Raw genomic sequence first — 84,523 nt, forward strand, 5'->3', positions numbered from 1 at the left:
AAATTCCAGTTCTTTACGGAGAAACGGAAACTGCAGCAACTGCAACAAATACAGCAACAACACTGAACACAAACTCTGTAGTTGTTGAAGCAATGAAAAAAGATTTGAGCGCAGCAGCTGAAAAAGATTTGGTCGCTAGCCCAATGATCGGCGAAATGGTTCTATTGTCAGATGTTCCGGATGAAGCTTTTGCGACTGGCGCACTTGGTAAAGGAATCGCGATCCGTCCGACTGTCGGCGAAGTCTATGCTCCAGCAAACGCAACTGTAACACTTTTGTTCCCGACGCAACATGCGATCGGTTTGACGACTGAAAACGGAACAGAAATCCTGATACACGTCGGAATGGATACGGTCCAATTGGAAGGGAAAGGCTTCACGAGCCATGTGCACCAAGGCGATAAAGTAGTAGCTGGCCAATTATTATTGGAATTCGACATCGACTTTATCCAAAAAGCAGGCTATGAAATCATCACACCAATCATCGTAACAAACAGCAATGACTACCTGGATGTCATCACGACGAAAGAATCAAAATTGACTGAAGGCGACTATCTGCTGACGGTCATCGCATAAACGAAAAGTATTCGGGAAATCAATCTCAACCGCAAGCAATATTCCTGGATAAAAACCAGATATCCGGGGAAAAAACCTAGACCGCAAGCCATATCCCCGAATAAAAACCAGATATTCGGGGGATTTGGTTTGTGGTCTCAGGCGCCCGAACCGATTTGGATAAGGTTTCAAAATTCAGGGCTGTCCAGCAACCGGGCAGACTTGTGCATAAAATAGAACCAGAAAAAGAATAGGAGCGATCACATGCAAACAGTATTTCCAAAAGGATTTTTATGGGGTGGCGCAACAGCCGCTAACCAATACGAAGGTGCTTATAATGTTGACGGAAAGGGGCTTTCTGTTCAGGACGTAACCCCTCAAGGAGGATTCGGGCCGATCACTGATGGGCCTACACCCGACAACATGAAATTGGAAGGGATTGACTTCTACCACCGCTACAAGGAAGATATCGCCTTGTTTGCGGAAATGGGCTTCAAAACATACCGTACATCCATCGCTTGGACGCGCATTTTCCCGAACGGCGACGAAACGGAACCGAACGAAGCCGGCTTGCAGTTCTACGATGATCTGTTTGACGAATTGGCAAAATACGGCATCGAGCCGCTGATCACTTTGTCCCACTACGAAACACCGCTGCACCTTGCCCGCGAATACGATGGCTGGGTTAACCGCAAAATGATCGGTTTCTACGAAAACTATGTGCGCACGGTCTTCACGCGCTACAAAGACAAAGTCAAATACTGGTTGACGTTCAATGAAATCAACTCGATCATCCACGCGCCATTCATGAGCGGCGGAATCGCGACACCGAAAGATCAATTGTCTAAATCCGATTTGTACCAAGCTTGCCATCACGAATTGGTAGCAAGTGCCTTGGCAACAAAAATCGGCCATGAAATCAATCCGGACTTCAAAATCGGCTGCATGGTCATCGCTATGCCGACGTATCCGTTGACTTCCCATCCCGATGATATCATCGCGGTGATGGAAGCGGATCGCCAAAACTTCTTCTTCTCGGATGTGCATGTACGCGGCACGTATCCTGGTTACATGAAACGCTATTTCCGTGAGCACGGCATCGAGCTGAACATTACGCCGGAAGACGAAGAAATCCTGAAGAACACGGTCGATTTCGTTTCCTTCAGCTACTACATGAGTTCCACGGAAACGGCAGATCCTGCCAAGAGAGCAGCAGGCGAAGGCAATATTTTGGGCGGTATCCATAATCCATACTTGGAGGCTTCCGAGTGGGGCTGGCAGATCGATCCAAAAGGGCTTCGTGTTATCCTGAATACTTTCTGGGATCGTTATCAAAAACCATTGTTCATCGTTGAAAACGGCTTAGGTGCAGTCGATCAGCTGGTTGAAGGCGAAGACGGCCAAATGACTGTCAACGATGACTACCGCATCAACTACCTGAACGATCACTTGGTGCAGGTTGCGGAAGCAATCGCAGACGGCGTCGATCTGATGGGCTACACAACTTGGGGCTGTATCGATTTGGTCAGCGCTTCGACTGCAGAATTGAAGAAACGTTACGGCTTCATCTATGTCGACCGTCACGACGACGGATCCGGCACGTTGAACCGTTACAAGAAAAAATCATTCAACTGGTACAAAGAAGTCATCGCAACAGACGGCGCCTCTTTGGTACGGAAATAGGAGGAATAGCCATGTCTGCAGATAAAAGATTTCCAGAAGGTTTCTTCTGGGGCGGCGCTACAGCTGCCAATCAATTTGAAGGAGGTTGGGACGCTGATGGGAAAGGCCCGTCGGTAATCGACCAACTGACCTGCTCGCGCGATTTTGCCGAACGCTTTGCCGGAGTCGGCGATTACTATCCTTCGCACATCGGCATCGATTTCTATAACCGCTATAAGGAAGATATCGCTTTGTTCGCCGAGATGGGCTTCCGGATGTTCCGGATGTCGATCGCTTGGTCGCGGATTTTCCCGAATGGCGATGAACTGGAACCGAACGAAGCGGGCCTGGCATTTTACGATGATGTCTTCGATGAATTGGCGAAATACGGCATCGAACCATTGGTGACGATCTCCCATTTCGAAATGCCGCAATATCTGGTCGACCACTACGGCGGTTGGAAAAACCGCAAGCTGATCGGCTTCTTTGAAAGATATGCGACTACTTTGTTTGAACGCTATCAAGGAAAAGTCAACTATTGGCTGACCTTCAATGAAATCAACATGGCGACGTTCCTGCCGCAGATTTCGATCGGTTCGAAAGCTGAAGCGGGAGAAAGCCAGGAAGAAATCATGTACCAAGCCTTGCATCACCAATTCGTCGCCAGCGCTTTGGCGACGAAGGCTGCACGGGCAATCGATCCCGACAACCGCATCGGCTGCATGATCGCCTACGCACCAGTCTATCCGTTGTCGGCAAAACCGGAAGACGTTTGGTCTGCGCAACGGAAAGAAGAAGAGAAACTGTTCTTCTCAGATGTCCATGCCCGCGGTTACTACCCGCCGAGCAAACTGGCTTACTTCGCCTCTAAAGGCATCAACGTTGCGTTCGAACAAGGCGACGAGGAAATCTTGGCTGCACATACTGTCGATTTCATTTCCTTCAGCTACTATGCTTCCAGCGCTGCCAGCTTTGCGCAATCCGGCGTGCCGGGTGAAGGCAATGCCTTGATGGGTGAGAAGAACCCATACTTGGCGGAATCGGAATGGGGTTGGCAAGTCGATCCATTGGGTCTGCGCGTTTCTCTTAACACCTTCCATTCCCGTTACCAACTGCCGCTGATGGTAGTCGAAAACGGCTTGGGCGCTGTGGATGAAATCGTCGACGGCAAAATCCATGATGATTACCGCATCTCCTACCTCCGTGACCATGTCAAAGCGATGCGGGATGCGATCGTGCTGGATGGCGTCGATCTTGTTGCCTACACTTCTTGGGGCTGTATCGACCTGGTTTCAGCCGGTACGGGCGAGATGTCGAAACGCTACGGTTACATCTATGTTGACCGCAACAACGACGGTTCAGGCAGTTTGGATCGCCTGAAGAAGGATTCCTTCTACTGGTACCAAAAAGCCATCGCCAGCAATGGTGAAGATCTGGACTAAACAAATACAAAATCCCCTGCTTACGCATATAAGTGCGTGAGCAGGGGATTTTATTTATTGTGAAAATAAGCGATAAAATCTTAAGCTCCGGTGAACGACGGCTTCGCCGGAGGTCGGGCATTCCTATGTGGCGTTTACTCCGGAGAAGAGATGCTTACCGGAGTTGGATTGCTTCAGAATGCTCTCTCCTCCGGCCAGGGGATGGTGGCCGGAGGAGGGACAAGATTTGGGCAGAGAAACACACTATTTACCGGGCTGTATTAAGTTTGGTCTGTATCTCAGTCAATTTTTCCCAAAAAGTACTCGAATACCGACAGATCGTCCGTCAATTCCGGATGGAAAGCCGTGACCAGAATCTGGTCGTTTTCGGCCGCTACGATCTTGCCTTCGAAGCTGGCCAGCACCCGTACGCCTTTGTTGACGGAGCGGATGTAAGGGGCACGGATGAAGACGGCTTCCACCGGTTCTGCGATGCCTTCAAAAGGCAGCAGGGCTTCGAAACTGTCGACTTGGCGCCCGAAGCCGTTCCGTTCTACTTCGATGTCGATGAAGCCAAGCCGCAATTCCTCAGGTGCATGACTGCTGTCCGTGCTGCAAAGAATCAATCCAGCGCAAGTGCCGAAAATCGCTTTGCCAGCTGCGAAAAATGCTCGCAATGGTTCCTCCAAATGTTGTTCGCGGATCAAACGGCCGATGGCGGTCGATTCGCCTCCTGGGATGATCAGCCCATCCAGCTCCGCTAGATCGCCAGGCAGTTTCACGGCAGCCGCGGTGACGCCCAATTTAGCCAGTGCCTGCAGGTGCTCTGTGACGGCACCCTGCAAGGCCAATACGCCGATTTTTTTCGTCATGTTTACCAGCCTCTTTCTTGCATGCGTTCGGAGGCGTGGAGTGTGCTGATGTCGATTCCTTTCATCGGTTCGCCCAAGCCTTTGGAAAGTTCGGCTAACAAGGCATAGTCTTCGTAATTGGTTGTCGCACGGACGATGGCACGGGCGAATTTTTCGGGATTTTCGGCTTTGAAGATGCCGGATCCAACGAAGACGCCGTCCGCACCCAAGCTCATCATCAAGGCAGCATCAGCTGGAGTTGCGACGCCACCGGCAGCAAAGTTCACGACAGGCAATTTCCCGAGCAGTTTAATTTCCTTGACCAATTCGTAAGGGGCTCCGATTTCCTTTGCGAACGTCATCAGTTCATCGTCCGATTTCGTGATCAACTGGCGGATTTGCCCGTTGACTTTTCGCATATGGCGGACGGCCTCCACGATATTGCCGGTCCCCGGCTCGCCTTTTGTACGCAACATCGAAGCCCCTTCACCAATTCGGCGCAAGGCTTCACCCAAATCGCGGCAACCGCAGACGAAAGGAACGGTATAGTCCGATTTCAAAAGATGGAATTCCTCATCGGCAGGGGTCAGCACTTCGCTCTCATCGATATAGTCGACGCCCATCGCTTCCAGGATGCGCGCTTCCGTGATGTGGCCGATGCGGGCTTTCGCCATGACGGGAATGCTCACGGCGTTCATCACTGCCTCGACGATGGTGGGATCCGCCATCCGGGCAACACCTCCAGCGGCGCGGATATCCGAAGGCACGCGCTCCAAAGCCATGACCGCTACGGCTCCAGCCGCTTCGGCGATCCTTGCCTGCTCCGCATTCACGACATCCATGATGACGCCGCCTTTTTGCATTTGGGCCATCCCGCGTTTTACTTTTTCTGAACCGATAATTTTTGTTGTCATAAATATTCCTCCTGGTTTTAAATGATAAAATGATTAAATAATGGTTAAATCATAATCCAATTATCTTGGAACACCTACATCCAATTGGACTGTTTCCGAACCAACCAATTTGGTGTATAATGATTAAAAACCAAGGAGAGTGAAGGAATGGCGGAGTGGAGACTGGATCTGGATAGGGGCATGCCGCTCTATCAACAGCTTATGCAGCTGATCGAAGAGAAGATAAAAGCCGGTGATTTGGTCCCCGGTCGAGCCTTGCCGGCGGAACGCAAGCTGGCGGAGGAACTGCAGGTCAACCGATCGACCGTCATCCGGGCACTGGAAGAGCTGACGACTCAGGGGATCCTCATTCGTAAAAGGGGCAGCGGAACGTTCGTAAATCCGAATAAATGGGGAATGCAGACAAGGCCCACCATCAATTGGCGGACTTCCTTGACGCCGGATAATCTTTCGGTGGACACCCCTTATCAAAGGAACGTCAAACAGCTGTTGGCTCAGCACAGATCGCGCGAAATTCTGGATTTGGGAAACGGGGATTTGCCGAAGGACCTCCTGCCGGAACTGAAGATCCCGGATATTTCGCTGGGGGAAATGTTACATGGGGAAGCCACATTCATCCGGGAAAACCGAGGAATCCAAGCAACGAGGGAAAGTGTCCAAAATCACCTGCAGAACGCTTACGGGATGACTGTCCCGCTGGAGGAAATCTTCATCACTTCGGGAACCCAGCAATCATTGTTTTTGATTACGCAAGGGCTGTTGAAGCCGGGTGATGCGATTGGCATCGAAGCTCCCTCTTATTTCTATTCTTTGCGGTTATTTCAGGCTGCCGGTCTGCGGATTATTCCGATTCCGATGGATGGCGAGGGAATGACCGTCAAGGGGCTCCAGGAAGCTTCCTTGCAGTATCCTCTGAAGATGATTTTTCTGAATCCGATTTTCCAGAATCCGACAGGGACGGTCATGAGTCCGGAGCGCAAACAGGCCGTCCTTGATTATTGTTTGCTGAAGCGCATCCCGATTGTTGAGGATGATGCTTACGGCAGTTTTATTTTTGATGAAACGGTCGATAACCGTCCGTTGAAAAGCTTGGATAAACGACAACAAGTGCTTTATCTGGGTTCTTTATCCAAATTTGCCGGCCAGCATATCCGGATTGGTTGGATGGTTGGACCAGCCGCCATTATCCGGGAATTGGCCGACATTCGGGATCAGATCGACTCCGGATTGAGTTTCTTGCCGCAACTGTTGGCTGACCATTATTTGGCGAGCGAAATCACAGACCATCTCCCAATCATCATTACGGCTTTGAAAGAGCGCGCTGGCAAATTGCAGACGTGGCTCAGAAACAGATATGGACCGGAAATAAGTTTTGAACCGGCAAAAGGCGGCTACCATCTATATTGTCACTTCGCCAATAAAACCGATGCCGAGATGGATGAATTGCTTCAGGAATTGTTGAAGGAAAAAGTGGTGGTGAAGGAAGGCAACCAATTCGGCGACCAAAAAAATGCAGTCCGTTTCAGTTTCGGTCATTTTGTGGAGCGAAATGGAAATTCATGAGTCCGTTTTGGAACGGACGTCCTTACATTTCCGCTCCTGTTTGCTGGGCAATATTCTTTAAATGAAATGAAAATGAAAAATAAATCGAGATTCATGTCAGGAAACCTTCCGTAAAGATAACGGGAGGTTTTTTTGCTTGGAATCCTTTATGTATCGAAGATTTTTCTTGTTATTGCAACCATGTTCCCAAAACGATGTGAATGAAGCTGACATCGGATAACAGAAAATGTCCTATACAGTGTCAACAAATGTTTTTTGTTTGCCTGGTAAATCTATATAATCAAACCATCGAAGTTACAAAAGATATGACAAGTATGCATGAAAAGGGGAGCGAGCGTTATGACAGGAACAACATCACTTACAGAAACAGAATTGAGATATCAATTGCCGGAAATCATCACTGCGGCATTGCCGGGGGAAAAGGCAGCAGCCATACTGGCACGGAGATCTGAAGCGATCCCTCCTTCTTTGACATGCGTCTACCCGGTTGCGATCGCGAAGGCAGAGGGCGCCATCATCGAGGACGTTGACGGCAACCGCTTTTTGGATTGGGTCGGAGGCGTAGGCGTTCTGAATATCGGCCACCGCCACCCGAAAGTGGTCGAAGCGGTCAAGCAGCAGGAAAATGATTATTTTCATGCGATGATTAATATCCTTACGAGCGAAAAGTATATCGAATTGGCTGAAAAAATGAACGACATCGTACCGGTGAAGGGTTTCAAGAAGCGGACATTCTTTGCGAACAGCGGTGCGGAAGCAATCGAAAACGGCGTAAAGGTGGCGAGAGCCTACACGAAACGTCCGAATGTCATCGTATTCTCTGGTGCATTCCACGGGCGTACGCTGCTGACGACGCACATGACGGCGAAAAAAGCCAACTCGATTGGCTTAGGGCCATTCCCGGATGGGATATTCCGCGTGGATTATCCGAACCTTTACCGCAAACCGGCCTATTACACGGATGAAGAGGCAGTCGCCTATTACATCGAACGCATCAAACGCGCCTTTGACGAGTTGACGCCGGCAAGCCAAGTTGCAGCCATTGTATTCGAACCGGTGCAGGGGGAGGGTGGTTTCATCCCGGCTCCGATCGAGTGGGTCAAAGCTGTCCGCCAGATCTGTGATGATAATGGCATCATGATGGTGACGGACGAAGTGCAGACCGGATTCGGGCGCACAGGCAAACTGTTCGCATCTTCCTACTACGAAGAAGCCGGCTGTGCACCGGATATCCTTTGTACGGCAAAATCAATCGCAGGCGGGTTCCCGCTCAGCGCCATCGTTGCCCGTGACGAAATCGTCAAAGGGATTGGGGGCGGATTGATCGGAGGCACCTTCGGAGGCAATTCGGTATCCTGTGCTGCGGCACTTGCGACGATTCAAGTCATCGAAGACGAAAATCTCTGCGAACGTTCATTGGAACTGGGTGCAGCCTACACTGCCCGCGTTGAGGAATGGCAACAGCAATACAAAGAAATCGGCGATGTGCGCGGATTGGGCGGCATGATCGGCGTCGAATTCATCAAAGATCGACTGACGAAGGAACCCGCTCCGGAATTGGTGAACGCACTGATCCAACAATGTGTACAGACCGGCCTGATAATCGAAAATGCAGGTACCTACGGGAATGTGGTCCGTTTCCTGGCTCCGTTGGTCATGACAGATGAACAGTTGGAGGCCGGCCTTGCCATCTTTGAAAATGCGATCGACGCCTTGTGCACAAAGTTAGCATAACTATCTGAAACCAATGGGGGAATATTATGTCACCGTCAGCTGAAATCATGGATTTTGAATTTTATAACCCTGTCCGGATCGCATTCGGACGGGATCAGGTCAAAAAAATCGACAAGTTTGTGCCTAAAGATGCAAACGTATTGATCACCTACGGAGGCGGCAGCGCCAAACGCTCAGGCACTTTCGACCGTGTCGTGGAGGCTCTGGGCGACAGGGAATGGGGGGAGTTCGGCGGCATTCCGGCGAATCCGGTTTTTGAATACCTGATGGATGCTGTAGAGAAAATCAAAACGGAAGGATACACCTTCCTGATCGCGGTAGGCGGCGGCTCGGTCATCGACGGCACGAAATTCATCGCCGCAGCCAGCCTGTTTGAAGGCAATCCGATTGATATCTTCGCAAGCGGAGTCGGCAAAGGGCTGCCGGTTGAAAAGGCCATGCCTTTCGGGACGGTTTTGACGATTCCTGCCACCTCCTCGGAAATGAACCCGATCACCGTCGTCAGCTTCGAGGAATTGCAGGCAAAGGTGAGCATCAAAAATGAGAACCTCTTTCCGGCATTTTCGATTCTAGAGCCCGAGTTGACGTACACGTTGCCGAAAAGGCAATTGGCGAACGGACTCTCCGATTCCTTTGTCCATGTCATGGAGAACTATCTGACCTATCCGGTCGGCGCGAAACTGCAGGATCGTTGGTCTGAAGGCATTCTGCATACTTTCATCGAAATAGGCCAGGAAGTCCTGGCGGATGAAGAAATAGACTACAACACGCGCGCGAATTTCATGTGGACAGTGACGAATGGCTTCAACGGCTTCACAGCTTCAGGGGTGCCGGGAGACTGGTCCAGCCATGCGTTGGGCTACGAAATTACCGCTTTGAACGGAACCGATCATGCCCGTACGCTTTCGGTCATCCTGCCTGCCACCATGAAGGTACGCAAAAAGGAAAAATGGGATAAATTGCTCCAGTATGCAGAACGCGTATGGGGTGCTACGGAAGGTGACGATGAGGCGCGGATCGATTTCGGCATCCGCAAAACCGAGGAATTCTTCCGTTCGTTGGAAATGCCGACCCGATTCAGTGAAATCGGCATCGAAGAGACGGACATCGACTATATGGTGGAGCAACTGGAAGTCCACAAACGCGATCGCCTTTCGGAACGCGCTGACCAGACACTGGACATCAGCAGAAAAATCTACGAAATGGCACTGTGATTTTATAGGGGAATTGAATTTATGCTAAAATAACCCGCCAAAACCATTTTGACGGGGAAAATCAGTTCAAATCACAGTCAGAAAACCCGCCAAAAGTACTTTGGCGGGGAACAATGGCCTTGGACACCACGAGATTCCCCACCAAAACCGGTTTTGGCGGGGAATCTTTCCGTGAACTCGAACCCCAGAACAAAAAACGATACCGCCAAACCACAAAGAAGGGACCGTCTCATTTGTAGACGGTCCCTTTTCGCATTTTATCAGTGGCCTTCCCATTCGGAATGGAAGTCCTTCAGGAACTGTTCCATCCGAGTGTGGCGGGCGATCGCCTTTTGTTTGCCGGCTTCCGTATGCATGCCGTCCTTCAGCAGGAGCAGTTTTTCGTGGAAGTGGCCGATCGTATCGCTGTCCGGATCCCCACCGTGCTCGGGATCATAAAGTGGCCGGTCTTTGTGCCCACCGTATGCAAAAGCGCGCGCGATGCCGATTGCGCCGATGGCATCCAAGCGGTCGGCATCCTTCACGATCCGGCCTTCGATCGTTTCCAAAATATGCTTGTTTTTCCCTTGCTTGAAGGAAAGATTGTTCACGATGTAGATGACCTGCTCGATGATGGAATCGCTCAGCTCGAAAGGTCTGAGGATGTCGGTGATGATGGCTTCGCGGTCGGCATCAGTGTAGCCGAATTTGTGGTCGGCGACATCATGCAAAAGGGCCGCCAAGCCGATGATGAGGCGATCGCCGTTTCCTTCCGCTTCGGCAATGTCCATGGACGTGTTGTAGACCCGGAGCGTATGCCACCAATCATGCCCCGTAGCTTCGTTCCTCAGCTTTTCTGCGATGACATGTTTCACATCTTCGATAATGATTTCATTGCGCATCTGGATGCACCTCTTCCTTGGTTCGGTTAGGTTTCTTGCAACTTGGAAATAAGCAGTTTCCGGAAGGTATGCCGATCAGCATCCGTGAATGGCTTCGGGCCTTTTGTGCGTTTGCCGCTTTTGCGGACCATGGCGCTCATGTACCGGTCTTCAAGCAGCCGTTCCATATTGCTTTTGTCGTAGGCAAAACCTTTGTGATGGAGAACGGTCAGTCCTTTCGGCAAAGCCAGGGAGGCCAAACCATAGTCCTGTGTGACCAGCAGATCGCCTCTTTTTGCGAGCTGGATGATTTTGAAATCAGCTGCGTCCGCGCCCGAATCGACGTAGACCGTCTTTACTCCGGGCGGTTGGGGTGCATTGGAAAAGTGCGCAAAACTGGTGACGATTGTGACCGGTATTTCGCGTTTGATGGCTTCTTCTATGATGATGTCTTTTACGGGACAAGCATCCCCGTCGATCAATATATTCATGTAGCGCCTCGATTCTGTATCTATCTGACTCTATTTTACCAAAAAACGGGGCGGATTTCTCGATGATGTGTGTGCCTAGATGAAGAAACGAAAGGAATATTACCGGCAACTCCGGCCAAGCGCGGTTGGCCGGAGTTGCGAGTGAAATCCAGCCGCTACCTCCGGTGAGGAGAAATTGGCTGGAGGAGAGCATATCTATGCATCCTCAGCTCCGTCGACGACTGTATTCACCGGAGGATAGAACTAAACCTAGCCCAACACCACAAAAAAAGCCGGCGGTCCGGATACATTCCGGACCGCCGGCTAGGCGTTTAAACATTCTTGAATCAGTTCAAGCCCAGGATGGACTCGACGCTCTTCTGCATGTCATCGGAAGCGATAACGGTGTTGTGGCGAACTTCTGCATGCAATAATTCTTCGATTGCGGCTGGGAAAGCAACGCCGCTCAATTCTCTTAGGCGGTCCAACATTTCTTCAATCGAATCATCCGAAAACTCGGGATCAATGGCATTCAGGACAGCTTGCGGGAATTTATAAGGGCTGGCAGTCGACGCGATGATGATCGGAGTGTGATCATCGGTTTCAGCTACATACGTGTTGGCAACATGCGCCGCCACAGCTGTGTGTGGGTCGATGACATAGCCTTCAGCATGATAAAGCGCAGCAATCTGAGCACTGACTTCTTCTTCTGTCGCGTAATCGGCATAGAAATCCTTTGCTTTTTCCTTCATTTCTTCCGTCACTTCGTAGCGGCCGATTTCCTTCAATTGGTCCATGAAAGTTTGGACAGCTTCCGCGCTCTCATTGGCCAACAGGAACAATAGGCGTTCCAAGTTGCTGGAAACTAGGATGTCCATGGACGGGGAAGTCGTCAAAATGAAGTCGCGGTTACGATCATAAGCGCCTGTCTCAAAGAAATCGACCAAGACTTTGTTTTCGTTTGAAGCGATGATCAGTTTTTGGATCGGCAAGCCCATTTGTTTTGCGAAGTAAGCAGCCAAAATATTCCCGAAGTTTCCGGTAGGGACAACGACGTTCATCGGTTCGCCGGCAGCGATAGCGCCTTGTTTCACCATTTGGCCGTAAGCGTAGACGTAATAGACCACTTGCGGGATCAGTCGTCCGATGTTGATGGAGTTGGCTGAGGAGAATTGGAAGCCTGCTTCATCCAAACGTGCCGCCAAGTCTGCGTTTCCGAACATGTTTTTGACGTTCGTCTGTGCGTCATCGAAGTTTCCGTCGATTGCTACAACGGAGGTGTTGTCGCCTTTTTGCGTCACCATCTGTTTTTCCTGGATGGCGCTGACGCCGTTCTTAGGATAGAAGACGATGATGCGTGTGTTCGGCACATCCGCGAATCCGACCAAAGCCGCTTTTCCGGTATCGCCGGAAGTAGCTGTCAGGATCACGATTTCTTTTGTGCTGCCGTTCTTTTTGGCTGAAGTCGTCAATAGGTGTGGCAAGATGGAAAGGGCCATGTCCTTGAACGCGATTGTCGGGCCGTGGAACAATTCCAAGTAGTGGTGTCCGTCGGCTTTCACCAATGGGACGATGCTGGAGTCGTCAAATTTGTCATCGTAAGCTGCGTTGACGCAATGTTTTAATTCTTCTTCAGTGAAGTCGTCAAAAAAGTTTTTCATTACTTCGTAAGCTAATTCTTGGTAAGTCATGTCGGCTAGGCGATCCAATGCGATGTCCAAAGCCGGAATGTGATCGGGTACGTACAATCCGCCGTCTGGCGCTATCCCTTGTAATATTGCTTGTGAAGCCGTCAGTGTTTTTTCTGCATTTCGTGTGCTATGATAGGTCGTCACGGATTCAGTCTCCTCTACATTATTCTCATTTTTAAATTAAAAATTTCTCATAAAGAGTATGCCACATTTTCGTTGAAAACTCAATAACATATCGAAATGCGCGCTGTTCTTATGCACATTTTTATGGAAAAACTCCCCCGTTCAAGCAAATGACGGGGGAGGGAACGGGTGTGGTCAAAAACAGGTTCAAGGGCGCTCAACGATCATGGCAATGCCCATTCCGCCACCGATGCAAAGGGAGGCGAGACCGATCTTCGTATCAGTCCGTTCCAGTGCATGCAGCAAGGTTACCAAAATCCGGGATCCGGATGCGCCGATGGGATGGCCCAAGGCAATGGCGCCGCCGCTGATGTTGACTTTTTCCTCGGGCAAGCCCAAATCCCTGACTACGGCGATGCTCTGGGAGGCGAACGCTTCATTCAATTCGAAGAGGTCGATGTCCTCCGCACGCAGCCCGGTCTTCTCCAGTACTTGTTTGATGGCGTAGTAAGGCGCATAGCCCATGATGGCAGGGTCAATACCGGTTTCGGCATAGCCTTTGATTGTTGCCAGATAAGGGATGCCTTTCGCTTCGGCTTCCGATTTCGGCATCAGCACCAAAGCGGCCGCTCCGTCATTGATTCCGGATGCGTTCCCGGCAGTCACCGTGCCGTTCTTTTGGAAAGCCGGCCTCAATTTACCCAAGCTCTCCATCGTGACATCTTTGCGGATATATTCGTCCTCGGCCACGACCGTCCGCTGATTCTTGCGGTCAGTGAGGATGACAGGCGCGATTTCTTCCTTGAAGTAGCCAGCTTCTTGGGCGGCAGAAGCCTTTTGTTGGGAGCGCAGCGCGAAAGTATCCTGCTCTTCGCGGCTCACTTGGAATCTTTCCGCCACCGTTTCGGCCGTGATGCCCATGTGTTGCTGATCGAACGCATCCATCAGGCCGTCGTGCACAAGGCTGTCGATGGCGTTGATATCGCCGAGTTTGCTTCCCCAGCGTTGGTTCGGCAAGAGATAGGGAGCTTGCGACATGCTTTCGGTGCCTCCGACAACCACCGTTTTGGCATCGCCCAGACGGATGGCTTGGCTCGCGAGAATGATTGCTTTCAAACCGGAGCCACAGACTTCATTGATCGTCATGGCTGTTTTTTCATAGGGGATTCCGGCTGCGACGGCAATCTGCCGCGCCGTGTTCTGGCCTATGCCTGCCTGCAGGACGTTCCCGAAAATGACGGAATCCACTTCTTCAGGGGATAAACCGGAACGGTTCAACGCAGCTTCTGTGGCTGTTTTCCCCAGATCCACTGCGGTACAATTTTTGAGGCTGCCTCCGAATGAACCGATGGGGGTTCTGGCAGCACTGACAATTACGACTTCTTCCATTAAATGTCTCCTTTTTTGTATTATTTTGGGTAGAATTATTTTTATCGACCTTTGATACTTCCTATTTTACGTGACTAAGCGCTCATAATGATATAAGAATTGGTAAAGAATTTCAAATTATATACAATTTTTCGATAAGGGTTTTGTAAGATATCTTTAATTTGGTGGCCTGAGGTTGTTTTTTTGAGCGGTCTGGTCTATCATTTGGGATGAGAGGCATCAAATAAGTTATATATGAAAAGTAAGGGGTAGTTGTCGTGAAGATTGGGATAGATAAGATTGGCTTTTATGCGCCGCACTTCTTTGTGGATATGGAAAAATTGGCGGAGGCTCGGGGAGTGGAGCCGGCCAAGTATACGATCGGCATCGGGCAAGAAAAAATGGCTGTCGCGCCCATAACGCAGGACGCTGTTACGTTAGCCGCGAATGCCGCTTTACGCATCATCGATGCAGAGGATTTGGAGAAAATCGACCTGGTCATTTTTGGAACGGAATCCGGCATCGATAATTCGAAATCAGGAGCTGTCTATGTACACGACCTGCTTGGGATCCAGGAACATGCCCGTTGCATCGAATTGAAACAGGCGTGTTACGGAGCGACTGCCGGCATTCAATTGGCTAAAGGCCATGTCGCATTGAATCCGGAAAGCCGAGTATTGGTGCTCGGTTCGGACATTTCCCGCTATGGAATCGGCACGGCCGGTGAAGTGACCCAAGGTGCCGGTGCAGTGGCTATGATCATCAGTGCGGAACCGCGCATCCTGGTACTGGAGAATGAGAGCAGCTATTTGACCGCTGATGTGATGGATTTTTGGAGACCCATCTACTCGGAAATGGCTTTTGTCGACGGTAAATATTCAAATGAGCAATACATTTCGTTCTTCCTGAACACTTGGGAAGAATTCAAAGCGAAATACGGCGCCACGTTGACTGATTTCGAAGCAATCTGCTTCCATCTGCCTTACACGAAGATGGGGATGAAAGCTCTGCGCGAAGTGCTGGACGAAGGTTCCGAAGCGGACCGCGAACGACTGTCGACACATTACCAAACCAGCACAATCTACAACAGAATCGTCGGCAATATCTATACGGGTTCACTTTATCTGAGCCTGCTGTCCTTGCTGGAACTTTCCGACGACCTGAAGGCGGGCGACAAAATCGGTCTCTTCAGTTACGGATCGGGAGCGGTTGGCGAGTTCTTCGCAGCCACACTGCAGGACGGATTCAAAGAGGTTTTGGCCGCCGCTGAGCACGGAAAATTGTTCGCAGGCCGCAAAGAAGTAACAGTCAAAGAATATGAAGAAATCTTTTCCCACGTTCTGCCTGTCGATGGTTCAAGCATCGAATTGGATGTGGCTGCAGATCCTGCAACCATCTGCATCGAAGGAATGGAAGACAACAAGCGCATCTATCTTAATAAAACCAGATGATCGCATGAATGAAGTGAACGAAGACAGCACGCCCTCAGCCAGATTACTGGTGATGGCGTGCTGTTTTTGATTTTTTTTGATTTTGGATGATTCGGGGGGCCAGCTCCTCCGGCCAAGCCGGCCTTGGCCGGAGGGGAAACAATTTTTGGTCCTGTACTCCGGCGAAGCCGCCGCGATCGGAGGAGGAATTAAATCCGACACCTCTACTCCGGCGAGGCGAGCCTCACCGGAGGAAAAACTGGAATCCGGTAAGGGAGCTCGCTCTGCGAATCTCCGCCAATCGCGGCGTTACGCCTCAATCGAGTGCGTCCGCACCGCGGATTTGTGCCAAAAGTTCCTGCGCAGTCGCCAGATTCATATTTTTTTCGCACTTAAGCAACTCCGATAGCTGTTCGATTTCGTTCCCGACAGCTCCGGCGCTGATCGCCAGTGAACGCGAATGCAGGCCCATATGTCCCTTTTGGATGCCTTCCGTCACCAGCGCTTTGATGGCGGAGAAATTTTGCGCCAACCCGACTGAGGCGATGATGGACTCAAGTTCGGATGCGGAACGGTAGCCGAGGATTTCTTTCGTCATTTTGGCGGCAGGATGGAAATTGATGGACCCGCCCACAGCTCCAATCGGCAGTGGCAAAGTCAGACTTCCGAGCAGATCCCCGTTTTCCGCTTTTTTCCAGGTTGTCAGCGAACGGTACTGTCCACTGCGTGAGGCATAGGCATGCGCCCCAGCGGAAATGGCGCGCCAATCGTTTCCGGATGCCAACACGATGGCATCGATGCCGTTCATGATGCCTTTGTTGTTGGTGACGGCGCGATAAGGATCAACGTAGGCGAACTGATAAGCCTCAATCAGCCGGTCGCGTACTTCTTCACCGGAAAATGCACCTTTGGTCAAAAGTGCAGCCGGTATCCGGCATTCGGCGGTCGCCAAGCAGTCGGTCGCGTAATTGGTCAGGATTCCCATCAAAGCTTCGCCGCCGGTCAAACTCTCCAGATAAGGGATGACGCCTTCCATCATCGTATTGATGATGTTGGCCCCCATCGCCTCCAACGTCTCGACATGGAGATGGACGACAAAAAATGCCGGTATCCCTTCAACATCATCTGCAGGAAGAATCCTAACGCTTACGCGACGGGCACCGCCGCCACGCTTCACGATGGAAGGGTGGGCAGCATTGGCCACTTGCAGGATCTCTTCCTGATGCGAGCCGATCAACTGTTCAGCAACACTGCTGTCAGGGACATTTTTCAAGGCTACCTGGCCGATCATGATCCGTTCTTGGATCGTCGTGCGGAACCCACCCGCCTTGGCGATGATTTTCGCGCCGGCACTGGCCGCAGCGATGACGGAAGGCTCCTCGATTGCCATCGGGACGACATAGTCTTTTCCGTCTATCAAAAAGTTCAAGGCGACACCGTAGGGCAAATCGTACGTGCTCAATTGATTCTCGATCATATTGTCGGCGATTTCCTGCGGCAACTGTAAACCTTCCTGAAGCTTGGCAGTCGCTTCTTCATCCAGGATGCCGGCCGACTGCAAGGCAGTGATCCTTTCGGCTGGGGTTTTATTATAAAATTTCTGAAGATGATTGAATTCCATTTTATGCTCCATTTCCCGAGTGTTTTGACGTGTAATCAGTGTCTGTTTCCTATATCATTTTAGCATAGAACATTCCTGATGGCATCAGCCGTCAAGCGCGTCGCCCTTAATGGGAAAGAATCCGACCAATGCCCGATGACGGGCAGGCGCACAGGCGTGTATACTGAATACATTAAGAGAAAGCGAGGGAGCGCATTGGATACGATCAGCTATTATATTAAAGAAATCATCAACGCAACTGGAAAAGGGTTGAAGGGGTACCTTATATCAGCCGTCAAATTGGCTGCCATCAGTTTTATCCTGTTATGCATCGGGTTCCTGTACTTTGGCGTTGATTTTTGGTTCTTGAAAGCTTTGGGCATCGCGGTTTTCGATCTGATTCCGATTCTGGGGAGCGGGATGGTGATGATCCCTTGGGCGGTGATCCACCTGCTGCTGGGGAACACGTCGCTGGCTTGGCAAATTGGACTGCTGTACATCATTCTGGTGGTCGTCCGTCAGATCGCGGAGCCTTTCATTACCGGTAAGGAACTCGGAATCCGACCGCTGTACACGTTTCTCGCTACCGTCATCTGCATCCTGATTTTCGGGCCGCTTGGAGCCGTTCTGGGTGCAGTGGTTGCTGTTGTGATAAAGGCGTTTTTGGAAGTATCGAGTGTCAGCCGCAACAATTATGACGAACATCGTCGCTGAAAAGAGACAATATTTCACAAGCACGGGAGAAAAGACTTCTTCCGTGCCTTTTTATTTTGCCGCGCTTGTTTCTAAAGGATTCAGCCACTCATTTCTGATGAAAAAAAATAAGTAAAAACGCACGAATTGTCTTGACCTGAAGGAGTCTATGCCTTAAGCTATGACTTAATGAGAATGGTTCTCAATTAGTGTTGGGAAATTATTATTGCTGAAGGAATGGAGGGGACGATTTTGACGAATGTAAGGGACTTGCCAATTGGTGTCACTGCAATTGTGAACAAGATAACAGGACAGGGCGCTACCCGAAGAAGACTCATGGACATGGGGATCACGAAGGGCACTGGCATTTATGTCAGAAAAGTTGCTCCATTAGGCGATCCGATCCAAGTGATGGTGCGCGGATATGAATTATCGATACGCAAAAAAGATGCCGAGATGATCGAAGTTACGTTCGGGGAGGAAAAATGATGGGGAAAACCATAGCGCTGGTCGGAAATCCCAATAGTGGGAAAACGACTTTATTCAATCATTTGACAGGTTCCACCCAACGCGTCGGCAACTGGCCGGGGGTGACGGTTGAACAGAAAGCCGGCACATTGCTGCATGACGGCGAAACGCAGGTCATCGATCTGCCGGGCATCTATTCGCTTTCCCCTTACACGATTGAGGAAATCGTCACGCGCGATTATTTGACGCTGGATGCACCGGATTTGATCATCAATATAGTCGATGCCTCCAACTTGGAACGGAATCTTTACCTGACTACCCAATTGATGGAATTGCATCTGCCAATCGTGGTCGTCCTGAACATGATGGACATCGTCGAAAAACGGGGAGATCAGCTGGACGTCGCCGGATTGTCGCGCGCATTCGGATTGCCGTTCGTAACGATTTCGGCTCTGAAGGAAAGCGGTTTGGAAGAGTTGTACAAGGCCATCGCGGAACCGACAGCTGTGGCCGAACCAATTGCGTACAGCATCGTCGTGGAAAGCATCCTTGATACGATCGAAGACATCATTGCTCCATTGGTTCCGAAAAAATTGCGTTGTTACTACAGCATCAAGCTTTTCGAAAGGGACGGACAAACTTCCGGGAAACTTGCGATTCCCGAGGACGGCCAGACTGTCATGGAAGGCCTGATCAGCCGTTATGAAAAGGAATTGGACGATGACTCCGAGGCGATCCTGATCAACGAACGTTATAAATTCGTGACGAAGATTACACGCCAAGTGCTCGTTAAAAATAGCGACAAAGCTTCTTTCTCGGTCATGATTGATCACATCGTAACCAATCGTTGGCTTGGGCTGCCGATTTTTGTCCTGATCATGTACGCCGTCTACTACTTCGCCATCACGACTGTCGGGACGTGGGGGACTGATTGGGTCAACGATGTTTTGTTCGGAAGCATCGTGCCAGGTATCGTGCAAAGTTTCTTTGACAGCATCGACATCCATCCTGCAGTCAGCAGCCTTGTGGTTGACGGTGCCATCGGAGGCGTCGGTGCAGTTCTGGGCTTCCTGCCGCAGATGGCTGCCTTGTTCCTCTGCTTGACCTTACTGGAGGACAGCGGCTATATGGCCCGCGTCGCTTTCGTGATGGATAGGGTTTTCCGTGGCTTCGGCCTTTCGGGTAAATCATTCATTCCGTTATTGATCGGTTCCGGCTGCTCGGTCCCGGGCATCCAGGCTTCCCGCACAATCGAAAACCTGCAGGATCGCCGTATGACGATTCTGACCACTTCCTTCATCCCATGCGGTGCGAAACTGCCGGTCATCGCCCTGATTGCCAATGCCATTTTCGGTGGCGCATCCTGGGTGGCCTTGTCGATGTACCTGTTGGGAATTGCGACGGTTATCTTTTCCGGCGTACTGCTGCGTAAGACAGCCATCTTTTCCGGGGAAGCTTCGCCATTCGTCATGGAATTGCCGATGTATCACTGGCCGCAGTGGAAAAGCATTTTCCGTGCAGTATGGGCCCGTTGTTTGGCCTTCGTCAAAAATGCGGGAACGGTCATTTTCCTGAGTGCGAGCTTGATCTGGTTTCTTTCTTCCTTCAACTGGCAAATGCAGATGACGGTTGAAGGCGACCAAAGTATCTTGGCTCAGATCGGCGGTGGAGTTGCGGTACTCTTCGCACCATTGGGTTTCGGCTCTTGGCAAGCGACGGTGGCGACCATCCAAGGACTGATTGCAAAGGAAAATGTTGTCGGCACATTTGGTGTACTGATGGGGACAACCGGCTCGGAGGCGGAGGTAGCTGCCGCATTCAGCACGCTGTTCAACCCGGTTAGCGCAGTATCATTCCTCGTGTTCAATATGATCTGTATGCCGTGTTTCGCGGCTGTCGGAGCGATGCGAACCGAATTTGGCAGCTCTAAATGGACGCTATTCGGCGTCTTGTATCAAACTACTTTGGCTTATGTCTTGGCCTTCATCATCAATCAGCTCGGATCCGTAATCGTGTTGGGCATGCCTTTCGGGTTGGGAGCCAGCATAGCTGCTGCAACAGCGGCAATATTGCTGTTCCTGGTCGTCAGACCCGCGCCTAAAAAAGCTTCCCCGATGTGGGGCAGCTTAGCGAAACCGATGGTCAAATAGGAAGAGGAGGAATAACTTATGAATGTTCAATCTTGGATTGTTTTATTGTTGTTTATGAGCCTGATGGGGTACATCTTATTCCGTCAAATCCGTTTGATCGCGAGCGGCAGGAAGAAATGCAATGCCTGCACCGTAACGGTTTGTCCGATGAATGAGCCTGCTCCGGTAGAGGCTGAGGCCAACTGTATTGCCGGCACCGCACTGATGGTCCATCTTGGTGTTGCGCAAGTGAACACGTCGGCAGAAAAGCACTGCCCTACCTCCCAAATCATCAAATAATAAAAATGAACAGCAAAAAAAGTCGGTGCCTCAATCAAAAACGATTGAGGCGCCGACTTTTTAACTGGGGATAAGGCCGGCTTCTCCGGCAATAAGAAAACATTCACCCGGAAGCTCAGCCGGCCGCAACAGCCTTCATTCGGAAAGATGCCGTTTTGCCCCTGTCAGGTCCCGGATGGATTTGGCCTGCTGCACATATTCCAGGACGCCCATATAAGTGCCGTTCTCATCGCGGAGCGCGCAATAATTCACGACGATGAACTTCCCGTTTTCCTCATACCACATAGTTTCCTGGTCTTTCTTTCCCGATTTCAGGTCCGAAACCAGTTGCCTCATGAGCGCGACGCTCTTTGGAGGATGGCAGTTATCTACTTGCCTTCCCAGTGCGGATTTCGTGCGCATGAAAATTTTCTCGTCTGGTCCGTCATTGTAATATTTCACGATGCCATCCGCATCGATGAAGGTGAGCTCCAACGGTAATCTGTTCAATATCATTTCCAGCTCCTTCACCGTCAGAAAGCCGGTACCAAAGGCGATGTTGCCCTCTGGAATGGAACCCATTGCTACTTCTGTTTCAAAAGCGGCGCGTTCAGGCAGCCATTGCGATTCCGGGTGGATGATACAATAACCAATCTCATCCGACTCAGCAGCAATCTTCAGCCAATCGTCTTCAGTGAAAGAGTCGGATACCATCGGCAAAAGGATGTCTTCCTCTTTGATGAACATCTCCTTCATTTCCTGCTGAAGCGTTTCGAAGGTCACTTTGAGGGAATCCAGCTGTCTTTCTTCCAACAACCATTTAAATTTCTTGTACTGTCCTCGGATCTCGTCGTCCACCCCCCACATCACTTTCGGTGGAGCGGTCATGCCGTAGCGCTCCATGATCGGGAAAATGGCATATTCTTTACGCGCGTAATGCTTATCGAAGCCCCAGAGGATATCCAGTTGCCTGAGCAGCCCGGTTTCCAGAGCTGAATCATGGTCAGCCAGATAACTTTCCAAGAGGCGCGCAATCCGATCGAGAGTCGCTTCTATGGCCACATTTTCTTCCTTCAGCACCCGGATCGGATGCCCTGGTTTCTCGCTATCCGGAGAGGGGGCTTGCCCATAGGTCACTGCATCGGCAAATAAATCGGCGTGGATCGAGCAAAGCCGCTGGATCTCCTCGACTGCGATGCCTTGTTCGATCAGCCTACGCTCCAACATCGAAATTTCCAGAGCGCTGACCGTCGCGAAATGTTCCTGGAATTTCTTCTTGATCTGTTCGTAGTCATCGCCTGCATGGAGACGAAGAATCAGATCCTTCAAAATTGCTTGGCGATGCTCCGATTCTTCTTCCCGGGTGCTTTTTTTGATATCTTCTTCCATTGTGATCCCCTCGCTTGACTTTATTCATCCCGAAGCAGAAGGCAGTTGAATTCAGGGTCCAAAAACAGTCTAAATATACACAAGGATTCATTTCCATTGTTAATCCCATTTTAGTGCGATTACTGACGCAAGACAAACGATACGGTTATGAAGTAGGAAATATTTTTAGACCTAGAGGAAAGAAAGACACTGCCGGCATGCTATAATATTTCATATTGTTCTAGGAGTGAATAATCAACGCCGACTCCTTTTTGGAGATTGGGGTATGACTCTGGATGAAGCGAACGGAATTATAATCGGAAAGGGAGTACAAAATAGATGAATTATTGCATGGAATGCGGAACAGAACTGGAAGGGAAATTTCTGGAGAACGAAGGGAATATTCCTTATTGCAATAGTTGTGAGGGGTATCGATTCCCTGTGTTCAACACGGCTGTCAGCATGGTCATCCTGAATAAGGAACAAAATAAAATTTTGTTGATCAAACAGTACGGCGGGGAGGATTATATTCTCTGTGCGGGATACGTCAATAAAGGCGAGGATGCGGAACAGGCAGCGGCCCGTGAAATCGCCGAAGAGCTCGGGCTGCAAACGGTTGGAGTGCGCTACAATAAAAGTGAATATTTTGAAAAAAACAACACATTGATGCTGAATTTTTCCTGCATCGTCGCGAACGAGCACCTTGATGGCATGACGGATGAAGTTGATCAGGCGGAATGGTTTTCCATCGAAACGGCGCAGACAAACATCAAAAAAGGCAGTTTGGCTCAGCGCTTCCTGGAAAACTATTTGGAAAAAAGCCACGGGCTGGAGCCATTTACTGTTGTGAAGGATTCCTTAGCAGTATAGTTCAGGAATTAATTTGGTGCAAACAAAAAAAGTTTCGGTTTTGACGTTCAAAACCGAAACTTTTTTTGTAGGTAAGCCTAAACTTGATGAAACCTGTAAGTGTGCCAATCAAGTTTTTACGCTTATCTGATTTAAAGATTATTCAGTGACTTTTTCAGCTTCTTCGGCTGGAGCTTCTTCTTCTTCAACCTCTTCGGCTACTGGAGCAGAAACGACAACAACCGCTTCCTCTAGGTCGGTAAGGATTGAAATGTCTGCATCCACTTTGATATCGGCAACTGTTAAAGTATCACCGATGGTCATTTCATTAACAGCGATTTGGAATTCGGTAGGGACATTGGTAGCTTCCGTTTCGATTTCCAATTCGTTCAATGTTTGAGTCAAGACACCTTCTTTGACGTCTTCACTACCGACCAAGTGAATCGGAACAGTCATCGTCAATTTTTGGCCTTTTGTGATTACTTGCAATTCGACGTTTTGGATTTCATTCTTCAGGGCAGCCTGTTGGATGTCCTTAAGGATGACTTGCAACGTTTTTCCGCCGGATATGCTGACTTCAAAAATCGCATTTTTACCTAATTGCTTGAGCACTTCGTCAAAATCTTTTGCATCAAGTAATACTGGAGTTGCTTCAACATCTTTACCATAGATGACTGCAGTCAGTTTCTTGTCCAATCTTGCACGCTTTGCTGCAGATGAGCCAACTTTTTCGCGTTTCTCTACTTGTAATTTCATATGTTTTCCTCCTGGAAGTATACCTGTACTGGCTTGGATTTGAGCTGGATATAGAAAATATAACGTCAGCAAATAGATAGTACCTCTATAGCATACCGCATCTCAGGCCAGATAGCTAACGATAAGCCTTTTGCTTCCTCTGGTTTCAAGCTTTTGACGCAAGGGTTTACCCTGATAAAGCGTTGCTGTATAGCGAAAGCTTGGGGTCCGAAAAAACATTCCGAATGACCAAGCTTTCGTCATGTGTTTTTGTTTATTGTGCATATAAGTAAGTCATCACATCTGAGCCGATTGCCTCGAATACCGGTGCGGCTTCATCGGTCGCGTTTTGCCAACCATCCGTCAAGACGGCTACGATATAATTCTGGCCGTCCATCGACAGGATCCCGGCATCGTGAGATACGTCATCCAACAAGCCGGTTTTGTGAGCAAAGCTTACTTTATCAGTGAGGCCGGTGTTCAGGGCATAAACGAGTTCCTGGTTGCCCAATAGTCGGAGAAAGTACGCTGTGCTGGATTCTGAAAGCAATTCGCCATCCAACAGGCGTTCCAATAAGAAAGCCACTTCGGCTGGGGTTGTTTCCAGATCGCCATTGTAATAGACGCCGTCGGATTCCAGATAAGGGTTAAAACTCGTGGAAACAAAACCTTGTTCATGGATAAAGGTCTCGATATTTTCCCATCCGATCAGATGCGCAAGTTCCTTTGCGGGTTCATTTGCCGAAACAGTGATGGTGCTGGTCAGGTAATCGTCGATCGTTGCGCCATCCGCCATCTGATCCTGCAGGGAAAATGCACCGGCATCGACCTGTTCAAGGATAGCGTAGGTCAGAAACAATTTGTACAGGCTCGCACTGGTGAAGACGCGGGACGCGTTGGTCGTGACGGCTTCGCCGGTCTGCTCATTGATGAGGACAAAGCCAAGCTGGCCAGGGTAGGTTGCATTCAGATCATTCAAATCTGCCGCTAAATCTTCTCCGGCTGTCGATATAATCGTGCTGCTCTGGAGAAGCGCATTTGCTTGCGCTATGCTGGTCTCATCAGCTTCAAATACTTCATCAGTCCCTTCATCAACCGCGTATGCGACATCTGTCGTTAGGGTCTGGGCTGATGCGGAACTTTCCCCTTCTTGGGAATTTGCCAAATCCCACAATAGGAACGTGACGCAACCTGCAAGGAACATAGTAGATAGGAAAAGCGCATATTTTTTCTTTAATTTTTTTCTTTTTTTCATAGCAATTACCTCTTCTGGGGCTAATTTCTGCCAATGACCGGAAAGAGGGAAAGGTTGGCCTCTTTTCCAGATCGCTCGGCTAGGAAAGATATTTTTTTGATGTATGTTTATTTCACGGATGCACCGGATACGGGCATTGAGTTGCCACCCATGCCACCCATTTGTCCGCCGCTTTCTTCAGTTGTGGCGCTGACCTCGACGGTGGATGAACCGCCGCTAAAGGACGTATCTTCATAGATACCGGTAGTGGATTCTCCGGAAACTGTTCCGCCAGTTGTGATTGTGTAGGCAGATCCGTTGACCAGGTCAGGACTAGAGAATACAAGCGACTGAGCCGTTGTAGAAGCCTCAAAGGTCATGATCACTTCTCCGTCCGGCCCAGTGATTTGGATGGCTTCATCCGCAGCCAATGGGATAGAGGATGTGAACAGGAAGCTTTGGGTTGAGGTCGAAGAAGGGCTCATCGCCATTCCGGAGCTGCCGACCCCAATCAGAGTGCCGCCATTCATGTTGAACGTGCTGTCGTAATCCAACGTACCGTTCATGCTGTCGGTCGGACCGTTGACGATCACGGTACCATCGTTCATTTCGATGCTACCGTTGCTGTCGAGTCCATCGCCGCTAGCGTTTACCACTAGGGTACCGCTATTGATAGTCAAGCGTCCTGCTCCTTCTGCGGTCGAGGTGAACGTGTTTTCGCCAGGGCGTCCGCTGACGGCCGACGCATCGTTTCCACCGGCTGTGTTTACACCGTCATCCGTTGATGTCAAAGTGATGTCTCCGCCATTCAGCGTGATTTCGGTAGCTTCGATACCTTCATAACTTTGATTGATACTAAAGGTTCCGTCATCGATTGTCAAGGTGTTGTCGGCATGGATACCATCATCCCCAGAAGCAATCGTGAAGTCTCCGCCTGTGATTTGGATTGTGTCATTGGTATGGATGGAGTCATCGGATGTGTCCAAGACGAAGGTACCGCCGGAAATCACTAATGATCCTGTCGCTTTCAAACCTTTGGCACTAGTTGTTTCTTCAGTGGTAGTTGTGGCTTCGTCTTCAGCAGGTGTTGCCCATGTTCCCCAAGCTTCGCTCTCCGTACTGCTATTCGCGCTGCCGCCGTCGGTTGTAATCGTAAAGTCTCCACCAAGGATCTGCAGATCTGTTGCGGCTTGGATGCCGTCGGAAGCTGCCTTAATAGCGAAGGTACCTGATTCGATCGTCAAAGTTCCTTTGCCTTCTTCTTCTTCATTTGTGGACTGTAGTCCGTCGCCGCCTGCATTGATCGTGAAAGTACCGGAACTGATGAAGAGCGAATCGCTTCCTTTGATTGCGTCGCCGACAGAAGTGATCTCATAGGTTCCTTCTGCGATGGTCACATCATCTTTACCTTTGATGGCATGAGCATAATTGGCATCGACGATCAATGTTCCCGTTCCGTTCAGGATAAGGTCGGATTTGCTGAACAGGGTCGCGTCCGGCTCGTCTTCACTGTCTTCGAAGGTATAGGTTGCTCCGTCGCTTAAAGTATTGGTCGTGCCTTCAACTAAAGTGATGGTCGCAGAGTTGGCGCTTTTCACATAGATGGCAGCTCCGGTGGAATTCGTGATGGCAGCCCCGTCTAGAACGATCTGGACATCGGCTTCATCGACTGTTTCGACACGGACTTGGCCTTCGCTCAAGGTTCCGCTAAGGATATACGTACCTGGTTGCGTGATGGTCAGGATGGAACCATCAGCTGCAGCTCCGGATCCATCGACTGTGATCGTCTGATCGGAAAAACTGATTGCTGTGCTGTTTTTTTCTGAATAACTGGAGTCTGGCACAAGGGTGGATTCAACGGTCGCCTCAGTGGTCGAGACGGCACTGGATGCTGTAGTGGTGCTTGCTTCCGTCGAGCAAGCGGTCAATAAGGCAAGTGTGCCTGTTAGGGTGAGGATTTGTGTAAGCGGTCTATTCTTTAAATTAATTATAGTACTTTTCATGGGATAAATCTCCTATTCTAGTGTGTTTTTTAGTTGATTGGATTTGCGTTTCTATGTCTAGCTTCACGGGTTAGCCCTTCGGAAAGGGTAAAGGAACCCCTTGTCTCTGTGAGCCAAGGATACTGTGCGACTAACCTGCTGACGCAGGAAGTCTCTCAGCATATTGCGCTCTACGATGCTCAGTTGCATGGGAGTCTTAGGGATTCATCCCTTAGAGTCCCAGTACAAGGTGACCGTAGGGAACGTTGCAAGTCATGATTTCCTAAAATTCTTTCAGGGCTGAGCGAACCTGTTCAGCTTTTCCTATCCGGCTTGGTTGCCGTTGTAGCTGACCAAAGTGGCGTTTTGGACGCCTTCGATGGCGCTCAATTCATTCATGAAGCTTGTTTCGTTGTTCTTGACTTTTACTTCATAGATCAATTCCGGTTGACCGTCCGTGATGCTCTTGGATTTAACGATGATTTTTCCGAAACGGTTTTTGATGATTTCGGTGGCCTGCAATTCAGCATTCTCATTCTCCAACTGCAACATCAAGATGTAAGGGGCCGAAGAATCGACTTTTCCTGTCAGAACGAGCAGGATGACAGTGATGAATGCAGATCCGAGGAAAGCCAGAGAATACAAGCCAGCTCCTAGGATGATGCCGACGCTGATCGACCAGAAGAGGAAGACCAGGTCAAGCGGCTCCTTGATGGCGGTACGGAAGCGGACGATGGAAAGGGCACCGACCATCCCTAGGGAAAGGACAACGTTGGAGGTTACAGCCAGGATGACGAAAGTGGTCAGGACCGACAATAGTACCAACGACGTGTTGAAGGGTTTCGAATACATGACGCCGGCGTAGGTTTTTTTATAGATGAAGAAGATGAATAGTCCTATGAAGAGCGCCGATAGCAGGGAAACTGAAGCCGCCGCGATGGAAAAGTCGGCAGTTTCTTCCAAAAAGCTGTTTTTAATGATATCTGTAAATGTTGTCATGTGAATATTCCTCCTGGTGTGGTTTAAAATAATATTCCCTGCTTCTTATATGATGTCTAGCTTCACGGGTAAGCCCTTCGGAAAGGATAGAGGAACCCCTTGTCTCTGCGAGCCAAGGATACTATTCGACTACCCTGCTGACGCAGGAAGTCTCTCAGCATATTGCGCTCTACTATGCTCAGGTGCATGGGACTTTTAGCGATTCATCCCCTAGAGTCCCAGTACAAGGTGACCGTAGGGAACGTTGCGTGGCACGATTTCCTAAAATTCTTTCAGGGCTGAGCGAACCCGTTCAGCTTTTCTCAAATTTGGTTTAAATGTCTTCCAATTACGTATTTTGAATGCGAGGTGCTGTTTGTTTCTTCTGTCTGCACCAGGCTTTGGATCCATCCCGGCAGATAGTTGTCGAATTTTACTTCCAGTACACAATCGATCCCGGGTTCCCTTATTCCGATTCGGCCATCGTGGAAGAAAGAGGAAACTTGTGTGCTGGCGTGCATATCAAAATCGAGTGTGATGCGCGTATTCCCGGGGCCATAGGCGAAGGCTTCGCGTTCGTAAGTGATGATCACTTTTGGTTCCATGCATTGGCTCTTGCACTTGGCATAAAATTCTTGGAGCAACGGGTGGCTGGCATCGGTAAGGCAGTCATATTTTTTTTGGATAAGCTGATCGGCCACTTCTTTCGTAATGCAGGCGCTCTGTTTATAACCGACAGCGCCATCCTTGACTTTTTTTTCCAGGCGGATAAAGGAAGCGTCGTTGTTGTAATAACGGATCCGAAATTTTTCGCGATAGCTGCGGCCATCCTCTTTGTCCCAAAAAGCATCATCATAAATCGTGTCAAAATAGAGACTCCTGATGCTGTAACTGTTGCCTACTGAATTCTCGTCATGTTTTAGGACCTTTCTCAGACGGCTAGTGAGGATGACTTTGTTCTTTTGGGAAATTTCGTGTTTGAATTCATTGCGGTAGCATATTTCGCTCATAACGCTCGACCTCGTTTCTTGTTTCTCTTGATGTCCTTATTCTATGCCGATTTGGGAAACAATTCTCCGTAAACAGGGCTGAGAGTTGTTGTAAAAATGGGGCAAATTGAGCGGAAAGATGCGTAAAGTTGAAAGAGTGTCGAATCCCAACACAAAAAAGGACCGAAACGCTGGCCTATGGGGGCGGGCAGCGTTTCGGTCCGTGTTCTTATATTCTATTAATTAGATTTGTTTTGTTGCGGCAGGATGATCGTGAAAGTTGTTCCTTTTGCGGAGGACATGACTTCAATGCGTCCACCATAGGTCTGCACGATCGATTGGACGATGGAGAGCCCAATGCCGTGCACGCCTTTATTTCCTTTGTAGAAGCGGTCGAAAATATGCGGCAGATCTGTCTTGGAAATCGGTTCGCCATCATTGTAGATTGTGATCATGATCCTGTTGTCTATCTCCTTGCAGCCCAAGCGGATGACGCTTGTTGCGTAACGAAGGGCGTTAGAGATGAGATTCTGGAAGGCCCGCTCAAAATCCCGTTCGTCATAGTGGAACAGGACAGGGGCTTTCTGGAAGTCGAATTGCATCTGCAGATTTTTCTGATCGCTGACGCTGGCGTAGCGTTCCGCGGTATATCCCAAGGTCTCACGAATGTCATTTGTGCTGGTCAATCGATCCGATGAACGGGTCTCCAATCGCGACAGGTAGAGGATATCCTCTACAAGCGTACCCAGTTTGTCGGTCTCGTTCTTGATTGCGATGGCGCCTTTTTTGTCATCTATGATGCCGACTTCGATGCCTTCTGCATTTGTCTTGATGATCTGTAATGGAGTCCGCAGTTCATGGGAAGCGTTCTGGAAGAACGTGCGCTGATCGGCGTCGTACAGCTTGAGTTTTTTGGTGGTCTCGTTCATGGTCGTCTTCAGTTCATGAAGCTCCAGATCGACGAATTCCTCATCAATCGTCTGGTAGTTTCCTTCGCCAATTTCTTTCGCGAACAAGGCTAGCGTCTGCAACGGTTTCGTGATTCGTGAAACGAGCAGATAGGTGATGGTGGCGATGGTCACCAGTCCAATCAGCATGATGATCAAAAGGATCTGATTCAGGTTCTGCTCGAAGACGAACAGATCGGACATATTCAGGAAGAATACCGCATAGGTCCCTTCCTCCTCAGCGTTGGGAGCGATGGAATAATAGTAAAGATTATCCTCCAATTCCAAATTCCCATCGGCTGTCAATGCCAGCCTGATATCGGAGCTTTCCAGTCCGGAAACGAAATTCGTCAAAGCATCATCCTCACTGAATCCCGTATCCTGAATCTGCGGGAACAGTATTTCAAAATCTTCGGAAATGATCGTCTTTTGGACACTGGAAGCGAAAGCCGTATGCGGTTCAGGATTTTTTTCCCGGGGCTCATCCACCATCGTCCCATCCGATGCAGCGGGTTCCGGGTCCAACTTTTTGTCCCCATCGAAGGGGCGCTCGATGTAATTTTGTCTCGCTTCGGCAAGTAGGGAGTCCGCCGTCTTTTCGATGTATTGGGTGAAGAAAAAATTGAACACCAGATAAATGAAGGCAAAGACAGCCGCCAACAATAAGGTGACGGTCGTCAGAAGCCGGATCTTCAAACTTTTTTTTGATGTCTTCATCCTGTAGACGACTCCTTCACGGTGAAGCCGAATCCCCAAACAGTCTCAATCTCGACTGTGGAACCGGCCAGTTTTTTGCGCAGTCGCCTGACCGTATCGTCGCAGGCCCGCGTCTCGATGTCCTTGCCGTAGCCCCAAATCGAATCCAAAAGTTCATCCCTGGAAACGGCGCGGTTTTTGTTTTCTATAAGATAAACGAACACATTGTATTCATTCGGTGTCAGGTTGAGCAATGCACCATTCTGTTTGACGGACATAGCGGCCAGATCGATTTCGATATCACCGATCCGGAGTGTCGCTTCTTCCTGACGGACCGGCAGGCGTTCCTGATCCATCTTGATGCGGCGCAGCATCGCCTTCACGCGCATATTCAGGGCGATGGCACTGAACGGTTTTGTGAAATAATCATCGCTGCCCAAGTTGATGCCCGTCGCATAATCCATGTCACTGTCTTTTGCGGTCAGGATGATGATCGGCACCGAACTCGCATCGCGGATTTTTTTGGTGATTTCGAAGCCGCTCGATCCCGGCATCATCACATCCAGGATGACCAGGTCCGGTTGTTTGTTCAGGAAAGCATCGTAGAGCAGGTCGCCATTGGGAAAGTCGGAGACCACATAGCCCTCGCTCTCCAGAAACGTCTTCACCGTCAAACGGATGCCATCTTCATCTTCTGCAATATATATCTCTTCATTCATAATTTAATCCACCCCATTCTTGTATCCAGTATAACCGATTTTCATTGGGAAGATTACGAAAAACTGTGGCAATTCTGCAGAAAATGCAATGGGCAAAGCCTATTTGACAGCTCTTTTAAAATTAGATGGCATATCGCTCGGACAAACTGGTAAAATAGCATATAGTCCTTCGAGAAGTCGGGCTGTGAATTTTTGATTTTTGGAGGAATAAACAAATGACCTTTACACATAGAAACGCAACTTTAGACGATGTGGAAGATATCGTCGCCATCTACAACCAGACGATCCCCAGCCGGATGGTGACGGCCGATCTGGAACCGGTGACCGTCAAACAAAAAATGGGCTGGTTCCTGGACCATTCGCCCAGCTACAGACCAATCTGGGTTTTTGAAGAGGATGGGAAAATCTGTGCTTGGGTGAGCTTTCAGGCTTTCCACGAGCGCGCTGCCTACGACAAGACGGCGGAATTGAGCATCTATATCCATGAAGACTACCGCGGTAAAAAAATGGGCACGCAGATCATGGAAACAGTATTGGCTGCTTGCGACGAGTTGGATATCACCAATTTGGTCTGCCTCATCTTCGGCCACAATGCACCAAGCATCGGGTTGATGAAAAAATTTGGCTTTGAACAATGGGGATATTTACCAAGAGTAGCCGAGCTCGACGGCATCGAACGCGACCTCGTCTATTTGGGCAAAAGAGTGCGCGACTGACCTTAGGAGCGGCAGCTGATGGGATGATGTTCCGTTGCCGATTCCGTTTTGCGGGTACAGGAACACGCGTCAATTATCTATCGTAAGCGACTATGTTGAGGATCGCTCATGATAATTCTGTTGATATATTGTTAACATTGCGTTATTTTTATTGCGGCCTCCATCCTTTTAGTATAATTAGTAAGTAAGTTTTGAAAATTATTTTATAAAGGATGGATGGAGCATGTGGTTTTTATTTGCGATAGTTTCCGTTTTGGCTTGGGGCACAGCGGATTTGTTTTATAAAAAGGGAAGCAATCCGAAAGATAGATACAGTTATCTGAAGATCGTCATCATGGTTGGTGCGGTCATGGGTATCCATGCGGTCTATGTCATGCTGACTTCGGGCGTGGTCTACGATCCGAGCAACATGATCACCTATCTGCCGGTTTCGGCGTTGTACATCTTATCGATGGCGGTCGGTTATGCCGGATTGCGTTTTCTGGAATTATCGATTTCTTCACCTGTACAGAACTCGTCCGGCGCGATATCGGGCTTGCTGACTTTCATTTTTCTGGGGCAATCGATGACCGGTTTGCAGTTTTTTGCGGTAGGCTTGATCACGATCGGCGTCATCTTACTGTCGGTATTCGAACAGCGGTTTGCCGAGGCGGAACGGAAAGAGAACAAGGCAATGGTGGATCGTAAGTACAAATACGGCGCGATTGCTTTGTTGTTCCCTCTGGGTTATGCATTGATCGATTCCCTTGGGACATTCGCGGATGCGTGGGTCTTCGACCGAGGAATGGATGAAATGCAAGCGAACATTTCCTATGAATTGACTTGGTTGATCGTAGCTGTTGTGGCTTGGATCTATCTTATCTTGATCAAGAAGGAAACCTTTGCCTTGCGCGATCAGAAAGACCGCGGTTTGGCAGCGATCTTTGAAACATTAGGGCAGTTTTTCTATGTTTTTGCGATCAGCGCAAATGCAGTCATCGTTGCGCCGCTGATTTCTTCCTATAGTATGGTTTCTGTCATCCTTTCGCGGATCTTTTTGAAAGAAAAACTGACCGCAAAACAATACGCAGTCATCGCGATGATCATGGTTGGGATCTTTATCTTAGGATTCGAGTAAACCTAACGATGATATAACTAAGGGCGTCACTAACATTGCTGTATAGGCAAAAGAAGAGCACTTCTCCTCGTTACATATGAGAGAAGTGTTCTTCTTTAGCGTATGTATTTCTATTTGTCGGGTTTGACGGATTAAGATGTCAGAGCTGTTAGGCTCCACCAAACTGCTTATTTATCAGAAAAAAATCCAGTTATTATTGCAAAAAAGCTTAATAATTCAGCTGAAATACCGACAATGGTATCGTATGACTATGCGATATAATATAACGGAGGTAAAAATTCAATGGGTGTCATAATTGCATTGGTGGTAAGCTTTGGTGCGTTAATTATTGGTTTTTTAGGAGAAGGCGGACACGTTGGTGCATTGATATCATGGACACCTGCTCTGATTGTTTTTGGTGGTACAATAGGAAGTTCCATGCTCGCTTTTCCGATGAGCGATTTAAAAAAAATTGGGCGTATTATGAAATCAGGATTATTGTATGAGCACAGGGATTTACACCAACTGGTCGCATATTTTTATGAATTATCGGTCAAAAGTAAGAAAGACGGCCTATTGAGTTTAGAATCCGAGGTATCACTGAATCAGGATGCCGATCCTTTTTTGAAAAAAGGGATTCAATCGCTGGTTGATGGAGAATCATATGAATCGATAAGCGATTCGCTTGGTAATGAAATCGATCGCATAGAAGAAAGACATAAAATTGGGGCCGCGATTTTTAATTCTGCAGGCGGGACAGCACCTACCATGGGGATTGTGGGTACCGTTTTGGGACTGGTGCATGTACTTGAAGGATTGGCTGAAGCAGATATGTCGAGTTTAGGAAAAAGCATTGCATCAGCTTTCCTTGCAACGTTATACGGATTAGCAAGTGCAAACCTTATTTTTCTGCCAATGGGTAACCGATTGAAAATAAATAATCAAAAAGAGCTCTTAGAAAAAGAATTAATATTGGAAGGCGTTTTATTATTAGAAAAAAGAGTGAGCCCTAAAACTATTCAAGAAAAATTAATGGGTTTTCTGAATGGCGATGAAAAAGACGAGAAAAGTGGCTCAAATGTGGCTGTTGCTAAAGAAGTGGTGAGTGCTACATGAGTAGACGCAAGAAGAAAGAAGATGAACACGATAACAGCGAAAGATGGCTTCTTTCTTATGCAGATTTCATCACTTTATTAATGATTTTTTTTGTTGTCATGTATGCTATGAGCCGAATGGATCAAGGCGATTCGTCAAAGTTGAAGCATTCCATCAGCGCTGAGTTCGGCGCGATATTTGAAGACAATGGCGGAGAAAAACCAGTCGATATAGGAGACGAAATATCATCGGGGCAACATGCAGAGCAGGCGAATTCGCAGACAAGGGAAAATGAAGAAGGCGCGACGTTATCGGAAGGCGAAAAACAAGAGCAAGTCAAGGAACTGATTGATGAATACATAGCCGAAAATTCATTATCGGATGATATCACAACCTCGATTGAAACAAGAGGATTGGTCGTAAGTTTTAATGGCTCGATGTTCTTCGAAAGCGGTGAAGCAGAGATTAAAACAGAACAGATTCCCAGTCTTGTGGAAGTAGCAAAAGTATTAAATCAACCTTTCTTAGAACAGAGTTATATAAGGGTGGAAGGCTATACAGATAACATACCCATGAAGAATGAGAAATTTGATTCGAACTGGGATCTTTCGGTAATGCGCGCAAGCAATGTTGCAAAAGCGATCATCGATCAATCCGGTATCGATCCGACAAAAGTATCTGCAGTTGGATATGGCGAATATCGCCCGACAGGAGATAACAATACTTCCGAAGGCCGCGCCCAGAATAGAAGAGTGGACATACTAATTCTGGATTCGGAGTTCAACGATACTGAGAGATGATTAAATAAATTCTGGGGAACACCTAAAGCGTGGCGATTTCCTGAAGATGAATACCCCAGAAAATCAGTTAATTGGGATATTCATAAATATAAAATATTTAGAGCACATTCAATGAGTGCAAGAGAATGGCCTCTAGAGGTGGCAAAAAGCGGTCGGCTGGGGTGGTCGCTTTTTTGCGTTGTAACAGAGTACTTGGGAACTAAGGGGGGCACTCGTTCTCCGGCCAGATGAGGCTTAGTCGGATTGCCGGAAGAGGATGGGTGCTTCAAATCCGGAGATCGGTAATCTGGCCGGAGAAGCCCCCTGAATATTTTCCTCCAAATCAGGGGGAAGACATTTTCACCAGAGCTGTCATTCCTTTAACATCCTTCCTTTTTGTGGATTTCGATAAAATATAGGATAATAACAGTGAGAGAATGCGAAGGAAGGGAACTCATATGGAACTGCCGGTAAAAGCAGAAAAAAGGAAGGGTTTGTTTGGTCTCAGCCTGGCTGGAGGCGGCCTGAAGTCCTTTGCGCAGCTTGCCGTCCTTCATGATCTCGAGAAGCATCACGTCAAAATCGACGCCGTCGCAGGCACCTCGATGGGGGCGGTCGTAGCTGCTTTGGTGGCCTGCGGACTAACGGCATCCGAGATCGAGGAAACCTTATTGGAAGAGGAACGGGAATTTGCGGATCGCGGCGTTTTCAGCAGGCCTGCCTATCTGCTCTTTCAGCATGTGCGCGAACACAATAACGGCTTCGTTGAATTGCAGAGTCTGCAGCAGATGGCGTGTCAATTGTTTGAAAAAATCGGCTGCCGGATGCTTTCCGACTGCCGGTTGCCTGTCGCAATAACGACCGTCGACATCCATACAAGCGAGTTGATTGTTTTCACCAACAAACCGGAATTTTTCACGAGTCTGACCGGAGATTGGCTCATCTACCCGGAGGATATCGAATTGGGAAAGGCCGTGGCAGCATCCTGTGCATTTCCGCTGGTCTTTTCTACTGCGGAAATCGACGGTAGACAGTTGGTTGATGGCGGGGTGATGATGAATTTGCCTATTCCTCTTTTTGATCGTTCGCTCTTCAGCGTGTTGATGTCCGTATCGATGATCTATGATGCGGTCGACCGGCAACTGGAATCGCCGTTCAATGTCGCGATCCAAAGTTTGGATATCTTGATCCGGCAGATGGATCGCCAAATGACGAAGCAGGCGGATATCCAGGTGAACTTCCCGATAGAACCCCAGCTTGTTTTTAAAGTAGGTGCCGGTCCGGAAGTCATCGCCATCGCTAATGGGATGCTGCGGAATAATCCAATCGACTACAGAATGTTGGAAACACATCGACAGCAGGGATGAGGACGAAGAGGAATAAAGCTGCGCAGCCAGCCGGAAGGAGGTCCGCAACTCCGGCGAGCAACGCCTAACCGGAGTTGAGGCGGCCTGCCTTCGACAGCCAGCTGGCGCTTCCGCCCTCCTAGACTGAATCGCACCAAAAAAACGCACAATCGGCTGATTGTGCGTTTTCGCCTACATATAATGATTAGTCTTCGGGCCAAACTTCTTTGGCGATTTCCACAACGTGGCGTACTTTAGCCCATTGTTCTTCTTCCGTCAGCAAGTTGCCTTCTTCGGTGGAGGCGAATCCGCATTGCGGGCTCAACGCCAATTGATCCAAAGGAACGTATTTGCTGGCTTCTTTGATGCGGGCTTTGATTTCTTCTTTGTCTTCCAATTCAGCTGTCTTCGAAGTGACCAGGCCTAATACGATACGGCCTTTGCCTTTGAAGAAAGCAAGTGGCTCGAAGCCGCCGGAACGATCGGTATCATACTCCAGGAAGTAACCGTCAAAGCTTGTTTGTCCAAACAATTCTTCTGCGATCGGATCATATGCGCCTTCCAATGAGTGGTGGGATTTGTAATTGCCGCGACAGACATGTGTCGTTAAGATAAGATCAGCAGGTTTTGCTTCGATGATGGCTTGAACATTCTCAGCAGCAACGCGTTTGGAAGCTTTATACTCTTCCGAATCATTCGCAAAGTTGCAAAGGAAGCCCCAGTGCACATCGTCCAATTGCAGATAACGACAGCCCAGGTCGTAGAAAGCTTGGACAGCGTCGATGTAGGCTTGTTGCACGTCCGCTTGGTACGCTTCAACCGAAGGATAGATCTCTTCGTTGCGGTAGCCTGGATAGAAAACTTCGTTCGGGCTAGGGATCGTGAATTTCGCCACGCCTTGGTCACCGACGATTTCGTTCAATGATTTGAAAGCAGCCAGGAAAGGGTGGTTCGGATTGAAGGAGATTTTGCCGACGTTACGGAAGGCGTACTTGCGGACTTCCACATCCCCGAAGTCATAGCCGTGTTCCGGTACATAGCCTTCAAATCCGTTCAGGTTTTCGATGAAATCGATATGCCACCAAGAGCGACGGAATTCGCCGTCAGTGAAACCTTTCAAGCCGTTTTCCTTTTGATCTTTGACCAATTTCGTGATTTCTTTCGTTTCCACTTGGTCCAAAGCGGCTGCGTCGATTTCGCCGGCTGCAAATTTCAAGCGTGCTTCCTTCAATGGTTCTGTGCGTAAAAAGCTCCCTACCTGGTCGGCTCTGAATGGTAACGTTGTTGTCTTTTGTGCTGTTGTCATGTTAGTTTCCTTCTTTCAATTTTTATTTTTTTGTCAAACGATATTGTACAGTAAAAAAATACGCCCCCGCACATTGCTGTGCAAGGACGTATGATTGCTCATCGTGATACCACCTTGGTTCAGGGTATGCTCGCGCATACCCCCTCAGTCAGTACGCAAGACGACCGTTCTGTCTTGTTATACTGCGGCATTGTAACGTATGCGGACGTGGTTTGCTGAGGCCCTAAGGCGTTCGCAAACCAATCACTCTAAGACCATTTTCTGGATGACTTTCCTGTCCTCTTCTCAGCTGCCGAGGTTCTCTGTGCATTTCCGTTATCCGTACTCTTCTTTTCACCGTGAGGTTGTTTGAATTTATATACATAATAACAACACGATTAGTAAGTGTCAAATTTTTTCTCATGGAAAATTCATTTTTTTGTAATTATTTCTTCTGCGTACTCTTCGTAGAACATTTTTTTCGTCTGGATGAAGCGTCTGAAGTCGTTCAGCAACTGGAACAGGATGGCACGGTTTTCGAACTCCGCACGGGTGGCCGGCAACTCGCTTTCGCGGAATGATTGCAGCAATGAATCGATGTCCTCCATCAGATAAATCCCGGTGTTCTGCTCATGCAGTTGGGCTGCAGTCAGGAAGAACAGGCCAGCCAAAATCTTATTTTCGCTTGTCGGCAGCGCGCACAAGCCGAGGTTTGTGGCCATATATTTCAGGATGGTGACCTGCTCGCTGCGCATATCGAAGTAGCGGATATTATAGGTCGATTGGTCCAGCAACTGATTGTCGAATTCGGCATAAACGACCTGCCTGTATTTTTCCAATTGATCATCCAATTCGTCCAATAACCGGCTTTGATTGCGGTCCTCCCCCTCGCGAAGGGCGACGCTGAAACTGTGCAGCACTTCCTTCATTTGCGTCTCCACTTGTTCCCGAAGCAAAATGATCTGGCTCGCTTTGGAGGGCATATACAGATTGAATAAAATAGCCACGCCGGCGCCGATCATCATCAGGGCGAGTTCGTTCAGTAGCCAAGGAAAGCTTGTCTGCTTTTCCAGCAACAGATGCGTCACAAGCACCGAACAAGGCGCGATGCCGGATTGAAGATTGAAACGGTAGGCCAAAGGTACGTAAAACAACAGGTAGACGCCAAATACGACGATGTGAAAGCCGAAGAGGCGGAACAGGATCGTCGCGATTGTCAATGCCAGCACCGTGGAGGCAATCCGCTGCAGTGCCGTCAGAACGGAGGATTTTTTGGTGTCCAGCACGCTGAGGATCGCGATGACCCCGGCTGCAACGGAATAATTCAACTGGAAAAATTGCGCAATCAGAATGGCGATGACTGTGGCAAAAGCGATTTTGATGGTGCGATGGTTCAAACTCATGGGCGACACTCCTTTCCTCTAGAATAGTGGATTTTGATGCTTTTGACCAGTGTTTTCGGAAGCAGGGAAATCGGGGCTTAATTTACGCCAAAAAAGGATTTTCTAATCAAAAAAACACTATATCTCGTTTTACAGGCATGGTATGATACTAAATGTTGTTCCGCGAACTAGCGGACCGGAAGTTGGAAAAAATACGGAAATAATCAGATAACACCAAAGGAAGGGATATGATTGAGCGTGCTTGTAATGGCCGGAATGATAGGTGCTGGAAAGTCGACCTACACTGAAATGATTTCAAGAAGATTGGGGACGGAGGCCTTTTTCGAAAGCGTCGATTACAATCCAATCTTGGACAAATTTTATGATAATCCACAAAAATGGGCCTTCAGTCTTCAAATATATTTCTTGAATACGCGTTTCCGCAGCATCAAGGCTGCTTTGACCGATGACAATAATGTCTTGGATCGTTCCATTTATGAGGACGCTCTGTTTACGCGGGTCAACCATCTGCAAGGCAACATCTCCCAAGAAGAGATGGATATCTACAACGACCTGTTGGCCAACATGATGGAAGAACTGGAAGGAATGCCCAAAAAAGCGCCGGATTTGCTGATCTATCTGGATGGTTCATTCGATACGATTTTGGATCACATCCGCAAGCGCGGTCGTGAATTTGAGCAGATTGAGGACGATGCCGAGTTATTGGCCTACTATGAATTGCTTTTCAAAAATTATGAGCAATGGTATCAGGAGTACGATCAAAGTCCAAAAATCAAAATCAACATCGATACGTACGACATCGTCAATAACAGCGGTGACGAAGAGCAGGTCATGGCCATCATCGAAAAAGCGCTATTGGAAGTCCGCGGCGAAGAGGCCGAATTGACTTTTGTAGGAAGCAATATCGTATAAGTGACTGATCGTTCAGGTTGTCATCAAACAGCAGCAGTGCCGGTCGGTGCAGCTGCTGTTTTTTTGGCGAGAAGGCATAAATTTTTCGCGACGGACTGAAGTATATTCTTGGTTTATATACTATAATTAAGAAATGGATTTAAACGACAGTTGAAGAGGATGGAACCAGACGATGGCGGCGGATAGGGCAGAACAAGCAGTGAATGTGGAGCAATGGCAAGCAATCAACGAACGGGATCAGCGTTTTGATGGAGAATTCTTTTACGCGGACAGGAATACGCAATTGTACTGCAAGCCGTCCTGTCCTTCCCGGCTTCCGAAATTCAACCATGTCTGCATTTTTATTTCAGCCGAGGCTGCCGAGGCGCATGGCTATAGACCTTGCCGCAGATGCAAACCTAACGGCCTGGCCGTTACGGATCTGGAATGGGCTGGTCAGGCCGAACGCTTTATCCACAGCCATTATCCAAATCCCTTGAGCGTGAATCGTATTGCCGAAGCCTGTCATGGACCCTCGTCGGAACTGCAGCAGATCTTCATCCGAATCTATGGCGTTTCGTTGATGGATTATTTGGATCGTGTCCGGATGGATCAAGCGCGCTATTTGCTGATTCATTCGGGACGCTTCATCAAGCAGATAGCGGAACTGGTCGGGATGTCCTCAGCGGCGGAATTTTCCCGCAAATTCAAGGAAAAGGAAGGCATGGCGCCGACCTTATACCGCCGGCGCGTGCGCAAGCGCGAAAGAGAGCAACGGTCCTGACGACCTACTATAGTAAAAACAAAATAAATTGAGAGCAAAACAGCAGGCTCACCGATCAGCGGTAAGTTGCTGTTTTTTGTTTTTGGTTAAAATCATTTGACACAAAACGTCTACAGATGTAAACTTACTTCAGAAGCAAGAACCAACAACGAAAGGATGAAAAAAATGACCGATTCGACACAGAAGAAGATAACCGACGCTGAATGGGAAGTGATGCGGGTTGTCTGGACAAACGGGAAAGCGACCAGCCGAGAGATCATTTCGGTTTTGCAGGAAAAAATGGATTGGAAACAAGCCACCGTCAAAACGTTGATCGGAAGACTCGTCGACAAAGGTTTGTTGGCGACGGAACCAATCGGCAATAAATTCATCTACAGCGCAAACGTATCCGAACAGGAAAGCGTTGGCGGCGCTACCGAAGACCTTTTAGCGCATGTCTGCACGAAAAAAGTCGGCAGCACGATAGCCGAACTGATCGAAAGAGCGACACTGAGCCATGCTGATGTTGCCCTTTTGGAAAAAGTGATCGACGCCAAAAAACGGATGGCAGTCGACGAAGTGAAGTGCATGTGCACGCCAGGACAATGCAACTGCAAACAAACCGGTTGCGTACATAAGGAGGAATTGCCCAATGGAAAATAAAAGTTATGATATAGAAGGCATGAGTTGTGCATCGTGCTCACAGGCCGTGGAAAAAGCGGCCGCAAAAGTTGCAGGCGTTAAGGAAGCGACCGTCAACTTGGCGACCGAGAAGCTGACGGTTGCTGTCGATGAAAGCCATTTTTCAGAAGAAATTCTGAAGAATGCCGTCGATGCAGCGGGCTACGTTATGGTGGCAAACAAAAAGGAAAAGACATTTCTGATCGAAGGCATGAGTTGTGCTTCGTGTTCCCAAACCGTGGAAAAAGTCACTAGAGCCGTCAATGGCGTCTCTGATGCATCCGTGAACTTGGCTACCGAAAAAATGGTCGTCTCTTACGATCCGACCGTTCTTCATGCGGGGGATATCGAAAAAGTCGTGGCCGAAGCCGGCTACAAGGCTATCGAAGAGAGTGCTACTATAGAAGAAAGCGACCAAAACCAAGCGAAAAAAGAAAAGCACATCAGAAATATGTGGAGACGTTTTTGGCTCTCGGCAGTATTCACGCTTCCGCTTCTGTATCTCGCGATGGGCCACATGCTGGGCTTGCCGTTGCCGATGAGCCTCCATCCGAATATGTATCCTGTCACGTTCGCGCTCACGCAGCTTGTGCTGACGATTCCAGTGATGGTGCTGGGGACGAAATTTTTTACAGTAGGATTCAAGTCCTTGTTCAAAGGCCACCCGAATATGGACTCGCTGGTGGCATTGGGGACCAGTACTGCCTTTCTGTATAGTCTATATGGCACATTTGCGGCAATCGGAGGGAACAACGAACTTGTCATGAACTTGTACTACGAATCGGCAGCTGTCATATTGACGCTGATCACGCTCGGGAAGTACTTCGAGGCCGTTTCAAAAGGCAAGACATCGGAGGCCATCAAAAAACTGATGGGCTTGGCTCCTAAGACAGCCCGCGTCATCCGTGATGGCAATGAGCAGGAGATTAAACTGGATGCTGTCATGGTAGGGGACATTTTGGTTGTCCGCCCAGGCGAGAAAATGGCTGTCGATGGGAAAGTGACGGAAGGCCTGACATCCGTCGATGAATCGATGCTGACAGGTGAGAGCATGCCGGTGGAGAAAAAAGCGGGTGATGTGATCATTGGCGGCAGCATCAATAAAAACGGAACGATCCAATACCGTGCCGAAAAAGTCGGGAAAGATACGGCCCTTGCGCAGATCATCAAGTTGGTGGAAGATGCCCAAGGTTCAAAAGCGCCGATCGCAAAACTGGCTGATACGATTTCGGGCTATTTTGTTCCGATCGTCATCGTGCTCGCTGTTCTGGCCGGGCTGGCTTGGTACTTCCTGGGACAAGAATCCTGGATTTTTGCACTGACCATAACGATTTCGGTATTAGTAATCGCTTGTCCTTGCGCTTTGGGCTTGGCGACACCGACCGCCATCATGGTGGGTACCGGCAAGGGTGCCGAAAACGGTGTGCTGATCAAAAGCGGGACGGCTCTGGAAGTGACCCATAAAATCCAGACAATCGTTTTCGATAAGACGGGGACGATCACCGAAGGAAAACCGAAAGTGACGGATGTTCTGGTCCGTGAAGGGCTGGATCCAGATGAATTGTTGCTGCTGGCTGCATCGGCTGAAAAAGGGTCGGAGCATCCACTTGGAGAAGCCATCGTTCGCGATGCCGAGGAGAAAGAGCTGTCTTTGTTGAAACCATCCGCCTTCAATGCGCTGCCGGGCTTCGGTATTGCTGTCACAATCGATGGGAAAGAGCTTCTGTTGGGAAATGAAAAATTGATGCTGAACCATGCAATCGGACTCGGTTCATTTGCCGAAACCTCCCACACGCTGGCGGAACAAGGCAAGACACCGATGTACATCGCAATGGATGGGGAATTGGCCGGCATCATCGCCGTTGCCGATACTGTGAAAGCAAGCAGTGCGGCCGCAATCAAGAAACTGCGTGGTATGGGTATCGAAATCGCGATGATAACAGGCGACAATAAGCGTACGGCACAAGCCATCGCCAAACAAGTCGGCATTGACCGTGTCTTGAGTGAAGTATTGCCTGAAGACAAAGCGGAAGAAGTCAAGAAGCTGCAACAGGGCGGCCGCAAGGTCGCCATGGTCGGAGACGGCGTCAATGATGCACCGGCCTTGGCCCAAGCCGACATAGGCATCGCCATCGGATCGGGGACGGACGTCGCCATTGAATCGGCGGACATCGTGCTGATGAAGAGCGACCTGATGGCAGTAGCCACAGCTGTTGAACTCAGCAAAGCGACCATCAAAAACATCAAGGAGAATCTGTTCTGGGCATTCGCCTATAATGTCCTGGGCATTCCTGTCGCAATGGGAATCCTGCACGTCTTCGGAGGTCCCTTGCTGAATCCGATGATCGCCGGAGCAGCGATGAGTTTCAGCTCGGTGTCGGTTGTATTGAATGCATTACGTCTGAAAGGATTCAAACCCTCCGTCTCAAAACGGTAAGGGAATATCATATATAGAGAAAAGAGGAAACGATGATGGAAAAAGAATTGATGCTTGAAGGAATGAAATGCGATGGCTGCGTAGCGACAGTCAAAGAGAAATTCTCTGCGATTGCAGGTGTGGAAGAGGTAACAGTTGATCTGGAAGGAAAGAAAGCAACAGTCAAGACGAACCAAGACATTTCCGAAGTGACTTTCAATGAAGCATTATCCGGAACGAAATTCAAAGTAACCGGCAGCAAATAAGTAAAAATAATGCACAGGCTCCCTCAATGATTGCTGAGGGAGTTTTTTTTCGCACAAATTTGTACATTTTTTCTATTTGGCTATTGTAGCGATCACAATTTAGGAGTAGAATGAAACATGCAGTCCGGTCGAACAGACCAGCATGCGGGCGTAGTTTAGTGGTAAAATGCGACCTTCCCAAGGTCATGTCGCGGGTCCGATTCCCGTCGCCCGCTTACGGAATTGAATGCATCTTAACCTTACCGATAAATTCGGTAAGGTTTTTTTATTTATGTTTACAATAAGCAAATGTTTTGTAATAATTTTTGGGCATTAAAAGCGGATTAGGTCCGATCTGCTTGAGAAATGACACGCATTGAAACATATGTTACAGCTGTAACCACTGATAAATCAGTGGTTTGGATATTTTTTGACAGGAAGTTTGTGAAAAAAGACAGCTATTGTGCCAATTGTTACAAATTGATTTTCTATATTACGACAGCGTAATATTTGACTTATGTTTGTAAAGTAAACAGTTATTTGAGACAGTCACGTTAAGATGGAATAACAAAGAATGTATTTTTAACTTTGGCGGTTTGATTCATGATAGGATTGTCTCTGTTGAAAGAACTCCGATCGAGACCTGGATAAATACTTCATTTATCAAATAAAAAAGGTCATGAAGAGTATAAATTGCAATACGAAAACATTGCGAAGAGAAGAAAGGGACAAAACACACATGAAAAACTTCAAATCTAGATTATTCGTAACGAGCGCAACTTTAGCAGCCATCGGTTTTATGGCAACAGCGAACCCTACACAAGCAAACGCAACAGAATATACTTCATCCACTTGGACAGCACGTACAGCAGACCAAATCAAAGCAGATATCCAAAACTTGGAGAGCGGCAGCAAATACACTTTCCAATGGGGCGATACTTTATCAGCAATCGCATTGGCGACTGACGTATCAGTGAATGCCTTAGTTGATGTCAATAGCATCGGAAATGCAGACATGATCATTGCCGGCAACGCAATCGTATTGTCAGCGGACCATAACATCGTGACTGTTGAACAAGACTCAGAAGTGAAGAGCTACGATGTCAGCTCTGAAGAAGCGGTGGAAGTTGAAACACCCGTTGAAGCAGTTGAAGAAGTTCAAACAGCTACACCAGTTGCAGCACCAATTGCAGCACCCGCTGTAGAAACATATGTTGAGCCAGCCCCAGTAGCACAAACGGCAGCAACGATTTACCAAGCAAGCTACTTCTTGTATCAAGTAGTCCAAGCAGAAGCAGGTCCAAGCTACCAAGAAAAATTGAACGTTGCATCTGTTATCATGAACCGTGTTGAATCTGGAATCTGGGGCGGAACGACTATTGATGCTGTATTGTATGCATCAGGTCAATTCTCAGTAGTTTCAAACGGAGCTGCATCAGCAGAAGTACCGACTGCTGACACAATCCAAGCAGTAAATGAAGTATTGAACGGTTACCGTTCAACTTCAGCACAAAGCTTCCGTGCTTCAGGCGATGGCGTAACAAACGTATTCTTCTAAAAAATATAAACAATTCTGATAGTACAAAATATAAAGCTGGACCCACTGCGGGTTCAGCTTTTTTGATGTGACACCCTTATCCTTACAACAGTAACCATGCGCTCCTTGTGAGGAGTCGCCTGCTGATATAGAATAAGGAGGAACTATTCAGCGAAAGTAGGAGAAAGTTATGAAAATAAAGCAGTACAGTGAGTTATTATTCTATATTCCGTTGACGTTGCTGATGATAGCTGACTTCTTTCCGGACTCCTATCTGTCCAACGGCTTTGTGATGAAAGTGAACATCGGGGTGTTGGTCGCATTGTTCGTTCTGTCCATCGTTCTGAAACGATCCCGGAATGTCGATGATGCCCAAAAAATCAATGGGCAAATTTTTGCACTGGTCTATTTATTGTCTTTGATGGCATTGTTGACGCTGCTCGGCGGGACCTCACAATCAGGATTCGGCTTCGACAATGTTGTTGTCTGGTTGGTGGTGCTCATCTCGATTGCCGAAATCATCTCAAAAAAGAAAAAATTGAATCACTGAATAAAGAAAGAAGCCGAAGAGGAATTCCGATAAAAGCGGAAGTTCTCTTGGGCTTCTTTTTAAATTTACACTTAAATGTTGATGTTCAAGTTTACCGGACTAAATTTGGAAACCAGATTGCGGATACGGGATCCAGCGATTCCTTTGATCGGTTCGACGACTTCTCTGATTGCGACATATTTGTCTACGTATGTTACGACAAAACTTTCTTTGTAACGCGGCAGACCGCAACGGCTCACCAGGAACATATGCTTGAGGATGATATCACGCTCCAGGGAGCTGATTTCAGTGATGCGGCAAGCATTTTCGCAAGCGATTTTCGGATGGGCATCTGCATGAGCACCGATATTCAGCTGCGCGACAGCATCACGATCTTCATGGAAGAAGTCGTGCAACAAACCGGCACGTGCAGTGGAACGGGTATCCAGATTCCATTTTTTTGCAAGCTGGTAACTCTTGTAGGATACGCGGATCGAATGTTCCAAACGATTGGTGAAGTGGTGGTGGGTAATGGTCTCCATGTGCAATAATTCTTCGTGATAGATGAGATCTTCGACCAAAGCAACATATTCAACATCATTTTTCCAATGGGATTGTGTCATCTGCATGCTTATTCTATCATCCTTTATGTAAGTAGTTGTGTTTTTATTTTTCATGATGCCCATACTATACACCCACAGCAGAAAAAATGGAAGGGACTCATTGTGTTTTTCTTCACTTTTACTAATTTTTAAATTGTTTGTCATTTGGCTGTCACATCCGCTATTTTGCGAATTGGCGTGTACTTTTAGGAATTCCAGAGTAGAATAGGGAATATAAGAACGGGAAGGGGCGTCGAATATGGAAAAAGTGGAAGGACCTTATCACTTATTGAACGATGAACTAGTAAAAAATACTGACGGCGAAAGCTATCCGGAATTTGAAGGCCGGACGGTATACGAAGTCATCCGTGTCGAGGATGGGATTGCGATATTTTTGGAGGATCATCTGGATCGTTTTTTCCGGTCCGCTGCTTATCTGGATTTACCACTACCAGCTACGGCGGAATCCATTGAGAACCGTGTCTATCGCCTGATAGCTGCCAATCAGGTGGGGAATCAGAACCTTAAGTTCATTCTGGGGAAAACATCAAAAAGCGAAAGCATTTTGTGGATCTTTTTCACCCAGAGCATCTACCCGCCAAAAAGCTATTATGAAGAGGGCATCGCGACGAGCCTGTTCCGTATCGAACGATTGGATCCGAACATCAAGCTTGTCCGTTCGGATTACCAGAAAGCCGTGCTGCAGGAACGGGCAGATAAAGACGTTTATGAGCTGTTGCTTGTGGATGGAAATGAGGAAATCACGGAGGGCAGCCGCACGAATGTCTTTTTTGTGAAAGGAAAAGAATTATACACGCCCCCTGCAAAAGCGGTACTCTTGGGAATCGTCCGCAAAAAAGTATTCGAAATCTGTGAAAAAAGAGGGATTCCGATCAATGAGACAGCCATCCCCGTCGAGTGGGTCAATGATGCTGAAGGAGCCTTCGTTTCAGGAACCGGAAACAACGTGCTGCCGATATCAAAAATCGGAACGGTTGCGATTCCGACGATGGACAATCTGATTGTGCGTACAATCATGGCAGATTATGCCGAAATGGTCAGAGTGTATAAGGAAGAAAAGAAACATAAAAAAAACATTGTTACCCTTTGTTGATATCAAGTTGACAAGAAGCGCGCCAGCGGTTAAACTGAATACAGCATTGAGACCATCACTTCGGTTCAAGTGGTGGTTTTTTATATTCTAGAAAAGTATAAGATTATTTTGTAATCAAAAGTGCATCACCATAGGTGTTTTACAGGATAGCAAACTATTCTATGCATCTCAACATGGTGGCTAGCTTCACGGGTTAGCCCTTCGGAAATTAGATAAATCTGACCCATTGCGCTCTACGATGCTCATTTGCATGGGATTCTTAGGGATTCATCCCTTAGAATCCCAGTATAAGGTGACCGTAGGGAACGTTGCGAGGCCAGATTTCCTAAATTTCTTTCAGGGCTGAGCGAACCCGTTCAGCTTTTCTTAAAGAGAATGGAGGGAAAGAATGTCAACAAAGGAGAAAGTCCTCCAGTTTCTGGAGCAGCATAAAGGCGAAAGCATTTCCGGCCAAGATTTGGCTGATCAATTGGAAGTATCCAGAACATCTGTGTGGAAAGCAATCAATGGCCTGAAAAAAGAAGGCTATCAAATAGAAGCAACTACGAATAAGGGGTATCAGCTGTCCGTTGAAAGCGACTTGTTGTCGGAGGCAGCCATTGTACCACTGTTATCAGAAGCGCTGAAAGATCACCGGATCATCGCACATAAAACGATTGATTCGACCAACCTTGAGGCCAAACGGATCGTCAATGAAGAAGCGACCTTCGAAGGCGTGATCTTATCTGAAGAACAGACAAAAGGCAGAGGGCGCTTAGGTAGAGTTTTCTACTCGCCGAGCGAATCGGGCTTGTACATGAGTTTGGTGTTGAAGCCGGTCGCTGATCTGGATAACGCCACTTTGATCACGACTGCCGCCGCTGTGGCCGTCTGTCAAGCAATCGAAACATTGACCGGAAAAGAACCACAAATCAAATGGGTGAACGACATCTTCATGGATGGCAGGAAAGTCTGCGGCATCCTGACGGAAGGGATCATGGATATGGAATCGCGGACGATCGGAACGATCATTTTAGGGATCGGCCTGAACTTCCGGGCGCCTGAAACGGATTTTCCGGATGAAATCCAGTCAATCGCCGGCACCTTGTTCGATTCAAAAAATGCCGTGGTGACACGGAACCAAATGGCCGCCGAAATACTCAATCGTTTTTACGTCCTTTACCCTGATTTGGCATCCCGTTCCTACCTGGACGAGTACCGCAAGCGTTGCTTCGTCTTGGGTGAACAAGTTACTTTCCCGCAAGGAAACGAAACGATCGAAGCCAAAGCGATCGCGATTGATGACGATGGCGGACTTATTGTAGCATTGCCGGATGGGGAAACGAAAACCCTGACCTATGGCGAAATCAGCATCAAAATCAAAAAGAGAGAAGGAAATTAACATGAAATTATCAACAAGAGATTTGACCCAAATAAGCATATTTGCAGCTTTGACATTCGTCAGCGGCTTCCTGAGCATCCCCGTCGGACCCGTTCCGATCACTTTGCAGACACTTTTGGTGCTGCTGACCGGATTCTTCCTGCGTCCGAAAGCTGCCTTTTTTGCGCAACTGCTGCCTTTGTTACTGAAATTGTTGCTTGGAGGATTCCAAGCCTTTTTGACTCCTAGCTTCGGGTTTGTGTTTGGATTTATTGCAGCGGCTACTTTGATTTCCTATCTCGTGCATAATAAAGAAGGAAGCTTCTTGAATTATGGGATCGCAGCTGTTGCCGGCACGATCGTCATGTACGCAATCGGTTTGCCTTACATGGCGATGATCCTGAATGTTGTCATGGGCAATCAATTCGACTTGGCCGCAATTTTCCAGATGGGCATGTTGTTATTCATTCCGGGGGACATCGCTAAAGCCGTTTTGGCCATCATCCTGGCTGATCGTTTAAAAGGTCGTGTGCGCGTATTCCAACATTGATTTAGGTTTTTGCAAAAAAATAACTGATTCAAAAACATCCAAAACCGTTGTCTGACGGGGCTGGATGTTTTTTCTTAAAAAAATATCTCGAATTCGTGAATATATAACTTGAAATACATTTCGGGATGTGGCATAATGATATTAAGCTTACGAAATGTAAGAGAGATGAAGGTGAGTCCTTCATTGAAAAACAAGTGATGGAGGAAAAAAATTGGAAAATACATCTATGATATCTCGAATTAGTAATGCTTTATTTGGAAATAAAAATACAACAATAACAACAGACGAAAAGGGGAAAACAACTATGAAAATCGGAATTATCTCAGGAAGCGTACGTGAAGGAAGAAACTCAGCAGCAGTATCAGAATGGATCCATGAATTTGCCGAAAAACGCAATGACGGCGGCATCGAATACGAAATCGTTGCTTTAGCAAATTATGACTTGCCTCTATTGGGCGCTAAATTACCGGAAGACCGTCAAGCGGCAGCTGGCGCAGCGATCCAAGCTTGGTCAGAAAAAATGGCTTCATTTGACGGATATGTGTTTGTGACACCTGAATACAACCATGCAGTCGGTGGCGCTTTGAAAAATGCATTGGATTTCCTGAAGCCTGAAGTTACCGATAAAGCAGCCGGATTTGTAGGATACGGAAGCTTGGGCGGAGCCCGCGCTCACGAAAACATGCGTGTTATCCTTGGTGAATTGAGTGTAGCAACTGTGCACACAACAGTAAACTTCTCATTGATGACTGATTTTGAGAACATGAGCAATTTTGTGCCGAACGATTATCATGCAGGCAATGCAACAGCGATGTTCAACGAATTGATCAAATGGTCCGGAGCATTGAAAACTATCCGCTAATAGTACAGAAGAATATGAATAATGAGAGGAGGCCGCCATTGTTACATGGTGGTCTTTTCGCATTCTCGGACAAATGCTTCCTTCACCTTTCGTCCATTGATTTTCTGAAAGCAAGCGTCTATACTGAAACGTACTGAGCTTGCAGAAAAGCAAGTATTCGAATCACGTAATCAGGATACACGTTACAACAGTTGGAGGAGATAAAGTGGTTTTGTTGGGAAGTTTGGTCAACAGCGCTGCCATCGTTTTGGGAGGCAGCATCGGTCTGGTTTTGAAGAAAGGTTTATCGGATAGGTTAGCCAACGCGGTGATGAACGCTTTGGCACTATGCGTGTTATATATAGGTGTCAGTGGCATGTTGAAAGGTGAAAATGTTTTGATTACCATTCTGTCGATGGTTGCGGGTACTTTGGTAGGCGATGGACTCCAGTTGGATAAAAAAATCAATCAGCTCGGGGACGCAATCGAGAAGATGGTTGCTTCACCTAACGAAGGGGTTTCAGTTTCAAAAGGTTTTGTGACGGCAAGTCTGTTGTTCTGTGTGGGCGCGATGGCAATCGTCGGTGCACTACAGAGCGGTCTGACCGGAAATCATGATACGCTTTTCGCGAAGTCCCTGATCGACGGCATCGCAGCCATCGTGATGGCATCCAGCTTGGGCATAGGTGTATTGCTTTCAGCCGGGCTGATCCTAATTTATGAAGGCGGCATTTCGCTTTTTGCCAACGTCCTTGCGCCGCTTTTGACGGATTCTGTGATCAACGAAATGACCTGCGTGGGCTCGCTCCTGATTGTCGGCCTGGCTTTGAACATGTTGAAGCTGACGGATCTGAAAATCATGAACTATGCGCCGGCAGTCTTTTTCCCGATTCTTTTCGGATTATTTATGTGATTGCAGAATAAAGACGTTCCCCAGTGGGCGTCTTTTTTGTATAACGACTCTGACTCCCTTATAATCGGTATCAAGGAAAGCCATCGGAAAGGGGACGGGACTATGTGCGGACGTTATGCACTTGAAGCGACAAAGAGGGAGCTATGGGAAAGGTACCTGTTGGGGGAAATGGCAGAGGATGTCGAAGAGCGTGCGGAAATATTTCCGACCAACAGCACACCGCTGATAGTGCCGGGCAACGAGTTGGTCCATCATCGTTGGGGCTTTGTGGAGCCTTTCGCGAAGCGCCCTTTGATAAATGCCAGAGCGGAAACAATCCTTGAAAAACCTACGTTCAGCCAGCCGTTCCGGACAGCGCGTTGTCTGGTTCCGGCGACTGCATTCTTTGAATGGGAGAAAGTCGGAGAAGAAAAGCTGAAACGGAAAATTGCCGTATCGGATATCCCAGTTTTTTCGATGGCTGGCATATTGAAGACGTATCAGGATGAAAATGGAAAAACTTTCACGGCTTTTTCCATCATCACAACTGCCGCCAATGAACAGATGCGTGCCATCCATGATCGCATGCCGGTGATACTGGAACCTGAAGATGAAGCCTTTTATCTGGATCAGAAGGCTGACCCAAAGCTAGTTTTGAAGTTGCTGAAACCTACAGAACATCGCCTGCTGATCGAATGAGTAATCGTTAATTCTTTAAAATGAGAATACGCTAATCGGAATTTAATTTAATCGTTGACATCCTTATTTAATTCTTATAAACTGAAAGCAAATAACTAATGTGCTAGAAGGATTTATGCAAACGCAAACAAAAGTGCCGCAGTCCCATCATCAGTAAAAGCCCATTTGGATAATTCTATCTGAATGGGCTTTTTCGTACTAGGGACTAGCGATTGATTGCCTAAGCAGTTCTCGCACAAAATCAAAAAATAGGGGGAAATGAAATGATTGGAATGGATTGGAAAAAGAAAGTAGCGACAACCTTGGCACTGACTTCTGCCTTATTGCTTGGTGCATGCGCCGGCGGTACAGAAGAAGCGACGGATTCTTCCGCAGCAAGCTCAACAGTATCAGCGGATGCTGTGCGTATCGGAATCCTGCAGATCCTTGAACACGAATCCTTATCGGCAGCACGCGCAGGTTTCTTGGAAGTTTTGGAGGAAGCCGGTTATGATGAAGGCGACAATCTGATCGTGGATTACCAAAATGCCCAGGGTGACCAAGCCAACCTGCAGAGTATGGCAGAGCGTTTAGCCGGCAACAATGACCTCATTTTAGGGATTTCGACACCAGCTTCACAAGCAATAGCAAACGCTGAAAAAGAAAATGCAGTCCTGTTCACTGCCGTAACCGATCCGATCGATGCCGGGCTTGTGGCAAGTGCCGAAGAGCCGGGTGCAAACATCACCGGAACAAGCGACCAAGCACCGATGGACAAACAGATCGAATTGTTGTTGTCGATCGTACCTAGTGCGGAAACAGTCGGTATCATCTTCAACTCCAGCGAGATGAATTCAATTGTACAGAGCGATCAAGCGAAAGCCTTGTTGGAAGCAGCAGGCGTGAACGTCGAAATCATGACGGTAACTTCCACAAATGATGTCCAACAGGTGATGGAGTCATTGGTACAAAAAGTGGATGCGATTTATATCCCAACGGACAATACATTATCCAGCACGATGGCTACAGTCGGCCAAATCGCTATGGAAGCCAAAATCCCGGTCATCCCTGGTGCGACTGAAATGGTTGAAGCTGGCGGATTGGCTACTTACGGCATCGACTTCAAGGAATTAGGACGCCAAACAGGCGAAATGGCTTTACAGATTCTTGAAGAAGGCAAGCTTCCTTCCGAATTACCGGTCCAATTCCCTGAGACGCTGCAATTGGTCATAAATGAAGAGATGGCTGAAGCATTGGGCATCGATCCAGACAGCATCAAATTGCCGGAATAAATTATCCATTAAAAAACGAGGCTTTTCCACTGTGTGGGAGCTTCGTTTTTTTGTACTTTCCCGGATTTTATCGCTCTGCTCCGGCGAGGCTTCCCTCGCCGGAGTTTGACTAACTTTAAGAGTTGCCTCCTCCGGTGAGTGCGGCTTCGTTGGAGGAGAGGCCGCAAGTTACCGGCGAGCTCCGGTGAAAGGAGCCTAACCGGAGCTAAGGGACCGCACGCAGCCTATCGCAGTCCACTAAGCTCCCCCGATTCCGCACACCGTCACATGATTTTGTAAGGAAACAGCAAAAGGGGTTGACAAAAGAAGCCGCTTTGCATAAAATGAGAATACGATAATAAAAATTAACGAAAAATTAGAAGGCTACAAAAAAAGAGGAGGGGATCGTCATGGAAGATGCAAACGTATCAGATAACGTAATCATGGGGACAACCCCTTCTTTTAACAGCTTATTATTATAGCAGGGCTTGGACACTGAAATATCAGTCGTTTGAGCCCTGCTTGGCATTGACAAATAATGGGGCTGAAGCGATTATTTATTGACCTTCGAAATGCATCCATTATTTGTGGATGCATTTTTTTTCGAAATTTACTCTTATTTATTTTTAATCAAACAAAAAAACGAAAAAGAACCGGAGGAAAAGACCATGACGGAAAAACAGTACATTCAATTCTTTGATACGACCCTGCGCGATGGGGAACAGACACCTGGTGTGAACTTCAATACGAAGGAAAAGGTGCAGATTGCCTTGCAGATGGAAAAATGGGGGATCGATGTTATTGAAGCAGGATTCCCGATCTCTTCAGAAGGCGACTTTGAAGCGGTAAAGGCGATTGCCAGTGCTGTCAAAAACATGACGGTAGCAGGTCTTGCCCGCTGTAACGAAAAAGACATCGATGCGGCCTACGATGCTTTGAGGGATGCAGTCGATCCTCAGATCCATATTTTTATCGCGACCAGCCCCATCCACATGGAATACAAACTGAAAATGAGCAAAGAAGAAGTACTGGCCTCAGTAGCCCATCATATTGCCTACGCCAAATCCAAATTTGAGAAAGTCCAATTCTCGCCGGAGGATGCGACCCGTAGTGATTGGGACTTCCTGGTTGAAGTCATTAATCTGGCCATCGAAAAAGGCGCAACAGTCATCAATATCCCTGACACGGTTGGCTACACCAATCCGACTGAGTTCGGCAACCTGTTCAAATACCTGAAGCAAAACGTAACCCGCTTTGATGATGTGATCTTCTCTTCCCATTGCCACGACGATCTGGGTATGGCAACGGCTAATGCCCTGGCTGCAGTCGAAAACGGCGCGCTGCGGGTGGAAGGGACCATCAACGGCATCGGCGAACGTGCTGGGAATACGGCACTCGAGGAAGTTGCAGTCGCTCTTCACATCCGCAAAAACTATTATGAAAAAGAAACCGGTATGGTTCTGAAGGAAACGAAGCGCACGAGCGATTTGGTCAGCCGCCTTTCTGGTATGCCGATTCCGCGCAATAAAGCCGTCATCGGTGGTAATGCCTACGCACACGAATCAGGTATCCACCAGGATGGTGTTCTGAAGAATCCGGAAACCTACGAAATCATCACGCCGCAATTGGTTGGTGTGGAGCACAATTCGTTGCCGTTGGGTAAACTTTCAGGCCGTCACGCCTTTGTGGATCGGATTGCGCAAATGGGCTATGAAATCAGCGACCCCGCAGAAATCAAAATATTGTTCGCCCGTTTCAAAGAACTGGCTGACAAGAAGAAAAACGTGACCGAAGAGGATATTCATGCATTGATGGTCGGCAAATCAATCGAGGACGAATCAGCCTACGAGTTGAAACGCCTGCAAGTGCAGTTTGTGAAGGATGGTATCCAAGGAGCCATCGTCGGCATCCAGGACAAACGCAACAAAGACGCGAAGATGCAGGATTCGGCAACCGGGTCAGGAAGCATCGAAGCCATCTACAACACTATCAACCGCATCCTAGACCAAGAAATCATTTTGAAGGAATACAACATCGAAGCCATCACGGGTGGTAAAGATGCGCAAGCAGAAGTGCATGTGGTCGTGGAGGATGAGGACGGCAAGAGCTATAACGGCACAGGCATCGACTTCGACGTCCTGACGGCATCAGCGAAAGCGTATATCCAAGCCAGCGAGAAAGCAAAAAATAAACAGACAATAGAAAAAGTATCAGCACATTTCTGATGAGGGGGAAAAAGTAAGATGAATTATACGATTGCAGCATTGCCCGGAGATGGCATTGGACCAGAAATAATGGAAAGCGGACTGATTTTGCTGGAAACACTCGGCAAAAAATTTCAACATGAATTCAACGTGACGGTTTACCCATTCGGAGGAGCCGGAATTGATGAGACCGGCGATCCGATTCCACCACAAACAATCAAAGGCTGTTCCGAAGCTGACGCGATCCTTTTGGCCGCAATCGGCGGACCGAAATGGGAAAAAGCCGAGAAAACGCCGGAAGATGGCCTGTTGCAATTGCGTAAGACTTTGGGACTTTTCTCGAATATCCGCCCGATTTCAGTGAGCGACAGCATCGCCCACCTGTCCCCGTTGAAGACGGAACGCGTTAAAGGAACTGACTTTATCGTTGTCCGCGAATTGACAGGCGGCTTGTACTTCGGCCAGCCGAAGCATTGGAATGATGAGGAAGCGACAGATACTCTCTTCTATAAGAAGAGCGAAATCGATCGGATCGTCCGCCAAGCTTTTGACATCGCGATGACGCGCAGCAAAAAACTGACTTCCGTCGATAAAGCGAACGTATTGGCCAGCAGCAAACTGTGGCGCAAAACAGTCAATGAAATCGCAACAGAGTATCCGGAAGTTACCGTCGATCATTTGTATGTCGATGCGGCTTCGATGAAAATTATCCAGGATCCGACTTCATTCGATGTCATCGTTACGGAAAACATGTTCGGGGACATTCTTAGCGACGAAGCATCCGTCATCACAGGCTCATTGGGGATGCTGCCTTCCGGAAGCCATGCGGTGTCCGGTCCATCCTTATATGAACCGATCCATGGATCCGCACCGGACATCGCCGGAAAAAACACCGCGAACCCGATGTCGATGATCCTGTCCGTTGCCATGATGCTGCGCCAAAGCTTCCAGCTGCATGAAGAGGCGGATGCGCTTGAAAAAGCGGCCGCTGAAGTGATGGAGGCCGGTTTCCTGACGGCTGATCTGGGTGGCACGACGACAACGACAGCATTTACTGAACAAGTGAAAGCCATTTTGGAAAAGTGAAGGGGAGTACACAATATGAGCAGAACACTTTTTGATAAACTTTGGGACAGACACGTTATTACAGGACCAGAAGGTGAACCACAACTGTTGTATGTGGACCTGCACTTGATCCATGAAGTCACTTCACCACAAGGCTTCGATGGCTTGCGCGAAACCAATCGCCCAGTCCGCCGCCCTGATAAAACGATCGCAACAGTCGATCACAATGTGCCAACTGAAGATATCTTCAACATCAAGGATCTGATTTCGAAGAAACAGATTGAAGCGCTGCAGAAGAATTGCGAAGAATTCAACATCCCGTTGATGGATATCGGAACAGCTAATCAAGGAATCGTGCACATGGTCGGACCGGAATTGGGCGCAACCCAACCAGGGAAGATTGTCGTCTGCGGAGATTCTCATACGGCTACGCACGGTGCTTTCGGAGCGATGGCATTCGGTATCGGCAGCTCGGAAGTTGAGCATGTGTTTGCAACCCAGTCGATTTGGCAGAAGAAACCGAAATCGATGGGTGTCAAAATCACCGGGAAAATGCCTGCAGGCGTCTATGCGAAAGATATCATTCTGCACCTGATCGCGACTTACGGTACAGCCTTCGGGAGCGGCTACGCGATTGAATTCTACGGGGATACCGTGGAAGCTTTGACGATGGAGGAACGGATGACGATCTGCAATATGTCCATCGAATTCGGGGCTAAAATCGGCATGATGGCGCCGGATCAGACGACCTATGATTATCTGCGCGGCCGCCGTTATGCACCAGAAAACATGGAGAAAGCCATTGCCGATTGGGAGACGCTGAAGAGCGATCCGGATGCTGTCTATGATACTGACATCTCCATCGAAGTTTCCGATTTGGCGCCTTATGTAACATGGGGAACAAACCCAGGCATGGGCGTGCAATTCGGCGAAAAATTCCCTGAAATCCAGGACAAGAATGACGAGCGCGCATATAACTACATGGATCTGCAACCTGGCCAAACAGCTGAAGAAATTCCCTTGGGCTTTGTCTTCATCGGCTCCTGTACGAATGCACGTCTGTCCGATCTGATCGAAGCCGCGAAGTACGTCAAGGGCGGCAAAGTTCCTGCTCACATCCAGGCTATGGTCGTTCCGGGCAGCCGGACAGTCCGTGATGCAGCCGCAGAGTTGGGCTTGGACAAAATCTTCATCGATGCAGGATTTGAATGGCGCGAACCAGGTTGCTCGGCTTGTTTGGGGATGAACCCGGATAAAGTGCCTGCAGGCGTACACTGTGCCTCGACTTCCAACCGTAACTTCGAAGGCCGTCAAGGGAAGGGTTCGCGGACGCACTTGGTCAGCCCGGCCATGGCAGGCGCTGCAGCAGTGAACGGTAAATTTGTGGACATCAGAAAGGAAGCAGTGACTTATGGAGCCAATTAAAGTACATAACGGTAAAACCGTTGCCTTGATGAACAACAACATCGACACCGACCAAATCATCCCAAAAGTATTTCTGAAACGGATCGAAAAAACGGGCTTCGGCGCTTTCGTTTTTGATGAATGGCGTTTCCTGAAAAACGGCGACCCGAATCCGGAGTTCCCTTTGAACGATGCCGACCGCCAAGAAGCAACGATCCTCGTAACAGGGGATAACTTCGGCTGCGGCTCTTCCCGTGAACATGCCGCTTGGGCATTGAAGGATTACCGTTTCCGCGTCATCATCGCCGGCAGTTACAGCGATATCTTCTACATGAATTCCTTGAAGAACGGTTTGTTGTTGATCGAATTGCCGCAGGACCAACGTGACGCTTTGGCGCAAGTGCCGGCGGATGAAACCATCCAGATCGACTTGCCGAACCAAGTGGTGAGAACCAGCACAGCGGAGTATCCGTTCGCCATCGATCCGACTTGGAAGCACAAATTGGAAAACGGCATCGACGACATCACCGAAACGATGGCCTATAAAGATGAGATCGATGCGTATGAAGCAAAATGGGACAATATTTACGCATAATCGAAGAAGCGAGAAATTTCCTTCAATTGGAGGGAAATTCTCGCTTGTTTTTTTGAAGTGTTGTAAGATGGAGGTGCGTCCGGGCATGTCAAATATGACGATATGTTGTCGTTGTCGCTAAAAAAACATTATCCGATACTGCTTTATGTTATAATATCTTGTCTGTCGTTAAGCCCCGATTTGAGGATATCTGCAGAAAAAGGCCCGCAGGATGGATGAATGAATTTTCCCTACAGGAGGAATGAATAAGATGAGTAGAGCTTTAATTATTGGTGCCGGTGGCGTTTCCAACGTCGTATGCCATAAATGTGCCCAAAATTCAGAAGTGTTCGAAGAATTTATGATTGCCAGTCGTACAAAATCAAAATGCGATGAAATCAAAGATCGGATCGAAAGCGGCATTTATGCGGGACGTTCCAAAATCACTACGGCCCAAGTGGATGCGAACAACGTTCCTGAATTAGTGGCGCTGATCAATGAATACAAACCGGATATCGTGATTAATGTGGCTTTGCCATACCAAGACTTGACCATCATGGATGCCTGTCTTGAAACAAAAACAGATTATGTCGACACAGCGAACTATGAACCGGAAGATACAGCTAAATTTGAATACAAATGGCAATGGGATTACCGCGAGCGTTTCGAAAAAGCTGGCATCACCGCTTTATTGGGATCCGGCTTTGATCCGGGCGTAACGAGCGTATTCTCTGCCTATGCACAAAAACACCATTTCGACGAAATCCATACAATCGATATCCTGGATTGCAACGGCGGCGACCATGGTTATCCATTCGCGACCAACTTCAATCCGGAAATCAACATCCGCGAAGTGACCGCCAACGGCAGTTATTGGGAAAATGGTAAATGGATCGAAACGGAACCGATGGAAATCAAACGCGAATATAATTTCGACCAAGTCGGCCAGAAGGATATGTACTTGCTGCACCACGAAGAAATCGAATCTTTGGCTTTGAACATCAAAGGCATCAAACGCATCCGTTTCTTCATGACTTTCGGCGAAAGCTACCTGACACATTTGAAAGTGTTGGAGAACGTCGGTATGACGTCCATCGTGCCGATTGAATTCGAAGGCAAACAAATTGTGCCGCTGCAATTCCTGAAAGCCGTATTGCCTGATCCTGCTTCATTGGGACCGCGCACCAAAGGCAAAACGAACATCGGTAACATCTTCACCGGCATCAAAGACGGCAAGGAAAAGACATACTACATCTACAACGTCTGCGACCATGAAGCATGCTACAAGGAAGTCGGCTCGCAAGCTGTTTCCTACACAACCGGCGTCCCTGCGATGATCGGGGCAGCTATGGTCTTGACCGGGCAATGGAAGAAACCAGGTGTGTACAACATCGAAGAATTCAATCCGGATCCATTCATGGAAGCGTTGAACGTCTATGGCTTGCCTTGGCAAGAGGACTTCAATCCTACCTTGGTCGATTAGGAGGTACGGATGGATACAACAATCGATTTCCAAGCCTTGCCGACACCCAGCTATGTGGTGGATGAAACCTTATTGCGCCGCAATCTGGAAATTCTGAAATCGGTCAAGGATCAGACGGGCTGCAAGATTTTGTTGGCCCAGAAAGCTTTTTCGATGTATCATTTCTACCCTTTGGTCGCGGAGTATCTGGACGGCACGACCGCTAGCTCTGTCCACGAAGCGCAATTGGGTCATGAAGAATTCGGCAAAGAGACCCATGTCTTTGCGCCGGCTTTCAAAAAGGAAGAAATGGAGGCGTTGCTCCCGATAGTGGATCACATCGTCTTCAATTCCCCTAACCAAGTGAAGCTGTATGCCGAAATGGTTAAGAACAGCGATCGCTCAATCGAAATCGGCCTGCGCGTCAATCCGGAGCTGTCCACTCAGGACTATGCACTCTATGACCCAGCCAGTCCGTTTTCCCGGTTGGGTACGACGGCTGTCAATTTCGATGAAAGCCAAGTCGAACTATTGGATGGTCTGCATTTCCACACCCTTTGCGAACAGGGTTCCGATGCCTTGGAAGCGACACTTGTCGCATTCGAAGAGAAATTTGGGAAATACCTGCATGGCATGAAATGGGTGAACTTCGGAGGCGGACACCATATCACCAAAGAAGGCTACGACATCGCCAAGTTGGTGAAAATCGTCAATCACATCAAAGAGAAATATGACGTGCAAGTCTACTTGGAACCTGGCGAAGCGATTGCATTGAATGCGGGCTTCCTGGTTGCGAGTGTGCTGGAGACGACCTATAACCAGATGAACCTGGCCATTCTGGATACATCGGCAACTTGCCACATGCCTGACGTATTGGAAATGCCTTACCGTCCGTTCATCATCGATTCAGGTGAAGCGGATGAAAAGGCGCACACGTACCGTTTGGGCGGGCAGACTTGCTTGGCAGGGGACGTCATCGGGGATTATTCCTTCGATGAGCCTTTGAAGGCGGGTGATCGCCTGATTTTCACTGACATGGCCATCTACTCCATGGTGAAGAACACGACCTTCAACGGCATCCAATTGCCGGCCATCGCGGCCCATACGGTCAAAGACGGCACGAAAGTCATCAAGACCTTTGGATACGAAGATTTCAAATCACGACTATAGAGTTTTGAATAGGGGAGCTGTCTCTGATGAGGCAGCTTTTTTGCTGTCCTCCGGCCAACGGAGGCTTGGCCGGAGGTGAGAACAGCATCCATATGGTGTCCTCCGACGAGCAGAAGCTCAGCGGAGAAGAGACCGATCATTACCGGTCTGCTCCGGCGAACAAGGACTCGCCGGAGGAGTGGGGGACCCAATTGGCTATCCTCCGGGGAAAGAGTGTTCGCCGGAGCTGGGACACGCAATTCAGGCATATCCTCCAAAAACTAAATAAGCCTGTGATAAATTTTTTGTTAAAGTGACAAAGCCGGATAGGTTCGGTATAATCAAATTGTCTAATATTGCGCAGAACTCCAGTAGAAAGGGGAATGACATGAGGGGAAAAATGTTAGTGACATCGTTGGCCGTACTGGGTTTATGGGGGTGCGCGGATCAACCGGATACGGTTTCTGAAGTTGTATCCGTGGATACCTCTACCGAACAAAAGGATGTACTTACCGAAAAAGATGAGGCAAAAGTAATTTCCTTCATCGGAGTCGGTGACAATTTGATCCACGATTCCGTTTTCCGGGATGCGGAACTGGCGGACGGAACCTACGATTTCAAGTCTATCTACGAGAATGTGGTGGAGGATATCGAAGAAGCCGATATTGCTTTCCTGAACCAAGAAACGATCAGTGCCGGGGATGATTATGCCTATTCCGGCTATCCGGCGTTCAATACACCGCCCGAAATCGCTCAGGACATGAGTGATCTAGGCTTTGATTTGGTCAACGGCGCAACGAACCATGCATTGGATTATGATTATCCTGGCGCCCTCAATTCCCTAGCCGTCTGGAATGAACAGGAGGATGTCGTCTACACGGGCATTTATGAGAGTCAGGCGGACCGTGATGAAATCCGGACAATCGAGAGGGAAGGCGTTACGTTCTCTTTCTTGACCTATACATACGGGACGAATGGCATTCTGCCCGATACCTCCTATCGTGTTTCATTCTTTGATGAAGCACTGATTCGCCAGGATGTATCCAATGCCAAAAACGTCAGTGATGTCGTTATCGTATCGGCACATTGGGGTGATGAAAACACGCAGGAAGTCAATGACATGCAGCGCACTTATGCACAATTATTCGCCGATTTGGAGGTCGATGTCGTTATCGGTACCCATCCGCATATCCTTCAACCGATCGAGTGGGTGACAGGCGTGAATCAAAATCAAACACTGGTGGTCTATTCACTGGGAAATTTCATCGCGCATTCGCTTACTGATTACAATACGCTCGGCGGCATGGTGACTTTTGATTTTGTCGTTGCTGATGACGACGATATAACCGTCGAAAACGTCCAATTCGAGCCTACCGTTTCGCATTATGTGGCGGATCCGGGAAATGTCGAGAACTCAAGACGTGATTTCAAAATCTATAAGTTGGAAGACTACTCGGAAGAGTTGGCCTCAGAGCATGGGTTGAACGGTTATGAAGGCTTGGAAATAACGCCGGAAAACTATCTTTCCATCGTGAAGAACGTCATTCCAGCAGAAATGCTGGAGTGATCAAAGAAGTACCGTAAAATGACTTACTGATAGGAAATCTAAATTATTAAAAAAAAATTTCCACTGGAAAGTTTTTGCCGGAGATCATGTGGATGTAACTGCGGCTTTTTTCATTCATAGTGGGTTTAGGGATTTCATTTTTTCGAGACGGCGCCTTAGCTTAGGGCGCCTTTTTTATTTGGCGCAAAATCCAGGCCATAGGATACTGTACGAAAAGTACGACCTGAGTTGCTCTTTTTACTGATGTTGTTATCTTTTGTGAAACGACCTGAATGATGTTAAGATGAATATGAAAGCGATGACAGTTTTTTTGTGGTTTAAGGGGGAATGAGCTATGGATAAGGAAGTTCATCAACTGGTCGAAATCGCTGAAATTGCGATGCAGGCGAACGATTTTGCTCATGCTGAGAAAAAATACATCGATGCTTTATATTTATTGGATGATCCCAAATCTGATGAATATCAAAAAGTCGTAAACAAGTTGGCCAAGTGCTATACTGCACAGAAAAATTTTGCTGGTGCCAAAGAATGTCTTGAAGAATTGTTATTTTATGCGAAGAAAAACAAAGACCTGGAGAAGGAAGCCGAGTATCTTCATTCCTTGGCGGTGAATACCCGTTCCATGGAGGAATACGATTTGGCGTCTCTGATGTGTGAGGAAGAGATTACTTTCAGGCTGACGCATTTCCCTGATGATTATTGCGGGTTGGCCCGAAGCTATCATGAAGCGGCCATGCTGTCATTGTTGCAGAGAAGTCCGATCAAAAGCAAAATTAATCTGGACAAGGCGAAACAGTATGCCGATAAATCTGAAAATGAGGAATGTCAGGCCGGCATCATGCGCGGGCTGGGTGATTATCATTTTACCCTCAATGAATTGGAAAGAGCCCGGGATTCCTACCTGGAAAGCCATGCCTTATACATGGAAAATAAAAATGAAGAAGCGGCAGATGAATTGTTGGCAAGGTTGAAGCGCGTTGAGGACGTTCAGGGAGAACAGTAATGGGCAGATTTAGACTGCACAAATCCATTCTTATAAAGAAAAAAGCAACCCGTTTCCAGATTGCCTACATTTTTTACAGAATAGATAAAATATCTGAAGGTGACTTGAAGATGTGATCGGCATCGAAGCCTTCTGACGTATGCGAGCCCCATTCCGCCAAGCCGAATGCAACAGCGGCATTGCGTGCGCATTGATTGTCATAAATGGAATCCCCGATGTAGATGGCTTCATTTTCGGCAACGCCTAATCTGCGCAAACATTCGGTCAAAGGTTGACCGGAAGGCTTGTGTTCTTCGGTATCGCTGGATGTGATGATGACATCAAAATAGTCATCCAAACCATATGGCGTGATGTTCAGCTCGTAACTCTCTTTTGTCTTGGAGGTGACAATGCCCAGCAGGTGATTGTTTTCCTTCAAATAACGCAACGTATCTTCCATTCCGGCAAAGATACTCACGCTGTCCGCATAAGTTTTCGACCGCGCGCTCCACTTCGGATGCAGATCGGCAGCTTGTTCAGGTGTGAAGCCCAAAGATTGCAAGCCTTCCATGCCCGGTATGCCGAAAATCGTACGCATGTCTTCCGATGTTGCATGTCTTCCGGCGTGTTCCTTAAGGACATCATCCAGACCTCTGAAAATGGAATCTTCGGTGTCCACAATTGTACCGTCGACGTCAAAAATAAATGTATGAATCATATAAACAGCTCCCTTGAAATAGTCCATATCATTATAGCACAGCTTGGAACAGTAATAAAACAGTCCGGATTGATGCAAAGGCATTAAAATAAGGTTACAATGTACCGTGTTCGTTTGGAAACTGGGCCAATTGGTTATATACTATACCTTTAGGAGCAGGAACTGTTGCTAAAAGAATAATGTCGGCGTTGCCGAGTTTTTATAGAGTAAGGGGAATTGAAACATGGCTTTAAACGAGAAAGAATCAAAAATACTGAGCTACATTAAGGAAAATCCTTTCATTTCGCAGCAAGATTTAGCTACAAAGATTGGCTTGTCACGTCCCGCGGTGGCAAACATCATTTCCGGCTTAGTGAGACGGGGATACCTTTTGGGGAAAGCCTATGTCATCAATGACACGCGACCAATCGTCTGCATCGGTGCTGCCTGCATTGATCGCCGCTATTTTGTGGAAGGCGGCCTTATTCATGGACAATCGAACAATGTCACCTCACAGACTTCAATCGGAGGAGTTGCTCTCAGTATCGCTGAGAATCTGGGCAGGTTGCAGGAAGATGTTGTCATGCTATCTTTAGTCGGTGACGATGCAGAATGGCATACGATCGAAGAATCCATGCGCCCATTGATGAAGACGTCTGAAGTTGAAATGGTTCCTGGCTTTTCGACTGGCACGTTTATGGAAGTCATCGACGAATCGGGCAAAATGATCATCGGATTGGCAGAGATGGATATCTATGAATACATGCAGCCTAAATGGTTGTTGAAACATCTGGCGACGCTGAAGCGGGCGAAGACGATCATAATCGATTCGAATTGTCCGAAAGAAAGCGTGGAGCACTTGCTTGAGATAGGTGCAAAGTACAATATTCCAGTCGCCCTAGTCAGCGCATCCTTGCTGAAGCTTTATAATATCCCGGAAAATCTAAAAGGATTGAAACTGCTCATCACAAAGCATGACGAAACCGAGAAACACTTCGGGATCGAAATCAAGGATGATGCATCCTTGCGTGAAGCCTTGCAACTTTGGATGGACCAAGGCGTTCAACATGTCATCATCACCAGAAATAGTCAGAGCGTCGGCTATGCCAGCGGAAAATACGGCATGCACGTCTACGACCTCAAGAACAGCGATAAAGACAGTGACACCTACATCTGGGGAACGAACGAGGCGCTTTGTGCCGGAATCGTTTATTCCTACTTGAGGACTGATGATATTACGGAAATGATCCAGACTGGCTTGGTGAATGCAATCATGTCATCAAAATCAGCCTACAAAGTTCGCCCTAACTTATCCCAAGCGACCCTCCGAAAAGATGTTAAAGAGATCGGTCAATTGGAAAGCAGAGAAATTTAGATGGATAAGAGCTATCACTTCAGGTGAAATGAAGCTATCCCCCGCTGAGATGTTGATAGGGGTAACAAGATAACTAAAAAAGAGCCTGCCATCCGGGCTCTTTTTGGTTTGTAAATTTATCAACCGAAGGGCGGCTAATCTTTTGTTTCTTCCGTAAGTATAGTAAAATATGAGTAAGGAAAGCGTTTTCTGGTTGATTATTCCAAAGGAGTGAGTTTGAATGAATCATTATAAAAACATATTGATCCCGGTGGACGGATCGGAGGCTTCGATCAAGGCGTTCAAACAGGCGGTCCATATCGCTGAAAGGAACGATGCTGCGCTTTATCTTATTGCGATACTGGATAAACAGAACAATGCCGAAGAAGCCGCACAGCTGCAGAAAGACAAGGACTCTTTATTCGATGAATTGGACAGATTCGCGCGGGCAAACGGGGTCGCGGTACACAAGGAAATGCGCTCAGGAAACGCTAAGGAAATGATTGCGAAGACGCTTGTGGAAGAATGGAATTGTGATTTGATTGTAATGGGTGCGACCGGTAAGGGCACCATCGCAAAATTGGTGGTCGGATCGGTGACGAACCATGTCATCAAACATGCGCCGTGTGATGTATTAATTGTAAAGGAAAATTGATCAGACGCTTTTGAACCAACGAATCAGGAGACGCAAAAAAGTCCAGTTACGTAAATGTAGCTGGACTTTCCTTTGTCTAGAGGATAATTTTTGCGGTACTGCCTTCCGCCGTGCGGTTGACTTCGATGTGGACCGGTATCCGCGTCTTCAATTCCTCGACGTGTGAGATGATCCCGACCAAACGTCCACTGCTGTTCAGGGAGAACAGCGCTTCGATTGCGGAATCCAATGATTCGGGATCCAGTGAACCGAAGCCTTCATCGATGAACAGTGTATCGATCTGGATGCCGCCGCTTCGACTTTGCATCACGTCGCTGAGTCCAAGCGCAAGCGCAAGGGATGCCTTGAAGCTTTCACCGCCTGATAACGTTTTGACACTGCGGGTTTGCCCTGTGTAATGGTCGAATACATCCAGGTCCAGACCCTTGGCTCCGGCACCTTTTCCTATGTCCTCCTTGCGCAACAACAGATAGCGGTTGTTGGTCATTTGTTGGAAGCGCAGGTTGGCGGCTTCGATGATTTCTTCATAATAGATTGCCAGCACATAGCGTTCGAAGGAAATATAGTCGGTTTCTTTGGTACCGTTGGCGATATCAGACAATGTCCTGTATTTTTGGTAATCGGCAATGATCTGCTGCTGCTTTTTGTAGATTGCGGCGATTTCTTGGTCCGCTTTTTTGAGCATTTGGATGTCGCCTGCGAGCTGGTCTTTTTGCTCTTCCGACTCGCGGATGGCATTGTCGAGAAGTACTTTTTGATCGGCATAGGAAGCAATTGACTGATCCTGATCCAGTGCTGCTGCGGCTTTCCTTTGATCGTGCAAACGGGTCGCAGTGACGTTCAGGTCGTCTTCATGCGCGCGTATTTTTTTCTGGAGATCCAGACACAGTGACTTGTCCAAAATCAGCTGGTTGAAAGGCTCTTCCAGACCGGCAGCGGCCAACATGGTTGCATATACCGCTTCAGCATCCAGCAAAGCAGTGGTGGCTTCCTCTACCTGAGCTGAGTAGGTGGTGCGGTTGGCAAGGCAGACTGCTGTCTGTTTCTCGAGTTCCAGCAGCTCGGTTTTCAGTTTGTTGTAGTCGCTTGTGCCAGTTTCAATCTTTTCGTTCAGCTGCAGAATCTCTTTTTGAACGGTTGCGAGCTCCTTGTCGCCCAGAACTTGTTTATCCTGGTCAATCTCGACCAGCAGATCCCGGGAAAGGGTTTCGTTCAAGAGCAACGTCTGCTGAAGGGCAAGGCAGTTCTTGTCGATTTCTTGCAGCTTCGCTTCGGTGTCGGTTTGCTCTTTGAAGAGGGCCTCTTCTTCATTAAGTACTTTCTGCAGCTTTTTCAGCTCCAACAGGAATGCTTTTTCTGATGCGATCTCCTTATCGCGTATTTCTCTCTGTTCTTCCTTGTAGATTTCGAAAGTTTCAGATAGAACGGCGAACTCATCGAATAGGTCAGCCAGTTGTTTGCTGATGCCGGAAAGTTCCGCAGTTGCCTGTTGGTAATCCGCATAGGCCTGATTCCGTTTCTTCTCCAGCAGCTCCCGTTCCTGATCCGAGAGTGTCTCCGCCGTTTTTTGCGCGGGTGCGGGATGCTCCGGTGAACCGCAGACAACACATGCTTCTCCGCCAACCAACTGTTCGGCTAAGATGCCGGCGATGTTGCGGTTGTATAGGAGGGTTTCATCCTTGAACTGTTGATCGATCGTCATGTATTCTTTTTCGAGATTCAGGAATCGCGCGGCTTTTGCACGTTGGTCATCCAGTAATTTTTGGGTTTGGGCAATCCTCTTGTGGAGCTGGTCGGCTTGCTGCACCTTCATTCTGCAAGCACTCAATTGCTCTTGGATGATGGAGGTGTCCTTTTGAGCCTGGTTCACAGCCGCAAGCTTCTGCTGGCACTGTTCCTGATTTTCTTTTTGGGCTTGTTTGAGTTCCATTTGTTTCTGCAGTTCTTTCGTGGCATCGCTGCAGACTTGTTGGCATCTGGTAAGTTCTTTTTCTTTCTTCGCCAATGCAATAAGCTGCTTTTCCTGTTCCTTCACAGCGTCGACCTGCTCACGCAAGCTTGGAATCAGGGAAAGGGCACGTTCAGCTGCTTCGAACGCCGGTTTTTTATCGTGTGCAGCCTGATTCAATTGGTCAAAAAGATCGTCATTTTGTTTGGCTTGTTCCTGTTTTGCATTCTGGTTTCTGGATGCTGCAACGCACAGCAATCTTTTTTCCTCGGCTTTGACGGCTTGTTCATGGCGATTCAATTGCCTTTTCCAATCGACAACAAAAGCCTCTTCTTCCTCAAGAACTTTCTGCCTTGCCTCCAGCTGGGCGATGTCTTCCAGCAGTTTGATGGTATCGGAAGCGGATTGGCTTTGTGAACGCAAACCCGTGAGCTGCCGTTCTTTGGCGTTGCGTTCTTCTTCGAGCGCCGCCAGCAGTTCAGCGATCCGAACTAGGATGCGCTCGGTGTCCTGCAAGATGAGTACTTCCTGCAGGGCGTCATCGTTTATTCCGGAAGCAAAGGAATAGGCGGTCTGCAGGGAATCATGGGCGGAAGTCGCTTGGCTCTGGAGCGATCTGGCTTTCTCCTTCAGTTCCTCCTGGAAACTTTTCAAGATTTCGGTCCCGAAGATGTTCCGGAAGATCGTCTCTTTTTCGTTGCTGTTCGATTCCAGCAGTTTTTTGAATTCCCCTTGCGGCAGCATGACGATCTGTTTGAACTGCTCATAGTTCAAGGAAAGCAACTGCTCTATTTCCGCATTGGCATCGCGCGCTTTTGTCGTCACGGTGTCATCGTGATAAAAGGCCACATCAGCCAAAAGATTGATGATTTTCCCGCTCTTCCCAGGACCCATCTGGGCAGGGGAACGTCGGACTCGGTAAGTCTTCCCGTTGTATTCGAAGGTCAGATCGACGTAGCAGACCGACTCCTCCGTTGCGAACTGGGATTTGAATGTGTCCTTTTCCCGACTGCTGCCGCTGGCGACGTCGTAAAGGGCGTAGGCAATGGCGTCGAAAATCGTGGTTTTGCCGGCACCAGTTGGCCCGCTCACCAGGAACAGCGTCTGGTTCTGGAATTGCGTGAAGTCCAATACGATCTTTTCTTTGTATGGCCCGAAGGCACTCACTTCTAATCTTAAGGGTCTCATCTAATCTTTCCTTCCCAAAGCGGCAAAGACATCCGCAACGATTTTTTGACCGGATTCATCCAATTCGATGGCGCGGTATTGCTCATAAAAGTCCTTGAACAGATCCGGGTACGACAGCTGTTGTAGATCCTCCCGGTTATGCTGCAAGGCCACTGATTCGGTCTCTCTCCGGCTGACGTATTCAAGGCCCATCGCCTGCGGATAGCGACGGCGCAATTGGTTCATCGCATCCAGCACATATTCCGTATCCTCCAGTTCAAAAAACAGGTAATCGTCGGATTGGCCGTTCATCAACTCGGAAAATGTGCTTCTGATCGTGCGCATATCGCGCAAAGGCTTGATGCGGAGGGGTTCGATTTCCAGTTTGCCTTTTTCTATCGTTACGATACTCGTCTGCTTTTGATGCGGGGTTTCCGATTTTGAATACTTCAGGATCGAGCCGCTATACCGGACTTTGTCGTTTTTGACTTTCTGGGCCTTGTGCAGATGGCCCAGAGCGACGTAATCAAAGTCCTCGAACAGCGACACATCCACGTATTCGGAAGTGCCGATGCTGAGCGGACGTTCGGAATCGGAGGGCTCGCTCGTGTCGTTTCCGGCTTGGATCACATAGCCGTGCGCAATCAGGATGTTTACTTCATCCGGGTTCATCGTTGCTTTGATGGTCGCCAACTGCGCACGAACGGCATCCTCCATATTTTTGATGGTGTCATCTTGAAGCGTTTCCCGGACATAGACGTGATCCGCAAAGGGCAGCAGATAGAAGTTGGTTCCCTGGAAGGCAACTTTTCGGATGGCCTCTTTCTTCATGGTTCCTTCTATATAGAGGCGGCTCTCGGCCAGCAGATCGGCGGCATATTCGATCCGCTCGTTGCTGTCGTGGTTGCCGGCGATGACGAATACAGGCACGCCCAATTCCTTCACCATCCTGGTCAGCGTCCGGTTGGCAAGCGCCACCGCTTCTTTCGACGGCAAAGCGCGGTCGTAAAGGTCTCCGGCCATGATGATCGCATCGATTTCTTTTTCTTTGAGTGTTTCTATCAGGTTCATCAAGTAATGGCGCTGGTCATCCAGCATGGAAAAATCATTGACGATTTTGCCCAGATGCCAATCGGCTGTATGCAGTATTCTCATGGGAAAGTCTCCTGTCCATCGGGTTAGTATTTGTAATAAAAAAGTTGCGCGTATCTTATCGGTAAGGCAAATAAGTTCATCTACCATTATAACAGACTATCCTGGAGGCGAGCAGGGACAAATGCAGTGGAGTGAGTGAAATGCTAGTGATGTGGACGCTTTTGGGCTATAGTATGGATATGAAGATCAGGATAATAAAGCAGTTGAAGGAGGAGCCGAAATGGATCTGGGATTAACGAACAAAGTGGCGCTGGTCATTGCTTCGAGCCAAGGATTGGGCAAGGCAGTGGCGAAGGAACTCGTCAAAGAAGGCGCGCACGTCATGCTCACGAGCAGAAGCGAAGACAAGTTGGCTGAAGTGAAAGAAGAACTGGAAGCCTTGCATGGCGGAAAGGTCGCTTATTTTCCTTGCGACATCACCAAAAATGAGGATATCCAGAAGCTGGTGGCAAGGACGCATGAAGTGTTCGGGAAAATTGATATCTTGTTGAACAACGCAGGCGGTCCGCCAAGCGGGACATTCGATTCTTTTTCCGATGAGGCTTGGCAACAGGCTTTCGAATTGAACCTGTTGAGCTACATCCGGATCATCCGCGAAGTGCTGCCCGATCTGCGCAAAGAGGGCGGTCGCATCGTCAATATCGCTTCGATTTCGGTGAAGACGCCGTTGCCTAATCTGGTGCTTTCCAATACGTTCCGGAACGGCATCGTCGGCCTGAGCAAGACGCTTGCCGATGAACTGGCGCCTGACAATATCCTTGTGAATGTCGTTGCACCGGGAAAAATCGCAACCGATCGCCTGAAGTATCTGAATGAAGCGAACGCCAAAGCGAAAGAGTTGCCATTAACGGAAGTCGACAAGAACGCGATTGCAGGCATTCCTTTGGGCCGTTACGGTACACCGGAAGAATTCGCGAAAGCCGTCGTTTTCCTTCTTTCCGAGGCGAATACGTACATCACCGGCAGCACACTATATGTGGATGGCGGGGCAGTCAAAGCGATTTGAAGCCGAACCGCCATCCGAAACAGACAGGAGAATGAAATATGGGACAAGTAATCATCAACGCAGACGATTTTGGTCTCACAAATGGCGTGAACTACGGCATCATCGACAGTTTTTTGTACGGCATCACCACCTCGACGACTCTGCTGGCGAACGGAGCCGCATTCGATCATGCAGTGGAATTGTCATCCGATCATCCGGATCTGGAAATCGGGGTTCATCTGAATTTGACGCTCGGGAAGCCACTATTGCCTGATGCAGACAGCATCAGTGCCAATGGGCGTTTCCAAACTCGGGAATATGTGCAGCAACATGCGGCGTCGCTGGATTTGGATGAAGTTTATGCGGAGTGGCATGCGCAGATCGAAAAGGTGCGCAAAGCGGGCATCAAACCAACGCATTTGGATTCGCACCACCATGTGCATATGGTGGAGCCGCTCAACAAAGTCATCCTGTCGTTGGCGATCCAGTACGATTTGCCGATCCGGGACCACTTTGAAGGCAGCCATGGGGTATTGCACACGGATCGTCAATTCGATCTCGGTTTTGCAGCTGAAAAACCGCAGGCTGAATTAGGGATGAGCGTGATGGAAAAATTGGATGACATCATGGCCGTCTTGGAAAAAGAAGACACCTCGATTGAATTGATCGTCCATCCCGGTTATGTCGACGCAAGTCTTGAACGCGTGAGCAGTCTTCAAAAAGAACGGGCCTACATGGCGGAATTTTTGATGCATTCCGACTTTGCAGATCGGATTCGGGAAGATGAGGCAATCCAGTTGATTTCGTACTCTGAATTGAAAGAATAAAGATGCTTGTGATAAAGGCAGCTCCGATCAGGGGTTGCCTTTTTACATTTATTACTAAATTATAATTATTATCATTAGTGAAAATGGAGGAAGTAGTGATAGAATAGAGGAATGAAGTATAGCCAATCTGTACAGCGATTTTTGGTGTTCGCAACAGTTTCGGCCGCAATTTGAATGATAAAGGAGTAATTTAAAAATGGCATTATTGGAAATGGAACATCTGAGTTTTGTGTCAGACGGCAAAGTCATTCTGGACGACATCACCTATTCGCTGGAGGAGGGTGAGTTTCTCTCGATAACCGGCCCGTCCGGAAGCGGCAAAAGCACACTGTTGAAAATCATCGCGACGATCCTTTCGCGTACTGAAGGCGAAATACGCTACCATGGCAAAACGCTGGATGCGTACGAACCCACCGAATACCGCAAGGAGGTTTCCTATACGTTCCAGACACCCGTTTTGTTCGGAAAAACCGTACGTGATAATTTGGTCTTTCCTTACGAAATCCGCAAAAAAGAATTTGATGAAAAGAAAGCCATATCCTATTTAGAGTCGCTCGGGCTGCCGAAGGAATACTTGGATAAAGAAATCAATACCTTGTCCGGCGGGGAAAAACAACGAGTCGCTTTGATACGTAATGTCTTGTTTCAACCGAAAATCCTCTTGCTCGATGAAGTGACGAGCGCCTTGGATGAAGCGAATCGCCAAATCATCTGGAAATGGCTCGAGGAAATGCGGGAGCATGCCGATATGACGATCATCATGGTCAGCCATAATGAGGAAGAATCCAGCTTGGCGGATAAGAACATCCATATCGTTGCAGGTAAAATCGTAAAAGGAGAGGGGAATTAAGATGGATCTACAAGTCAGTCCAATCACGCTTATGTTGAGCTTTTCGTTGGTAATGGTGGGAGTCTACATCTCCTACAAAGAAAAATTAGGCACGGCCAAAGACATATTGTACAGCATTGCCAGAGCCGTTGTGCAGTTGATTGCGGTCGGGTACGTGTTGACGTATCTGTTCAACGTGAACAATACAATCGTTACCTTGGTGATGGTCGCTGTCATCGTCTTCAATGCGTCATGGAATGCCCATAAACGCAGCAACAGTATCCCAAATTCCTTGAAGATTTCGCTTATCGCCATCTCTGCTTCAGCGATTTTGACGTTATCCATCTTGGTGCTATCGGGTTCCGTCAAATTTATCCCATCACAGATTGTGCCGATCACCGGCATGATAGCCGGGAATGCGATGACGACCATCGGCTTGTGCTACCGCAACCTGAATTCCTTGTTCCGTGATCAGCGCCAGCAGATTCTGGAAAAACTGTCTCTTGGTGCGACTCCGAATCAAGCATCGCGCACAATCTTGAGGGAGACAATCAGATCAGGAATGCAGCCATCCTTGGATTCCGCCAAAACGGTGGGCATCGTATCCTTGCCGGGCATGATGTCGGGTCTGATGTTTGCCGGTACCGTACCGATGACAGCCATCATGTATCAAATAATGGTGACTTTCATGCTGGTGGCGGCGACAAGCATCTCCTCCTACATCGCCTCTTTCTTGGCATACCGCGAATTCTACAACGACAGACAGCAATTGCGCGTCTGACGCTTCTTAGTTTTTCGGTTGGTCCGCTCTGAAAAGTGTGGTATCCTTTCTATTATAAAATTGATTTTGGAGGGAAAACGTTGAGCGGATTAATCTATCGCAGCACCCATCGCATTAAAGGCTATGAATGTGACATCACCGGTGAGATAACTTTGCCATCGCTCGTCAACCTGATGATGGACTTGTCGGGCCAACAAAGCGATTCACTCGGGAACACGAATGATCAGATGTCCGAAAGAGGACTCAGTTGGATCATCGTTCAGTACGACATGCAGATCGAACGCATGCCGCACCGAGGCGAAGAAATCATTCTGGAAACAGAAGCGATGAGCTATAACCGTTTCTTCACCTATCGCCGCTTCCGAGCTTACGATGAAAGCGAACAACTGTGTGTGGAAGTGATGACGAACTTCGTCATGATGGACATCGAGACCCGTAAAATGGTCCAGATCCAAAAAGACCTGCTGACCGTCTATCAGGCCGATGAAATCCGGACGATGGTGCGCATGCAGAAGCCGATCCAACTGGAGCCGGAAAACCGCAAGGAACAGGATTTCCGCGTCAGATACTTGGATATCGACTACAATCGCCATGTCAACAACGCGAAATATTTCGATTGGATCATCAACACGATCGATCCGAAATTCATCATGGATCACCAGATGGCTGCCGTTACGATCAAGTACGAAAAAGAGGTCGAATACGGCAACAGCATCACCAGCGCCATGTCAATGAAAGAAGCGGAGAACGGCGAAATCATCACCGCGCACCGCATCATGAACGGCGAAGACCTAGCCTGCGAAGCCCACATGATCTGGAAAAAAGTTTAGAAAAGCGGAACGGGTTCGTTCAGCCCTGAAAGAAATTTAGGAAATCTGGCCCTGAATGAGCATCGTAGAGCGCAATGGGTCAGATTTATCTAATTTCCGAAGGGCTAACCCGTGAAGCTAGCCAACGTTTTGGGATGCATGGAATATTTTATAACCCTGTGCAACACCAGAGGTGAGGCACTTTTGGAATTGAAATATTCTATTAAACAAAAAGAGGAACAACCCGAACGCTCGTCGGTTTGTTCCTCTTTTTCGTGCCGATTTTATGCTTGATCTTTATAAAGTGCGTTGATTCTTGCTTGGACATCCTTATCCGCCAAGAAGTCTTCGTAGGTTGTTTCCATTCTGTCCACGACGCCGTTTGGAGTCACTTCGATGATGCGGTTCGCAGTAGTGTTGATGAACTCGTAATCGTGTGAAGTGAACAACAACGCCCCTTTGAAGGCGATCATGCCGTCATTCAAGGCGGTGATGGATTCAAGATCCAAGTGGTTCGTCGGATCATCCAATACCAAGACGTTTGCTTTGGTAAGCATCATTTTCGATAGGATGATACGTACTTTTTCTCCCCCGGACAGGACAGAAACTTTCTTCATGACGTCTTCACCTGAGAACAGCATGCGGCCCAAGAAGCTGCGCAAGAAGGTATTGTCGTCCTCTTCTTTGCCTGCGAATTGGCGCAACCATTCCAAGATAGTGATGTCGGCAACCGGGAATTCATTCGTGTGGTCCTTCGGCAAGTAGCTTTGTGACGTTGTGACGCCCCATTTGAAGGTACCGCCGTCAGCTTCCATTTCACCCATCAAAATTTTGAAGAGGGTGGTAGTAGCGATATCTTTGCGGCTTGCGAAAGCGACTTTATCATTTTTGTTCAAAGCAAAGCTGATTTTGTCCAAAATTTTGACGCCATCGATTGTCTTGGAAAGGTTCGAAACGATCAGCAAGTCATTACCGATTTCGCGTTCTGGTGTGAAGCCGACGAAAGGATATTTACGGGATGATGGTTGAATATCATCCAATGTGATTTTATCCAACGTCTTTTTACGTGAAGTCGCTTGTTTGGATTTCGATGCATTTGCACTGAATCGCGCAATGAAGTCCTGCAACTCCTTGATCTGCTCTTCTTTTTTCGAATTGGAATCGGCTGCTAGTTTAGAAGCCAATTGACTGGATTGCATCCAGAAGTCATAGTTACCGACATAAAGTTTGATTTTTCCGAAGTCAACGTCACACATGTGCGTACATACTGTGTTCAGGAAGTGACGGTCATGAGAAACAACGATGACAGTGTTAGGGAAGTTGATCAGGAATTCGGATAACCATTCGATGGATTCTTTGTCCAAACCGTTTGTCGGCTCGTCCAATAGCAATACGTCCGGTTTGCCGAATAATGCTTGCGCCAGCAAAACTTTTACTTTTTGCGGCTCCAATAGGTCGCTCATCTGCTTGAAGTGCAATTCTTCACCGATTCCTAAACCTTGCAAGAGACTTGCAGCATCGGATTCGGCTTCCCATCCATCCAATTCGGCAAATTCGCCTTCAAGTTCGCCGGCTCTGATGCCGTCTTCCTCAGTGAAATCAGTTTTTGCATAGATGGCATTTTTTTCATCCATGATGGCATAAAGACGTTTGTGACCCATGATGACAGTGTCCAGTACTTGATGGTCTTCGAAGCCATAGTGGTTTTGGTTCAGTACAGCTAAACGTTCATTTGGATCCATAATGATATCTCCGGTGGTGGGCTGGATGACGCCTGATAAAATCTTCAAAAAAGTAGATTTTCCAGCTCCGTTGGCACCGATGACGCCATAGCAGTTACCAGGGGTGAACTTTAGATTGACATTGTCAAACAGCTTGCGATCGGAAAATTGTAGGCTGACATTTGATACGGTAATCATTTTTTTACATTCCTCAATTCTTGTTTATAGTCAATTAATTCTAGCATATTCCTGAAAAAATAAAAGGATTTTACATACTGTTTACAAAAAACGAGTAAGATTGTTTCTTTTGTGGCAATCATTTGTGCTCGTTTATTGTAATATTGCCGTTATTTTGCGGATGACAACCAGTACTCGTGCGATAGTTTTAAAAATGAGAAATTGGTAAGTTTTTTTCGGTTAGCGCTGCCAATTATAGTAACAGAGGAAATGCCATGATAGAATGAACAAAATTGAAACAGAAAGTTGGCTGAGACTTAATGGATAAGAAATTATCGAATAAAGAATATCTATACATAGGATCTATGCTCTTCGGCTTATTTTTCGGTGCCGGCAACCTGATTTTCCCGGTCCATATGGGGCAATTGGCTGGTCAAAACTTGATTCCGGCGATATTAGGGTTTATCGTGACGGCAGTGGGGCTGCCGTTTCTGGGTATCGTGGCGATGGGGCTGTCCGGTAAAGAAAGCCTGCTGGAAATGGCGAGCAAAATCCATCCGAAATACGGGGTGTTCTTCACAGCGGCACTATACCTGACGATCGGACCTTTCTTTGCGACGCCGCGTACCGCGACCGTCTCGTTCGAGGCAGCCTTTGCGCCTTATCTGGATCCTTCGATGACAAAAATGGCGTTGTTCCTGTTCTCGTTGCTTTTCTTCGCGGCGGTGCTGTGGTTCTCACTGAAGCCATCGGAAATTTTGAAATGGGTAGGCAAGGTTCTGAACCCGATTTTCCTGGTATTTCTTTCGATTCTGATCCTCTTCGGCTTTTTCGCGCCGATGGGGACAGCGAGTGAAATCCCGGTGGATGCGAGCTATCAGATAGGCGCATTCTTCAAAGGCTTTTTGGAAGGATACAACACGATGGATGCGCTGGCTTCCTTGGCTTTCGGCATCATCGTCGTAACGACGATCCAAGGCTTGGGCGTCACAAAAACGACTACCATCGCGAGGGATACGATAAAAGCCGGAACGATCAGCATGCTGTTGATGGCTGTCATTTACGGTTCGCTGGTTTACTTGGGCGCAACAAGCCGTGGTGTTTTTGAAATAAGCGACAACGGTGGCATCGCTTTAGCGCAGATCTCAAACGAGTACTTCGGAATGTTTGGAGCTGTCCTGTTTGCGGTCATCATCACCGTGGCCTGTCTAAAAACAGCAATCGGGTTGATCACGGCCATCAGCGAAACGTTCGTGCTTATGTTTCCCAACTCATTGGACTACAAAAAATACGTCTATCTTTTCACAGCCATTTCCTTCGGGTTGGCGAATCTGGGCTTGAGCCAGATCATCGCGTTCTCGATTCCGGTGTTGATGTTCCTATATCCACTCGCGATCACTTTGATTTTACTGTCGATCATGAGCAGCCTGTTCAATGACCGCACGATTGTCTACCAGATGACGACCCTATTCACGTTGCCTTTCGCGACCATTGATTTCCTGAAAGCTTTGCCGCTAGGAATCAAGGACGCTGTCGGCATGAACGGTGTCATCGCCTGGGCCGATTCAGCGATCCCTTTATCCGATATCGGAATGGGGTGGCTGATCCCATCCGTAATCGGGTTTGCGATCGGCTTGGCAATTTCGAAAAACAATCAAATAGCCTAATAACGGCAGAAAAAGAAGATCAAGAGCGCGCAGCTCTTGACCTTCTTTTTTTCTGCCGTTATTTCTTGAATCTACGTTGGATTTTTTTTAACCAAGAATCTTTTTCGGAGAGTGTTGGGATTTCTTTTTCTTTATTCGCCAGTTCCATGAAGTACTTTTGCGCATCCACCGCTGGCTTGTCGTTGCGGACGTGCCGGTAGGTCCCGTCAGGATATAGTTCGCGCGCTTTCGTGTTGTCCGCAAGGTAGACATCCATCAAGGAAAGGATTTCCTTCTTGATGGCTTTGTCCAGGATCGGAAACTCTATTTCGACGCGTTTGATCATATTACGGGTCATCATGTCAGCGGAGGACAGGAAAAGATTTTCATCGCCATTATGATGGAAATAGTAGATCCGGCTATGCTCCAGGAAGCGGCCGACAATGCTGCGGACATGGATGTTTTCGCTGACGCCCGGTACTTGGGGCTTCAGGCAGCAGATGCCGCGGATGATCAGATCGACCCGGATGCCGGCTTGGCTGGCTTCGTACAGTTTCATGATGACGCGCTTGTCGGTCAAGGAATTCATTTTTGCGAGGATATGCCCATTCCCGAATTGATTGTGGGAGGCGATTTCGTCGTCGATGTACTCAATGAATGAATCGCGGATTTCAAAAGGCGACACATGCAGATGATTGTACTCCGGCTGATCCGAATAGCCGCTCAAGTAGTTGAAGAAGTTTGTTGCATCTTCGCCGATCTCCTTATTTGCGGTGAAGATGGACATATCGGTATAAAGTCTGGCGGTCTTATCGTTATAATTGCCGGTTGCCAGATGGACATATCGAACAATCCGGTTATGCTGTTTCTTTACGACCATCGTGATTTTGCTGTGGGTCTTCAAGTGGGTCATCCCGTAAAGGACATGAGCACCGGCTTCTTCCAATTCTTTGGCCCATTGCACATTGTTTTCTTCGTCGAAACGGGCTTTCAGCTCGACAAGCACAGTGACTTGCTTGCCGGATTCGGCTGCAGTCTTCAATCCTTCGATGATCGGCGAATCTTTGCTGACACGGTAAAGGGTCTGCTTGATGGCAATCGTATCTTCATCTTCAGCGGCGCTTTTGATGAAATCGACGACCGGATCGAACGAATCATAAGGATGGTGCAAGAAGACGTCTTGTTTTTCGACCACATCAAAGATGTCTTTTCCGGTCAGATCTCTTGGTGTTACCGGAGAGAAGCTAGGGTATACGTCTTCTGGCGAAGCAATCGCCAGATAGCGCGTCAATTTGCTGAGGAAAGTAAGATCCAACGGGCCATCGATCAGGTAGACATCGCGATCATCAAGATCCAGTTCAGTCTGCAAAAAACGCACGTCTCCCTGGAGAGACTCGATTGTATCGCGGGTGTCGACTTCAAGTCGGACGGCCATCCCGTTTTTGCGCTTCTTCAGGTAATCCTGGATGACCAAAAGCAGATCATCCGCACCATCTTCATGCAATTCCAAATCCGCATTGCGGGTGATCCGGCAGCTGAAACTGTTTGTGACGGTGAAACCTTTGAATAAGGTATGGATGAAATGGCGCACGACGTCTTCCAGCAGGATGATGCCGATGTCGCTTTTGTCCTCATCCAACAAGATGAACCGTTGCAGCGGAGCGGGAACAGGCACTATCGCAACTCGGGTCGTGTCCTCCTTTTCCAAATTGACAAAAATGTGAATCAGTTTGTTGTTCAGGTTAGGGAAGGGGCGGTATGCATCGATCCCGAGCGGCGTCAAAGCAGGGAAAATTTGCTCATGGAAAGTTTCTTCTATAATCGCGAATTCACTTTTGGATAGGTCGCTGATTTTTTTGATGCGGACATTCTTTTCAGCCAATTTATTCAAAAGTTCATAATAGTACTCATATTGTAAGGCGATATTTCCATTGTTTTTATCAGAGATGGCAGACAACTGTTCAAGGGGTCTCATATCGGTTTTGCGGTCAGTCATATGGTAGCCAAGTTTGAACTGATCCTGTAATCCGGCAACCCGAACCATGTAGAATTCATCAAGATTGGAACTTGCTATGGATAAAAAGTTCAGCTGTTCAAGCAAAGGGTTCTGAGGATCTTTCGCTTCCTCAATGACACGTTTGTTGAAGTCCAGCCAACTCAACTCTCGATTGAAATAATAATCTGCATGAGCGAGATTGGGTTTACTATCTGATTCCATTATATTACACATCCGTTCGTTCGATTTGTAAGCTTTATTTATAACATAATTTTGTTAAATTTTTGTAAATACAATGTTAAGTTTACCACTCAAGAGGCGCTCTATATGCTTTCGTTGACGCTCGGCGCGGTACTCTTCGGCAAGGATGTCACCTTTATAATAAAGCACCAGATCGTGCCCGTTCTTTGTCTTATTGATTTTGATGTCTTGGATGACCTCCATATGGGAGTCATTGATGGCATCAGCGAATTTGATGATGCCGCCGAATGATTGCAGCTGATCAATCTGGGTAACTGTATACCAATCCGTATAGCCCAACAGGTACTGGTTGACGAGCGACCGATTTTTGAAGCTGGCCAATAAAGCGATGCTTACCCGTTCCTTGTGGCTGATGCCGTTCAAATCGCTGTTGGAAATGATGTAGAAAGTATGCTGCGAGCTGGCGCCGGTCTCGACGAATTGACCCAGATAATAAAGGTAGCTTCCAAAATGCAACAGTTTTTCCATGTCTGGATTCTTGTCAAAAATTCCCAATCGGCACAATTCCTCATATAGCATATCGACCAACTTCACTCTTTGCTGGGCGACGTGTGCCAAGGTGTGGTAGCTGGCGGCCAGCCTGCTGACTGTTTGAGCCGCGATATTGAAAACGCTGAAGGCTTTGTTCTCGTACTTGTTATTGAGAAATTCCATCACGATGCCTTCACGCAAGCCTTTGTTACTGAACAAGAACACGGGGGCCTTCACTTCATCAAAGAGGGTATTGAATACCACGTTCGCGGGGATGATCAGATCGGTGCGGTCTCGGCTCAGCCCATCCAAATTCTGCAGCTGCGGAATGCTCAATGACTGGAACAAATCCACTGTCATTTGGAGGTCATTTCGGTACATACGGTAACCGTGCACGCCCGCTAATCGATAATTGACTTGGCGTTGGTGGACATTTGCGATGCTGCGGGCAGAGCCGCCCATGGCTACAATCGGCACTTGTTTTTTGCTGAGCCATTTGATCGATTTGAATTGCTCTTTCACAAATTCCTGCATCTTTTTTATCGCTTTCGGGTCGTTGTGATCTTTGCCGTCGAAGAACATCTGCTTCAAGGTCACGACCCCGAACGGGAAGCTGTGGTATTGCAGGAGTTCTTTATTTTCATAGTAAGTGACTTCCGTACTGCCGCCACCGATATCGATTGTGATGCCGCTGGGGAATTGGGTCGTATGGAGAACGGCATAATTCCCATAATAGGCTTCTTTTTCTTCCGGCAACAACATCATTTCGATGCCGGTCTTCTTGCGTACTTGCGCAATAATGTCAGCCCGGTTGGTCGACTGTCGGATGGCGGCTGTCGCTACCGGCATCAGCGTGCTGACTTGGTACTGATCAGCAACAGATTTGAAACTTTTCAGGACTTTGATGAGTACATCGATCCCTGCTTGGGACATCTTTTTCTTTTTGTCCAAATACTGAAACAGTCTTGCGGGGGTCTTAATATTCTGGACCTGGAACATCGTAAAGTGTTCATCGATTTCAAAGATGACCAAACGGATAGTGTTGGATCCGATATCGATTAAACCTATTCTCTCTAATAACATGAGTGTCTCCTTCTGAATCCCGGATCTTCCAAGATTCCTCACTTTCCATTTTACTGGAATTCGGTAAGTTTGTCATAAAATTATATTGTTTTCAGTTACTGTTTAGGCAAGAAAGGCAAAATGATGTTACGGAAAGGAATCTTATATTACAGAAAAGTTACGAAGCCGCTCGTTATAAGACGAAATGACTGTTGATTGAATCATTTGAAATGAAACAGTAAAAGGAATGCAACCCTCCGTTAAGGGAAATTCGATATAATAAAGGAGCATTTTCCAACGAGAAAAGAGAGGCGTGAGATTTTGAATCATAAAAAGCGTATAGGGAAACTGATGTTGGCCGGCTTGGCAGCAAGTCTGACCCTTTCCATTACACAAGTTCAAGGTTCCACCTTAGATACCTTAACCCAAGAAGAACAAAAGACGGAAGCTCAAATCGCTTCTGTGGAAGTGACAATAGGTGAAACATTGGCATCAATCAACCTGAAGCAGATGGGGATTGATGACTTGAAGGCACAGATTGTTGCAACTGAAGAAAGCCAAATCGAAACAAAAGCGGCGATCGAAGCGCAAAAAGAACTTATCGCGTCGCGTAAAGAACAGCTGAAAACGAGGTTAGTTGCCTTGCAGATTTCGGATGCAACGAAGAATCAGGTATTGATGCTGCTAGATTCCGAAAATTTTGCCGATTTCATCAACAGGGCCTATGTAGTCGGTCAATTGCAGGCTGCCGATAATGAACAAATCGAATCTGCCATTTCCGAAGAAGAGAAACTAACGGCATTGGAAGAACAGTTGGCTGAGGAAATCCAATCAGTCAAGGCTGCAGAGAGCCGCCTGAATTCCGAATCCACTGCGTTGGCGGAAGAATTGACTTCTTTGAAAGGCATCCTTTCCGAAAACCAAACCGTGTTGTCTCAGGTGAAAACGGAGTATGCCGATGAAGCTGCCCGTTTGGCTGCTGAAGAGGCTCAAGCCAAAGCTGATGCCGAAGCGGCTGCAGTCGCAGCCAAAGCGTCAGAAGAACAACAAGTTGCGGAATCGAGCAGCGCCGTCACGGTTGCAGAATCAGCGTCGTCGGCAGCTTCCTCTTCCGTTCAAGAGAGTGCTGTCGCATCATCCGCGCAAGCACCGGTTAGCCAAATCACAGACAGTTCCGTTGCCGCAGTTGAAACCGTGTCAGTTGTGACTGTAACTACTCCAACAGTGACGGAAACACCTGCTGCCCAGAGCAAGACATTGGTCGTATCGGCAACAGCCTATTCGCGTCACGAAGCAGGCCTATCCAACTTTACCGCTACAGGCATCGACTTGTCGGTCAATCCGATGGTTATTGCGGTTGATCCTTCCGTGATCCCGCTGGGAAGCTTAGTCAGCGTACCGGGCTATGGCATCGCGATTGCCGGGGATACCGGTGGAGCGATCATAGGAAATAAAATTGACGTGCACATGGAAGACCTGAACGCCGCGCTTTCATATGGCAGACAGACTTTGACAATCACCATACTGCAATAAAAAGGAAGAATCGGGCTATCTCACGAGTTGAAGGGATAGCCCGATTCTTTTTAATTTGTTGCAGAGGCTCAACCTCCTGATCTCTCCACCTCCCCACCTCCGATGAGCGAAGATTGGCCGGAGGTGAGGGGATGGAATCTGTTGCTCCTCCGGCGAGTCTCCCTTCATCGGAAGTCGCATCACGGTCGTCTTTTCAGCTCCGGCCAAGCAAAGGCTTTCCGGAGCTGCGGGGTACATACACGCATGGTCATACTCATCCCCATACACATTCATGTAAGTTCACGTACATGCACGCGCCACCTACCAATCCATTCTCGTTTTCCGTATTTCCAAAAAAACAAAGGTTGCCCCAATATAGTTGAGGCAACCTTTGTTTTTTGTGTGTGCGCCCGGCATGGGTGATAACTTGGTGGTGAAAGTCCACTACAGGC

At 48.0% G+C, this 84,523-nt stretch carries 72 protein-coding genes and 1 tRNA gene (1 of these 73 running past the window's edge); 49 read left to right on the forward strand and 24 right to left on the reverse strand.

Annotated features, from left to right (window positions below):
- The 3 genes from C7R56_RS02415 to C7R56_RS02425 all read left to right on the forward strand — a co-directional run.
- Positions 1-575, forward strand: partial view of a beta-glucoside-specific PTS transporter subunit IIABC gene (locus tag C7R56_RS02415; protein WP_107994993.1) — the end only. It extends 1,384 nt beyond the left edge of the window; only the last 575 of its 1,959 coding nucleotides appear in the window; its start codon lies beyond the left edge, outside the window; the stop codon is at positions 573-575.
- Between the two features lie 243 nt (positions 576-818).
- The gene (locus C7R56_RS02420) at positions 819-2,237 is read left to right on the forward strand and encodes a glycoside hydrolase family 1 protein (RefSeq protein WP_107994994.1); all 1,419 of its coding nucleotides are present in this window, start codon (positions 819-821) and stop codon (positions 2,235-2,237) included.
- A gap of 11 nt (positions 2,238-2,248) precedes the next feature.
- Complete coding sequence (locus C7R56_RS02425; protein ID WP_107994995.1) at positions 2,249-3,658, forward strand: 6-phospho-beta-glucosidase; 1,410 nt, start codon at positions 2,249-2,251, stop codon at positions 3,656-3,658.
- A gap of 278 nt (positions 3,659-3,936) precedes the next feature.
- On the opposite strand, the gene pdxT is transcribed toward C7R56_RS02425, so the two are convergent.
- Positions 3,937-4,509 (reverse strand): pyridoxal 5'-phosphate synthase glutaminase subunit PdxT, encoded by a 573-nt coding sequence (gene pdxT / locus C7R56_RS02430; RefSeq protein WP_107994996.1) that lies wholly within the window; start codon positions 4,507-4,509, stop codon positions 3,937-3,939.
- A gap of 2 nt (positions 4,510-4,511) precedes the next feature.
- Positions 4,512-5,402 carry a pyridoxal 5'-phosphate synthase lyase subunit PdxS gene (gene pdxS, locus C7R56_RS02435; protein ID WP_107994997.1) on the reverse strand — a complete coding sequence of 297 codons (891 nt, stop codon included), beginning with the start codon at positions 5,400-5,402 and terminating at the stop codon, positions 4,512-4,514.
- A 147-nt stretch (positions 5,403-5,549) separates the two neighbouring features.
- Here pdxS and C7R56_RS02440 point away from each other — a divergent pair, with 147 nt between their 5' ends.
- The 3 genes from C7R56_RS02440 to C7R56_RS02450 all read left to right on the forward strand — a co-directional run bounded on the left by C7R56_RS02440 (position 5,550) and on the right by C7R56_RS02450 (position 9,913).
- On the forward strand, positions 5,550-6,965 hold the full coding sequence (locus C7R56_RS02440) for an aminotransferase-like domain-containing protein (RefSeq protein WP_107994998.1): 1,416 nt from the start codon (positions 5,550-5,552) through the stop codon (positions 6,963-6,965).
- Positions 6,966-7,304: 339 nt separating this feature from the next.
- A complete protein-coding gene (locus C7R56_RS02445; protein WP_107994999.1) occupies positions 7,305-8,699 on the forward strand; it encodes an aspartate aminotransferase family protein in 1,395 nt (464 codons plus the stop codon).
- A gap of 26 nt (positions 8,700-8,725) precedes the next feature.
- Positions 8,726-9,913 carry an iron-containing alcohol dehydrogenase gene (locus C7R56_RS02450; RefSeq protein WP_107995000.1) on the forward strand — a complete coding sequence of 396 codons (1,188 nt, stop codon included), beginning with the start codon at positions 8,726-8,728 and terminating at the stop codon, positions 9,911-9,913.
- Positions 9,914-10,173: 260 nt separating this feature from the next.
- On the opposite strand, the gene C7R56_RS02455 is transcribed toward C7R56_RS02450, so the two are convergent.
- The 4 genes from C7R56_RS02455 to C7R56_RS02470 all read right to left on the reverse strand — a co-directional run bounded on the left by C7R56_RS02455 (position 10,174) and on the right by C7R56_RS02470 (position 14,446).
- Complete coding sequence (locus C7R56_RS02455) at positions 10,174-10,794, reverse strand: HD domain-containing protein (protein WP_107995001.1); 621 nt, start codon at positions 10,792-10,794, stop codon at positions 10,174-10,176.
- Positions 10,795-10,820: 26 nt separating this feature from the next.
- Complete coding sequence (locus tag C7R56_RS02460) at positions 10,821-11,264, reverse strand: YaiI/YqxD family protein (protein ID WP_107995002.1); 444 nt, start codon at positions 11,262-11,264, stop codon at positions 10,821-10,823.
- 326 nt (positions 11,265-11,590) lie between these two features.
- Positions 11,591-13,078 (reverse strand): threonine synthase, encoded by a 1,488-nt coding sequence (thrC, locus tag C7R56_RS02465; RefSeq protein WP_107995003.1) that lies wholly within the window; start codon positions 13,076-13,078, stop codon positions 11,591-11,593.
- A 186-nt stretch (positions 13,079-13,264) separates the two neighbouring features.
- On the reverse strand, positions 13,265-14,446 hold the full coding sequence (locus C7R56_RS02470; RefSeq protein ID WP_107995004.1) for an acetyl-CoA C-acetyltransferase: 1,182 nt from the start codon (positions 14,444-14,446) through the stop codon (positions 13,265-13,267).
- Positions 14,447-14,703: 257 nt separating this feature from the next.
- Here C7R56_RS02470 and C7R56_RS02475 point away from each other — a divergent pair, with 257 nt between their 5' ends.
- Positions 14,704-15,876, forward strand: a complete 1,173-nt coding sequence (locus C7R56_RS02475) for a hydroxymethylglutaryl-CoA synthase (protein ID WP_107995005.1) — start codon at positions 14,704-14,706, stop codon at positions 15,874-15,876.
- A gap of 295 nt (positions 15,877-16,171) precedes the next feature.
- On the opposite strand, the gene C7R56_RS02480 is transcribed toward C7R56_RS02475, so the two are convergent.
- Complete coding sequence (locus C7R56_RS02480) at positions 16,172-17,512, reverse strand: hydroxymethylglutaryl-CoA reductase, degradative (RefSeq protein WP_268811285.1); 1,341 nt, start codon at positions 17,510-17,512, stop codon at positions 16,172-16,174.
- A 42-nt stretch (positions 17,513-17,554) separates the two neighbouring features.
- On the opposite strand from C7R56_RS02480, the gene C7R56_RS02485 reads away from it, so the two are divergent.
- From C7R56_RS02485 to C7R56_RS02500, 4 genes are all read left to right on the forward strand, one after another.
- Positions 17,555-18,169: an AI-2E family transporter gene (locus C7R56_RS02485; RefSeq protein WP_234402550.1), complete on the forward strand. Its 615-nt coding sequence runs from the start codon at positions 17,555-17,557 to the stop codon at positions 18,167-18,169.
- A gap of 231 nt (positions 18,170-18,400) precedes the next feature.
- Positions 18,401-18,637 (forward strand): FeoA family protein, encoded by a 237-nt coding sequence (locus tag C7R56_RS02490; protein ID WP_199902962.1) that lies wholly within the window; start codon positions 18,401-18,403, stop codon positions 18,635-18,637.
- Positions 18,637-20,766, forward strand: coding sequence for a ferrous iron transport protein B (gene feoB / locus C7R56_RS02495; RefSeq protein ID WP_107995008.1), 2,130 nt, complete (start codon positions 18,637-18,639; stop codon positions 20,764-20,766). The genes C7R56_RS02490 and feoB overlap by 1 nt, the downstream gene beginning before the upstream one ends.
- Before the next feature lie 18 nt (positions 20,767-20,784).
- Positions 20,785-21,045 carry a hypothetical protein gene (locus C7R56_RS02500; RefSeq protein WP_107995009.1) on the forward strand — a complete coding sequence of 87 codons (261 nt, stop codon included), beginning with the start codon at positions 20,785-20,787 and terminating at the stop codon, positions 21,043-21,045.
- A gap of 135 nt (positions 21,046-21,180) precedes the next feature.
- On the opposite strand, the gene C7R56_RS02505 is transcribed toward C7R56_RS02500, so the two are convergent.
- On the reverse strand, positions 21,181-22,413 hold the full coding sequence (locus C7R56_RS02505; RefSeq protein WP_107995010.1) for a DUF438 domain-containing protein: 1,233 nt from the start codon (positions 22,411-22,413) through the stop codon (positions 21,181-21,183).
- Between the two features lie 318 nt (positions 22,414-22,731).
- Between C7R56_RS02505 and C7R56_RS02510 the strand changes: the two genes are divergently transcribed.
- A complete protein-coding gene (locus C7R56_RS02510) occupies positions 22,732-23,262 on the forward strand; it encodes an NAD(+) diphosphatase (protein WP_107995011.1) in 531 nt (176 codons plus the stop codon).
- Positions 23,263-23,400: 138 nt separating this feature from the next.
- Here C7R56_RS02510 and C7R56_RS02515 read toward each other — a convergent pair whose 3' ends face one another.
- The 7 genes from C7R56_RS02515 to C7R56_RS02545 form a co-directional block, all read right to left on the reverse strand.
- Positions 23,401-23,997, reverse strand: coding sequence for a 50S ribosomal protein L25 (locus C7R56_RS02515; protein WP_107995012.1), 597 nt, complete (start codon positions 23,995-23,997; stop codon positions 23,401-23,403).
- A gap of 253 nt (positions 23,998-24,250) precedes the next feature.
- On the reverse strand, positions 24,251-25,231 hold the full coding sequence (locus C7R56_RS02520; protein ID WP_107995013.1) for a serine hydrolase: 981 nt from the start codon (positions 25,229-25,231) through the stop codon (positions 24,251-24,253).
- 107 nt (positions 25,232-25,338) lie between these two features.
- On the reverse strand, positions 25,339-27,213 hold the full coding sequence (locus tag C7R56_RS02525) for a carbohydrate-binding domain-containing protein (protein WP_107995014.1): 1,875 nt from the start codon (positions 27,211-27,213) through the stop codon (positions 25,339-25,341).
- 303 nt (positions 27,214-27,516) lie between these two features.
- Positions 27,517-28,191, reverse strand: coding sequence for a DUF4956 domain-containing protein (locus C7R56_RS02530; protein WP_106448842.1), 675 nt, complete (start codon positions 28,189-28,191; stop codon positions 27,517-27,519).
- A 302-nt stretch (positions 28,192-28,493) separates the two neighbouring features.
- Positions 28,494-29,180 carry a polyphosphate polymerase domain-containing protein gene (locus tag C7R56_RS02535; protein WP_107995015.1) on the reverse strand — a complete coding sequence of 229 codons (687 nt, stop codon included), beginning with the start codon at positions 29,178-29,180 and terminating at the stop codon, positions 28,494-28,496.
- Between the two features lie 218 nt (positions 29,181-29,398).
- The gene (locus C7R56_RS02540; RefSeq protein WP_107995016.1) at positions 29,399-30,823 is read right to left on the reverse strand and encodes a sensor histidine kinase; all 1,425 of its coding nucleotides are present in this window, start codon (positions 30,821-30,823) and stop codon (positions 29,399-29,401) included.
- The gene (locus C7R56_RS02545) at positions 30,820-31,521 is read right to left on the reverse strand and encodes a response regulator transcription factor (protein WP_107995017.1); all 702 of its coding nucleotides are present in this window, start codon (positions 31,519-31,521) and stop codon (positions 30,820-30,822) included. The genes C7R56_RS02540 and C7R56_RS02545 overlap by 4 nt, the downstream gene beginning before the upstream one ends.
- Positions 31,522-31,736: 215 nt before the next feature.
- Here C7R56_RS02545 and C7R56_RS02550 point away from each other — a divergent pair, with 215 nt between their 5' ends.
- The 5 genes from C7R56_RS02550 to C7R56_RS02570 all read left to right on the forward strand — a co-directional run bounded on the left by C7R56_RS02550 (position 31,737) and on the right by C7R56_RS02570 (position 36,574).
- Entirely contained in the window at positions 31,737-32,237 is a 501-nt protein-coding gene (locus tag C7R56_RS02550; RefSeq protein ID WP_107995018.1) for a GNAT family N-acetyltransferase, read from the forward strand.
- A gap of 223 nt (positions 32,238-32,460) precedes the next feature.
- Positions 32,461-33,354, forward strand: coding sequence for an EamA family transporter (locus tag C7R56_RS02555; protein WP_107995019.1), 894 nt, complete (start codon positions 32,461-32,463; stop codon positions 33,352-33,354).
- Between the two features lie 282 nt (positions 33,355-33,636).
- Positions 33,637-34,449, forward strand: coding sequence for a motility protein A (locus tag C7R56_RS02560; protein WP_107995020.1), 813 nt, complete (start codon positions 33,637-33,639; stop codon positions 34,447-34,449).
- Positions 34,446-35,228 carry an OmpA family protein gene (locus C7R56_RS02565; RefSeq protein ID WP_107995021.1) on the forward strand — a complete coding sequence of 261 codons (783 nt, stop codon included), beginning with the start codon at positions 34,446-34,448 and terminating at the stop codon, positions 35,226-35,228. Before C7R56_RS02560 ends, C7R56_RS02565 begins: the two co-directional genes overlap by 4 nt.
- Positions 35,229-35,665: 437 nt before the next feature.
- On the forward strand, positions 35,666-36,574 hold the full coding sequence (locus C7R56_RS02570) for a patatin-like phospholipase family protein (RefSeq protein WP_159072131.1): 909 nt from the start codon (positions 35,666-35,668) through the stop codon (positions 36,572-36,574).
- Positions 36,575-36,758: 184 nt separating this feature from the next.
- On the opposite strand, the gene C7R56_RS02575 is transcribed toward C7R56_RS02570, so the two are convergent.
- Positions 36,759-37,859 carry a 5-methyltetrahydropteroyltriglutamate--homocysteine S-methyltransferase gene (locus C7R56_RS02575; RefSeq protein ID WP_107995023.1) on the reverse strand — a complete coding sequence of 367 codons (1,101 nt, stop codon included), beginning with the start codon at positions 37,857-37,859 and terminating at the stop codon, positions 36,759-36,761.
- Between the two features lie 410 nt (positions 37,860-38,269).
- Entirely contained in the window at positions 38,270-39,241 is a 972-nt protein-coding gene (locus tag C7R56_RS02580) for an aromatic acid exporter family protein (protein ID WP_107995024.1), read from the reverse strand.
- Between the two features lie 237 nt (positions 39,242-39,478).
- Here C7R56_RS02580 and C7R56_RS02585 point away from each other — a divergent pair, with 237 nt between their 5' ends.
- From C7R56_RS02585 to C7R56_RS02620, 8 genes are all read left to right on the forward strand, one after another.
- Complete coding sequence (locus tag C7R56_RS02585; protein WP_234402558.1) at positions 39,479-40,153, forward strand: deoxynucleoside kinase; 675 nt, start codon at positions 39,479-39,481, stop codon at positions 40,151-40,153.
- A gap of 172 nt (positions 40,154-40,325) precedes the next feature.
- On the forward strand, positions 40,326-40,916 hold the full coding sequence (locus C7R56_RS02590; protein ID WP_107995025.1) for an Ada metal-binding domain-containing protein: 591 nt from the start codon (positions 40,326-40,328) through the stop codon (positions 40,914-40,916).
- A 165-nt stretch (positions 40,917-41,081) separates the two neighbouring features.
- The gene (locus C7R56_RS02595; protein ID WP_107995026.1) at positions 41,082-41,558 is read left to right on the forward strand and encodes a CopY/TcrY family copper transport repressor; all 477 of its coding nucleotides are present in this window, start codon (positions 41,082-41,084) and stop codon (positions 41,556-41,558) included.
- Complete coding sequence (locus tag C7R56_RS02600; protein ID WP_107995027.1) at positions 41,548-44,013, forward strand: heavy metal translocating P-type ATPase; 2,466 nt, start codon at positions 41,548-41,550, stop codon at positions 44,011-44,013. The genes C7R56_RS02595 and C7R56_RS02600 overlap by 11 nt, the downstream gene beginning before the upstream one ends.
- Before the next feature lie 32 nt (positions 44,014-44,045).
- Positions 44,046-44,258: a heavy-metal-associated domain-containing protein gene (locus C7R56_RS02605; protein WP_327229069.1), complete on the forward strand. Its 213-nt coding sequence runs from the start codon at positions 44,046-44,048 to the stop codon at positions 44,256-44,258.
- 144 nt (positions 44,259-44,402) lie between these two features.
- Positions 44,403-44,473, forward strand: a tRNA-Gly gene (locus tag C7R56_RS02610).
- 503 nt (positions 44,474-44,976) lie between these two features.
- The gene (locus C7R56_RS02615; RefSeq protein ID WP_107995028.1) at positions 44,977-45,795 is read left to right on the forward strand and encodes a cell wall hydrolase; all 819 of its coding nucleotides are present in this window, start codon (positions 44,977-44,979) and stop codon (positions 45,793-45,795) included.
- A gap of 169 nt (positions 45,796-45,964) precedes the next feature.
- Positions 45,965-46,324 (forward strand): hypothetical protein, encoded by a 360-nt coding sequence (locus C7R56_RS02620; RefSeq protein ID WP_107995029.1) that lies wholly within the window; start codon positions 45,965-45,967, stop codon positions 46,322-46,324.
- Positions 46,325-46,395: 71 nt separating this feature from the next.
- Here C7R56_RS02620 and C7R56_RS02625 read toward each other — a convergent pair whose 3' ends face one another.
- Positions 46,396-46,926, reverse strand: coding sequence for an HD domain-containing protein (locus C7R56_RS02625; RefSeq protein WP_107995088.1), 531 nt, complete (start codon positions 46,924-46,926; stop codon positions 46,396-46,398).
- Between the two features lie 238 nt (positions 46,927-47,164).
- Here C7R56_RS02625 and C7R56_RS02630 point away from each other — a divergent pair, with 238 nt between their 5' ends.
- The 15 genes from C7R56_RS02630 (at position 47,165) to C7R56_RS02705 (ending at position 64,039) form a co-directional block, all read left to right on the forward strand.
- On the forward strand, positions 47,165-48,019 hold the full coding sequence (locus C7R56_RS02630; RefSeq protein ID WP_107995030.1) for an aminotransferase class IV: 855 nt from the start codon (positions 47,165-47,167) through the stop codon (positions 48,017-48,019).
- Between the two features lie 388 nt (positions 48,020-48,407).
- Complete coding sequence (locus C7R56_RS02635; protein ID WP_107995031.1) at positions 48,408-49,400, forward strand: biotin--[acetyl-CoA-carboxylase] ligase; 993 nt, start codon at positions 48,408-48,410, stop codon at positions 49,398-49,400.
- Between the two features lies 1 nt (position 49,401).
- Entirely contained in the window at positions 49,402-49,929 is a 528-nt protein-coding gene (locus C7R56_RS02640; protein WP_159072132.1) for a biotin transporter BioY, read from the forward strand.
- 304 nt (positions 49,930-50,233) lie between these two features.
- The gene (locus tag C7R56_RS02645; protein WP_234402551.1) at positions 50,234-50,791 is read left to right on the forward strand and encodes an NADPH-dependent FMN reductase; all 558 of its coding nucleotides are present in this window, start codon (positions 50,234-50,236) and stop codon (positions 50,789-50,791) included.
- Between the two features lie 205 nt (positions 50,792-50,996).
- Positions 50,997-51,683, forward strand: a complete 687-nt coding sequence (locus tag C7R56_RS02650; RefSeq protein WP_199902964.1) for a DUF554 domain-containing protein — start codon at positions 50,997-50,999, stop codon at positions 51,681-51,683.
- Between the two features lie 102 nt (positions 51,684-51,785).
- On the forward strand, positions 51,786-52,361 hold the full coding sequence (locus tag C7R56_RS02655; protein ID WP_107995033.1) for an SOS response-associated peptidase: 576 nt from the start codon (positions 51,786-51,788) through the stop codon (positions 52,359-52,361).
- A 272-nt stretch (positions 52,362-52,633) separates the two neighbouring features.
- Complete coding sequence (locus C7R56_RS02660; RefSeq protein ID WP_107995091.1) at positions 52,634-53,632, forward strand: ABC transporter substrate-binding protein; 999 nt, start codon at positions 52,634-52,636, stop codon at positions 53,630-53,632.
- A 647-nt stretch (positions 53,633-54,279) separates the two neighbouring features.
- Positions 54,280-55,836, forward strand: a complete 1,557-nt coding sequence (locus C7R56_RS02665) for a 2-isopropylmalate synthase (protein ID WP_107995092.1) — start codon at positions 54,280-54,282, stop codon at positions 55,834-55,836.
- 18 nt (positions 55,837-55,854) lie between these two features.
- The gene (gene leuB, locus C7R56_RS02670) at positions 55,855-56,901 is read left to right on the forward strand and encodes a 3-isopropylmalate dehydrogenase (protein ID WP_107995034.1); all 1,047 of its coding nucleotides are present in this window, start codon (positions 55,855-55,857) and stop codon (positions 56,899-56,901) included.
- A gap of 15 nt (positions 56,902-56,916) precedes the next feature.
- Positions 56,917-58,305 carry a 3-isopropylmalate dehydratase large subunit gene (gene leuC / locus C7R56_RS02675; RefSeq protein ID WP_107995035.1) on the forward strand — a complete coding sequence of 463 codons (1,389 nt, stop codon included), beginning with the start codon at positions 56,917-56,919 and terminating at the stop codon, positions 58,303-58,305.
- Complete coding sequence (gene leuD, locus C7R56_RS02680; RefSeq protein WP_107995036.1) at positions 58,292-58,879, forward strand: 3-isopropylmalate dehydratase small subunit; 588 nt, start codon at positions 58,292-58,294, stop codon at positions 58,877-58,879. Before leuC ends, leuD begins: the two co-directional genes overlap by 14 nt.
- Before the next feature lie 250 nt (positions 58,880-59,129).
- Positions 59,130-60,341: a saccharopine dehydrogenase family protein gene (locus C7R56_RS02685; RefSeq protein WP_107995037.1), complete on the forward strand. Its 1,212-nt coding sequence runs from the start codon at positions 59,130-59,132 to the stop codon at positions 60,339-60,341.
- A gap of 21 nt (positions 60,342-60,362) precedes the next feature.
- The gene (gene nspC, locus C7R56_RS02690; protein ID WP_199902970.1) at positions 60,363-61,490 is read left to right on the forward strand and encodes a carboxynorspermidine decarboxylase; all 1,128 of its coding nucleotides are present in this window, start codon (positions 60,363-60,365) and stop codon (positions 61,488-61,490) included.
- A 379-nt stretch (positions 61,491-61,869) separates the two neighbouring features.
- Positions 61,870-63,036: a CapA family protein gene (locus tag C7R56_RS02700; protein ID WP_107995040.1), complete on the forward strand. Its 1,167-nt coding sequence runs from the start codon at positions 61,870-61,872 to the stop codon at positions 63,034-63,036.
- A 334-nt stretch (positions 63,037-63,370) separates the two neighbouring features.
- Positions 63,371-64,039 carry a tetratricopeptide repeat protein gene (locus tag C7R56_RS02705; RefSeq protein WP_107995041.1) on the forward strand — a complete coding sequence of 223 codons (669 nt, stop codon included), beginning with the start codon at positions 63,371-63,373 and terminating at the stop codon, positions 64,037-64,039.
- A 73-nt stretch (positions 64,040-64,112) separates the two neighbouring features.
- Here the strand turns inward: C7R56_RS02705 and C7R56_RS02710 are convergent, their stop codons facing one another.
- Positions 64,113-64,736 (reverse strand): HAD family hydrolase, encoded by a 624-nt coding sequence (locus tag C7R56_RS02710; protein ID WP_107995042.1) that lies wholly within the window; start codon positions 64,734-64,736, stop codon positions 64,113-64,115.
- A 223-nt stretch (positions 64,737-64,959) separates the two neighbouring features.
- Between C7R56_RS02710 and C7R56_RS02715 the strand changes: the two genes are divergently transcribed.
- Together C7R56_RS02715 and C7R56_RS02720 are read left to right on the forward strand one after the other, a co-directional pair.
- Positions 64,960-66,090, forward strand: coding sequence for a carbohydrate kinase (locus tag C7R56_RS02715; protein ID WP_107995043.1), 1,131 nt, complete (start codon positions 64,960-64,962; stop codon positions 66,088-66,090).
- A 220-nt stretch (positions 66,091-66,310) separates the two neighbouring features.
- Positions 66,311-66,724 (forward strand): universal stress protein, encoded by a 414-nt coding sequence (locus C7R56_RS02720; protein ID WP_107995044.1) that lies wholly within the window; start codon positions 66,311-66,313, stop codon positions 66,722-66,724.
- Positions 66,725-66,800: 76 nt separating this feature from the next.
- On the opposite strand, the gene C7R56_RS02725 is transcribed toward C7R56_RS02720, so the two are convergent.
- The gene (locus C7R56_RS02725; protein ID WP_107995045.1) at positions 66,801-69,860 is read right to left on the reverse strand and encodes an AAA family ATPase; all 3,060 of its coding nucleotides are present in this window, start codon (positions 69,858-69,860) and stop codon (positions 66,801-66,803) included.
- Complete coding sequence (locus C7R56_RS02730) at positions 69,861-70,994, reverse strand: exonuclease SbcCD subunit D (protein WP_107995046.1); 1,134 nt, start codon at positions 70,992-70,994, stop codon at positions 69,861-69,863. It abuts the gene before it with no gap.
- Positions 70,995-71,214: 220 nt separating this feature from the next.
- On the opposite strand from C7R56_RS02730, the gene C7R56_RS02735 reads away from it, so the two are divergent.
- The 5 genes from C7R56_RS02735 to C7R56_RS02755 all read left to right on the forward strand — a co-directional run bounded on the left by C7R56_RS02735 (position 71,215) and on the right by C7R56_RS02755 (position 75,246).
- Positions 71,215-72,000 carry an SDR family oxidoreductase gene (locus tag C7R56_RS02735; RefSeq protein WP_107995047.1) on the forward strand — a complete coding sequence of 262 codons (786 nt, stop codon included), beginning with the start codon at positions 71,215-71,217 and terminating at the stop codon, positions 71,998-72,000.
- A 38-nt stretch (positions 72,001-72,038) separates the two neighbouring features.
- A complete protein-coding gene (locus C7R56_RS02740; protein WP_107995048.1) occupies positions 72,039-72,806 on the forward strand; it encodes a ChbG/HpnK family deacetylase in 768 nt (255 codons plus the stop codon).
- Positions 72,807-73,002: 196 nt separating this feature from the next.
- Positions 73,003-73,656 carry an ABC transporter ATP-binding protein gene (locus C7R56_RS02745; RefSeq protein ID WP_107995049.1) on the forward strand — a complete coding sequence of 218 codons (654 nt, stop codon included), beginning with the start codon at positions 73,003-73,005 and terminating at the stop codon, positions 73,654-73,656.
- Between the two features lies 1 nt (position 73,657).
- Positions 73,658-74,416 carry an ABC transporter permease gene (locus tag C7R56_RS02750; RefSeq protein ID WP_107995050.1) on the forward strand — a complete coding sequence of 253 codons (759 nt, stop codon included), beginning with the start codon at positions 73,658-73,660 and terminating at the stop codon, positions 74,414-74,416.
- A gap of 80 nt (positions 74,417-74,496) precedes the next feature.
- A complete protein-coding gene (locus C7R56_RS02755) occupies positions 74,497-75,246 on the forward strand; it encodes an acyl-[acyl-carrier-protein] thioesterase (protein ID WP_159072133.1) in 750 nt (249 codons plus the stop codon).
- Positions 75,247-75,509: 263 nt separating this feature from the next.
- Here the strand turns inward: C7R56_RS02755 and C7R56_RS02760 are convergent, their stop codons facing one another.
- Entirely contained in the window at positions 75,510-77,144 is a 1,635-nt protein-coding gene (locus C7R56_RS02760) for an ABC-F family ATP-binding cassette domain-containing protein (protein ID WP_107995052.1), read from the reverse strand.
- 299 nt (positions 77,145-77,443) lie between these two features.
- On the opposite strand from C7R56_RS02760, the gene brnQ reads away from it, so the two are divergent.
- A complete protein-coding gene (brnQ, locus tag C7R56_RS02765) occupies positions 77,444-78,790 on the forward strand; it encodes a branched-chain amino acid transport system II carrier protein (RefSeq protein WP_107995053.1) in 1,347 nt (448 codons plus the stop codon).
- A 58-nt stretch (positions 78,791-78,848) separates the two neighbouring features.
- On the opposite strand, the gene C7R56_RS02770 is transcribed toward brnQ, so the two are convergent.
- Together C7R56_RS02770 and C7R56_RS02775 are read right to left on the reverse strand one after the other, a co-directional pair.
- Positions 78,849-80,987, reverse strand: coding sequence for an RNA degradosome polyphosphate kinase (locus C7R56_RS02770; protein WP_107995054.1), 2,139 nt, complete (start codon positions 80,985-80,987; stop codon positions 78,849-78,851).
- 54 nt (positions 80,988-81,041) lie between these two features.
- Positions 81,042-82,580 carry a Ppx/GppA family phosphatase gene (locus C7R56_RS02775; RefSeq protein WP_107995055.1) on the reverse strand — a complete coding sequence of 513 codons (1,539 nt, stop codon included), beginning with the start codon at positions 82,578-82,580 and terminating at the stop codon, positions 81,042-81,044.
- A gap of 300 nt (positions 82,581-82,880) precedes the next feature.
- On the opposite strand from C7R56_RS02775, the gene C7R56_RS09115 reads away from it, so the two are divergent.
- Entirely contained in the window at positions 82,881-84,092 is a 1,212-nt protein-coding gene (locus C7R56_RS09115; protein WP_327229071.1) for a 3D domain-containing protein, read from the forward strand.
- Positions 84,093-84,523 lie beyond the last annotated feature (431 nt).

The sequence above is a fragment of the Trichococcus paludicola genome, from assembly GCF_003052295.1.
Taxonomy (GTDB): domain Bacteria; phylum Bacillota; class Bacilli; order Lactobacillales; family Aerococcaceae; genus Trichococcus; species Trichococcus paludicola.

Bases quoted from the DNA above. Each gene is read 5' to 3' on its own strand.
- C7R56_RS02530 (WP_106448842.1), bottom strand. From the start codon at position 28,191: ATGACAACATTTACAGATATCATTAAAAACAGCTTTTTGGAAGAAACT.
- leuC (WP_107995035.1), top strand. From the start codon at position 56,917: ATGAGCAGAACACTTTTTGATAAACTTTGGGACAGACACGTTATTACA.
- C7R56_RS02750 (WP_107995050.1), top strand. From the start codon at position 73,658: ATGGATCTACAAGTCAGTCCAATCACGCTTATGTTGAGCTTTTCGTTG.
- C7R56_RS02760 (WP_107995052.1), bottom strand. From the start codon at position 77,144: ATGATTACCGTATCAAATGTCAGCCTACAATTTTCCGATCGCAAGCTG.
- C7R56_RS02500 (WP_107995009.1), top strand. From the start codon at position 20,785: ATGAATGTTCAATCTTGGATTGTTTTATTGTTGTTTATGAGCCTGATG.
- C7R56_RS02725 (WP_107995045.1), bottom strand. From the start codon at position 69,860: ATGAGACCCTTAAGATTAGAAGTGAGTGCCTTCGGGCCATACAAAGAA.
- C7R56_RS02640 (WP_159072132.1), top strand. From the start codon at position 49,402: ATGAAATTATCAACAAGAGATTTGACCCAAATAAGCATATTTGCAGCT.
- C7R56_RS02710 (WP_107995042.1), bottom strand. From the start codon at position 64,736: ATGATTCATACATTTATTTTTGACGTCGACGGTACAATTGTGGACACC.
- C7R56_RS02570 (WP_159072131.1), top strand. From the start codon at position 35,666: ATGGAACTGCCGGTAAAAGCAGAAAAAAGGAAGGGTTTGTTTGGTCTC.
- C7R56_RS02625 (WP_107995088.1), bottom strand. From the start codon at position 46,926: ATGACACAATCCCATTGGAAAAATGATGTTGAATATGTTGCTTTGGTC.
- C7R56_RS02740 (WP_107995048.1), top strand. From the start codon at position 72,039: ATGGGACAAGTAATCATCAACGCAGACGATTTTGGTCTCACAAATGGC.
- C7R56_RS02770 (WP_107995054.1), bottom strand. From the start codon at position 80,987: ATGGAATCAGATAGTAAACCCAATCTCGCTCATGCAGATTATTATTTC.
- C7R56_RS02425 (WP_107994995.1), top strand. From the start codon at position 2,249: ATGTCTGCAGATAAAAGATTTCCAGAAGGTTTCTTCTGGGGCGGCGCT.
- C7R56_RS02515 (WP_107995012.1), bottom strand. From the start codon at position 23,997: ATGAAATTACAAGTAGAGAAACGCGAAAAAGTTGGCTCATCTGCAGCA.
- C7R56_RS02635 (WP_107995031.1), top strand. From the start codon at position 48,408: ATGTCAACAAAGGAGAAAGTCCTCCAGTTTCTGGAGCAGCATAAAGGC.
- pdxS (WP_107994997.1), bottom strand. From the start codon at position 5,402: ATGACAACAAAAATTATCGGTTCAGAAAAAGTAAAACGCGGGATGGCC.
- C7R56_RS02665 (WP_107995092.1), top strand. From the start codon at position 54,280: ATGACGGAAAAACAGTACATTCAATTCTTTGATACGACCCTGCGCGAT.
- C7R56_RS02735 (WP_107995047.1), top strand. From the start codon at position 71,215: ATGGATCTGGGATTAACGAACAAAGTGGCGCTGGTCATTGCTTCGAGC.
- C7R56_RS02450 (WP_107995000.1), top strand. From the start codon at position 8,726: ATGTCACCGTCAGCTGAAATCATGGATTTTGAATTTTATAACCCTGTC.
- C7R56_RS02590 (WP_107995025.1), top strand. From the start codon at position 40,326: ATGGCGGCGGATAGGGCAGAACAAGCAGTGAATGTGGAGCAATGGCAA.
- C7R56_RS02615 (WP_107995028.1), top strand. From the start codon at position 44,977: ATGAAAAACTTCAAATCTAGATTATTCGTAACGAGCGCAACTTTAGCA.
- feoB (WP_107995008.1), top strand. From the start codon at position 18,637: ATGGGGAAAACCATAGCGCTGGTCGGAAATCCCAATAGTGGGAAAACG.
- C7R56_RS02730 (WP_107995046.1), bottom strand. From the start codon at position 70,994: ATGAGAATACTGCATACAGCCGATTGGCATCTGGGCAAAATCGTCAAT.
- C7R56_RS02720 (WP_107995044.1), top strand. From the start codon at position 66,311: ATGAATCATTATAAAAACATATTGATCCCGGTGGACGGATCGGAGGCT.
- C7R56_RS02705 (WP_107995041.1), top strand. From the start codon at position 63,371: ATGGATAAGGAAGTTCATCAACTGGTCGAAATCGCTGAAATTGCGATG.
- C7R56_RS02510 (WP_107995011.1), top strand. From the start codon at position 22,732: ATGAATTATTGCATGGAATGCGGAACAGAACTGGAAGGGAAATTTCTG.
- C7R56_RS02540 (WP_107995016.1), bottom strand. From the start codon at position 30,823: ATGAAGACATCAAAAAAAAGTTTGAAGATCCGGCTTCTGACGACCGTC.
- C7R56_RS02560 (WP_107995020.1), top strand. From the start codon at position 33,637: ATGGGTGTCATAATTGCATTGGTGGTAAGCTTTGGTGCGTTAATTATT.
- C7R56_RS02555 (WP_107995019.1), top strand. From the start codon at position 32,461: ATGTGGTTTTTATTTGCGATAGTTTCCGTTTTGGCTTGGGGCACAGCG.
- leuD (WP_107995036.1), top strand. From the start codon at position 58,292: ATGGAGCCAATTAAAGTACATAACGGTAAAACCGTTGCCTTGATGAAC.
- C7R56_RS02535 (WP_107995015.1), bottom strand. From the start codon at position 29,180: ATGAGCGAAATATGCTACCGCAATGAATTCAAACACGAAATTTCCCAA.
- C7R56_RS02525 (WP_107995014.1), bottom strand. From the start codon at position 27,213: ATGAAAAGTACTATAATTAATTTAAAGAATAGACCGCTTACACAAATC.
- pdxT (WP_107994996.1), bottom strand. From the start codon at position 4,509: ATGACGAAAAAAATCGGCGTATTGGCCTTGCAGGGTGCCGTCACAGAG.
- C7R56_RS02655 (WP_107995033.1), top strand. From the start codon at position 51,786: ATGTGCGGACGTTATGCACTTGAAGCGACAAAGAGGGAGCTATGGGAA.
- C7R56_RS02645 (WP_234402551.1), top strand. From the start codon at position 50,234: ATGAAAATCGGAATTATCTCAGGAAGCGTACGTGAAGGAAGAAACTCA.
- C7R56_RS02580 (WP_107995024.1), bottom strand. From the start codon at position 39,241: ATGAGTTTGAACCATCGCACCATCAAAATCGCTTTTGCCACAGTCATC.
- C7R56_RS02700 (WP_107995040.1), top strand. From the start codon at position 61,870: ATGTTAGTGACATCGTTGGCCGTACTGGGTTTATGGGGGTGCGCGGAT.
- C7R56_RS02545 (WP_107995017.1), bottom strand. From the start codon at position 31,521: ATGAATGAAGAGATATATATTGCAGAAGATGAAGATGGCATCCGTTTG.
- C7R56_RS02455 (WP_107995001.1), bottom strand. From the start codon at position 10,794: ATGCGCAATGAAATCATTATCGAAGATGTGAAACATGTCATCGCAGAA.
- C7R56_RS02715 (WP_107995043.1), top strand. From the start codon at position 64,960: ATGGCTTTAAACGAGAAAGAATCAAAAATACTGAGCTACATTAAGGAA.
- C7R56_RS02440 (WP_107994998.1), top strand. From the start codon at position 5,550: ATGGCGGAGTGGAGACTGGATCTGGATAGGGGCATGCCGCTCTATCAA.
- C7R56_RS02520 (WP_107995013.1), bottom strand. From the start codon at position 25,231: ATGAAAAAAAGAAAAAAATTAAAGAAAAAATATGCGCTTTTCCTATCT.
- C7R56_RS02445 (WP_107994999.1), top strand. From the start codon at position 7,305: ATGACAGGAACAACATCACTTACAGAAACAGAATTGAGATATCAATTG.
- C7R56_RS02595 (WP_107995026.1), top strand. From the start codon at position 41,082: ATGACCGATTCGACACAGAAGAAGATAACCGACGCTGAATGGGAAGTG.
- C7R56_RS02485 (WP_234402550.1), top strand. From the start codon at position 17,555: ATGGCATCAGCCGTCAAGCGCGTCGCCCTTAATGGGAAAGAATCCGAC.
- C7R56_RS02775 (WP_107995055.1), bottom strand. From the start codon at position 82,580: ATGTTATTAGAGAGAATAGGTTTAATCGATATCGGATCCAACACTATC.
- C7R56_RS02550 (WP_107995018.1), top strand. From the start codon at position 31,737: ATGACCTTTACACATAGAAACGCAACTTTAGACGATGTGGAAGATATC.
- C7R56_RS02575 (WP_107995023.1), bottom strand. From the start codon at position 37,859: ATGACAACAGCACAAAAGACAACAACGTTACCATTCAGAGCCGACCAG.
- C7R56_RS02505 (WP_107995010.1), bottom strand. From the start codon at position 22,413: ATGGAAGAAGATATCAAAAAAAGCACCCGGGAAGAAGAATCGGAGCAT.
- C7R56_RS02600 (WP_107995027.1), top strand. From the start codon at position 41,548: ATGGAAAATAAAAGTTATGATATAGAAGGCATGAGTTGTGCATCGTGC.
- brnQ (WP_107995053.1), top strand. From the start codon at position 77,444: ATGGATAAGAAATTATCGAATAAAGAATATCTATACATAGGATCTATG.
- C7R56_RS02630 (WP_107995030.1), top strand. From the start codon at position 47,165: ATGGAAAAAGTGGAAGGACCTTATCACTTATTGAACGATGAACTAGTA.
- C7R56_RS02420 (WP_107994994.1), top strand. From the start codon at position 819: ATGCAAACAGTATTTCCAAAAGGATTTTTATGGGGTGGCGCAACAGCC.
- C7R56_RS02685 (WP_107995037.1), top strand. From the start codon at position 59,130: ATGAGTAGAGCTTTAATTATTGGTGCCGGTGGCGTTTCCAACGTCGTA.
- C7R56_RS02660 (WP_107995091.1), top strand. From the start codon at position 52,634: ATGGATTGGAAAAAGAAAGTAGCGACAACCTTGGCACTGACTTCTGCC.
- C7R56_RS02605 (WP_327229069.1), top strand. From the start codon at position 44,046: ATGATGGAAAAAGAATTGATGCTTGAAGGAATGAAATGCGATGGCTGC.
- C7R56_RS02745 (WP_107995049.1), top strand. From the start codon at position 73,003: ATGGCATTATTGGAAATGGAACATCTGAGTTTTGTGTCAGACGGCAAA.
- C7R56_RS02460 (WP_107995002.1), bottom strand. From the start codon at position 11,264: ATGAATATATTGATCGACGGGGATGCTTGTCCCGTAAAAGACATCATC.
- C7R56_RS02470 (WP_107995004.1), bottom strand. From the start codon at position 14,446: ATGGAAGAAGTCGTAATTGTCAGTGCTGCCAGAACCCCCATCGGTTCA.
- C7R56_RS02565 (WP_107995021.1), top strand. From the start codon at position 34,446: ATGAGTAGACGCAAGAAGAAAGAAGATGAACACGATAACAGCGAAAGA.
- leuB (WP_107995034.1), top strand. From the start codon at position 55,855: ATGAATTATACGATTGCAGCATTGCCCGGAGATGGCATTGGACCAGAA.
- C7R56_RS02620 (WP_107995029.1), top strand. From the start codon at position 45,965: ATGAAAATAAAGCAGTACAGTGAGTTATTATTCTATATTCCGTTGACG.